Here is a 113,103-nt window from a genome sequence, read left to right as displayed (position 1 = left end):
TTACCTTGGTGTTAAACTAAATTTAGTTTCTATTTCTATTTGTTGGCATGTTTTAAAATTTAATAAATTTAAGATAATTTGCAAATTTTGGCTTTGTGATTTTACTCGCATCACCGCACGATATAAATTTGATAGTCTAAATTTACTTCTTTGCTATATTTCTAGCTAGTCGCAAGTCTGCAAAGCCTAGAAAAAATTGGCTGATAAATTTAAAATTCCAGCCAAATTTGCCTTTGTAATCTAAATTTTCTCAAGCTTTGCTATGAAATTTTTAGCATTTATAAAGCCGATCGTTCTAAGTGCTTTTTGCTCCTCGCCGTCTTTAAAAAGTAGAAGTGCAGGCGGATCGATGAGTCCAAAATTTCTTAACATCTCATCATTTTGCGCCCCGCCACTTGTCACGTCGATGCGAATAAGCGTAAATTTTGCTAAAGCATTTTTCACGCCAGCATCCTTAAAAGTGATGTGCTCTATCTCTTTGCAGCTCGCGCACCAGTCGGCATAAAAATCTACAAGTACAGGCTTGCTTGAACTTTTTATCATCTCATTTAACTCGTTTAAATTTCTAGCCTGTTTGAAATTTAGCTCGCTCTCGTTTTTGGCTAAATTTAGCCCAGAAAGTGGCGAAAAGGCATCTTTTGAGCCCAAAAATGCGCCAATTATTAGCATGAGTGAGTAGATAAAAACTAGCACGCAAAGCGCTTTTTTAAATTTAGTCCAGCCGCTATTTGCTGCCTCAAATGCCCCAAGATAAATGGCCGCAAAGACGCCTATGACGCCGTAACCTAGTAGCTCAAAAAACGCTCCAAGCACGCGTGCTAGGATCCAAACAGCCATGATGAGCATCAAAAAGCCAAAGAGTTTTTTAACTTCATCCATCCAGCCACCAGGTCTTGGCAGGAGTTTGCCAGAGCTTAGCCCTATCACAAGAAGCGGCACACCCATGCCTAGCCCCATGACAAAGAGCATGATGCCCCCATAAATGGCGTCTCCGCTTTGTGCGATGTATAGAAGTGCGCCTGCTAGCGGTGCTGCCACGCAAGGTGAGACAATGAGCGCTGAGGCAAAACCCATGATGAAAACGCCGATGAGGCCTGAGCTGTTTTGTGACTTTTTGCTGATTAAGTTTTCAAATTTAGAGGGCAGTTTGATGTCGTAAAAGCCAAACATACTAAAGCTTAAGATGACAAAAATGGTCGCAAATGCACCAAGCACGTAGATGTTTTGGAGTGCCCCTGCGATGCCAAAGCCAAGTAGGCTTGCTCCAACGCCAGCAAGCGCGTAGGCAAGGCTCATCGCAACGACATAGACTAGCGAGAGTAAGAAGCCTTTTTTGGCATTTAGGCTGCCACCCTTTGAGACGATGATGCTTGATAAGATCGGTATCATCGGAAAGACGCAAGGTGTGAGCGAGAGGAGGAGGCCGTAGCCAAAAAATGTCGCAAGCGAGATGAAAAAGTTTTTGCTGCTTAGCTCATTTGCAATGCTTTGATCTTCTGAAAGCTCGGTAAATTCAGGATTTGTTTCATCTTTTTGCTCTTTTTCAAATGCTATGATGCTAAATTTGCCAAATTTCTCAAATATGTCGTAAATTTTAGTTTGCGGGCGGTAACAGATGCCATTTTTAGCACAACCTTGATAACTTAAATTTAGCCTAGCACTACCGTTTTTAAGATGCTCTTTTACTAAATTTAATGGGATAAACAGCGAAAAATCTTTTGGGTAAATTTCATATTCGCCGGTGTTTTCGCTCTTTGGCATATTTAAGAGGCTGTTTATCTTCTCTTCGCCAAGTTTAACCTCAAAGCTATCTTTGTAAAGATAGATATTTTCGCCAAATTTAAACTTGATTTCCACGCCTTGTTCATCGATACTTGGGCTTAAAACAAACGCCTTACTAACGTCTAAAACCTCGGCAAAAAGCGAGCCTGCAAACAAAATGAGAGAAAAAATAAATTTAAAAAACATGCTAATCCTTGCTAAATCAAAAGAGATGATTTTAGTCTAAATTCTTAAATTTATTCTATTTTATAGTAAAATCGTGAAAAAGCGTGAAATTTTTAAAAGGAGTGATGATGTCAAAGGATAAAAAGCACCAAAAGAGCGATAAACTTGGCTATGAAGAAGAGCTAAGGCTGCTTCAGATAGAACTTTTAAAATTCCAAAATCATGTCAAAGACAAAGGGCTTAGGGTGCTCATGCTAATGGAGGGGCGAGACGCGGCTGGCAAAGGTGGCACGATAAAGCGCCTAACTGAGCATCTAAATCCGCGCGGTTGCCGTATCGTGGCGCTTACAAAGCCAAGTGACGTCGAGAAGACGCAGTGGTACTTTCAAAGATATGTGACACATCTGCCAAGCGCTGGCGAGATAGTGATCTTTGATAGGAGCTGGTACAACAGGGCTGGAGTTGAGCCAGTGATGGGCTTTTGCACGCAGGCTGAGCATAAAGAGTTCTTGCGTGAGGTGCCAAAATTTGAAGAGATGATCATAAACTCAGGCATCATTTTCTTTAAAATTTACCTCTCTATCACAAAAGAGGAGCAAAAAAAGCGCTTCAAAGAGCGTCTAAACGACCCACTAAAGCAGTTTAAAATCTCTCCAGTAGATCAAAAAGCGCAAGAGCTTTGGGATCAGTACTCCATCGCCAAATACTCGATGCTACTTGCCTCTCACAACAGCATCTCGCCGTGGGTGATCGTCTCAAGCGACAATAAAAAGGAGGCTAGGCTAAATGTCTTTAAATTTATCCTAACTCATGTCGAGTATCCAAAAAAGATAGATGAGTATCTAAAATACGACAAAAGCGTCGTAAGAGATGGAAGTGAAGAGATCAAGCGTATAGAAGAGGGGCTAAATAAAGATAAGCTAAAGAGCATTGACTAAATTTATTTGGGCTTGGCTGTAAATTTTGTGCTTTAAATTTATGGCCAAGTTTTGCTAAAGCCACCACATAAGTTTTGCCAGAATAACCATTGCCAGACAAAGCACAAGAGCTATGAGATGTGAAAATTTACCAAATGGATCTGGCTTTTTTAAGATAGTGACATTAAAAACAGAGACGAAAGTGATAAGACACATTAGAAGCAAAACTGCGATCTTTGTTAGCAAAAGCTTTTGAAAGTTGCTCTGCCACCAACCATGTTCGCCTCCAAGATAGTCCTTTGCCATATATGCCCCACTTATCAAAAGTAGTAAAAATGCCGTGCCAAAAACCTTTGCACTGCCTTTTGTGTAAGCCTTTTTGACAGCTTCAAGAGTTTGAGGATTTATCGTTTTTTTGGCAAATGGATATATGCAAACATCAAAAAATACATATCCTATAAAGATAATGGCACAAACTAAATGTGTAATGAGAGAGAAAAGATACATTTTTTGCCTTTTTTGTTTGGCATTATATAAATTTTATTAGTTGTATTTGCTGATTTTGATTAAGTATTGAGAAGTTGAGAAGATCCGAGCGAAAGCTCGCTCGGATAAATGTTTTTAGAAGCTATATTTTGCTTCAAATCTGATACGATCTTGTTTAAAGCTTTCGCCGTCTTTTTTGTCTTTAGCAGCTGCATACCAAGAAAGGAATGTAAGTTTTTTGCTGTATTTGTAGCTAGCATCAAGATACCACTCGTCTCTTTTTGCTCTATCTTTACCAAGAGCCCAGCTGTGACCTTTACCTTTAGTATATCCAGCGCCAAAGCCAAATTTATCTATGCTGTATCCACCATTAACAAACCAGTAGTCGTTGTTGCCTTTGATGTTGTTGTAAAATTGTTGGCTTCCAGCCATTCCACCATTTAGGATTTTTGCCGGATTGATTAGATCGCCATTTCCATCAAGTGTTACAAATGATGCCTTGCCTTTATTTTTTGCATCACTATCTTTGTTTTTAGCATCAAAGTCTAGGTAACCAGCGTTAAATTTAGCACCATATGCTTTTAGACCAGCTTGAACTGCCCAGAAATTTGCATCAGCCACATTTTTATTATCTGATTCATTATGAACATATTGAGCTTTACCATTGATGCTTACATCATCATTTACATTAAAGTCTAGGCCAGCATCTGCACCATAGAGCGCAGCAACTTCAGAAACATTTGCAATAGCTATTTTAAAAGAAAGTGGATCATAGTTTCCAAGAGCTGCTAAATAATAGATATTTGCAGATGAATCGCTAAATGTATTTTTATCTACTAAAGTGCTTACTAATGGACCACTTGTATCTGCACTCTCTGACTCTATAGCATCAAATGCAGCTGCTGCTAGAGTAAGGCCTGTAACATCAGTATTTACTACTTTAAGACCTGTGCCTACTAGGTCTTTTGCATCATAGAAAGTGCCTAGTAGTTGTTTACCAGCTGTAATAGTAGTGTTGCCTACTTTGTAGCCTAGATACATCTCATAAACGCCAAACGAACCAGTTGTATCTGTTTTGTCTGTGCCATTGCCACTAACATAATTGTATCTATCAGCAAATTTTCCTAGACCTTGATTATCACCTGAGCCATCTTTTGCTTCATATCTTAAATTTAAAACACCAAAGAAGTTATCGTCTATAGCAGCTTTAAATGCTGTTTGCATTCTGAAAACATGACCAGCTATGCTTGATTTTTTAGTATCAGAGGCAGCGCTATCTTTAAAGTGATCGTTTGTATAGCGATATCTTGCATATCCTGAAAGATCTACGTTTTTTATAGCTTCTTCAAGTGGAGTTGCACTTGCAACGCTTGAAAATGCACCTAAAGCAACCAAAGCAGCTAAGCTAACTTTTGTAAGTTTCATCTAAATCTCCTTTTGATAAAAATGTTTTGAAAGGATATTATCATAGAAAATTAATTTTATAGCTTAAATTTCGTTAAAAATTTCAAAAATTATTACCGATTGTTTACCAAAATAAGATAATGAGATAAGATTTGTCTTTAAAATTTTGAGTTTATTTGAAGTTAAAAGATGAGAATTTATATCTCATCAGTTAAATTTAGCCGTTGTTTTTGGCCTGCGCCTCTTCGCGCTCTTTCTTTTGTCTTATGGCGGCTTCTTTTTGGATATTTTTTTGCTGAGTGACAAAAATATGCTCTTCAAGTGTGACTAGCTGAAAGACGCCCTCAAAGATCTTGATCTCTTTTACATAACCTATCACTTTTACCTCTCTTTTTCTGCTCTCTTCAAACCTTGCTTGTGCATCAAATTCGACCACATCGCCAAGTTTAAGCGGTCCAAAGAAATTTATCCTAGCACCGATGCTAACGCAAAACTCTTCATTTATAGCTAAAAGTGCTGCGTAGTTTGCCCCCATGAAGACAAAACCGCTATGTATGAGCCCCTCAGCGTCACTTACCATGTCAGCCGTGGTAAAAAATCTAGTTTTTGCGTGATTTTTCTCAAGTAAAAATGCCGTTCCGCTAAAATTTAGCTTTGTTAAAGGAGCTGTTTTTATCTCGTTTCTTAGCGGGTTTTCGTCCTCTGGGAGGATTATTTGCGATTCGTCTTTTGCTTCAAAAATATTTTCATCTGCCATATTTATCCTTAAATTTTAACTCTCACGTAGGCTCTTTTTGGCGCTGGGTAGCCCTCGATGGTCTTTGTGCTGTCATCTGGGTTTAAGAAATTTACAAGACTCTCTCCGTCTATCCACTGTGTTTTTCGCTGCTCATTTAGATCAGTCGCCTTTGTATCAAGTAGGGTAAAATCTTTAAATTTAGCCCTCTCACACCAGTTACAAAGCGCGCTAAGCGTTGGCACAAAGTAGATATTTGGAATTTTTGAGTACCTATCTTTTGGACTTAGCGCAAAGTCGCCATCCATATCTATATACATCGTATCTAAAAATAGCTCACCACCTGGGTTTAGCGCGGTTTTTAGCTCTTTTAGCATTTTTATAGGATCGCTTCTGTGATAGATTACACCAAGGCAAAAAATGGTGTCAAATTTCGCTCCAAACTCTGGCAAGCTCTCTACTCCAAGAAGCTCGTAAGCGATATTTGAGCGGATAAATTTATTTAAAAAAGCAAACTGCAAATATGTATGCACGCTAGGATCAAATCCAGTTATGCTTTTTGGGTCGTACTCAAGCATCTTAAACATATAATATCCATTATTACACCCCACGTCAGCCACGCACTTGCCAGCTAAATTTAGATGCGGGACAAGGATATTAAATTTAATAAAACTTTGCCACTCGCTATCTATATATATATCATCAAGTAAAAATGGCCCTTTTCGCCAAGGCTTTAGGCTAAGGGCGAGATTGTAAATTTCATCTTTGCTCGCAGCGTTCAGCTCTTTAAATTTGACATTTACGCTCTCACTAAGGCTAAATTCGCAATCAAAATTTGCTAAATTTTCTATCCTATTATAAATTTGCTTTTGCTGCTCGTTAAATTTGCTAAGATCCACGCTATTTCCAGTCGACGATGTTGTGCGGACACTCTTTTTGGTAGGTGCCAGTCGCGTCATAATACTCTTTACAATCATTATAATATTGCGTCGAAACTCCACGCTCATTCATATAAAGACAACCATTGCAAAATAGCGCTATAAAGCCTAAAAATATAATCTTTTTCATGTGGTGGATTTTATCATAAATAAAAATTTTATGCTAGAATAGCAGGCAGTTTTAGAGCCAAGTTTGGCTAAGATTAAGCAAAAAGGCATTTTATGCAAAGAAGAGATTTTTTTAAATTCAGTAGTTTTTTAGGTGCAGCAAGTCTGCTTCCAAGTGTCACTCTAGCTAGCGACGAGCCAGCAAACTCAGTGGTTAGAAATTTCGACGTAAATTTCAAACACCAGCTTCTTGAAAAGGGCAAAAGCTCGAGAATTTGGTTGCCGCTCCCACTAAGCACCACTTATCAGCAACTAACCCAAGACTACGTCATAAACACAACAGCTAAAAACGTCTATATCTCAGACACGCTAATACCAACAATGTATGGCGAATTTGAAGAAAATGAGCAAAGACCTATTTTAAATATCCAGTTTAAAATTCAAACAACAGAGCGCAATACCGACTTTAGCAAGGTAAATTTCGATCCAAACGAGAAGGTCGATCCTGCGATTTTGGAGTTTTTAAAACCAACTTCACACATCCCAACTGACGGCGTTGTAAGAGCAAAAGCGCTAGATATAGTTGGAAATTTAAAGGGCGACTTGGAGCGCGCAAAAGCGATATATACGTGGGTTGCAAACACTATGCAGCGCGATAACAGCATCCTTGGATGTGGCACAGGCGACGTTAAAGCGATACTTGAAAGTGGCAAACTAGTTGGCAAATGCACTGACATAAACTCAGTTTTTGTGGGACTTTGCAGATCAGTTGGCATCCCAGCAAGAGAAATTTTTGGTATTAGGGTTGGCCAGTCTAGATTTTCAGATCAAATGGGTAGCGCAAAAGACGGCGTGGCTAAAATTTCAGGCGGACAACACTGCAGGGCTGAGTTTTACCTAAAAGGCTATGGTTGGATACCGGTTGATCCAGCTGACGTTACAAAGGTAAGATTGGGTGAAAAATTAACAAACGATGACGCTAAGATCAAAGCTGTTAGGGATTATTGCTTTGGCAACTGGGAGATGTGCTGGATAGGCTTTAACTACGGACGCGACTTTATCTTAAAGCCAACTCCAGAGCAAACTCCGCTAAACAACTTTGGCTATCCATACGCTGAAGTTGATGGCAACACACAAAACTACTATTCGCCAAAAGAATTTAGCTACGACTACGTCTCAACAGAGCTAAAATGAGAGCCTTTTGGCTGATACTAACATCCATAGGTAGTGCTATCGGCGCTACCTTGTGCTGCTTGCCGGCACTTCTTTTCTTGCTTTTTGGCACATCTTTTTCATTTCTATCTTGGACACAAAATTTATACGAGTACCGCGTCCCTTTAAGCGTCGTGGCAGTCATTTGCTTTGTGATCTCTGGTGTGGCTCTATTTTACAAGCCAAAAAGCTGCAACCTAAGCTATAAAAAGAAAAAATGGATACTTATATATATACTTTTTGGAGTGATTTTGCTTTTACTCCTTACATATCCGGAGCTTTTAGGAGAAATTTATGCGTAAAATTTTAGTTTTAGCCCTTTTAGTGGCTGCAAGCTACGCTGAGAAAACTATAGAAATTTCAGTGCCTAGCATGCACTGTCCGCTTTGCACAGCGATAGTTCGAAAGGCCGCACTTAGCGTTGAGGGAGTAAAAAAGGCAGATGTATCGCTAAAAGAGCGAAAAGCTGTCGTTATAGCAGATGACAAGGTCGATGAAAAAGAGCTTTTAAAGGCGGTAGATGCGACTGGCTATAAGGGCGAGATAAAATAAATTTAAAGGAGGCAAATATGTCAAAGAGCGAAGTTTTAACGAAATTTGAGACACTTGCGTCGATACCGCACTGCAGTTACGAGACTGATAAGATGCGTGATTTTCTGGCTAGCTATGCAAGAGATAAGGGCTGTGAAGTCGTGGTCGATAGCTTTGGCAACGTTCACGCATTTAAAGGTAAGCCAAAAATTTGCTTGCAAAGTCACTACGATATGGTCTGCATGGGTGACGCGCCAAAGATCGAGATAGTTTATGGCGATGATGGCTATATGAGGGCTAAAAACTCATCTTTGGGTGCCGATAACGGCATAGGCGTGGCTATCATGATGCAGATGATAAGCGAATTTGATGACATTGAGTGCCTTTTTACAAACAACGAAGAGGTCGGCATGGTCGGAGCTGCTGGCTTTAGTGGCGATCTAAAAGCCGATAAGCTTTTAAATTTAGACAGCGAAGAGGACGACCGTGTCACTATCGGCTGCGCTGGTGGTGTAAATTTATTTGCTACTATTGCGCTTAATAGCAAAAAGACAAAAGAGAGCACGCTTTATGAAGTAAAAGTGAGCGGCCTACCTGGCGGACACTCTGGCAACGAGATACATAAAAATATCCCAAATGCGATCAAGGTTTTGGCGGCATTTGTGACTAAAAATGGCTGCAAGCTTGTTAAATTTGAAGGTGGCGAGCGAAGCAACTCTATCCCAAGCGGCGCAACTGCACTGGTTTTAAGCGATAAAGAGCTAAAGAGCGAGTGTGAGAATTTAAGCGTGAAAAAGCTTGGCACGGGGGATGAAATTTTAGAAAACGGCGAGAAAATTTTAGCACTTATCAACTCATTTTCACAAGGTGTAAGAGCCTATAACTGCGAGCTAGGCATACCGCAAGATAGCGTCAATCTCTCACTTGCAAAGATCAAAGACGATGGCACGCTTGAAGTAGAGTTTTTCGCAAGATCAATGAGTAAAGACGGCCTAAATAGGATGGAATTTGAAATTTCAGAGCTTGCAAAAGCGGTCGGTTTTAGTGTCATTTCAAAAGATAGAAACCCAGCTTGGAAGCCAGTTAATGATAAATTTGCAAACGATATCTTGGATGAACTTAAAATTTATAAGCCAAATGCAAGGATAACAGCTGTGCATGCTGGACTTGAATGTGGAGTGCTTTTAGAGAAAAAAGCAGGTCTTAGTGCATGTTCTATTGGACCAAACATCTACTCACCTCACTCTACAAGAGAGCACTGCGAAGTGGCTTCTGCGCTTTTTATAGAAAAAGTAGTTCGCGGTATCGTTAAAAAATATAACTCATAAAAAAGTAAAATTTGCTAGAAATTTCTAGCAAATTTTATCTATATCACCTTGTCCTTGCTCTTGCAAAGATCACTTAAGATGCACTCAAAACAAAGCGGCTTTTTAGCCTTGCAGGTGTAGCGTCCAAAAAGAACCATCGCTTGATGAAGCTTGCCAAGATCAGTTTTAAAGGCAAGAGTTAGATCCTCTTCAGTCGCTTCTGGCGTCTTTGCACTGCTTAAGCCAAGTCTATGCGATACTCTAAAAACATGCGTATCAACTGCCATTACGTTTGCATTTGTCGCCTCTAAAAGCACGACGTGAGCGGTCTTTTGCCCAACTCCAGCAAGGGCTTTTAGCTTCTCTTCATCAAGCGGAATTTCTCCGTTATAAAGCTCAACCACGCTGTTTGCCATCTTGATCAAATTTACGGCCTTATTGTTAAAAAAGCTGCATGAGTTTATCATCAGTTTTAGACTGGCTAAATTTGCGCTAGCTAACTCAAAAACATCTTTATATGCCTCAAATAGGGCAGGTGTGATCAAATTTACCCTTTTGTCTGTGCACTGAGCTGAGAGCATGACGCAGACAAGAAGTTCATATAAATTTCTAAACTGAAGCTCGCTTTTGGCGTCTTTAAACTCTTCTAAAAGCCTTTTTTTTATCTCTAAAATATCTTTTTTTGTTCTCATTTGGCTATTTTACCTAAAATTGCAAGTTAAACGAAAAGTTACCGCATTATTTGATATAATTTTGCCCATAAAATCAATTTTTTAAAGGATTTATATGAAAAAATTTTTGTTTCCAGCAGTTTTAAGTTTAGCTGCAGCTGTCACTCTAAACGCAGCAGTAGTTGCAACAGTTGATGGCGATGCTATAAACGATAGCGATATCTCAGCACTTTTATCAGCGGCTATGCCAGGTTTTGACGCTAGCAAGCTTCAACCAAATGAGAAAAAACGTATAATCGACGATCTAATCAACAGAAAACTTCTTTTAAAAGATGCAAAAGCGACAGGTATTGAAAAAGATGTTGATTACATCAAGGCTGTAAAAGCTGCACAAGAAGGCATCGCAGTTGAGCTTTATATGAGAAAACTATTTGACGGTATAAAAGTAAGCGATAGCGATTTAAGAGATTTTTATAACAAAAACAAAGCTAGCATGAACCAACCAGCTCAAGCAAGAGCAAGACATATCTTAGTTGAAGATGAAAAAACAGCAAACGACATCATCGCTCAACTTAAAAATTTAAAAGGCGAGGCTCTAACTAAGAAATTTGCAGAGCTAGCAAGCCAAAAATCAATCGACAAAGGCTCAGCAGCACACGGTGGCGAGCTTGGCTGGTTTGGTCAAAGCCAAATGGTAAAACCTTTTGCAGACGCAGCATTTTCAATGGCTAATGGCACAGTTTCAACTAAGCCAGTTAAAACTCAGTTTGGCTACCATGTTATCTTAAAAGAAGATGGTAAAGCTGCTGGCACTGTAAGCTTTGAACAAGCAAAACCAGAGATCGAGCAAGCTGTAAAAATGGAGAAATTCCAAGCTGCTGTTAGACAAAAAAGTGAAGCTCTACGCCAAAAAGCAAAGATAGAATACAAATAAAATTTGGAGGATAAAATGGGCGTTTTAGATATCGTAAAACCTGGTGTTTTAAGCGGAGATGATGTAACAAAACTTTATGCTTATGCCAAAGAGCAAGGTTTTGCAATACCTGCTGTAAATGTCGTAGGCAGCGACTCGGTAAATGCTGTTTTAGAAGCGGCAAAGGTTGCTAACTCGCCTGTTATCGTTCAGTTTAGTAATGGCGGTGCAGGTTTTTACGCTGGTAAAGCCTGCGAAAACGCAGCCGTTCTTGGTGCGATCGCTGGAGCAAAACATGTTCATCTGCTTGCCAAGGCTTACGGCGTGCCAGTCATTTTACACACTGACCACGCTGCTAGAAAGCTTTTGCCTTGGATAGATGAGCTAGTAAAAGCAAGTCATGAGTATAAAAAAACTCACGGCGTGCCACTTTTTAGCTCTCACATGCTTGATCTTAGTGAAGAGAATATCAACGAAAATTTAAGCACGTGCGAGAAGTATCTAAAGGAGCTTAGCGAGCTTGGCATCAGCCTAGAAATAGAGCTAGGTGTCACTGGTGGCGAAGAAGATGGCGTAGATAACACAAGTGTTGATAATGCACTTCTTTATACTCAGCCAGAGGACGTCGCGCTTGCTTATGAAAGACTAAGCAAGATAAGCGATAAATTTAGCATCGCAGCTAGTTTTGGTAACGTTCATGGTGTCTATAAACCGGGCAATGTCGTGCTAAGACCAGAAATTCTTAAAAACTCACAAGCCTATGTCGCTAAGAAATTTAATACAAAAAGCGACAAGCCAGTAAATTTTGTATTTCACGGCGGTAGTGGCAGTGAGCTAAAAGATATCAAAAATGCTGTAAGCTACGGCGTTATCAAGATGAACATTGATACCGATACTCAGTGGGCATTTTGGGACGGTGTGCGCGAGTATGAGGCTAAAAATAGAGCGTACTTGCAAGGTCAGATCGGCAACCCAGAGGGCGATGACAAGCCAAATAAAAAATACTACGATCCAAGGAAATGGCTAAGAAGTGGCGAGGAGAGCATGGTTAAGCGACTTCAGACTGCTTTTAGCGACTTAAACTGCCTAAATAGGAACTGATCCTATGCAAAATCAAAATGATTTTAGTGAGCTAAGCGTGCCAAAAGAGCGCCAAGCTCACTCTTTCTTTGTCTTTTTTAAAGTTATCTTTATCCCTTTAGCCATCTACATCTTGGCGATATTAGCGTATCTTGGCATTATAAATTTTCAGATGAAGCTTCACACCATCGTAATGATGGGCGTTATACTCTTTGTCGCTTTTATATTTTCACGCCACAGCGCCTTGGTAGCCTACTCAAATTTCTTAGCAAATGCCAAAGACTACAAGATAAGGCTAAAAGAATTTATCATCGCTCATCTCTTTGAAATCTCAAGCGTCAAAAAGGCAAACGCTAAATTTGAAGACTTTTTCGAGAGCTATACAAGAAATTTTAGAAATGACAACCTAGCAAACATCGGCCAAGCAGTCTTTCCTATGCTTGGAATTTTGGGCACATTTATCAGTATCGCTATCTCTATGCCAAGCTTTAGCTCAAGCACGACAAATGGCCTTGAAAAAGAGATCGCTATACTGCTAAACGGCGTGGCTACGGCGTTTTATGTATCGATATATGGCATATTTTTAGCGCTTTGGTGGATGTTTTTTGAAAAGATCGGCATTAGTAAATTTGAGAGATTTTACAGTGAGCAAAAAGAGCTAAGCCGAGAGTTTTTCTGGCAGGAAAATGAGTTAAATGCAAATTTCATGAAAGCAAGTGTAGGCTACTTTAAAGATAGTCACGACGCCTTTAAAATGGTGCTTGATGGTAAATTTGTAAAAGAGCTAAGCGAGCAGACAAATGAGAAATTTAAGAACCTAAAAGAGCTTTGCGAGGTCGAGAAAAATATCATCAGTCAAAGCAAAGCCGAGCTTAGTGCAAATTTAAAAATGCTAAATGAAGCCAGCCTAAAACAAGATGAGTTTGCAAAGATCCACACCGACATACTAAAGGCAGTTGGCGCGTTTTCTAACGCCTTTAAAGATATGGAGGTTAAGCTTTTAACCGAGCATGCAAAGCTTGGCGAGATTTTTAGCAGAAATTTAAACGCCACAAAAGAGAGCCAGCTTAAATTTGAGCAGACTATCAAGAGCTTTGACACCATTTTAAAAGAATTTTCTCTCTCTTTGATGAAAGAGCAAAACGAGGTGTTAAAGGCATTTAGAGCCTCGCTCGTGGAGAGTGCGACGATATTTAAGGCAGCCTACGAGCAAGAGGGCAGGAGCTTGGAGCGTGAAAAAGAGCGTGAGAGCCTCATTGCTGAGCTTAAGAAAAACATAGACGAGATCGACAAAGAAGCAAATTCTGTAATAGAAAAAATCGAAAATCTAGTGCAATGAAAATAAACAAAAATAACGAGGATCAATCGAGCTTTTGGGTTTCGTACGCAGACTTGATGGCGGGTCTGCTCTTTGTTTTTATGCTGCTAATAGGTGCTGTCGTCGTAAAATACGTCCTAACTCAAAACACCCTTGAAAATAAAGAGCAAGCTATCATCACAGCTTTAGCAAATTTAAAAGACGCTCAGGGCAAGAATTTCACCCTCGAAGAGCTAAATGATGCCCTAAAAAGCGAGCTTTCAAAGATAAGCGACGAAAACATAAATTTGAAAAAATCAAATGAAATTTTTGTCATCCAAATAGACGCTCTAAAAGAAAAACTAGCCCAACTCATAAACGAAAACAAAGACGCAAATGCGAGCATAAAAGAGCTAAATGCCAGCATTTTTGATCTAAATCAAAAGATGATCGTGCTAAATGATGAAATTTCATCAAAAGATAGAGCACTTAGCGATGCAAATGCAAGCAGCGAGAAAAATTTAGCCAAGATCGCCTTTTTGCTCGAGCAAGTGAGCAAAAAAGAGGCTAGATATGACGAGCTTTTAAGGGATCTAAATGTCACTCGTGACAGGGTCAAAAACCTAACTGGCATAAGGGTAAAAGTGATCTCTGCTTTAAAAGATAGGCTAGGAAATAGCATCGAGATCGACCCAAACTCAGGCGCGCTAAAGCTTAGCTCCTCAGTGCTTTTTGATAAAGCAAGTGCAGTCTTAAAAGAAGAGGTCAAAGAGGAGTTAAAAGCCACGCTTAGTAAGTATTTTGACGTGCTTTTAAATGATAAAGAAATCGCCTCAAACATCGATCAGATCGTGATCGAGGGCTTTACGGATAGCGACGGAAGCTACATTTACAACCTAGAGCTTTCGCAAAAAAGAGCCTACGCGGTGATGGAGTTTATAAACTCATTTAGCGATGATGCGCGCCTTAGAAAGCTGCTTGTCGCAAGTGGCCGAAGCTACAATGAGCTAGTTTTTAAAGATGGAGCCGAGGACAAGGACGCTTCAAGGCGCATAGAGATCAAATTTTCACTCTCAAACAAAGAGGCTATCAACGAGATAGAGAAATTTTTGGAGTTTAAGGGTGATTGAGCGGGTAGTCCTTAGAGGGCGAGAATTTTGGCTTTTAAGAGATGATCTGTTAGGCGAGTTTAACGGCAACAAAGCAAGAAAGCTGGAGTATTTTCTAAAGGCTGATCTTGGCGGCATCAAAGCCATCGTATCTCACGGCTCAAGCCAGTCAAATGCTATGTATAGCCTAAGTCTTTTTGCCAAGCTAAAAGGGCTTAAATTTTACTACGTCGTCTCTCATCTAAGCTCAAATTTAGAGCAAGATCCGGTTGGAAATTTCAAATTTGCACTTGAAAATGGCATGGAAATTTTTGTGAAAGAGGAGCGTGAGAAATTTGCTAAAGAGCTAGCAAAGAGCCAAAATGCGCTCTTTATAAACGAGGGCGTGGCGCAAAGCGAGGCCGAGCTTGGCTTTATAACGCAGGCAAATGAGATCAATGAGTGGAGCAAAAAAAGTGGCATAAGGCCTGATATTTTTTTGCCATCAGGCACAGGCACAAGCGCATGCTACTTAGCAAAGCACACCGATCTTAGGGTTTTTACAGCCCCTTGCGTAGGGGATAGCGACTATCTAAAAAAGCAAATTTACGAGCTAGATAAAAACAGCAAAGTGCAAATTTTAAATCCCCCAAAGAAGTATCATTTTGGAAATTTATACCCTGAGCTTTATGAAATTTGGCTTGAAGTGTGCAAAAGTGGCGTGGAGTTTGAGCTGATTTACGACCCAGTGGGCTTTATGACACTTTTTGCAAATTTAGATAAGCTTGGGAGCGAAATTTTATATATCCACCAGGGTGGAATTTTGGGTAACATTACACAAAAGCAAAGATATGAGAGAAAACTAAAAATAAAGGATCATAAATGAAGTTTTTACACAGCAGTGATGCTGACTTTGAGAGTAAATTTTCGCAGTTTGTTAGGCGAAGCGACAATGACATGAGTGCCGTGATGCCAGTGGTTGCAGGCATCATAGACGAGATAAGAAAAGATGGCGATAGCGCGCTTTTTACTCAGATAGCTAAATTTGATAAATTTAGTGTCACAGGCAAAAACGACATAATAATCGACGTAAAAGAGATGGAAGCGGCCTATAATTCGCTAGATAACGCCCTAAGAGTAGCTCTAAATTTAGCCCACGACAGGATAAAAAGCTATCATGAGCGCACAAAACCAAGCGACTGGACCTATAAGGACGAACACGACATCTTACTTGGTGCAAAATACACCCCAGTTGATCGCGCTGGCCTTTATATCCCAGGCGGCAAGGCGGCATATCCTAGCTCGCTTCTCATGAACGCTATACCAGCAATCGTTGCTGGCGTAAAAGAGATCGTAGTTTGCACCCCAGCGCCAAATGGCAAGGTAAATCCTCTACTTCTTGCGGCGATGCATCTATGTGGCATCAAAACAGCCTTTAAAATAGGCGGTGCAAGCGCAATCGCAGCGATGGCTTACGGCACAGCGACCGTGCCAAAGGTCGATGTCATCACAGGACCTGGCAACATCTACGTAGCGACTGCTAAAAAGCTAGTTTATGGCGATGTAAATATCGATATGATCGCAGGTCCAAGCGAGATAGGCGTGATCGCTGATGATAGTGCAGACCCTCGCCACATAGCGATCGATCTACTCTCACAAGCCGAACACGACGAGATCGCAAGTGCCTTTTTGATAACGCCAGTGGAGGCCTTTGCAAGGGCGGTGCAAAGACACGTTGAAGACGAGCTAAAAACGCTGAAACGCGAACCAATCGCAAGTGCTAGCATAAGAAATAAAGCTGCTATCATTGTCGCAAAAGACTTACAAGAGTGCTTTAAACTGATGAATGAGCTTGCTGTGGAACACCTAGAGATCGCTACAAACGATGCCTTAAGCTATATGGACGAGGTAAAACACGCTGGAGCGATATTTTTTGGACACTTCACGCCTGAAGCGATGGGCGATTATTTAGCTGGACCAAACCACACCTTGCCAACTGGCGGAAGTGCGAGATTTTACTCGCCGCTTGGAGTTGAAAATTTCATGAAGCGAAGCTCTATCATCTCAGTTAGCAGAAAAGGTATCATGCACCTTGGCAAACCATGCATGCAGCTAGCCGAAGCCGAAGGACTAACAGCTCATAAAAGATCAATCGCCGTGAGGTTAGAGGATTAAAAAATGAAATTTCATTTTAGAAAATTTAAAATTTTCTAAAATCTTTTTAAAAATATTTTTTGCTTTAAGAAATATTTTTGCAACTTTTTATGAAATTTATAGTAAAATCCATCACGAAACTACTAAAAAAGGAGTTGATATGAAGTTAGGAACTTATACTGCAAACCAGGCTTCAGGAAACTATTATTTAGATCAAGCTAAAAATAGCGAGAAAAAGGCGCTAAACGCCATCTCTGCAAATAGCGAGATCAAAGCATCAGGTGCAAATTTGCAAATCGCAGAGAGCTTACTTTCGCAAACAAATGTCCTAAATGAGGGCATGGCAAATGCAAACGATATGATCGGTATGCTTCAGATCGCCGACTCAACGCTTTTAAATTTAAGCGAGAGTGCGGATAAGATCGGCGAGCTATCAAGCAAGCTTTCAAACCCAGCTCTTTCAGCTAACGAGCAAAAGGGCATAAAAGGTGAGATAAATGCGCTAAAAAATGCGATGAGTGACAGTGTAAAAGAGGCTAAATTTAACGGTAAAAACGTTTTTGACGCCGAGCTTGGCTTTTTCACAGGCGATGGCACAAAAAATATAAATTTAAGCACAAATGCTCTTTTAGATGTTAAAGATGATGGCTCAAATTCGGGCGATATTTTGAAAAATATAAATTCACTTCGCTCAGAGATCGGCTCGACACAAAACGCTGTATTTAGAGGTATGAACGCTCTAGCTGCTAGAAGCGTAGCAAACGCTAATAGCATAGAAAACCTTGATAGTAGCGACATCGCAAAGAGCTTGGAAGAAAATTTACAAGCAAATTTAAAGCTACATGCTGCCTCTTTGGCTAAAGCTCACGACACTACGAGCTTGGCTGCAAAACTAGATAAACTTCTAGGCGAATAAATTTTTACCGGTCTTGGGCCGGTAAAACTCTCTTTTTATGCTTTACTTTTTGTTTTTAGAATATATTTACAAATCAAAAATTTGATATTTCTCATTTGAAAATTTGTAGCAAGCGTACCTTTTTTATCTATTTCTATAGCTTATGTACCTTTTTTTATAGCAAGTGTGCCCTCAAAACGAAGGTTATATTAATTATGCTTTAAGATAAGAGCTATATGTAATGTTTAAAACAATTTTTGAGTATGGATGCTATAAATTTTTCAAAGAGAAAGTCCTTTAAAGGGTATAGACGCTAATAATTTACCAAAAGAAAAGCTGTCTAAACAAGAGTATATACACCAAAATAGGGCAAAACGCTATACAAAAACATTAAATTTTTACTTGTATCTTTTGGTGCTTCGGTTGCAAGAATAACTTAATTATAGACTAGGATATAAATTTAAAGAGTTTAGATGTAGATGCCCAAAAGGGCAGGGCTTGTTAGCCCTCGATGTAGTTTTTGAGTTTTCTACCAACTTTTGGGTGCTTTAGTTTCTTGATAGCTGAGCTTTCTATCTGACGGACGCGTTCACGAGTGACATTTAGCGCTTTGCCGATCTCTTCAAGTGTGCGGTCGCTCTCATCTTCAAGCAAGCCAAATCTCATGGAAATAACCGCCTTTTCACGCTCATTTAGCTGTGAAAGCACATCGTCGATCTGCTCTCTAAGGTCACTTTTTAAAATTTGATCTATCGGTGATAGTGAAGTTTTGTCTTCAACAAAATCTCCAAATTTACCGTCTTCTTCGTTTGCGATCGGAGCTTCAAGGCTGATAGGCTCTTTTGTGATCTTGATCACCTGTTTTACCTTATCAACGCTTAGTCCGACCTCTTTTGCGATGACGCTTACATCAGGCTCTTTTCCCTCTTCTTGGAGGTATTTGCGGTTGATTTTGTTGATGCGGTTTATCGTCTCTATCATGTGGATAGGTATCCTAATCGTCCTTGCCTGATCAGCGATCGCGCGCGAAATAGCCTGGCGGATCCACCATGTGGCGTAGGTTGAAAATTTATAGCCTTTTCTATATTCAAATTTATCAACCGCCTTCATAAGACCGATGTTGCCCTCTTGGATGAGATCTAAAAACGGCAAGCCCCTGTTTGTATAGCGTTTTGCGATACTTACGACTAGACGGAGGTTTGACTTAGCCATTCTAGCTTTTGCTTCGTCTGAAATTTTCTTTCCACGTTTGATCTGCTCTAAAATTTCTTTTAGCCTTGCTGGCTCAAGGTCAAAGCCCTGTTTGCTTGCCTCTTTTGTCGTAAAAAGCTTTTTGATCTCGACGTAGGTTGAGACCATCGTAGCCTCTGGCACGCGAGCAGCGATCTCTTCTTTGCTAAGCTTGATGATATCTTTTAAGATGCTTTTGTGATTTTTCTTTAGCTCGTCACTAAACATCGGTAAGCGGTACTCAAGGCGTTTTAGCTCTCTGTCAAATTCATCGTCGCTTTTCAGAGCTGTCTCCATTGATTTTACGATCTCGCTGATTAGCTTGCTTGTTGGGCCAAGGTCCATCAGCTTCTCTTTTAAAATTTTCTTTTTAAATGCAAGCGTCATCTTTGAAGCTGTGTCGTCACTTTCTACCTTATCTTGCTTATTTGCGGTCTTTAGCCACTCTTTTTTAGCCTTTTCAAGGGCTTTAAAGCTCTCTATAACTTTTTCTGCACGCTTGTCGTTTTTGGCTGATTTTTTAGGAGTTTCGTTCTCTTCATTCTCCTCATCCTCTTCGTCTATATCCTCTTCGCCATCTTCGTTTTCGTTTTCGCTCTCATCTTCAAAGCTTTTAAAAAGCTCTTTTACGCGGCGTTCTCTATTGATGAGCGGCTCTTTGTAATCAAGTATGAAATCGATCAAAAATGGCACCGAACAAAAAGCATCGATGATGATATCTTCGCCAAGCTCGATCCTCTTGCTGATCTCCACCTCTTCTTCTTTCGTAAGAAGAGCGATCTGGCCCATCTCTCTTAGATACATCCTTACTGGACTATCTGATCTTGACCACTCTAAAAGGTCGCTCTCGCTTGAAAGATCGAGATCCTCGTCGATATCTTGGTCACTTTTTTGAGCATTTTCTTGACGTTTTTTAGCGTCAGCTAAATTTCTAAGCTTTGCAGCTTCAGCAGATGTGATGAGCTGAACTTTGTTTGTTTTTGCTAGTTGTTCTATCTTCTTTACTATCGTAGCCGTCGGAGCTTTGTCTAATAATTTTACTAATTTTTCGTATGTCAAAAAGCCTTTTGCATTTTCAACAAAAAGCTCTTCTATCTGAGAAAAAGAGTCTTTTGCGGCGCTCATAAATTTCCTTTCAAATCGTATCATTGTGATTTAAGTATTGGTTAAAAGAAAGTGGATTATACCCAAAATTTTTTAAAAGTGTATAAAAAGAAAGTTGGAACGATGATTGCTTAGTAGCTATAAAAATCAAATTTTGATTAGGAAAATTTATGCAAAATGGTTATTATCAAGCCACTGCTGGCATGGTAACGCAGTTTAACAGACTAAATGTCATCTCAAACAACCTTGCAAATGTAAATACGATCGGCTACAAGCGAAATGACGTAGTCATCGGCGACTTTGCGAGAATTTTTAAAGAGACGCAAGATGAACTTCCGCTTAAAAATCACACAAAAGACGGAGCTAAATTTCTAAACAGAACACTTGATCGCGTGCCACAAGTGAGCGAAGAATACACCGACTTTAGCGCTGGTGGCTTTAAATACAGCTCAAACACGCTTGACTTTGCGATAAAAAGAGAGGACGCATTTTTCTTAGTAGATACTCCAAATGGCGTAAAACTAAGCAAAAATGGCTCTTTTAGCCTTGACGGCGACGGATATATCGTCACAAAAGAGGGTTATAGGGTATTGCCAAGTGGCTATGAGGCGCAAAATCCTGGTCAAAGAGGCATCCAAGTGCCACAAGGCGAGGTTTTGACGGGTGATAAAAATGGAAATTTATACTCAAATAACAATCAATTTTCTAAATTTTACATCGCTCAGCCAAGAGAGATAAGAGATCTAAAAAAGGTCGGCGACAATCTCTTTGAAACGAGAAATTTTGACGACATAACCGAGCTTGACGAGGCTGATAGCGTGATGCAAGGCTACGCTCAGATGTCAAATGTAAATCCAGTCTTAGAAATGGTGGGTCTAATAGAAACCCAACGCTTAGTTGATATGTATCAAAAGGTTATGACAAGCCACATGACTGACCTTAACCAAGATGCTGTTCAAAAACTAGCCCTAAAAGCTTAATAAAAGGATAAAACTATGATGAGATCACTTTACACTGCGGCCACTGGCATGATCGCCGAGCAGACGCAGATAGACGTAACCTCACACAACATTGCAAACGTAAATACCTATGGATATAAGAAAAATAGGGCTGAATTTGCTGATCTTATGTATCAAGTTATGGAGTACGCAGGCACAGCTACGAGCCAGACTACCACAAGCCCGACAGGCATCGAGGTTGGTCTTGGCGTGCGCCCAACGGCGATAAATAAAATTTTTTCTCAGGGCTATTTTAAAGAGACTAGCAACAACCTAGATATGGTCATAGCTGGCAACGGCTTTTTTCAAATTCAGCTCCCTGACGGCACGACGGCTTATACTAGAAACGGCGCATTTAAGCTTGACGCAAACGGCACGATCGTAAATAGCGACGGCTACCAGCTCATCCCGCAGATCACAGTCCCTGCAAATGCGACACAAATTTCAATAGGCACAGATGGCACCGTCTCAGTTTTGCAAGCTGGCGAAACAGACATGGCTCAGATAGGTCAGATTGAGCTAGCGAATTTCATAAACCCAGCCGGTCTTCACTCGATGGGCGATAATAATTACCTCCAAACAAGCGCTAGCGGCGATGTGGTGGTAGGTGTGGCTGGCCTTGACGGACTTGGCACCATTAGACAAGGCTTTGTCGAGATGAGTAACGTCCAACTTGTTGAAGAGATGACTGACCTTATCACCGGCCAGCGCGCATACGAGGCGAACTCAAAGGCGATAACCACGAGTGATTCGATGTTAGAGATAGTAAATGGACTTAAAAGGTAGGTGATATGGACGCGACTTTGGCTATTGTTGGACTTATACTCGTTGCTTTTACGCTTGATGTTTTTTACTTTTCGGACAGGACCCCAAAGGGCAAGGGTCCCAAAAGTCAGGTGCATTAAATTTATAGAGCATTGTAAATTTGGCAGTCTTCGTCGTTGCCTAGCTCGCAGGACTTGCCAAAGTACTTTTTAGCTAAATTTTTATCTCCTTCTGTTTCATAATAAATAACCCCAAGGTTGTGACAACCATCCCCAAAGTCCATTTCGCAAGCTTTTATGAAGAGTTTGCTAGCTCTTTTTTGATCTTTTTCTACATATTTTCCGCTATGAAGCATCATACCAAGGCTATTGCAGCCTGCTGGTGCGTCTAGTTCGCAGCTTTTTTCAAAGAGCTCTTTTGCCTTTTTGGCGTCTTGTTTTACGCCATTTCCGTCATAGTATAAAAGCGCAAGGCCGTAGTATCCGTCGCCATCTTTTAGCTCGCATGCCCTTAAAAACAGCTCTTTTGACTTTTGATAGTTTTTATCTAGGGTATAGACAAAGCCAAGCCTTGCGCAGCCAAAGCCGTCGTTTAGCTCGCAGCCCTTTTGGTAAAATTTGGCTGCATTTTTGTTATTTACATCTTTTATGTAGTCCATGTCGTAGAGTGCGCCCACGCTACTGCAAGCACTTGCGTGTTTTAGCTCGCAAGCTTTTTTGTAAAACTCGCCCGCTTTTTTGTAGTTTTTGCTCTCTTGAAATTTATTACCAAGCTCAAAGCAGCTTTTAGCCTCTTTGTTTTCGCACCTAGACTCAAGCGTTTTTGTCTCTAAATTTGCGCCCCACAAAAGCACCGCAGAGGTTAAAAATAAAACGACCTTTTTCATTGCCTGCCTTTTTAAAAATTTAAATAAGTTTAGATAAAAAGCTTTAAATTTATAGTAAATATCAAATTTAATACCCAAGCTTATCTAATAAATTTCTCATATCACAGCCCTTTTTAAAACCTAGCTCGCATGATCTTTGAAAGTAGCTTTTGGCAGTCGTTTTGTCCTCTTTTTTGCCGTTATCTAAAAGTGCGTAGTTTAAAAATCTTGCATATCTATTTAATATGATAGTTTGATTAAGCTCGCTACCCACGTCGTTGTAGCCATTTATATAGATGAGCGCAGCGCTGTAGCAACCCTCTTTTATATCATTTTCGCAAGCTAGTAAAAATATCTCTTTTAGCTTTTTAAAATCTTTATCATCGCTTGATGAGTTATAAATTTTTGTAGCAGCCTTGTAACAGCTCGTTAAATTTGCTCTTATATCGCCCTCGCTTTGGCATATCTCGTCTAAATTTTTTGCATTTAAAAGCATAATGAGGGATAAAAACAAAATCAAATTTTTCATAAATGCTCTTTAGTGAAAATCTCTAACTATCTCGCAAGCCTCTTTAAGACCTAGCTTGCAAGCTTTTTTAAGCTCTTTTTCTGCCAACTTTTTATCCTTTTTTGTCCCTATGCCATGATAGTAAAAATATGCAAGATGTTTGCACCCACTTGCGCTATCTAGTCTGCACGCTTTGTTGTAGTATCTAAACGCCACCTCGTCATCTTTTTCTACGCCAAGTGCGTCGTCGTAAAGGCTGGCTAGGTTATTGCAAGCATCGGCAAAGTCAAGCTTGCAAGCTTTAAAATAGAGCTTACTGGCCTTTTCATACTCTTTTTGCTCTTGATATAAGCTCGCTAGGTTGTAGCAAGAGATACTAAAGTCGCTATCACAAGCCTTTTTGTAAAGCTTTACCGCTTCTTTGTAGTCGCGCTTTACGCCAGGGGTGTTGTGGTATAAAACGGCTAGGTTGTAGCATCCTTCATAGAAATTTTGCTCGCAAACTTTTTTGTAAATTTTAGCAGCCTTTTTGTAGTCTCTTTTTACGCCGCCGCCGTTATTATATAAAACTGCGACGTTAAAACAGCTTTGTATAAAAGCTAGATCGCAACCCTTTTTAAAAGCTTCTAAAGCCATTTTGTGATCTTTCATCTCTTGATACTCAACACCAAGGTTGTGACAGGCAAATTTGTTATTTTCATCGCAAGCTTTGTTAAGAATTTCTAGTGATTTTGTCACGTCTTTTTTTACGCCAAGCCCATTTTTATAAAACTCAGCCAGATAGATGCATGCGTCTAAATTTTTAACCTCGCATTCACTTTTATAAACTCCAAATAGCCTTTTATACTCATCATCGCTATATTTACGGCTAAAATCAATGCAGTTATCCTCGATATTACAGCTATTTGCTTGAGGGATTTTGATCATTGGATTTGTTGTTAGAGCTATTAAATTTAGTGTTAAAAATATTAGTAAAACTATCTTTTTCATAGAAATTTTCTTTATAAATTTTGTTGTTATTTTATAAAATTTAGTTTTAAAATGTGAGTAAGCAGTTAAATTTGTAAAAGCAAAAACGCCTCTTTAAATTTAAATTTTTAAATTTTTGCTAATATTTTGGCTTTTTATGAAGGTAAAATTTGACATTTAGCTACGTTTTTAAACTATCCATTCCTATCTTTATGGGCTATTTTCCGCTTGGTGTCGCCTTTGGCGTGCTGGCAAAGAGCATGGGAGTGAGCGCATTTATCGCCATGGCGCTTAGCATGCTTGGATACGGCGGAGCAGCGCAGTTTATGATGCTCTCGCTCTTTAGTGTGGGCACGAGCTACGTTGAGGTCTTTATCGTGAGCTATCTTGTAAATTTGCGCCACACTTTTTATGGGATTTCACTTTTAAAAGAGTATAGCGGTATCAAATTTAAGCTCTTAAACATCGCTTTGCTAACAGATGAGACCTTTGCGATATTTAAAAATTTAGGGCTAAAAGATGCAATGGATCGCAGTTTTGTCTTTACCTGGCTAAATCTTTTATCTTGGTCATACTGGGCGGCCGGGACGCTTCTTGGAGCGATACTTGGTGACTTTATCAAGGCCGATACAAGGGGACTTGAGTTTAGCTTAACAGCGCTTTTTACAGTAGTCGTCATCGAGATGTTTAAAAATGATAAAAACTACCGCGCGCTCTTTGCGGCGGTCTTTTTTGGCGTGCTTGGAGTGAGCCTCTTTCCAGCTAAATTTGTGCTTGTTGGCTCGATGGCGCTTTGTTTTGTATTTTTGCTTTTGTTTAAGGATAAAATTTGATAAGTGTAAGCTCAAGTGAGATGGTGCTTTTTGTTGCGGTGCTTTTAAGCGCCTTGGCTACTTTTATAACGAGGGCGACGCCGTTTTATGCGTTAAGAAACTATAAGCCAAACCCTTATTTAGACGCTATTGAGAAGCACATGGGCATGATGATAATGGTCGTTTTGGTCTGCTACGGGCTAAAAGATACGAAATTTAGCGAGTTTCCATACGGCTTAAGCGAGATAGTGGCGGTTTTTGCGGCTATTTTGGTGCATTTGAAATTCAAAAATGCCCTTCTTAGCATAGTTGTTTCAACTGGAATTTATATGCTTTTGATAAGAATTTTTTAAATAAATATAAATTTTGAAAATTAATAAATTTTTTAAATATATGACGTTATAATACTCTAGCAAATTTTAATGCAAAGGAGCTAAAATGCGTTTAATCTTTAAGGCGGTGTTACTCATGATTTTAGGTGCTACTTTAGCGGTTGCTAAGCCAACCATCTACATCCTAGCTACTGGTGGAACGATAGCTGGAAGCGGCTCAGGCTCGCTTGATTCAAGCTATACTTCTGGAACTGTTACGGTTGATAAACTTATCGCAGCCGTGCCAGATATCAACAAGATCGCTACCATAAAAGGCGAGCAAATTTCAAATATCGGCTCACAAGATATGAACAACGAAGTTTGGCTTAAGCTTGCAAATAGAATAAACGAACTTCTAAACAGCGGCAAAGCTGATGGTATCGTCGTTACTCACGGCACAGACACTATGGAAGAGACAGCTTATTTCTTAAATTTAGTCGTTAAAAGCGACAAGCCAGTTGTGCTTGTAGGTGCGATGAGAAATAGCGGCTCACTAAGTGCTGATGGCCCACTAAATTTATTTAACGCTGTAAATGTAGCTATCAGCAAAGATAGCGTAGGTAAGGGCGTTGTAGTTACTATGAATGATGAAATTCACGCGGCTCGTGAGGTGACAAAAACTAACACAACAGGCGTTGATACATTTAAATCACCAAACAGCGGCAAGATCGGCACAGTTTTTTACGGCAACGTAAAATACTATATGAATCCGCTCAGAAAACACACAGCAAGCTCAGCTTTTGACCTAACTGGCGTAAAAGAGCTTCCAAGAGTTGATATCATCTACTCTCACGCAAATGACAACCCTGACTTTGTAAATGTGGCTGTTAAAAACGGCGCAAAAGGCATAATTAGCGCTGGTCTTGGCAACGGCAACCCTTACTTTAGCGTGCTAGAGGCTCTTGGTGAGGCTTCAAAAGCTGGCGTAGTGGTAGTTCGCGACTCACGTGTGGGAAGTGGCGAGACAACTATGAACGGCGAAGTCGATGACGCAAAATACGGCTTTTTAACAAGCGATAACCTAAACGCTCAAAAAGCTAGAGTGCTTTTAATGCTTGCACTTACAAAAACAAGCGACAAGGCTAAAATTCAAGAGTTTTTCTTAACTCACTAAGCTTAATTTTAGCGGAGATATCGCGAGTGCTTTTAAGTGAGCTTTGATTTTTCTCATTTGGTAGAAAAATTATGCGTAACATTTAAAATCATCTTACGATATCCGCTCGTGGCGGAGCTGTTAAATTTATAGCTCCGCCCTCTCTTTTTTTAAATTCACATTAAATTTAAGGCTCTAAAATGAGTATCAGCGCGCACTACTACGCCTACTTGCAAGATGATATAGAAAAGATCAAAAATGGCGACGTCGGCGAGCTTTTGGACGAATACGACATGGATAATTTGTGGGACGCGATGTGTAAGATGCTAACTGGCACAAATTTCAAGCAGAGGCTTAAGGCTGGCGATATTTTTAGCTCGAAGGAGCCTTTTAGCTGGGCTATTTTTGGACGTAGTGCCTTAAAAGAAGAGCTAAGCGAGATGATCTCTTTTTCTAGTGCAACAGATGTAAAAGAGGTGGCTATGGCGATGAAAAATGTTGAGATTAGCGCACTTTTAGCAAAGATAAATTTAAAAGAATTTGCTAGCTCAAACACGTATCCTGATATCTTTGGGCGGCAGAGCGAATTTGAATATATCAAGGCTAGTTTAAAAGAGCACTTTACTGGGCTTTTAAATTTTTATCAAAATGCCGCTAGCAAAGGGCTTGGCGTGCTAATAGTAATAGGCTAAATTTTTAAATTTATAAATGAAAGGTGATTTAAATTTAGCCAGCTTTAAAGGCAAATAAATTTATAGAGTGCCTTTATGGCAAAAGCTAAATTTATATGAAACATACTTGATAAATTTGCCGTCTAGGCTGCGAAACACATATAAAATCGCCTTTGTTTTTGCACTAAATTTATTAAATTTATATACCTAGCGCCAAAAGCCAAATTTTTCACGTCCAAAAGCAGGCTAAATTTGCTAATAAAGCGCTCTTTTATCATAAATTTATAGATTTTGATTTAGCATTTCATTAAAATTTCAAGGCCTCTTATGAATTTCTTGCTATTTTTTATCACCCTTGCGCCCATCTCGATGATGCCAGGCATCAACATGACCTACGCTATGAGCATTGGTATGAGCTTTGGCTACAAGCACTCGTTTTTCGTGATGGCTGGGCAGCTTTTAGCGATCGCTTTTGTATCGTTTAGCTGTATGCTTGGCGTGGGAGCGGTGCTACATCATTTTGAGTACGCATTTAAGGCGCTAAATATCATCGCAGGCCTTTATATGCTCTATCTTGGCGCGATGCTCTTTTTTGGCAAGGGCGAGCTTAGCATCACAAACGTCTCAAATTTGCCAAGCAAAAAGCAGATGTTTATAAATGGCCTCATCGTTAGCGTCTCAAACCCAAAGGCGTGGATATTTTTCTCAGCCTTGCTGCCTACATTTTTGGATAAAGACGACCCATTTAGTCTAGCTCGTATGTGTGTGATCACCATAACGCTCGTTTTGATCGAGTTTTGTGCGCTAAATATCTACGCACTTGGCGGAGCTATGCTGAAGAAATTTTTACAAACGCACCTAAGGCTACTTGAAATTTGCACTGCCATTATCGTCTGCACGATCGGCGTGCTCTTGCTTTTTAGATAAATTTATCCACTTTTTACCTAGCTTGGCTAAAATTTGTCCAGTTTGCGCTACATTTTTAGCAAAAGGATAAGAGATGAAAAAATTTCTATTTATACTTACAAATCAGCCATATAACGGCACGGACAACGCTTACAACGCGCTAAGGCTAGCTAGAGCGTTAAAAGAAAAGGGCGAAGAGGTTAGGATCTTTCTCATGAACGACGCAGTCGATCTTGCGCGAAATAGCACCAAAAAGCCAGAAAACTACGACGTCGATCTAGTAGCGATGCTAAAAGAGCTATACGCTGGTGGCGCGATGCTTAAGGTTTGTGGTAGCTGCCAAACAAGGTGCGGTTTGCATGTGGGAGAGCCTTATTTTGAGGCTGAGGTGAAAGGCAGCATGGATATCTTGTCCGAGTGGGTGAGAGAGTGCGATCAAGTGATGACATTTTAGAGCAAAAAAGGAGAATTTATGAGTTTGACATTTAGTGTAAAAAATAAAAAGAAGCTGCTTGGCGGATATGCAAAGGCGCTAAGCGAGCGTGAAATTTCAGCTCTTGTTGAGGGGCTTTTCTTTTTTAACAGCGAGCAAGAGGAGCCAAGCGCAAATGAGCTGGGCGCTGACGTAATGATAGCAGGCGTGTGGCAAAAGAGCGCTCGTGGCTTTGAGCTAAACTACGAAGATGGCGAGTATATCGTGCGCGTTTATACTCCAAGTGGCGTCGGCGACTGGCAGATCGCACTTGAGCTACTCTCAAAGCTCTCAGTCCAAACTGGCTCAAAAATAGAGTGCGATAACGAAAAAATTTATGATAGCGAGCAAATTTTAAAATTTGAATACGAGGCTGACATCGCAGCTGGACTTGAAGCGTTAAAAGATATAAAAGAGAAAAATCAAACGCTTTATATCTCTGGCGTGGGGCGTGATGTGGCGTTTGACGCGGTTATGGTAGATGAAATCTTTGCTAGTGCCAGCCCTGCGGCTAAATTTGATGAGATGATGAGGCAGGTGCAGTATCTTGACGCATACAGCGCAAAAGAGCACCTCTATCAAGACAAAGACGGCAACGAAATTTTTGGCGCATACACGCTTAGTGAAAATTTGCCGACCATCTTGCCTTATGCTCCATCTCCGTCGTGGCAGGCACAAGAGGCGCTTGGAGATCGCAAGGTATCGCGCTGGGTGCTTACGCTAGTTGTGGGCGTGGAGGATAGTAACGCTCAAGTGCTTGATGAGTGTGAATATGGAGCTTTCATGGCAAATTTACCAAAAGAAAAATACCACTTCATCGACGCTGCAAACGTGCTTGTTGAGCCACTTAGTGAAGATGAGATGAAAGAAATTTTGCAAAAGGCTAAGGCTTAAATTTAAAGCTTTAGAGGCTAGTATTAAAATTTGCTTTATAAATATTTTTAGTCAAATTTTCATAATTAAGTTTTATTTTATGCGTAATTGACGTATAATTTACGCCAAGAAATTTAAAAAAGGAGCAAACAATGAGAGAAATTTCTAGGCGAAATTTTATGAAAATGGGTGCTACTGGCGCATTGGCACTTGCTGCTAGCAGTGCAAATGCTGGAGTTTTAGAGGCAAAAGATATTAAATTTGACGAAGAGTATGACGTCATCGTCATAGGCACAGGCTTTGCAGGCTCGATGGCTACTTTGCAAGCGCTAAAACGCGGCAAAAAAGTGCTAATGATCGAGAAAATGGGACGAAGCGGCGGCAACTCAGTCATAAATGCTGGCAATATGGCTGTCCCAAATAATGAATTTCAAAAAGCAGCAGGCATAAAAGATAGCAAAGAGGCTTTTATCGCTGACTGCCTAAAAGATGGTCAAAATTTAAACCATGTCGATCTGCTTGAAGTCATCTATGACCGCGCAAATGACGCTTTTGAATACCTAAAAACGCTTGGCGTTGAATTTACAGGCAAGGTGATCTCAGCGAGCGGTCACTCTATAAAACGTGCCGTTCAGTCTAAAAACACAAGTGGTGCAGGATACGTTTTGCCTATGCACGATGCGATCGATAAAAATCCGAATGCCGTGACAAAAAGAAGGACTAAATTTGATGATTTTATCATCGATGAAAATGGCAGGGTTGTTGGCATAAAATGCAGGGAGGATTATAGATTTGATCATCAGCTTGCAAATGATGATAAAGAGAATAAAACTGGCACGCCAAAATGCTTTAAAGCAAAAGATGGCGTCATCCTTGCAGCAGGAGGTTTTAGCTCTGATAAGTGGTTTAGGATGCAGCAAGTACCGTATCTAAAAGACAATATCGAGACAGTTAGCCAGCCAGGTGCAACCTCTGGAGCGCTAGTAGCTGCGATAAAGCTTGGAGCAAACCCTATCCAACTTAGCTGGATCCAGCTAAATCCATACACAAACCCAACTGAAAGAGGCTTTGGCACATCTGCACTTTTTACAAATCACTGCGCAAATGACTACGGCCTAAGCGTCAATCCAAAAACTGGCAAACGCTTTATGAATGAGCATGCAGGCCGTAAGGTAAAGAGCGATGCGATCTTTGCTTGTATGGCGCAAAGTGATAAAAACGATAACTATCCAGTAAATATCTGCGATCAAGCAGCCGTTGATGCAAACAATATCGCTTATACAAAAAAGGGCGTTGAAGAGGGCTCTATAAAGAAATTTAACACACTTGAAGAGCTTGCAAAAGCTTATAATATCCCGCTTGAGCCATTTTTGGAGACTATTAAAAATTTCAACGAATATGTCAAAAATGAAAAAGACCCTGAGTTTGGAAAACCTTTGACAAAAGCTGATGTAAATGGCATTGGCATTACAAAAGCGCCATTTTACGCGAGTGAGACTACGCCAAAGATCCTTTACTGCATGGGCGGTGTCGAGATAAATACAAAAGCGCAAGTCATAAGCGCAACTACTCACGAGCCTATTGCAGGTCTTTATGCAGCTGGCGAGATCACTGGTGGCGTGCATGGAGCAAGCCGTCTTGGCACGATGAGCATGGCTGATTGTATGGTATTTGGCATGGTTGCTGGAGAGAATATCTAATTTATTTTTACTTAAATTTAGCGGTTTAAATGCCGCTAAATTTAGCTTGCAAGAGCGCTTTTGATTATTTATTTAGCTTCTTTTGGTTAAAATCAGCCCAAATTTACAAAACTAAAGGTTAAAAATGAAACAAGGCAAAGTTTGGAAATTTGGCGATAACATCGACACTGACATCATCATCGCCGCAAGATATTTAAACACTTCAGACGAAAAAGAACTAGCAAAACACATCATGGAAGACGCTGATCCTAAATTTAGCTCAAAAATAGCAAAAGGCGACATCATCGTAGCTGGCGAAAATTTTGGTTGCGGTAGCTCAAGAGAGCACGCCCCGCTAGCGCTAAAAGAGGCTGGCATAGCAGCTGTTGTGGCTAAGAGCTTTGCGAGGATTTTTTACAGAAATAGCTTTAACACAGGGCTTTTGATACTTGAGATCAAAGAGACTGATGAGATAAACGAGGGCGACACGCTAAAGATCGACGTAGATAACGGCGTCATCATAAATGAAAGCACAAAAAAAGAGTATAAATTTAACGCTATTCCGCCATTTATGCAAGAGCTTTTAAACGCTGGCGGCCTTATCGAATACGCAAAAGCGAAGATGAACTAAGGAGCGGCGATGAAAAACTATAAAATTTGCGTTATAAAAGGCGATGGCATCGGCCCTGAGATCATCGACGAGGCGATAAAGGTTTTAGACGTAGTGAGCGCTGAGTTTGGTATCAAATTTAAGTATGACTACAAGCTTATGGGCGGCGCAGCCTACGACGTTTTTGGCGAGCCACTGCCAGATGAGACGCTAAGCTCAGCGCTTAGTAGCGACGCTGTGCTTTTTGGAGCGATCGGCGGCGAGAAATGGGACAGCCTGCCAAGACACCTAAGGCCAGAGAGCGGACTTTTAAAGATCAGAAAAGAGCTTGAAGCTTATGCAAATTTACGCCCAGCCATCATCTTTGACGAGTTAGTGGATGCTAGCACGCTAAAGCCAGAGGTGCTAAAGGGCGTTGATTTTGTCGTGGTTCGCGAGCTAACTGGCGGGCTTTATTTTGGGCAGCCACGTGAAAAAGGCGAAGATAGAGCGTTTAACACGATGGTTTATACTAAATTTGAGATCGAACGCATCGCAAAGATCGCCTTTGAGACGGCTATGCTTCGCAAGAAAAAGGTCTGCATGGTCGATAAGGCAAATGTGCTTGAGACAAGCCAGCTTTGGCGCGAGGTGACAAGCGAAGTGGCAAAGGACTATCCTGAAGTAGAGCTTAGCTTTATGTACGTAGATAACGCAGCGATGCAGCTAGTAAGAGCTCCTGCAAATTTTGACGTCATACTGACTGAAAATTTATTTGGCGACATTTTAAGTGACGAAGCGAGCATGGTTTGTGGCTCGATAGGACTTTTACCAAGTGCCAGCATGGGCGGTAAAGTGGGAATTTATGAGCCTATCCACGGTTCAGCACCAGACATCGCAGGGCAGGGCATAGCAAATCCGATCGCGACCATTTTAAGTGCAGCGATGATGCTAAGATATGCATTTGGTGAGAGTGAGGCGGCAAATGCGATAGAAAATGCTGTAAAAACAGCGCTTGCAAATGGATATAGAACAAAAGATATCGCCGCTTTTAACGCAGTTGAAATTTGCTCAACAAGCGAGATAGGCGACGTGATAGCAGGATTTATCAAAAAATGAAAAACACGATCACTGAAGCACTGATCTACGAGGCGCAAGGACTAAAAGACGATGCGCTTGAAATTTACAAGAATATCTTAAAACAAGACCCATCAAACAAGGACGCCCTTAGCGCGATAAACCGCCTGAGCGGACTTCGCAAGGAGCGCGTGATAAAAAATGAGCAGATGAAAGAGTTTTTCATCAGGATGAAAAGTGACGAAGAGATAAACGAATTTAAAAGGTGGTTGATAAGATTATGAAGCTTGATGATATCGCTAGGATGGCCATTAGTGAGGTTAGCGCCGAGCTTGAGAAGATAGAGGCACTGCAAAGCAAAAAGCAAGAAGAGCTTGAAAGGGAGAATTTAAAAAAAGAGCTTTTGGCAATAGAAACTGCTGACGAGCAAGTGCTTGAAGAGCCAAAAGTAGAGGCAAGCGTGCTAAGCGTGTCAAGTGCGCAAAGTGAGCCGGAGCCAAAGGTAGCGCAAATTTTGCCAAAGAGCAGGGAGATAAGCGAGGAGGAAATTTTCTTAGCAAACCTTGCTGAGCGCATCGAGGTGCTTTTTGAAGGGCTTAAGCAAACTAGCGAGCAAGACCTTAGCCAAAGGCTCGAGCTAACTACTAAATTTTTAGAATTTACCCTTGCAAATATCGAAAATAGACTTCAAAATCTCTCAAAATAATAAATTTGAGGCAAAAACTGGTACAAGCATTTACAAAAATAGCGAGCTAGACTTTTTTAGGTCGCTATTTGCTCCATTTAGCAAGCGCGTCTATCTAGTCGGTGGCTGCGTGAGAGATGCGCTTTTGGGGCGAGAAATTTATGATTATGACATCGAAGTTTATGATATAAAGCCAGCTAAATTTGACGAGCTGATGACTAGCATAAAAGCTAGTGGTGTTGGCAAAAGCTACTTCATCTACAAATATAAAAACTATGATCTTGGGCTGCCACGAAGCGAGAGCAAGACTGGAAATTCGCACAAAGACTTTGCCGTAAGCTACATAAATGATCCAGCTCTTGCTAGCCTAAGGCGTGATTTTACGGTAAATGCCATGATGATGAACATCTTTAACGGCGAAATTTTAGACTTTCATAGCGGCAAAAAGGACCTTGAAAGCAAGACGCTAAGACACATCGATAGTGAGAAATTTAAAGAAGATCCGCTAAGGGTGCTACGTGGCGTGCAGTTTAGCGCTAGGCTTGGCTTTAGCATAGCTGACGAGACGCTAGAGCTTATGAAAACGCTTGATCTAGCGCATCTAAGCAAGGATAGGATAAATACCGAGCTCATTAAATTTTTTAGAGCAAAAGAGCTTGAAAAAGGGGCGTTTTATCTTTTTGCACTTTCTCTTTTTGAGCAAATTTTTGACGTGCAAATTTGTGAAAATGATGAGTTTTTGAGCGAACTTAAAAGTGCTAGAAATTTCGTGGATGATGAGAGGCTATTTTTGTATATGCTTTTTGGTAAATTTGAGCTTGACGCAAAGGAAATTTTAGAAAAAATGCGCCTGTCAAAGAGCTACTTTTCTATCCTAAAAGAGCCATTTTTTAAAGCTATGCCAAGTGACAATGAGCTACTAGAAATTGCTCTAAATATGCCTATAAAATCGTGGCTTGGAGCTTACAATAAAGAGCGCATAGAGCGTGCAAAAGAGCTTGGGGTCTATGAGAGTAAATTTGACGCAAAGGTCGATGTGAGAGAGATCTTGGCGGCTGGCTTTAAGAACGAGATGATCGCAGCTGAGATAAAACGCAGACAGGAGCTTGAAATTTTAAGCTATCTTAGCGAGCGCAAATTTAGAAAATCTTAATCTTTAAAACTCTTAAAAGCCCATTTTGGCTAAAATGAGCCAGTTTATAACACTTTTTAAGGCAAGAAAAACTTATGTTTAACATAGTCCTAGTCCATCCTCAGATACCGCAAAACACTGGAGCTATCGGCAGAATGTGCGTAAATGCAAATTTAAAGCTGCACATCGTTAAGCCAACTGTCTTTGATCTGAGCGAAAAGGCTGTTAGACGTGCTGGGCTTGATTATTGGAAAATCTTAAAGCCACAAATTTGGGAGAGTTTGGATGAGTTTTTGGAGGCAAATTTGAGCCACAAAGAGCGATTTTTCTTTGCTACGACTAAGACAAACAGGCTTTACTACGACGCTAAATTTGAGCCAGGAGATTTTATATTTTTTGGCGGAGAGAGCACGGGGCTGCCAAGAGAGTTTATGGATATAAATTTCAAAAACGCCATAACGATCCCGATGGGAAAAGAGGGCAGGAGCTTAAATTTAGCCATGAGTGCTGGCATCATCGCGTATGAGGCGATCAGGCAAAACATCTCTAAATTTGACTTTAGGAGCGAGGTTTGAGAGCGCTCTTTGCATTAGTTTTTGCCGTTTTTATGGCATTTGCTAGCGAGATAAGCATCGCAACTTATAATGTGCAAAATTTATTTGACTGCAAGGACGATGGCAGCGAATATCCTGACTTTAAATCTAGCACTTCAAAGTGGGACTGCGAGGCGGCTAGCTCAAAACTAAAAAGAACAAAACAGGTCATAGACGCTATAAATACCGACATCATCGCACTTCAAGAGGTAGAAAACGAGCAGGTTTTAAAAAGCCTTGTTGAAGGCAGCGACTATAAATTTATAGCTTTTAGCAAGGCAAAAAACTCTCCAGTTGGGCTAGCTCTCATATCAAAGATAAAGCCAAGTGGCAGTGAAATTTTTGAAGTGCCAAATGTAAAAACTAGAAACATTTTAAAGGTTATTTTTGAGGTGGAGGGTAAGAAATTTGGCGTTTTTGTTAATCACTTCCCAGCTTATAAAAACGGCATAAATATGCAAAAAAAGGCTGAAAGAACGCTAAGAGCTGCTCTTGGTAACGAGCAAAATGCCATAGTTTTGGGTGATTTTAACTCACCTTATGGGCAAAAATCCATCTTAAACGATATCATCGCAACTCGTGGATTTTATGATCTTTATAGCTTTTTAGCCCCAAAAGATAGATACTCTCATGCAGTCCATGGCAAAAAGCGAGCTATTGACCACGTTTTGCTCTCGCCTAGCTTTATGGCAAATGGCGATCTAAGCTACGTTGATGGCAGTTTTGAGGTCTTTAAGCCAAGCTTTGTGGTCGATGAACATGGCTTTGCAAAGAGTGATCTTTACTCAGACCACTTTGCGCTTAAATTTAAAATCTCAACCAAACCAAGTCTTGCTAAATCAAATGAAAATTTAAAAAAAGAAGCTAAAAAAGCAGATGATCAAAACTATAAAAAAGCTTACATAGAGACGCTTTTTGAGCATCCTGAGGCCTTGCCAGCACTTGTGGAGCGAGCTGTTGTCATCTTAAAAGATAAGCATGGCTTTATCATCTCAAAAAATCGCCGTGGAATTTACGTATATGATCCTAAAAATAGCGTCGGCGTGGGCGATGAGCTTGACATTTTGGTCAGGCGAGTGAAATTTTACAAAGAGGTGCTTGAAGTAAGCTCTTATGAGATCATAAATGAGCATGGCGCAAAAGAAGTGAGTGAAAATTTACTTGATAGCTCAAAGCTAAGCATTGCAAGAAGCGGCGATGTGATCGCTAAAATTTCAGGTAGGCTAGAGGGCGGCTACTTGCATACACCGCATGGCAAGATCAGAGTTTATAGCAAAAAAAGGCTAAAAGATGGTGAGTATAGCTTTGAGCAGGCGAGGGTGAAAATTTATAAAAACGAAAAAGAGATCGTTGTGGAGTAGATGGTGCAAATTTTAGATATTTTTATGATCGCAGCGTTTGTTTTGTTTGTGATATTTATGATAAGAGGCGTCATTTTGCAGGCGCAAGAGAAGGAGAGAGCAAGAGAGATGATAAGAGAAAAAAGAGAAAATTTTAATAAAAAGAGTGAGATATGAAAGAGTTGTTACTAGAGATCGGAGTCGAGGAGCTCCCAGCGATACCATTTTTAAGGGAGCTGCCAAACATCAACGCTAAATGGCAGGCTGTGCTTGAAAAATATAACATCAAAAGCGAGTTTAAATTTTACTACACTCCGCGCCGTTTGGTCTTTTTCCATGAGAAATTCCCATTAGCTCAGCCAGATAGCGTGGCTAGTTTTGTTGGCGCACCAAAGCAAGTAGCGCTAAAGGACGGAGCTTTTACAAAGGCTGCGCTTAGCTTTGCAAATAAATGTGGCATAAGCGAGAGCGAGCTTAAATTTAAAGAGATAGACGGCAAAGAGGTGCTTTACTACGAAAAAGAGGTAAAGGGCGAGCCAGTTGCTAAGATAATGGGCGACATGGTCGAGGAGTTTTTAAAGAGTCTTAGCTTTGGCAAGTCTATGCGCTGGGGCAATGGCGAATTTGAGTTTATCCGCCCGATAAGATCGTTTTTGTGCTTGCTGGGCGATGAGGTCATTAAATTTAACAAATTTGGCGTAGAGAGTAGCAACTCTACCTATCCTCACAGAAGCATCAGCTACGACAAGATAAAAATTTCAAATATAAAAGAGTATTTTGAAGGCTCAAAGAGCCGTGGGGTCGTGCTAGAGGCAGACGAAAGAGAGAAAATAATCCTTGATGAATTTGAAAAGATCAGCCAAAAAAGTGGGCTAAAGATCGAGATAGATAAAGACTTGCTAGCTGAAGTAGTGGCGATCACAGAGTATCCAACAGCGCTTCTTGGCTCGTTTGAAGAGGAGTTTTTAGAGGTTCCAAGCGAGGTCATCATCACATCGATGAAAGAAAATCAGCGCTACTTCCCAGTCTTTAAAGATGGCAAGCTAGCAAATGGCTTTGTGGTCGTTAGTAACGCCATCACAAAGGACTACTCACTCATTATTAAGGGCAACGAAAAGGTGCTAAGAGCAAGACTAAGCGACGCGATGTTCTTTTGGCAAAGCGACCTTAAGGCCGAATTTAGCCCAGAAAAACTAAAAAATATAACCTACCTAAAAGAGCTTGGAAGTATCTACGAAAAAGAGCTTAGAGAGCTAAAGGTGGCTAAAAAACTTGCTAGCAACTATGGTGAGCTACTTAAAAAAGAAGCTGGCGAGTACGCGGCCAAGCTGGAGCGAGCTGTGATGCTAAGTAAGGCTGATCTTACAACGCAGATGGTTTATGAATTTACCGAGCTTCAAGGCATCATGGGTGCTTACTACGCAAAGGCCAAAAATGAGGATGAAAACGTCGTTTTAGCCATAAAAGAGCAGTATCTGCCAGACGGCGAGGAGGCGCAGTGCCCAAGCAAGGTCTTTAGCTCGGTTGTGGCGCTTTCAAATAAGCTTGATACGCTAATGGGGCTCTTTAGCATCGGCAAAATCCCAAGCGGCACGAAAGACCCATACGCTCTAAGGCGCGCGGCAAATGGCGTGATAAAGATCGTTTTGGCGCATAATCTGAAATTTAACGTAAAAGAAATTTTAGAAGATATCGCAAAGGATTATAAGAAATTTGACGTTGAAGTGCTTATAAATTTCATCCTTGATAGGCTCTACACCTTCTTTGACGCAAACGCCTCTATCGTAAAAGCGTGCATAAAAAGCGGCGAAAAGGACATCTTGGAGCTAACTAAGATGATAGAGGCACTTGCTAAAATTTCAAGTGAGCCAAATTTTAGAGAGAATTTCTCGACATTTAAGCGCCTTGCAAACATCATAAAAGATGATAAATTTAGCAAGGTCGATGAGGGCCTCTTTGAGATAGATGCTGAAAAGGCCTTAAATGACGCGTTTAAAGCAGTTAATAAGAGCCTAGCATACGAGCCAAGGCTAAAAGCGCTATTTGCTCTAAAACCGCAGATAGATGAGTTTTTTGACAAAGTTATGATAAACGTTGAAAACGAGAAAGTGCGAAATAACCGCGTCGCAATAATCGGTCAAATTTATAGCGAGATACTAAAAGTAGCCGATATAAAAGAGATCAGCTTTTAAATTTACGCCAGCTTCGGGCTTTGCCTAGGCTGGCTTTTAAATTTACTCCCTAAAAATATCAAATTCTGGCTCGTAAGCCTTAGTTTTTACCCCAAAATATCCAAGAACTGAGCTAAAGATAAAATCATGCGTTTTCTAGCTTTTAGCCTTTTTAAAAGCTCACTATCGCTTGAAAAGATGATGGCTGGGATATGTTTTTGCTCGTCTGGAGCGATGGAGTAAGGCAGGCCGTGTAAATATATGCCATTTTCGCCTAGGCTCTCTCCGTGATCTGAGAAAAAGAACATGGCAACCTCAAATTTATCTTTTCTTGCTTCAAGGGCGTTTATTAGCTCGCTTTGTAGATAGTCCTCATATAAAATGGTGTTGTCATAGGTGTTTGCTATCTCATCTGGCGTGCATTTGTTTAGCTCGGCAGTGTCGCATGTTGGGGTGAATTCTTTAAATTTACTTGGGTAGCCTTTGTAATAGATAGGGCCATGTGAGCCTTGCAAATGTAGCACGATAAATGTAGTGGAATTTGCATCTTTTATGACCTTTTTTGCCTCATCAAATATCACTTCATCAAAGCCAGCTGCTCTGTGCTCTGAAGTGTGGTTTTGATCAAGATTGTCGCAAACGCCCTTGCAACCGCCACTATTGTTGCCAAAAAAGTATGTTTTTATGCCAAGTTTATTGATGATATCAACTAAATTTTCACGAGCTTTAGCTTCGCGGTTGCTAAAATTTTCTCGCTTTAAGTCTGAAAATAGGCAAGGCACACTTGTCTCTGTCGCAGTCCCGCATGAGTAGAAATTTGTAAAACTTACCACATCTTTTTGCTTTGTAAATTTGTTTGTATCGTTTTTAGCGTAGCCATTTAGCGAGTAGTTTTTGCTCCTTTGCGTCTCGCCAACTATCAAAACTAAAATTTTCTTTTTATCATTAGTGAGTGTTGCGTCATCTGCCACGTAGGTAAAAGGGAGCGGTTTTTGTGCCAAAGATTTTGCTAATCTTATGCCAGAGTAGATAGGATAGTATGGGAGTAAGACGCCTATGGTTGAGGCGTTGTGGCTCTTTAAAAAATGGTATAAAAATTTTAGACATGAGTGCAAAGATTACAGCTGCACTTGCCAAAGTGCTAAGGGCTATTTTTGCCCTTGATCTAAGCGCACTTTTAAAACCGCCATAGCTAATCTTTACAAGCGCTACATATGCGCAAGGCAGGATGGTTGCAAAAATAAGCCAAATGGCTAACTGGCATTAAAATAGCTAAATGCCTCTCTTGTGTCAGTGTGCAAGACGTTTAATAGCATGCCTTTATCTATAATGACGCCGTAAGTTTGCATAAAGTAAGCAGAGATGCTGCTAATCATGATGAGAAAGATAGCAAGAGGTTTTAGTAAAAATGGCACAAGCAAAATGCAAAAAACTCCAGCAAAGAGCATATGTAGTTTATGAAAAACATATAAGCTACAAATAAAATTAAAAATTTTACAAAGCTTACATGTCTTATTTTGTTGATGTTTAGCATTTCTAGCCACCTTCTTTCAGGGGCGTAATGATAGAGCCAAAAAGTAAATGGCTAGAAATTTAGAAGAGAAAAACTATTTTTTCTTTTTCTTGCTTTTTAGTTTTTTGCTTTTTGACTTCTTTTCAGGCTCAGCCTTTTTTGCCTTTTGGCCATCTTTTACGCTAAGCTTTTCTTTGACCTTTTGCATGTCGTTAAAGCCGATGCCTTGAACCTTCTCGAGCTCCTCGACACTTGTAAATTTATGAGCTTTTCTATACTTTATGACATTTAGCGCCTGGCTCTTGTTTAGCCCAAGGCTCATTAGCTCGCTCTTGCTAGCTGTGTTTAGATCAGCGCCGTATGCAAGGCTTGCAAGCGCTAGACAAAGTAAAATTTTTAATTTTTTCATCTTATCTCCTAAAATAATAATCCATCGTTTTCTTGATCTTGAATAATGTCGTTTGTTGGCGTATTTTGCGGCAACGGCGAGTCGTTTGTGTAGTACTCATCAGCGCCGTTAAAATATCCTTTATAGACGCCATCAGGCTGTTCAAACGCACGCCTTAGAGTAGGGTAGAGCTTGATATAGCCCTCCATAAATTTCTTAAAGACAGGCGCCGCTGTCCTGCCGCCGCCCTCGACTTTTTTCATAGGGCTGTTATCGTCGTTTCCGTACCAGATGATGGCCTCGATATCAGGCGAGTAGCCGCAAAACCAAGCATCGATGCTGTTGTTTGATGTGCCAGTTTTGCCAGCGATCTGGATGCCATTTACCTTTGCGTTGCGTCCGGTGCCGTTATTTACGACATTTTGAAGCAAGGTTGTCATCAAAAATGCCTGCTCAGGTTTTAGCACCTGCTTCTTTTGTGGCTCATAGTCCATAGACGCGCCAAAGCTATTTTCTATGTGCTTAATGAGTGTAGGCTCGACCACTTCGCCATCGTTTGGAAACATCGAGTAAAATTTTGCAAAGTCAAGTGGTGAAATTCCAAAGCTTCCAAGTGCGATTGATAAATTTTCAGGGATATCGTTAAAGCCCATATCCGTAAGCTGTTTGCGAACTGAGCTAAGACCAAGATCGTTTAGTAAATTTATGGTTGCGAGGTTGCGAGACTGGGTTAAGGCTGATTTTATCGTGATGTAGCCCTGAAAGCCGCCGCTATAGTTCTTTGGCGTCCATTCTTTGCCATTACCCATGTCAAATGTCCTAGCGATGTCAGCTACTTGAGAGACGACTGAGTAGCCACTATCAAGGGCTATTTGATAGATAAATGGCTTAATGCTTGATCCTGGCTGACGCTTGCTCTGGGTGGCGCGGTTGTAGCTACTTTTTGCGTAGTCGATGCCGCCGATTAGAGCTAAAATTTGTCCGCTTTGTGGATGAGTGACGACGATAGCGCCATTTAGCATCTCTGGATTTGCTTTTTTATCTCTTTTTAAAATTTCATTGTAGCCATAGACTAAAGCGTCCTGAGCGATCTTTTGCACGTTTAGATCGACTGTGCTTTGTATCTTGTAGCCGCCAGTTTTTATATCGTCAAATTTCTTTGAAGCCTCTTTTATGATCTCATCGACCACGTAAGGGGCTTTATTACGTGTGAGCGTATCGTCAAAGACTGCTGGCTCTTCAAGCACGCCCTTTCGGTACTCATCCTCGTTTATCCAGCCGATGCTATACATCCTCTCAAGAACCCTGTTCGCGCGGCTAAGAGAGAGATCAAGGTGCTTTGTAGGATCATAGGTGCTTGGTGCTTTTGGCATGCCAACTAGCATCGCTATCTCTTTTATACTTAGCTCATTTAGCTCTTTTCTAAAGTAGCCCTCTGCCGCTGTTTTGATGCCGTAGTAGCCGTGCCCGAAATATACGTGATTTAGGTATCTTTCGATGATGTCCTCTTTGCTAAGCTCGCTTTCAAGCTTCATAGCGAGCACAACCTCTTTTATCTTTCTTGTAAATTTCTTCTCGCGGCTTAGGGCTAGGTTTTTTATGAGCTGCTGAGTTAGCGTAGATGCGCCTTCTACCAGCTTTCTAGCTTTGATGTCCTTTATCGCCGCTCTTGCCATGGCTTCGACGTTGATACCGCCATGCTCAAAGTAGCTCGTATCCTCGATAGCCACGAGCGCTTCGATGACACGTGGCGGGATGTCGTTATACTTTACGTAAATTCTATTTTCTTCAAAGATATTTGCGATAAGCTCGTTGTTTCTATCAAAAATTTGTGTCGCAAGCTTTGGCTTGTAATCGATGATGGTATAAGCGTCAAATCTCACTTGCGAATAAAAGTATAAAAACGCTCCACCAAGTGCGATGGCAACTACAAAGATAAATGCCAAGATATATTTCATAAAAATGCCTTTAATATTTTTAAATTTAGCCCCATTGCCGTGCTTGTTTCGCCGTGCTGGGAGGTGATGTATTTTTTATTAAAATTTTCTATCGTCATGGCTCCAGCTTTACCTCGCCACTCGCCACTTTCTAGGTAGCTTTTTAGCTCTTGCTCGCTAAATTTATCAAATTTATATGTGGTCTTGCTCACATTTATAAGCTCAAATTCGCCTAAAAATATCATCGCCGTATAGACGCTACACTCATTGCCACTTTGTAAATTTAGCATAGCAAGTGCCTCGTTTGCATCCTTTGCCTTGCCTAAAATTTTATCCCCACAAGCCACGCAGCTATCCGCAAAGAGTAAATTTAAAAGCTTGCCATTTGTCTTTAAAAACTGCTCTTTTTTAGCTTTTACGACGTTTTGGACGTAAATTTCAGGTTTTAGGCTCTTTGTTATCATACTCTCATCAAAGCTGCAAGAAATTTGCTGAAAATTTATCCCAGCATTTTTTAGTAAATTTGCCCTTGTTGGCGAGCTAGAAGCAAGAGTGATCATTAAAAACCCCTATAACTCACGCCAAGATAGACAGCCGCAAGCGAGGCTAGTAAATTTAGAGGCGTAAAGTAGTAGATGATGACGATTAGGCTTTCGTTTAGCTCGATCATCTCGTGTGATCTTAGAGTTTTTAAAGCCTTTTTGTATCTATAAAAGATATAGCTTAAATTTAAGAGTAAAAATATCTCTATCGCCCATTTGGTCGCTACTATCGCACTTGCCATCGGGTTTTGCATTTTGCCATCATCAAAGAAAAAGATTATTATCAGGCTAGTTAGTGCGATGCCAAGAACTAGCGCAAAGATGGCTAGTCCAAAGCGTCTTATGATGTGAAGCAAGATGTGATAGCGCTCTTTATCTTCAAATTTATTTTTTATAAAATAACTTCCAGCAAGCACTAAACCAGCTTGTAGCCCTATAAAAAGAGCTACGAAGCTAATGTGCAAGAAGATGATTAGTTGATCAAATTTAAAAAAAGCGATCTCTTGATGAATCATTTTTCTAAAGCTTGCCTTGCATACTCAAGTGAGCTTTTTATGGCGTCTTCGATGGCTAGAGCGTTTTTGCCACCAGCTGTTGCAAAGTCGTCTTTTCCGCCGCCATTGCCGCCTAGAATTTGCGCTGCAAATTTAACCCAAGCGCCAGCTTTTAGTGGAGCATTTTTTACGCCAGCTGCAAGAGAAATTTTACCCTCTTCATCTGTTTGGATCAGCAAAATAGCAGCCTTTTCGTGCTCGTTTTTAAACTCATCTATCAAAGTTTTTATGTCGCCACCATCGATGTGTGCCACACAAAGCTTGGTATCATTTACATTTATAAAGGCTAGCTCCCCAGAGCTTTTAGCGTTTTTTAACTTATCTTTTAGTGCTTTTATCTCGCCTTTTAGCTTTTTAACGGCATTTAGTGGTTCTGTGCTTTTTAGCTCATCTTTTAGCTCTTCAAGCTCAGCCCTAAATGACCTTGCTAAATTTAGTGCAGCTCTTGAGCAAACAGCCTCTATACGCCTAACGCCAGCGCTTACGCCACTCTCTTTTGTGATGAAAAACGATCCGATCTCATCTATATTTTTTACGTGTGTGCCGCCGCAAAGCTCTTTGCTGACATCGCCAAAGCTCACAACTCTTACTTTGTCGGCATATTTTTCGTTAAATAGTGCGATCGCTCCGCTTTTTTTAGCCTCTTCAAGCTCCATAACCTGCGTTTTTGCATTTGCACCGTCTAAGATCCACTCATTTACAAGGTTTTCGACCTTTGAAATTTCTTCACTAGTGAGCGCCTTTGGATGAGAGAAGTCAAACCTTAGCCTATCTGCCTCGACGTTTGAGCCAGCTTGAGCGATGTGTGTGCCAAGCACGCTTCTAAGGGCTGCGTGAAGCAAGTGTGTAGCACTGTGATGTCGCGCGATCTCTGCCCTGTCGCTGCCCACTTCAAGCTCTACTTCGTCGCCAACTTTTAGTGCCGCGCTAGTTTTTACTAAAGATAAATTTAGCCCATGAAATTTCTCAGTATCAAGCACATTTGCTTTGCCTACTATCTTACCACTATCGCCGCACTGACCGCCACTTTGAGCGTAAAATGGAGTGACGTCAAACATCACCCAGCCCTCTTTGCCAGCGTCTAAGCTATCAACGTTTTTAAATTCTTCATCAAGCAAGGCTAAAATTTTACTTTTACTCTTAAGCTCTTCGTAGCCTATAAATTTATTCTCGCCAAATTTCTCAAGTAGCTCTTTAAAATCGCCCTTCGCGCTCTTGTCGCCACTGCCTTTCCAAGCAGCTTTTGCACGTGCTTTTTGCTCGCTCATAAGCTCATCAAACCTTGCCTCATCGACTTTTAAGCCCTTTTCTCTAAGCATATCAGCTGTTAGATCAAGTGGGAAGCCAAATGTGTCATAGAGCTTAAACGCAGCCTCTCCGCTAAAAATTTCTTTTGTATTTTTAAGCTCACTCTCAAATAGTTCCAAACCACTAGCGATAGTTGCTAAAAATCTCTCTTCTTCAAGCTTGATCTGCTCTTTTACAGCCGCTTTTTTATCGTTTAGATAGGTGTAGTGTCCGCCCATAAGCTCGCAAACTTTATCGACAAGTTTATACATAAATGGCTCTTTTATGCCTAGTAAATATCCATGGCGGATCGCACGGCGTAAGATGCGGCGAAGCACGTAGCCACGGCCTTCTTTATCAAATGTCGTGCCCTGAGCTAGCAAAAATGTGACTGAGCGGATGTGGTCGCTTATGACGCGGTAGCTAGCGCCACTTTCATAGACGTATGGCTTGCCGCAAAGCTTTGCTACTTCGTTTATGAGCGGCATAAAAAGTGTGCTGTCGTAGTTGCTAAATTTGCCTTGCAAGATAGCAGTAACGCGCTCAAGTCCCATACCTGTATCGATGCTTGGCTTTGGTAGTGGGCTTAGCTTGCCGTCCGCACTTCTTTCATACTGCATGAAAACAAGGTTCCAGATCTCTAAAAATCTATCTCCATCGCCACCCATGTAATCTTCAGGCGTGTTAAAGTGCTCAGCGCCTTGATCGTAAAAAATTTCACTGCAAGGGCCGCATGGTCCAGTATCGCCCATCTGCCAGAAGTTATCGTGGTCGCCAAAGCGATAAATCCTATCTTTTGCGATGTGAGTACTCCAAATTTCAAACGCCTCATCGTCGCTTTCATGAACGGTTACATAAAGCTTATCTTTTGGTAGTTTTAGCACCTCTGTGACAAATTCCCAAGCGTAAGAGATCGCCTCTTTTTTGAAATATTCTCCAAAGCTAAAGTTGCCAAGCATCTCAAAAAATGTGTGGTGGCGCGCTGTGTAGCCGACGTTATCAAGGTCGTTGTGCTTGCCTCCAGCTCTTATGCAGGTCTGACAGCTAGTGCGGATAGGTGGTGTTGGGCGTGGCACTTCGCCTGTGAAAATGCTCTTAAATGGCACCATGCCAGCATTTGTAAAAAGTAGTGTTGCATCGTTTGGCACGAGTGGTGCAGAAGCTACTACTTCGTGACCTTTTGATTTAAAAAAATCAAGATATGCCTTTCTTATATCTAAATTTTGCATTTTTATCCTCGTTAATTTTAAAATTTTGCTTGATTTTAGCCAAAATTCGTTTGCGAAATTCTAAAAAGAGAAAAAATAGTGATATTTTGAAAACTATCTCTTGTTTTATCTATTTAAAAGCGATTTGTAAATAAAATAATTAAAAATTTCTAAAGTTTTAAAGGGTGAATGTGAAGCTAAAAATCGGCATTATCGGCTATTGCAGCACAGGTAAAAAACATTATTTAGAGCTTAGACGCTCAAACGAGTTTGAAATTTGTGGCATTTTTGACAAAGACAATGTTGATGAGTTTTGCAGAGCTGATTTTTATACTGATTTTAAAGAATTTATAGAGGTTGCCCAGCCTCAAGCAGTCGTGCTTTGCTCGCCAAGAGAGGAGATGGTGGAGGCATTTTGCCAGTGTGCAAAATATTGTCAAAATATCCTCATTTCACGTCCAGTTTTTAAAAGTATCGCAGATCTTAAAGAGATAAAATATGCCGCTAAAACAAACAAAACTAGGGTTTGCACAGGAATTTCAGAGCGTTTTAATCCAACTATCTTGTCACTTAAAAAAGCACTTTTAAAAGAAGAGGAAATTTATAGCATCTCTATCGCTCATTTTAAGCCACTTTGCGATGGAAATATCATAAATGAGCTCTCAGTTTCTGACATCGACCTAGCAAAAAATATCATAAATTCTGAAGTCAGCGACTTTTACTACACTCAAACAAACAAGACAAATGCCAAAAGTGCCGATAACGCGGCGATAAGCTTTAAGAGTAAAAATCAAATTCTAGTGCATATCACTGACTCATTTTGTGGCTCACTAGAGCGCTTTAAGATAGAGGTAAATGCGAAAAATGGCGTCTATTTTGGCGATCTTATCGATCACAAACTTCATCAAGTGAGCGAAAATGGACAGATGAATTTGAAGATAGATACAAATAATAGCGAACTAAAAGCGCAATACGAGGCCTTTTACGATCTTTGCCAAAGTGGCGAGAGCAGCGAACTTTCAAACATCGATGATGCCATAAAAATAAGAGAACTATTTTGATGAAAAAAGCTCTTTTGCTTTTAAATATGGGCGGCGCAAACAGCCTAGATGATGTCGAAATTTTCTTAACAAATATGTTTAATGACCCGTACATTTTGGGTATAAAAAATAAATTTTTAAGAAAATTTGTAGCTTTCATGATCACAAAAGGCAGGCTAAAAACTGCGAAGCACAACTATGAGCAAATAGGTGGAAAGTCGCCACTTTGCGAGCTTACAGCTAAGCTTTGTGAGAAAATTTCAAGCTTGCAAAGCGAATTTGACGCGGTTGATTTTGCGATGAACTACACTTCGCCGTTTGTAAAAGATGTGCTTAAAAAGTATGAAAAATTTGATGAGATAGTGCTTTTGCCACTCTATCCTCACCACTCACAAACTACGATAACTTCGAGCTTAGCTGATTTTAAAAAGACAAAAGAGGAGCTTAATCTAAAAGCTAAAATTTCACTTTGTGAGCCATTTTATGATGATGACGCTTACAATAAGATCATTATCTCTCATATCCAGGGAGCGGTAAAAGATACCGATATAAGCGATGTTAGCCTCATCTTTTCAGCTCACTCTTTGCCTCGCAAGATCATAGAAAAGGGCGATATCTACGAAAAACACATAAACGAACATGTGCAAATTTTAGGCAAAATGCTAAAAGAGCAGGGGCTAAATTTTAAAGATGTGAGCCTTGCTTATCAGTCACGTCTTGGTCCAGTTAAATGGCTAGAGCCATCACTAAACGAGGCTTTGGCAAAGTGCGAAAATAAAAAAGCGCTTATCTATCCGCTTTCTTTTTGTATAGACAACTCTGAGACCATTTTTGAGCTAGTTATCGAGTATGCTAAGCTCGCAAAAGAGCTAAATTTTAGCTTTTACAAAGTGGTAGAGTGTCCAAATTTTAGTGATGAATTTGCTAGTTTTATCCTAGAAAAGTCAAAAAACGCTAGAGAATTTAGCCTTTAGGAATAAATCTTGCTTATAAAAAGCATCTCAAATTTAAAAGGAGATGTATGAAGGTTCAAAATAACGATATTATCGATTATTTGTTGCAGTCAGGCTCAAGTAAAGCTAAAGATAAAAAAAATAGTTTTGATGAAATTTTAAGTCTAACGCTTGATAAGATCACAAGCGAGGCAAAGGTTTCAGACAAACTTGAGCAGTTTAAGAAAAGGCTTACAGAAATTGGCGCTGCTGGCTTTATAAATGAGCTAAATTCAAACAAGATAGAAGAGAAAATAGCTCAGAAAAAAGAGGAGCTAACCGAGCTTTTAAGCATAAATGATCCGACCAAAACGCAGGATCAAAAAAATGAGTTGCTTAAAATAATGGATAAAATTTTAAGTGACTACCGCAAAGAGCTAAACATGGCACTTACTAGCCAAACACTGCTTGAGAAGCAAAATAGCCTTGGCAAAAATACAAATAATTCTGTAAATTTAAGCTCTGTCTTAAATGAACTTGGACTTGCATAAATTCTGGATTTAGGCCGTTTGCCTAGATCCAATTTTCTACTTTAAACTCTAAATTTGAAATTTAATATTTATATCTTAGAAGTTAAATTTAATCTAATGCTGGTTTTTGCTTTGCTTTGTCGTTTTTGAGCTTATCTTTTTTAGCTTCAAACTCAGCTATGACATTAGGATCTGGGAATAAATAGCCATCTTCAACCATTAGATCAACGGCCTTTTTAAATGTCGGCAACGCACTTTGCGCACCAAAGTAGTAGTAAGGTTTTTTAGGGTCTCTTGCTAAAACGCCTATGGTGTAGCTGTTGCCTCTTGTGTCGTTTACGAAGCCAAAAAACGAGCCGTTATAGGTGTTGCTATATCCGCCTTTGCCAGAAGCGATGTGTGCGGTGCCAGTTTTACCGCCTATCTCAAGACCTGGTGTAAATGCCTTTAAGCCAGTACCTTTTTCAACTGTTTTTATCAAAATTCTCTTCATTATCTTTGCGGTCTCTTGCGAGATGACCTGTGCTGGCTCTGCTTTTGGCAGATCGTAGCGCTTGCCGTTTCGCTCCAAATATGCCACCATGTGCGGCGTCACCTCGATGCCTTTGTTGTTAAAGGTGTTATAAGCTTTTAAAAGCTGCATAAATGTCGCTTGAAGGCCGTATCCGTAGCTAACTGTCGCTTTATAGGTTGATGAGTTTAGTTTAGTAACCGTTGGCATCATACCTACTTGCTCGTATGGCAGATCGATGCCGGTCTTTCTTGAAAAGCCAAAATTTAAAAGCCCTTGATAAATTTGAGGACCATTTAGGCGTTCTACTAGCTGGATCATGCCGATGTTTGAGCTGTGCACGATGATGTCTTCAGCGCTCATAAAAGGCTCTGGGTGGGTATCTTTGATGATCCTTTTGCCTAGCTGATAGCGACCGTTGTATGTATTTACTAGCTCAAAAGGATTTACCTTTTTTTCTTGAAGCAGTATGGAGAAGATAAATGGCTTAAAAACCGATCCAACCTCGTATGCATACTCGCTTGCGCTCGAATTTAGCGCGCTGTAATCTTGCTTTCTTATATTTGAGGGATCGTATCTTGAACTAGAAGCTAGGGCTAAAATTTCACCATTTTTGCTATTCATTATGCAGATGATTAGCTCTTTTGCGTCTAGAAATTCACGCTTCTCATCTAAAATTTGCTCTAACTTGGTTTGAAATTTAAGCGGTACAGAAAGCACTGCGTTGTAGCCATCAACCCTTGTTGCTAAATTTGAATCGCTGGTTAAGATTATATTGTTGCCGATATCGCGTGGGCCAAGGATTTTGGCGTTTTGTATCGGGGCTAGGTAGTCCTCGTAGTATCTCTCAAGTCCTTTTACACCTTTACTTTTGGTAAGTGCGTCGCTCTCTGTTTTGCTCACGTAGCCTATAGCTGGTGTTAGGGCGTCTTTTGACATAAATTTACGGTTTTGACCGCTCTCCATCACGCGCATGCCTTGAAATGAGGCAAGCCCAGTCTTTGGATCAAGGTACGAGATCAAAATGCCCTTACGGTTTAGCTTTCTAGAGAGCTCTTGAAGGTAGGTAGCGCCCTTTGCGTCGATGCTGTAAGAGAGCGTGACAAGGCCTTTTGTGCCGTTTATGATCTTTCTTACTTTGTTTGGATCATCGCCGCTGTAAAGCGAGTAGAGCTTGATAAACATCTCTTTTTTGTTTGGGTCGATATTTCTGGTGTCAAGCATTACTTTGTAGAGTTTTTGGCTTGATGAGATGCTAAAGCCGTCTTTTGTGACGATATTGCCGCGGATTGCGGTATTTACGTCGCTTGTTTGAAGCTTAGGAAGCTTTCGCTCGATGCTTGCTCTATAAAATATAACGAGCACAAAGATTGAAATTCCAAAAGTAATTAATAAAAAAAGTATGGTTATTTTTGATTTTCTGGAATTCATTCAATGGCTTAAATTTGCGTTCTTGAAATTTCTTTGTATGCGCTTAGCGCTTTGTTGCGAATCTCTAGCATAAGCTTCATGCTAGTCTCCGCCTTGCCTATGGCGATAGCTGCTTGGTGCAAGTCTTTTACCTCGCCAGTTGCAAGGTCTGCTATGGCTTTATCAGCGTTTATTTGAACCTTGTTTAGCTCTTTTAAAGAGTCGTTTAGCGCGTTTTCAAAGCCGCCTTCTTCGCCTGCTTTTGCTATTTTGTTTGAATTTTCGTTTTTGTTTAACTTATCTAAATTTATGCTATTGATCATTATGCTTGTCCTGAAATAAGTGATATCGCACTTTGTGCTATTGTTTTTGCGTTTTGAAATGACGCTACATTTGCCTGATAGGCCCTTGTCGCCTCAAGCAAGTCAGCCATCTCGATGACTGGATTTATATTTGGAAATGCGACGTAGCCATTTGCATTTGCGTCTGGGTGGCTTGGGTCGTATTTTAGCTGAAAGTCCTTGTCATCACGCACCACTTTATCTACGATCACGCTAGTTAGTGCAGGGTGAGCGTTTTTGGGTGAGCTTGGATCGTCTAGTGGATTTTCATAATCAAGCAGACTTTGTGAGTTTTTAAGTTGATCGTTTAAAATTTTATCAAAGTTCATCTCTTTAAAGATGACCTCTTGTCTTCTGTAAGGACCGCCCTCAGCCGTTCTTGTGGTTTGAGCGTTTGCAATGTTTGAGCTGATGACGTTCATTCTGAAGCGTTGCGCGCTTAGTCCGTATCCACTAATATCAAAATCATTTAAGTATGACATCATCTCTCCTAGTTCTTAGCACTTGCGTCTATTACGCTTTTAAAGATATTGCCCTGAGCCTTGTAGGCGCTATCAAGGGCGTTTATCATAACTGTGTTTTTGCCCATTTCTGTTGTCTCAACATCAAGATCGACTGTGTTTGCGTCGTTTCTAGCCATGTGGCCATCGCGCAAGAAAATTTGAGCTGTGTCGCTTTTTGGGAAATCAACCGCAGCCATGTGCGCTTCGTTTGTTTTAGCTAAATTTAGTTTTTTGCTCTCTGAAACGTTATAAATTTCATTTGCTTTTTCTCTTAAAACATCTTCAAATCTTACATCTCTAGCCTTGTAAAATGGTGTATCAACATTTGCAAGGTTGCCAGAAATGAGCTTTTGGCGTAGTTCTCTGCCTGCAAGGGCTGATTCGACAAGGGGGCTAGATTTTGATCTATCTAAAACAAACATTTAAAATCCTTATAAATTTTCACATTTTTATAAGCAAATGATGTTCCAAATATAAGGTAAATTTATTTTGTTTCATAAATTTTTGCCAAATCTTCTTTCATTTTTGTGACTTTTATGCCGCCAAGATAGTATTTTACTCCGTATTGTCCGCTATCTACGTCTGTTAAAATTTGATATTCGCCATTTTTTATCACCACCTTAAAAGGTAGTGCGATCTCATGTTTGTATTCAATATCTCTTACGATCTGCTCGGCAAGTCTGTCATTTATCTTTTGGTCGTTTGTTATGAAGTAGTAGGCATTAAATTTTTGCATAAATTCATGCAAAACATACTCATTTGTGACATTTTCAAAGTGAGTTAGTCCGATTAGTGTAAATTTATCTTTGTTTTCAAGCTGATATTTTGTAAGCTCAGCTGCCTCTTTTTGGCAAGGCGGGCAAAATGTGCCAAAAATGTCGATCATTAAAACCTTATTTTCATCATTTTTGATATCAAAACCGCCATTTTTACGCACCAAAGTAAGCTCCTTGCCGCTTACATCTACGAGCTTAACCTCTTCATTTGGGCTAAATTCTTTAAAATTTACGCTGCTGCTCTCATCATCGCCGCAACCAAAAAAAGCAAATAAAGCGATTATTAAAACAAGTAAATTCTTCATCTTATCCCTTAAACATATCTTTTTATGGCAGCTCTTGCCTCTTTGTCTGCCTCGCGTCTTTTTAAAGTCTCGCGCTTGTCGTGTAAATTTTTACCTTTTGCAAGGGCTAGCCTTGCTTTTACGATGTTTTTATCGCTTAGATAAAGTGCCAAAACAACCAAAGTAAGACTATCTTGTGATACTTGACCGAAAATTTTATCGATCTGCTTTCTATGCATCAAAAGTTTTCTGGCTGCTCGTTCATTTGGACGAAATGCGCTGTGTGTAGTCTCAAGATAGCTGATATGGGCATTTAGTAAGAAAAGCTCACCCTTTATGACGCGCACAAAGCTATCTTTTAAATTTGCTCTGCCAGCCCTTAGAGCCTTGACCTCGCTGCCTTTTAGCACGATGCCGGCTTCAAAGGTCTCAAGTATGCTAAAGTCGTGCAAAGCTTTCTTGTTTTTTGCTAGATCTTTTATCAAAATTTTACCTTTTATTTTACGCTAAATACGCTACTGCCGCTGCCGCTTAGAAATTTATCCCTAAACTCATTCATCTGTGGATAGAGCTTAAAGCATGGGGCAAAAAGATCGTTTAGCTCCTCGTTTTTATAAATTTCAAGTAGCTCTGCGCTTTTTAAATTTTGCATCTTTTTTGCAGCATTAACGTCTATGTATTGTAAGAAATTGCTTCTAAATTCTTGATAAACCATCGGTGTAGAGCAAAAAACATTTGGCGTGAAGATATTTAAATTTGGCACTTCATCGTCAAATTCTTCTATGATCTCGCCTATGCCGCTTACATTTGCTGCCCTATATCCGCTTACAAAAAAGGCCACGTCAGCGCCGATTTTAGAGGCTATTTGCATCAAATTTTCGCGTTTTATATTTAAATTTAGCTCGTCATTTACCATAAGTAAAAAAGTGGCAGCGTTTGAACTGCCTCCTCCTAGACCAGCACCTATTGGGATTTGTTTGTTGATGATGATTTTGTGAGAGCTAAAAAACTCATCTAGCTCATTTGAAAAGCCAGCTTTTTTTAGCTCGTCTATCGCTTTTTGAATGATGTTATCTTTTATATCTTTGTTGTCGCATTCGATAGCAAAAGAATTTGACTTTTTAAAATAAATTTCATCAAAAAGCTGCTCGCAAAGAACAAAACGTGACAAAATTTCGTGGTAGTTGCCTCTGGTGCCAACTACCTTCAAAAATACGTTGATCTTTGCAAAGCTTTTCATTTCTCGATTTTTTTCGCAAGCTCGTGGATATCGGCTTCGCTTGCTTTTTTAGTGGCGTGGATATTTTCGTTTTTAATATCGTTTGCCAGCTCGCTTCTTAGTATCATTGTGTTGCGCGGGGCCTCGATACCAAGTTTAACGGTGCTTTTTGAGATACTTACTACGACGACTTTTATGTCGTTACCTAGTAAAATTTCTTCGTTTTCTTTTCTTGCTAAGATTAACATTTTTCTACCTTGTTTAAAGTGTAATTTATAGTATCATCCATGATTTGGATTACGCTCATAAATTTATCATAATTTAGCAAATAAATTCCTTGTATTTGTGTTTCAAAATCGTTAATTTTTAATTTCTTGCCGTCAAGTATGTTGTTAATATCCCCAAAATACGTATTTTGCTTAATATTTAAAAAATTGCAAATATTTAAAAATTTTTCATTTTCATAGCGAAATTTACCCTCGCTTACCCTCTTTAATGAGCTTAAAGTTACATTATAACCAACTTTTTGCCCAAAAATTTCTGCATAAGAGCGGATGTAACTCCCCTCACTTACGCTTAAACGAAGTGTCAAAAAAGGGTGTGAGTAGTTTAAAATTTGGCTTTCATAAATTTCCATAGTTTCTGGCTTTAGCTCAAATTCTTCGCCGCTTCTTGCTAGCTTGTAAGCTCTTGTGCCATTTACATGTTTGGCGCTAAATTTTGGCGGGATATAGCTTATCTTGCCTATTAGCTCGCCTCTAATGGCTTCAAGTTTTTCTAAACTTAGCTCTTTTACATTTAAAATTTCAGTGATATTTTCATTATCCATGCTTGGACTGCTCGCCCCAAGCCAGATCGTCGCCTCATAGACCTTTGGGCTTTTGTCTAAAAATCTAAAAAATTTCGTATACGAGCCAAAAGCGACTATCAAACAGCCACTCGCAAATGGATCAAGCGTGCCAGAAAATCCAGCCTTTTTAACGCCGTATTTTCTCTTTAGTCGTCCTAAAAAGTGGTTTGAGCTCATGCCAGCAGGCTTGTTTGCCACGAAAATGGCGTTCATACGGCCTTTTCCACGAAGCTTGACATTATCTCTCTTACATTGCCACCAAAATTTATAGTCAGTTTAAACTCTTTTTTGATCTTGCTAACCGCGCTTACCCTGCCGATACCAAAAATTTTATGTTTAACAAGGTCGCCTTTTTTAAATTCATTGCTCTGTTCGATAACTAGCGAGCCATGCGTTATACCACTCTCGCTTAAAAATCTACTCTTATTTAGCCTTGTGCGCTGACCTTTGTAAAAGCGTGAATTTGCAAAGCTTAGACTAAGTGTCCTTTTGGCTCTTGTTATCGCCACGTAAGCGAGCCTGCGCTCCTCTTCGATGTCGCTACCGTCGCCAATGAGCGGGAAAAATCCCTCTTCAAGACCGATCACAAAAAGGTGCTCAAACTCAAGTCCCTTGCTCGCATGCACGCTCATGATACTAATAGCCTCGTCGCTAATGCCGTCTTGCTCGCTTGTTAGTGTGATCTCGTTTAAAAACTCCTCCAGATCAAAGCTTGGATTTTGCTTGATCTGATCTTTTAAAACAGCGTAAAACTCGTCGATGTTCGCCGCTCTTTCAGTGCCATCTGGCAAGCTCTCGTAGTATTTTTTGACGCCAAATTTTGCTTCAAATTTATCTATGAGGTCAAAAACCGAGCCGCTTTCTTGAAGCTCTTTAAGGTTGTTTGCAAACTCAAGAAGGGCTGATTTTACCTTTTTACTAAAGGCTTCATCGTTATCAGAGATGTTTGAGATCGCCTCAAAAATAGAAATTTTTCCCTCAAAGGCCATTTTCTCAAGTTTATCAAGGCTCACCTTGCCTAGTCCTCGCTTTGGGCGATTTATTATGCGTCTTATTGAAAAGTCATCGTTTGGATTGTTTATCAGTCTTAGGTAGCTTATGATATCTTTGATCTCGGCTCTTTCGTAAAATTTAACTCCACCAACCATTTTATAGGCGATCTGTTCTTTGTTTAGCCCATCTTCAAGCGAGCGAGAGAGTGCGTTTATGCGGTATAAGATCGCGATATCTTTGGCCTGCACGCCTTTGCTTAAAAGCTCTTTTATATTTTTTGCGATCTTGCCAGCCTCTAAATTTTCATCAAAGCTCTCTATCAAATTTACAGCTTCGCCTTCGCCTTTTGTGCCCACAAGCTTCTTGCCAAGGCGGTTGCGGTTGTGATCTATTAGCTCGTTTGCAGCCTTTAGTATCGCCTCGCTAGAGCGGTAGTTATGTTCAAGTCTGATAATCTTTACGTTGCTAAACTGGTCTTTGAAATTTAAGATATTATCGATCTTCGCACCGCGCCAGCCATAAATACTCTGGTCATCATCGCCCACCACGCAGATGTTTTCGTGGCATAGACAGAGTTTTTTTAGCAGTTTATACTGAAGATCGTTCGTGTCTTGATACTCATCGACCATTATGTATTTGTAGCGGTTTGAGATATCTTTGGCTAGCTCTTCGTTTTCGTCTAAAATTTTATATGTAAGACCTAGCAAGTCATCAAAATCAACGAGGTTGTTTGCCTTTAAATAGTCCTCGTATTTTTCATAAATTTGCGCTGCTTGCTTGTAAAAGTTGTCTTTGCTCTTGTCAAAAGAGGAGAAATTTGCGTTTTTATAGACCTCTTCTACGCTTAAAAGCGAGTTTTTATAGTTTGAAATTTCACTTGAGAGTATCGCCGTGGCGACCGGACTTTCAAAGCTTTTGATGATGCGCTTTTTATCGTCTGTGTCGATGATGACGAAGTTGTTTTTTCTGCCAAGTTTTTCTATGTAGAGCTTTAAAAATAAAAGTCCAAATTTGTGAAATGTGCAAAGTAGCGGCGAGTAGTTTTTGCCGCTTTGACTCAGCATCGCCATGGCTCTGCTGCGCATCTCGTTGGCGGCTTTGTTTGTAAAAGTAAGAGTTAGCGTGTTTGCCGCGTCTATGCCGACCTCGCCGATGAGATAGGCAAGTCTAGTCGTGATCGTCTTTGTCTTACCACTGCCAGCACCTGCTAGTATGAGCATCGCACCGTCTATGTGGGTGGCTGCTTCGCGCTGGGCTTCGTTTAAATTTGATAGTAAATTTTCCATTTTTCGCTTTTTAAATTTTCTTTTGATTTTAGCCAAAAATGCTTAAAATTACTATTTTTTCTTAAATATATCTTTATTTTTTGGGTTTTGCAAAAAGACTGAGGCTGATTTTTTAGCGTGATCGACTTGCTTCTCTTTTGGCTTGTAGATAGAGAAATTTACAAGGATCGGGCTATTTTCAACCAAAATTTGAACCACCGCTCCAAGTGGAAATGATACCACTGAGGCGAAATTTTCACTACCAAAGCCAGCCTCAAAGCTAAGCTCATCTTGCGTTAGCATGGTACTCTCAAGCGTGTAGCCACCAAGTGAGAACATAATGACTGGCATGCTAAAGCTGCCACTTATCTCATCTGGTAAGCTAGGCTCAAAGCTAACTAGCGGTAAATTTGCCATAACTGAGAAATTTAGCCCCTTTTCAAGCAAAAAATCAATGCACTCGTAGACGTGCATTTTCATCAAAAGTGCAAATTTCTCATCGTCTAAAATTTCGTCTAACATTTTATTCCTTTTGAAATTTCTAAAAACTCATCTACTAGCTTTTTAACCTCGTTTATGCCGATCTGCCAGAAATTTTTATCATCTATGTCAAAGCCAAATTTACCAACAAGCTCCCTTGGGCTAAGGCTCCCACCAAGGCTCAAAAACTCGGTGTAAATTTCGACAAAATTTTTGCATTTACCGCTTTTGTAAAGCCCAAAAAGTGCAAGCACAAGAAGCTGCGCGTAAGAGTAAGCGTAGCAGTAAAATGGCGTGTGGATGAAGTGCGGGATGTAGCTCCACCAAATTTTATAATAGTCATTTAGCGTGACGCTTTTGCCAAACATCTTTTTGCTCTCTTTTAGCCAAATTTTATTTAGCTCATCTAGGCTGATCTCGCCATCGTGTGCGTGCACGGCGCGCTCGAAGGTGGTGAAATTTATCTGGCGGTAAAGCGTGGCAAATATATCCTCGATCTTGCCAGCGAGCAGTGAAATTTTCTCTTTTTTGCTAAGGCCGTCTTTTATGTGGTCAAAAACTAGCATCTCGCAAAAGACTGAAGCCGTCTCAGCCGTGGTTAGCGGAGTGTCTGAGTTTAGGTAGCTTACACTATAAGAGAGCTTTTGATGCACGGCGTGGCCAAGCTCGTGGGCAAGCGTAAAAAGGTCTCTTCGCTGGTTTGTGTGATTTAGCAAAACATAAGGGTGCGTGTCGCTTGATCCAGAGTGAGAAAACGCACCACCTCGCTTGTTTGGCTCTGGATAAACGTCGATCCAGCCGTCACTAAAGGCACTTTTGGCGATCTTGCCAAATTCGCTTGAGAAATTTGAAAACGCCTTTAAAACTATCTTTTTGCACTCATCAAATTTATACTCGCCTTCGCTGCTAAGAGGCGCGTATCTATCGTAGTCATAAAGCTTTTTAAGGCCTAAAATTTCTCTTTTGCGCTCGTAAAATTTAGCAACTAGGTCAAAATTTTTCTCAGTCACAGCGATTAGCGAATCAACGCTTTTTTTACTGATTTGATTTTCAAGGTGTCTTGGCTCTTCAGGAAGCTTGAAATTTCGCAGCTCGCAGCTCGTTTTTAGATCAGTTTTTATCATATTATATATGTAACCAAGGAGGTGCTGGTGCTTGCTAAGCTCGTTTGAAAGGCTTTTAGCGGCTAGTTTTCGCACACTTTGGTCGTTCTCATGAAGCTTAGCTAAAATCTCTTCTTCATTTAAAAGCTCGCCTTTAAATTTAAACCTCATCTTGCTCATGCTCTCATCAAAAAGCCTTGAAAAGCCCTCAGCCCCGGTGCTTGCCGTGCGAAGTAGCACTCTTTCTTCTGCAACGCTTAGTTGGTGCGGTTTTGCTTTGGCGAGGTTACTTAGATAGTAGCCATATTTTTTAGAGCTTTTTATGATCTCTTCTTGCTTTTTAGGGCTAAACTCATTAAATTTGATCTCAAAAAATATCAAATTTTCATTTGCTTTTGTCGCTATCTCATCGATCTTTGCGTAAAATGCGCCCTTGCTTGTATCTTTGGCAAAATTTAAAAAAGCGTAAGTCATTACCTTTGAAATTTTAGCTATCAAGTTTTCATATTCGCAAAATGCTTTTAAAAACTCGTCTGTTTTTAAATTTTCGTAAATTTCAAGGTATTTATCTTTAAATTTCTCGCACTCTTTTTGTAAATTTAGTGCGTTTTGCTCGCACTCTTTTTCGTTTGCAAAAAGTGCTTTTAGATCCCAAATTTGCATATTTATCCTTTAAATTTTTGGGATATTTTACAAAAAAATGGATAAAAGTAAAATTTCAGCCAAAATTTAGCTGAAATTTTACTGAGGATTATTCTGAAGTCTTTGAGGCTACGGCTGTAAAAAGCACGTCTGATGAGCTATTTAGCGCAGTTTCAACTGAGTCTTGGATGACGCCTATCGTAAAGCCAACTGTGACAAATTGCATAGCGATGTCATTGCCGATGCCAAAAAGTCCGCACGCTAATGGCACTAGAAGAAGCGATCCTCCAGCCACGCCAGATGCGCCGCACGCACCAAGAGCTGAGATAAAGCAAAGAAGAAGCGCATCGCCAAATGTAACTGTGATAGATGGGATAGAATTTACCGCAGTAAGCGCTAGGATGCTAATAGTAACTGCCGCGCCGCCCATGTTTATGGTGGCTCCTAGTGGGATAGAGATCGAGTAGAGCTCCTCTTTTAGTCCAAGCTTTTTGCAAAGCGCCATATTTACTGGGATGTTTGCAGCTGAACTTCTTGTAAAAAACGCTGAGATCGCGCTCTCTTTTAAGCAGATCATCACAAGTGGATAAGGATTTTTCCTAGTTAGTGCAAAAACCATCGCTGGATAGACGATAAATGCCACTACAAGCATCGCTCCAACAAGAACTAAGATCAGTTTTAGATATCCTGCAAGCGCCTCAAATCCAGTGTCATGAATACTGATAGCAACCATACCAAATATGCCAAATGGAGCAAGCCTAATGATAAATTTAACGATATGAGTTACGCCGTCGCTTATATCTTTAAATACTTTTTTGGTCTCAGGTGTGGCATATCTCATAGCGATACCACCACCTATCGCCCATGTGATGATGCCTATATAGTTGCCATTTGCTAGGGCGGTTATAGGATTTTCGACCATTTTATAGATAAGGTCTTTTAGCACGTTTGTGATGCCTTGAGGTGCTGACATATCAGCGCTTTGCAGACCTTTTAGCGGTATCTCGATAGGAAATAAAAAGCTTGCAATTACTGCCACAACAGCTGCTAAAAAGGTGCCAACAAGGTAGAGTGTGATGATCTTTTGCATGCCTTTTGTATGACCAAAATCTTTTAAAATGATAGAGGTTGCAACTAAAACAAATACAAGAATAGGTGCGATCGCTTTTAGAGCGCCTTTAAATAAATCTCCTAAAACTGAGGCTGAAGCAGCTATAGAATCAGCCGAACTAGCCTTTTCTTTGGCCTCATCAAGCTGTTTTGCTTCATCTTGGCTAAGACGAGTTTTTATGACCTCATCTGCGCTTAAGCCACTCTCTTTTTGGATGGTTTGAATTTTAGCTGAGATTTGGTTGTAAGGGGCTGCCTGATAGTGTGTGTAAAAGCCAACTAGGGCACCTAGGACGATACCAACTAAAATTTGAACGATCAAATTTCCGTCGGCGTATCTTCTTGCAATGTTTTTAAACATATTCATTTGACACCTTAATAAATTAGTTTTTTGTTGATTCTAGCTAAATGATTTTTAAATATAAAGAAATTTAAAAAGATTAATTGGCTTTTTATATAGATTTGTTACAATTGCACGAAAATTTAACCAAGGAAAAGGACTAAAATGTATCTATTTACTTCTGAAGTTGTAAGTCCAGGTCATCCAGACAAATGCGCTGATATCATCGCTGATAGCATTGTTGATACTATTTTAACGCAAGATCCAAATGGACGCGTCGCAAGCGAAGTTTTTGTAGCTGGAAAAAACATAGTAATAGGTGGAGAGATAAACTCAAAGGTAAAACTCTCTTATAAAGACTACGAAAAGATCGTAAAAGATGCTCTTGCGCATATTGGATATGACGGAAAGAGCAACTTTACAAAAGAGCAGTGCTTGCACCCAGATGATATCGAGGTCAAAGTTTGCTTAAATCAACAAAGCCCAGATATAAATCAAGGCGTTGATCAAAGTGATGGTGAGATCGGAGCAGGCGATCAAGGCATTATGTTTGGCTTTGCAAGCTGCGAAGCAAAAGAATTTATGCCAGCAGCTATAACTTATGCAAGAATGCTTTGTGAAAAAGTCTATAAATTTGCCAAAGCAAACCCTGATAAGCTTGGTGTTGATATAAAAACACAAGTTACGATTGATTACGGTAGCAAAGATAACTTTGAAAACTGCAAACCTCAAAGTATCCACACTATCGTCGTCTCTGCACCTTGCGTAGAGAGCATGAAGATAGAAGAGCTTCGCGCTTTAATTCAAAATTTAATAGACGAAACTGGCCTTCCAAAAGAGCTATATAATAAAGAAAAAACTATCATCTATATAAACCCAACAGGCAGATATGTAAATCACAGCTCGCTTCACGATAGCGGCCTAACAGGCAGAAAACTAATTGTTGATAGCTTTGGTGGATATAGCCCAATAGGTGGCGGCGCTCAGTCAAGCAAGGACTACACAAAGGTTGATCGCAGTGGTCTTTACGCAGCGCGCTGGATAGCTAAAAACATAGTCGCTGCTGGCCTTGCTAAAAAATGTATCGTTCAGATAAGCTATGCAATAGGCGTTGCAAAGCCAACTTCAGTTAGTGTTGATACTATGGGAACTCACGCAAACGGCGTAAATGACGATATGCTTTCAAATTTTGTAAGCGAGCATTTTTCTCTAACGCCTCGCTGGATAACAAATAAATTTGGTCTTGATAAACCAAGCAAAGAGACATTTTTATATGCAAAAGTAGCTGCAAAAGGTCAAGTGGGAAATGCAAAATACCCTTGGGAAAAGCTTGATGCGGTTGATACTTTCAAGGCTTTACTAAAAAAATAATCAAAAAAGTGGCTTTATCTAAAAGCCACTTTAAATTTCTTTTAAAACTCATCCCAAAACGCTTTTTTTGGCAAAATGATCTCGCTTTTTGAGCCATTTACACTGTGATAGACCGCTTTATTATACTTTGTAGCAAGGTGTTTTATAAGCACTCTTTGAAGCACAGGTTCGCTACTTGGCACAAACCAGCCGTTGTTTGTGATAGCCACGACCACGTCAAATTCGCCCTTATAAAGCTCCTCTCTTGTTGCCTCGTAGCAGATAGCATTTCTGATTTTAACCCCGTCTATCTCATAGTCGCTAAAATTTTCAGCCTTTTTAAAGTCACTAGCTCCGCCAAAAAATAGCTTATTTACTGCATCTTGCATAAATTTTGGCAGAGGGATTTCTTCTCCAAATGGCACTAAAAATTTCTTATCCATTCGCCTTAGAGTGCCATTTTGAAACAAAAATGCAGAGTTATAAATTTGCTTATTTTCATAAGCAAGTGCGCCAGCTACGATAGTTATCTTCTTTGAAAGCTCTTTTAGCTCATCAACAAGCAGTGGCTCATTTGTCATAAATAATGGAAACGCACTCTCAGGCAGCACGATAAGACGTTTTTGCTCGGCGATAGCGCTATTTATCATGTCTAAATTTTCATTTGTAAATTCCATGCGCAAGCTTTTATCCCAGCGCACCCTTTGAGCGACATTAGTATTTGTTAGCTCCACCTCAAATGGTAGAGTCTTTGCCTCGTTACTTTTAAACTGCAAAGCAGCGATCAGACAGATAAAAGCTAGGATAAATTTTAAAATTTTACCTTTTAAACTCAAAGAAATGGCTGCTAAAAATATAAATATAAGCCCTCTAGTATTTGGCTCAAAAGCGCCTAAAACAAGCGTTGCTTCAAGGTTAAACCAGTTAAAGCCAAATGGGTGCACGTAGCTTATTAAAAATAACAAAACGGCTCTTAATGCCACAAAGCTTGGAAAAGAGGCTATCCAAAACATAAGTCCATAAACAAGGGCTACAAAGAGGATGACAAATGGGATAAGCCAGACTAATTCGTAGTAAATGAAGCTAAAGCCGATCCAGTAAAACCACAAAATCCCAGTGAAAAATCCAGCCGCGAAAAATCCAGCTCTGCTTAAATTTATGATGATGTAAATTCCAGCTAGCGTGAGAAAAGGTGAGATGAAATTTAAAATTTGATTTTCAGCCATAGCTAAAAAAATGAAATTAGAAAGCAAAAAAGCACCGACAAAGGCTTTTATTATAATTTTAGTGCTAAAATGTCCATTTAAAAATCTTACAAATAAGGAAATCCATGCAAAACGCTGATTTTTTAACATCATTACTACCTCTTGTTGTGCTTTTCGCCATATTTTACTTTTTGGTTATCAGACCTCAACAAAAACAACAAAAAGCCCACGCAGCAATGCTTGCAGCTCTTGACAAAGGCGATAAGATAGTAACTAATGGCGGACTTATATGCGAAGTGATTAAAGCCGAAAATGATTTTATCAAAGTTAAACTTAACGATGATGTAATCGTTCGTATAGCACGTGAGTTTGTAGCTAAAAAGATCGAAGATAAATAATGCGTAACGCAAGAGTTACATATAGGCTGATTATATTAATATTAGCCTTGGTTTTTGGTTTTGGCTTTTCGGTGCCATCTTTTTTTCAGACTCAAAGCGGAGCTAAAATTTCGCTAGGACTTGACCTTCAAGGCGGTCTTCATATGCTTCTTGGTGTTGAAACTAACGAAGCCATCCACTCTAAGATCAAGTCAATCGCTGGAAGCATAAATTATTATGCCAAAAAAGAAGATGTGCTCATTGATAAATTTAAGATAAAAGAAGATAGTGTTGATTTTGCACTACTTGATAGTGACGAGGCTCCAAAGGTTGATAAGGCGCTTGCTGAGATAAAAGGGCTTAATATCAAAAAAGATGGTCTAAACTATCATATCACTCTTACAGAGCAAGAGAGGCTTGATACGATCGAGTATGCGATCTCACAAGCTGTTGAGACTATTAGAAACAGGCTTGATCAGTTTGGTCTAGCTGAGCCAACAGTCGCTAGACAAGGCAAAGATAATATCCTAGTCGAGCTTCCTGGCATAAAGACTGAAGAAGACGAGCAAAGAGCGAGAGATCTTATCGCAAAGGCTGCTCACTTGCAGCTTATGGCAGTTGATGACAAAAGACAAGATCAGGCTAATACCATGAGCGAGGCCGAGGCTGAAAGCTATGGCGACGTGATCTTTAAAGATGCTAAAAATGACCGTGTAAAATACGTCGTTAAAAATATCCCTGTACTTGATGGCTCGATGCTAACTGACGCAAAGGTTGCATTTTCTCAGCAAAATAATCTACCGATCATAAATTTCACACTAAATTCAGAAGGTGCTAGAATTTTTGGTGATTTTACTGGTGCAAATGTCGGTAAAAGACTTGCTATCGTGCTTGATGGTAAGGTCTATTCAGCTCCAGTTATAAATGAAAGAATAGGTGGCGGCAGCGGCCAGATCAGCGGTGGCTTTACACTTGATGAGGCTCACGATGTGGCGATCGCACTTAGAAGCGGCGCACTTTTGGCACCTGTTAAGATGCTAGAAAAAAGAAGTGTCGGCCCATCTTTAGGTCAAGAGAGCATCAATCAAAGCATGGTAGCACTTGCTGCTGGATCTATTTTAGTCGTGCTATTTATGCTAGTTTATTATGGAATTTCTGGAGTTTTTGCAAATATCGCGCTAGTTGCGGACGTTGTTATATTAGTTGCTGTCATGGCGCTTTTTGGAGCGACGCTTACTCTGCCAGGCATGGCTGGTATCGTGCTAACTATCGGTATGGCAGTTGATGCAAACGTCATCATAAACGAGCGTATACGTGAGCTCTTGCGTGAAGGCGTGGCGATAAGAACGGCCGTGCAAAAGGGCTATGAGCACGCTATGAGTGCGATCATCGACTCAAACTTAACTACTATTATCACAGTTGCAGTGCTTTATGCTTATGGTACTGGTCCAGTTAAAGGCTTTGCTGTGACAATGGCCATAGGTATCATGGCTTCGATGCTAACGGCCATTTTAGGCACACATGGCATGTTTGATGCAGTCATGGACAAGATAGAAAAAAGCGGAAATACCAGACTTTGGTTTGGTTATAAAAGGAGCTAGGGATGCAAATTTTTACTAAGGCAAAAGTTTATGATTTTATGCGGTTTAGATTTGCTTCATTGGCACTTTCTATATTTTTATTTGTTGGCTCGATCTTTTTGCTTGCAACAAAGGGTTTAAACTACGGCATCGATTTTTCTGGTGGTACGCTTATCCAGCTAAAATACGACACCAAAGCGCCACTTGATAAAATTCGCGACGCTTTTGGCACAAATGAAGTGCTTAAAAACGCTTCTGTTACTGAGTTTGGAAGTGAAGATGAAGCTGTTATTAGATTTTCAGGATCAAGTTCAAATTTAACTGGTGACATCGGCACTGAGATAAAGCAAATTTTAAAAGATACTGGAAATTTTGAAGTAAGACGTGTTGATATTGTTGGTCCAAAGGTTGGTGACGAGCTTAGGCAAAAGGGTCTGATGGCTCTTGGAATTTCACTAATTGGCGTGCTTCTTTATATCACATTTAGATTTGAGTGGAGATTTGCGCTTGCTGCGATCGCAACTGAAATTCACGATATCGTTATAACTGTTGGTGCTATTTCGCTATTTGATATCGATGTAAATTTGGACACACTAGCGGCTGTATTAACGGTGCTTGGCTACTCGCTAAACGATACGATCATCATTTTTGACAGGATAAGAGAAGGCATAAAAGAGAGCAAGAGAACTGATATCGAGGGCGTTATCAATGAGTCAGTCTCAGCCACACTTTCAAGAACTATCCTAACTTCAGCCACTACGATGATGACTGTTGTTGTGTTATTTTTATTTGGTGGAGATATGATACATGGATTTTCATTTATCCTTATCGTTGGTATCGTTATAGGAACGATCAGCTCGATCTACATCTCATCACCATTTCTTATCTGGTTTAAATTTAGCATCGAGCATTTTAGAGCTAGAGAGGCTGAGAAGCAAAGGATCAAAAAAGAGCGTGATAAAGAGCGTGCTATGTTTGAAAAAGGCGTTGTGTAAGGAGGGATAATGAACTGGGGAAAAGTTATCTACATATTTTTTGCGCTGATGAGTCTTACGACTACGGCGGAGTTTTTATATGATAAAAATGAGATCGCCCTTTTTGTGGCAGCTAGTATAAATTTAGTTTCTACGCTACTTAAGATTGGCGTTAAAAATTTACTATCAGCTGAGCTTTTTGCTAGCTCGCTGGTTGCTGATTTGCACCTTATACCAGCTTTTGTTATTTTGCAAGTATCTGAAAATGCGACACTTAGTTACTCATTAGCTATTGGCGCAGTCATTGCAAATATATTTTCACTAGCCTTGGTATTAATAGAATCAAGCAAATCACAAGAAGAATTTTAGGAGAAAAAATGGCTGAGAAGAGAAAATATGAGCCTTTAAAGATAGAAAAAAAATGGCAAGAAATTTGGGATAAAAATGAGGAATTTGAGCCAAAAGACGACTTAAGCTTGCCAAAAAAATACATCTTAAGCATGTTTCCATATCCAAGCGGTCGCATACACATGGGGCATGTGAGAAACTACTCTATCGGCGATGCGCTGGCTAGGTCATATAGAAAAAGCGGCTACAACGTGCTTCATCCTATCGGCTTTGATAGCTTTGGTATGCCAGCTGAAAACGCAGCCATAAAACATAAAATTCACCCTAAAATTTGGACTTATGAAAACATCGACTATATGAAAAAAGAGCTTGCAAGCCTTGGCTTTTCGTTTTCTAAAAAGAGAATTTTGGCTACATCTGACCCGCTTTACACAAAGTGGGAGCAAAGCTTTTTTATAAAGATGTTTGAAAAAGGGCTTGTTTATAGGAAAAATGCCATCGTAAACTGGTGCGAGTATGATCAAACCGTGCTTGCAAACGAGCAAGTAGAGGACGGCAAGTGCTGGAGATGCGGCAATGATGTGGTGCAAAAAGAGCTTCCAGGATATTACTTTAACATCACAAAATACGCTAGCGAGCTACTTGATGACCTAAAGCTTCTTGAGGGCAAATGGCCAAATCAAGTCATCACAATGCAAGAAAACTGGATCGGTAGAAGCTATGGCTTGGAGTTTAAATTTAGCCTTGATGAGGCATCAAAAGAGACTTTGGGTGCTAAATTTGATGGCTTTGAGGTATTTACAACAAGACCTGATACGATTTATGGCGTTAGCTATACAGCCCTTTCACCAGAGCATCCTATCGTAAAAGCACTACTTGAAAATGCTAAATTTGATGAAAGCAAAAAAGCAAAGATAAAAACAATACTTAATCAAAGCCCAAGAGAGCGCCAAGCAAGCGATAAAGATGGAGAATTTTTAGGAATTTACGTCATTCATCCGCTCACAAATGAAAAGATCCCAGTTTGGGTTGCAAATTTCATCCTAGCTGACTACGGCAGTGGCGCTATCATGGCTGTGCCTGCGCACGATCAAAGAGACTTTGAGTTTGCAAGCAAATTTAATCTACCTATAAAACCTGTCGTAAAGCCACTTGAGGGCGAGAGTGAGAGCTCAAAAGCATACTCGGAATACGGAGTTGCTATAAATTCCGAGCTTATAAACGGACTTAGCTCAGAGGATGCCAAAAGCTTTATAATAGAGAAATTTGAAAAAGATGGTCTTGGCAAAAGGATCACAAACTATAAGCTAAGAGATTGGGGAATTTCTCGCCAAAGATACTGGGGTGCGCCGATACCTATTGTGCACTGCAAATGCTGCGGCGTAGTGCCTGAAAAAGAGGAAAATTTACCTATCGCGCTACCTGAAGATGTCAAGATCACAGGCGAGGGTAATCCACTTGATAAACATCCAACTTGGAAATTTACAAAGTGTCCAAAATGCGGTAAAGACGCGATCAGAGAGACTGATACGATGGATACATTCGTAGAGAGTAGCTGGTATTTTGCTAGATTTGCAAGCGATGAGAAGACTTGGGAGCAAAAAGCGCTTGATGAAAAGAGCGTGAATTATTGGATGAATGTAGATCAGTATATCGGCGGTATCGAGCATGCGATCTTGCACCTTTTATATGCTAGATTTTTTCAAAAGGTCTTAAGAGACCTTGGCTATCTAAGAGACGATGAGCCATTTGAAAATTTACTTACTCAAGGCATGGTCTTAAAAGATGGCAAAAAGATGAGTAAAAGCAAGGGCAACGTCGTAGATCCTGATGATATCATAAATAGATATGGCGCTGATACGGCAAGGCTTTTTATCCTATTTGCTGCTCCTCCTCAAAAAGAGCTTGAGTGGAACGATAGCGCAGTTGAGGGCGCATTTAGGTTTTTAAATAGGCTTTGGGAGAAGGCACAAACTATCAAAAAGATAGATAAATTGCCTGAGATAGATCACGAAAGCTTAAATAAAGATGAGAAATTTGCAAGGCTAAAAATTTACGAAGCGCTCAAAAAATCAACCGAGGTTTTTGGCGATACATTTGCTTTTAATACTTTAATCGCTGCTTGCATGGAGGCACTAAACGCTATAAATGCGCAGGATAATGAGAACGTAAATGCTGAGGGCTTTTTCATTATCTTAAATTTACTAGAGCCTATCGTGCCGCATATCGCAAATGAGCTTAGCGAAGAGCTTTTTGGCAGAAAAAATTTCACAAAGATAGCTGTAAAAGAAGAGGTCTTTGTAAAAGATAGCATCGCTCTTGCAGTTACAGTCAATGGCAAAAAAAGGGCTGAGTTTGAAGTGGCAGCAAGCGAAAGTGAGAGTGAAATTTTAAAACAAGCTAAGCAAAACGTGGCTAAATGGCTTGAAGGAAAAGAAATTTTAAAAGAGATTTATATAAAAGGCAAATTAGTAAATTTTGTCATTAAAGGATAAATTTTGAGATATTTTTTAGCGTTTTTTATTGCGATATTTATCTGCGGATGTGGCTATAAACCAGTTTCAAAGATCTCGCAGGATTTGGTTGGAGATAGAGTTTATGTTGATGTTATCATCAGCAAAGAAGAGCCGAAAAATAGCGTTTGGATAAAAGACGCCGTAAAAGAGGGCATGGTCGCAAGGCTGCATAAATCACTATCAAGCAAAGATAGCGCTGATACTTCGATAATAGTTTCGGTAAAAAGTTTAAATTATGAGGCAATCATCTATGATGAATATGGCTATATCACATCTTATAAAGCTCTTTTAACTCTAAACTATAAAACCAAATTTAAAGATGGTCGTGTCATAGATATACCTGCTACTGGCGAGTATGATTTTAGTGTGGCAAGACGTCAAAAGAGCGTAAGATACGCAGATAGTGTCATTAGCGATACTCAAAAGTATGAAGCTATAAAAGAGGCTTCAAAAGAGGCGTTTGATGAGTACATCGCAAATTTAGCTGTAAAAGGATATAAAAATGGCAGCAGTAACCGTTAGTCAAATAGTCAAGGAAGCCTTGAGCGAGATAAAAGATCGCCATTTGATGCTAACGCCAGAAAATTACACCGAAGTTTATAATGAAATTTCTAAAAAATATGGCTTTACTACCGAAGAGAGCAAAAAGATAGAAAAATATATCTCAAGGCTTGGCGATGACTATAAGGCGCAAGCTATAAGCCTTCATATAAAAACGGTTGATGAGTTTGTAGCTTTTATGACCGCTAGGCTCTCTCACGGTGCTAAAAATGGCACAGCCCAAGTGGTCGATGATAAAAAGTTAAAGTCACTAAATGCCTTTGCAAGAAGAATCCTCCAAGCTATCTCTATGCTTCACAACAAAGATGCAAAAGCTCTAGCAGAGCAGGGCATGCAGCTACTTGCTAGAAGATATGATGAGAAAAATCTTGAAGAGATGTGCCTTAAATGGTTTGACTTTGTAAGCTCTTACGATACTGAATTTTTAGACTTTTTGAAATATTACGGCGTGAGAGACTTTGACGATCTAAAGACTATGAGCGCTGAGCTTGAGAAATTTCTCTCTCAAAAAAATGAGGGCGGCGAAGAAAACGCTTTAGTTGAGCTTTTAAATTTTGCGCTTGAGCCTTCTATCACAAAGGAGCTTGGCGAAGAGCTTAGCACCATTAGAAACGTTTTAAAACAAAATCCAAAAAGTCTAAATAGTAAAGAATTTCAAGAGAAGATAAAAACCTTTGTCGATCGCAGGATCGAAGAAGATAGAACCGAGATCATCGAAAAAGTTGGCTCATTAAACAACATCTTGCAAAGCATAGGCGAGAGGATTTCAGATATCGCAGCTAGCTCTCAAAGTAGTTCAGCCAAGGTGCAAAGCATCAAAAATGATCTTAAAAATGTAAATTTAAATGCAAATAGCATCGATCATGTAAAGAGCATGCTTATCGAGATCGCGGGTGCCTTGGAGATCGAGAGTAAGGAGCTTGGCCTTGAGATGAACAGCAAGCAAGCGACCATTTCTGAGCTTCAAAACAGGGTTATTAGCCTAGAAAAAGAGCTTGAAGCTGCTAAGCTTGAGAGCAAAGAGGACTTTTTGACAAAAGTTGCTACAAAAAGAGCTTTGATGAGTGAAATTCAGCGTATCGAAGAGGCCTATAAACGTTACGGCACGGACTATTCGATCTGCTTTGTTGATATTGACTTCTTTAAAAAGATAAATGACACCTACGGACACGAAGCTGGTGACGTGATCCTTTCAGCCGTAGCTCAAGTGCTTAAGAAAAATGCTAGAAAGGTTGATTTTGTCGGTAGATATGGCGGCGAGGAATTTGTCATTTTGCTACCAAGTACGAGCCTAAAAGATGGTGTTAGATTTGGCGAGAAGCTAAGAAGCATGATCGAAAATTTCAAATTTATCTATAAAAACGAGCGCATCAAAGTTACCATTAGCTCTGGTGTGGCGACAAGAAGTGCAAATTTAAGCGATACGATGACGCTTGAGGGCGCTGATAAGATGCTCTATCTTTCAAAAGAGGGCGGCAGAAACCAAGTCATGCCAAAGATAATCGAGGAAAAATGAGCCTAGCGAAATTTCTTGATGGCAAGCCACTTTACTACAAAGAGATCGACTATGGCAGGATCATAAGGGCTTATGATACGATCAAAGGCCATCTAAAGCCTTTTAAGATAATCCACATCATCGGCACAAATGGCAAAGGCAGCACGGGCCGCTTTTTAGCGCAAATTTTAAGCCAAAATGGTGCAAAAGTAGGCCACTACACGAGCCCACATATATTTAAATTTAACGAGCGATTTTGGCTAAATGGCGAGGTTGCTAGCGATGAAATTTTAGAGAGAGCTCATGAGCGTTTGCAAGCTCTTTTGAGTGATGAATACAAGGTAAAAACGAGCTATTTTGAGTATATGACGTTGCTTTCTGCGGTGCTTTTTGAGGGTTGTGACTACTTTGTCTGCGAGGCTGGCATGGGCGGCGTGCTGGATGCGACAAATGTCTTTGAAAAAGAGCTAAGCATCTTTACTCCGATCGGCTTTGACCACACGGCGATATTAGGCAATAGCTTAGAAGAAATTTCACGCACGAAATTTGAAGCTATGGGCAAAAGAGCTATTTTAAATGATGAGATGAACGAGATAAGTGTGGCTATCGCAAGAGAGATCGCAAGCGAAAAAGGCGCAACTCTGAGCTTTCCAAGAGAAATTTTGACCAAAGAGAATTTAAACGAGATCGCAAACTACGCAGATAAATTTAATCTTCCAGAGTTTTTGCGCTCAAATTTAACTCTAGCCTACGCAGCAGCTAAAATTTTAGATAGCAGCATAGATATCAAAAAGCTTGGCGCTTTATCGCTTCGTGGCAGATGTGAAAAGATCGCCTCAAATTTATATGTTGATGTCGGTCACAACGAGCTTGGCGCAAAGGCTGTGGCTAAGAAATTTAGCCAAGAAGAGTTTAGCGGCAAGAAGCTAACGCTAGTTTATAACTCATTTTTGGATAAAGATTTTAAGGCAGTTTTAGCAGCTCTAAAGCCAGCCATTGAGGACGTGCTACTTTATCACTACCACTGCGAGGGCAGGGAGCTTGGCGGAGAGCTTATAAATAAAGCGCTAAACGAGCTTGAAATTTCGCATAGAGAGTTTGAGCCAAGCGATATGAACGATATAAAAGAGGCAAAAAACGGCAAAATTTACCTAGCATTTGGCTCATTTCATCTAGCCGAAGCCTTTTTAAAAGAGTACTATGCAAGCAAAGGTCTATGAGTATCTTTTAACACACGCCCCACAAATTCTCATCTGCGAAGATGACAAAGAGGCGGCACTCTGCGCTGATGCGGCCAGTTTTGCTGGCTTTAGCACATTTAAACTACCTGATTTTAGAGCTAAAAAGGGCGATGATCTAAGAAGCTTTAACGAAGAGCTCTTTGAAATTTCATCCGTTCTTAGCAAATACTATAAATTTGATGGCAAAAAGATCATCATAAGCCCATTTAGCACGCTTTTAAACCCACTTCCAACGCAAAAAAACTTAGAGAGCTCAACGATCAGGCTAAAAGATAATCTAAATTTAAACGAATTTGCCGACTTGCTCATACGCTTTGGCTACGAGTGCGTCGATATCGTTGAGAGCGTTGGCGAGTTTAGCATACGCGGCGAAGTGATCGACATTTATGGCGTAAATATGGACGATCCTGTTAGAATTTTACTCTTTGGCGATGAGGTGGAGAGTATCAGAAACTACAATACCGCCACGCAAATTAGCAATAAAGCCGAGCTAAGCGAAGCCGAGATCGTGCCATTTATAGCAAATTTGAGCAAAGATGAGTTTGAAAAAGTTAGCCAAAAGATCGAGGATATGCAAAGCGATGCTTTGGTGAATGATCTAAATTCTCTTGGATTTTGGGCGATAGATAGCTTTAGTGACTACTTGAAAGAATTTGACTCAAAGCTTGTTAAAAAGATCGATTTTGAAATTTATGATGCGCCTGAGGAGAAATTTAAGGGCATTGAAATTTTGCCTGAGCCAAAGGTCTATAAAGACCTAGAAGTCACTTTAAATTTTGACTTTTTTGAGCTAAATAAGAGCAAAAGCATAACCGTTCTTTCAAGAAATGAGGGGCTTTTTAAGGGCTATGAGCTTGATGGCTTTGCCAACGTAAAGCTTGAAATTTCGCCCCTTGTAGTAAATTTAACCTCAAGCGACAAGATCGTAGTATCACTAAATAAATTTGAGAAAAAAAGGCGAGTTAAACGCTCAAGCCTCGTGGTGGATGAGCTAAAAGTAAATGACTACGTCGTGCATGAAGATTATGGTATAGGCAGATTTTTGGGGCTTGAAAAGATCAAGGTTTTGGGCGCGACGAAGGAATTTGTAGTAATTGCCTACCAAAATGATGACAAGCTTCTTTTGCCGGTTGAGCATCTAAATTTGATAGACCGCTACATCGCGCAAAATGGCTCTATGGCGGTGCTTGATCGCTTAGGCAAGGCAAATTTTGCCAAGATAAAAGAGAAGGTTAGAGAAAAACTCTTCGCGATCGCCTCAAAGATCGTGGCGATGGCGGCAAAAAGGGAGCTAATCGCAGGCAAAATTTTACAAAAAGAGGATATCTCTTATCTAAATTTCGTCCAAGACGCTGGCTTTTCATACACGAGCGACCAGCAAAAAGCGGTAAATGATATAAAAGATGAGCTAAAAAGCGGCAAGGTGATGGATAGGCTGCTTAGTGGCGACGTGGGCTTTGGCAAGACTGAAGTTGCGATGAATGCCATATTTACTTGCATAAAATCAGGCTTTAGCGCATTTTTCTTTGTGCCAACGACGCTTCTTAGCTCGCAGCACTATAAGACGTTAAGCCAGAGATTTAGCAAATTTGGCATAAAGGTCTTTAGGCTGGATCGCTTCTCAAGCGCCAAAGAAAAATCAAGTCTGCAAAAAGCGCTAAAAGAAAACGAGCCCATAGTTTGCGTGGGTACGCATGCGCTTCTTGGCGTAAAGGCTGAAAATTTAGGGCTTATAGTGGTTGATGAGGAGCATAAATTTGGCGTTAAGCAAAAAGAGCAGCTAAAAGAAATTTCTCAGCACTCACACATCTTAAGTATGAGCGCTACGCCGATACCAAGAAGCCTAAATATGGCGCTTAGCAAGATAAAAACATATAGCATTTTAGCCACTCCGCCAAGCTCGAGGCTAGATGTGAGGACAAGCGTGAGAGAGTGGGACGAAAAGGTCGTCAAAGAGGCGATCATGCGTGAGCTAAGACGCGGCGGGCAGACCTTTTACATCCACAACCACATCGCAGACATCGAGCAGACGGCAAATGAGCTAAGAAAAATTTTGCCAAAGCTTAGGATCTTGATACTTCACTCAAAGATAAATGCAAAAGTCGCTGAAGATGAGATGATGAAATTTGAGCGGGGCGAGTATGACTTGCTGCTTTGCACCAGCATCGTTGAAAGCGGCATCCACCTGCCAAATGCAAACACCATAATCGTAGAAAATGCTAATAAATTTGGCATGGCTGACCTACATCAGCTGCGCGGACGTGTAGGCAGAAGCGACAAGCAGGCTTATTGCTACTTTTTGGTGGAGGATAAAGATGCCATTAGCAAAGACGCGCTAAAACGACTTGTGGCACTTGAGGGCAACTCATTTTTGGGTGCTGGCTCAGTGCTAGCTTATCATGACCTTGAGATAAGAGGTGGTGGTAACATCATCGGCGAGGCGCAAAGCGGTCACATCGAGGCTATCGGCTACTCGCTATATCTAAAGATGCTAGAAGATGAGATAAACAAGCTTCTTAATCAAGACTCCGCAAAGCTTGACAAGATCGATCTAAAACTTAGTGTGAGCGCCTTTTTAAATCAAGAATTTATAAGAGAAGATAGGCTAAGGCTTGAAATTTACAGGCGCCTTAGCAAGTGTAAAGAGGTAGCCGAGGTCTATGAGATACAAAGCGAACTTGAGGATAGATTTGGCAAGATAGATACATATACAAAGCAGTTTTTAGACCTTATCATCATCAAAATTTTAGCTCTAAAAGCTGGCATAAAGACGATCTCAAATAGCGAACAAAATATACTAATAACAAAAAATGATGACGAGAAGATCAGGCTAAAGTCACGTAGCAAGGACGATGACGATGTTTTGGCTGAAATCTTGGTCTATCTAAGAAAGGATAAGAAATGATAGATTGGGGTGTGAAGTACGCAGCGATTTATAAGAGCACAAAAGGGATGTTAAAGCCAGTTGAGGATATCGATTTTGTCGATATCGACTCACTTTATGGACTAGAGAAACAAAAAGAAATTTTGCTAAAAAATACTAGAAATTTTATAGCTGGCGACGAGGCAAATCACGTGCTTCTTTGGGGCGAGAGAGGATGTGGCAAGTCAAGCCTTGTAAGGGCTGTTTTTACTAAATTTTATAAAGAGGGACTTCGCATCATCGAGATTGGCTGCGAAGATCTAAAATACCTTGGCGACATCATCGATGAGATCAGAAAGAGCGAGTTTAAATTTATCATTTTTTGTGACGATCTAAGCTTTGAAAATGGCAGTAATGAGTATAAATTTCTAAAACCTATTATGGACGGCTCTATCCAAAAGCCGCCAAAAAACGTCCTTTTATACGCCACTTCAAACCGCCGCCACCTAATAAGCGAGTTTAAAAGCGAAAATGAAAACTCAGAGCTAATAGACGGAGAAATCCACTACAGCGACGCAGCTCAGGAGAAAATTTCGCTCTCAGACCGCTTTGGCCTTTGGATCAGCTTTTATCAAGGTAACTACGACGAGTACTTAAAAATGGTTGATTTTTACTTCAAAGACTACACTGGCGACAAAGATGAGCTTCACACGCTTGCTAAAAATTTCGCCACGCTAAGAGCTAGCAGGAGTGGCAGGACGGCAAAGCAGTTTTATCTAACTTTTAAAGAAAATTTAAAATGAGATCAACTGATCTGTTTTTAGCTCTGCTAAATCACAAAAAGAGAAATTTAGACGAGCTAAAATGGCCAGGCGAGGGCACTTTTGATGTCATTTTGGGCGCTATTTTGGTGCAAAATACCAACTGGAAAAACGTTGAAAAAGCTCTAGCTAATCTAAAAAAAGCGAGCAAAGATAGCCTGCAAGGCATTTGCACGCTTGAAAACAGCGAGCTTGCCACACTCATAAAGCCAAGCGGCTTTTACAATACAAAGGCAAAACGGCTAAAGACGCTTTGCCTAGCTATAAAAAATGAATTTGAGAGCTTTGATAATTTTAAAGAAAACGTTAGCCGTGAGTGGCTCATAAGCGTAAAAGGCGTTGGCACTGAGACTTGTGATGCGATACTTACTTATGCTTGCGGCAAGCCTTATATGGTCGTTGATGCTTATGCGCTTAGGATAATGGCATATTTTGACTACATTTTTGAGAGCTACGACGAGGCGGCTGAGTGGTTTAGCTCGCTTGATTATGATGAAATTTACAAATTTCTTGATAGCGAGAAATTTGACGAAACTGAGGTTTTAAAGCTCTATCATGCACTCATTTTGGAGTTTTGCAAAGAGAATTTCAAAGGTAAAATTTTAAGCCAAAGCGGACAAGAGGTGCTTGATAACATTAAAAATTAAAAATTTTATTTTAAATTTAGCGCAAATTAGGACTTTTTATGTTTTATTTTAAATTCTATGCTAAATTTACGAGAAATTTATTTTAGGAGAAGTGATGATCTACGATAACATCGTAAAAACGATCGGTAATACACCTATCGTAAAGGTTAAAACAGGTGCTGACGAGGCTGAAATTTACGTAAAATTAGAGTTTTTTAATCCAGGCGGCTCTGTAAAAGATAGGATCGCATTTAATATGATCACAAAAATGCTAGCTGATGGTACGCTAAAACATGGCGACACTATCGTTGAGCCAACAAGCGGCAATACAGGTATCGGCGTAGCTATGTGCGGTGCTGCACTTGGCTTTAAAGTGATCCTTTGCATGCCTGAGAGCATGAGTATCGAAAGACGCAAGATCGTTGCAGCTTATGGCGCTCATCTTGAGCTAACTCCTGCAGCTGGTGGCATGAAAGCAGCGATCGCAAGAGCTACTGAGCTAGCTTCTCAGCCAAATCACGTAATGCTAAGCCAGTTTGAAAACAAGTATAACCCACAAGCTCACGAGCTAACAACAGCTGCTGAGATCGTGGCTGATTTTAGCAAGCTTGATGCCTTTGTAGCAGGCGTTGGCACAGGTGGCACGATAAGCGGCGTGGCAAAGGTTCTAAAAGAAAAAGGCTATGAGACCAAGATCATCGCAGTAGAGCCTGAGGCATCACCAGTTTTAAGTGGCGGCAACCCAGGACCACATAAAATTCAAGGCATCGGAGCTGGATTTTTACCAAATACAATGGATATGAGCCTAGTTAGCGAAGTAGAAAAAGTAAGCAACGATGACGCACTAAACGCAGCTAGAGCGATCGCAAAGAGCGATGGCTTGATGATAGGCATAAGTGGTGGCGCTTCTTACGTGGCTGCAAAAAGAGTGGCTAAAAGACTTGGCGCTGGCAAAAAAGTGCTTTTCATAGCTCCAGATAACGGCGAGAGATACCTAAGTACAGAGCTTTACGGAGCGTAAAATTATGTGGGAGAGTCTAAAAGAACTAGTTCAAACCGTCCGTGAAAAAGACCCATCGGTGCATAGTTGTTGCTTTTTGGCGATACTTATAAACACTCCTGGCATCCATGCGGTTTTATTTCACAAAATTTCTCATTTTTTATATGAGAAAAAGTGGTTTTTTCTAGCTAGACTCATCTCGCAAATAGCAAGATTTCTAACAGGCATCGAGATCCACCCGGGTGCTAAGATCGGTAGGAGATTTTTTATAGATCATGGCATGGGCGTGGTTATCGGCGAGACGGCCGAGGTTGGTGATGATGTGATGATGTATCATCAAGTCACACTTGGCGGCACTGGCAAAGAGTGTGGCAAACGCCATCCAACCGTTAAAAATGGCGTCACTATCGCTGCTGGCTCAAAGATACTTGGTGCCATAACTATCGGTGAAAATGCTAAGATCGGCGCAAACTCAGTCGTGCTAAAAAATGTCCCAGCAAACGCAACAGTAGTAGGCATACCAGCAAGAGTTGTCAGAGTAAATGGGACAAAATTTGAGCCAGAATTTATCATTTAAAATTTAAATTCACTCTTACTGCACCATAAAAATGCAAATTTTTGATACGGCAAATTTACTATCCACTATGTTGCCAGCGTTTTTTAGCTTTGCGCTGCCTATTATAATATTTGTCATTTTAATAAATTTGATAACAAAATTTATCAGGTGAAAGCTGCGCCAAAAATCTTACGTAAAATTTAACCAAAGAAATATAGCTGATACGTTTAGTGAAAACTTTTGCTGAGGGCATAGCCTACGCTTATGAAAAAAGAGTGCCGATAAAAGAAGATGTCTATTGTGACTTTTATATACCAAAAGGCAAGGTTTATATAGAATTTTGGGGATATGAAGATGATGAGGCGTATCTAGAAAGAGAAAAAGATAGAGATTTATAAAAAATATAATCTAAATTTAATAGAGATAGATAACGACAAGATCGGTAATTTAGACGATTACCTGCCAAAAGAGCTTTTGAAATTTGGTGTGAGTTTAAATTTGTAGAAAAAGGGGCGAGCGCCCCTGTGATTATTTTAAAGTTTGGATGTATTCAGCTACTGCTTTTGCATCTTCATCGCTCATTGGAGTAGCGATAGGTTTCATCATAGCACCAAGACCAAATTTATTTGCTCCTGTTTTGTAGCCTTTTAGAGCTGCTTCGATAGCTGCTGCGTCAAGTGATGTTAAAGCTGGAACTTTGTTATTAAAAACTTTTTCAGCTTTAGCGCCATGACAGGCAACACATTTTTTATAGATAGTAGCGCCATCTGCAGCGAAAGCAGCAGTTGAAAGTAGTGCTGCAACACTTGAAACGATTAGTAGTTTTTTCATTTGTCATCCTTTTTAAAAAACGTGCCGGCATTATAATACAAAAATGTAAATTTGCAAGGGGCGGGTTAAAATATTTTGGCTATAATCACCAAATGATAAAAGAAACAGCCAACAAAGCACTTTTTTTAGACCGAGACGGCGTCATAAACGAAGACGCTGGATACGTTTGCGAGATCAAAGATTTCAAATTTATTGATGGCATTTTTGATGCGTTAAGAGAATTTGCTAAGGCTGGCTACAAGCTCTTTGTCGTGACAAATCAATCAGGTATCGGCAGGGGCTACTACACGCAGGAGCAGTTTGACGCTCTAAACAAATTTATGCTTGAAAGCTTTAAAAAAGAGCAAATTTTTATCACCAAGGTCTATTTTTGCCCGCACGCTCCAGAGCAAAAATGCACCTGCAGAAAACCAAATCCAAAAATGATACTTGATGCTTGCAAAGAGTTTGACATAGACCTTGAAAACTCGCTCATGATAGGCGATAAACCAAGCGACGTCGAGGCTGGCAAAAGGGCTGGTGTGGGCAAAAATTTCTTGCTTGATGGTATAAATTTTAAAGATGTAAGAGATGTTTTAAATAAGCTAAAAAAGGAAAAATCACTATGAATTTAAACGGAAAAAAGATAGTTATAACGGGCGGTGCTGGCTTTATCGGCTCAGCTTTGGCGCACTATTTTGATGAAAATTATAAAGACGCTCACGTGCTTGTCGTGGATAAATTTAGAAACGACGAGACATTTAGCAACGGCAACCTAAAAAGCTTTGGCCATTTTAAAAATTTACTTGGCTTTAAAGGTGAAATTTACGCTGGCGACATTAATGATCCTAGCACGCTTGAAAAGATAAAAAGCTTTCGCCCAGACGTCATCTACCACGAAGCAGCGATCTCAGACACGACCGTAAAAGAGCAAGATGAGCTAATAAAAACAAATGTAAATGCCTTTGTAAATTTGCTTGATATCTGCGAGAGTTTGGGCGCAAAGATGATCTACGCTAGCTCGGGGGCGACTTATGGCAACGCAAAGAGCCCACAAACAGTTGGCGAGTGCGAAGCGCCAAATAATGTCTATGGCTTTAGCAAACTAAGTATGGATAATATCAATAAAATTTACGCAAAACGCGGCGTGAGCGTGGTTGGACTAAGATACTTTAACGTCTTTGGCAAGGGCGAGTTTTTTAAAAACAAAACCGCCTCGATGGTGCTTCAGTTTGGCCTGCAAATTTTAGCTGGCAAGACCCCAAGGCTCTTTGAGGGCAGCGACCAGATCAAACGCGACTTTGTCTATATAAAAGATATCATTGACGCAAATATAAAAGCACTTGACGCGCCAAGTGGCGTCTATAACGCAGCTACTGGCAAGGCTAGAAGCTTTCAAGATATCGCTGACATCTTGCAACGCGAGATCGGCGTAAATTTAGGCAACGAATATATCAAAAACCCATTTTTAGGCTCTTATCAGTTTCACACAGAGGCCGACGTGGCTCCAGCTCGCGAGGCATTTGGCTTTAGCGCGACTTGGAGCTTGGAAGAGGCGATAAAAGACTACTTGCCAGAGATAAAGAGAATTTATAAGGAAGAGATAAATGGCTAAGAGAGTTAAAATTTTAGTTGTCGGTGACCTCATGCTGGACCACTATATCTGGGGCAGTTGTGATCGCATCTCGCCTGAAGCGCCGGTGCAGGTGGTGAAGATAAATAACGAAACCTACACGCTTGGTGGCGCTGGTAATGTGGTGAGAAATTTACTCTCTCTTGGTGCAAATGTGAGCGTGGCTAGCGTCTTAGGAGATGACGAGGCTGGCAAAAAGATAAAAGAGAGACTTGCTGAGCTAAATGTAAAAGATGAGCTCATCCTCACCGAAAAAGGGCGCGAAAGCTCGATAAAAAGCCGCATAATGGCATCTCATCAGCAAGTTGTCAGGATCGATAAAGAGAGCGTTGTAAAGATAAATTTAGAAGATGAGCTCGTCTTAAAGGTCAAAGAAAACCTTGCAAATTTCAAGGCTGTCTTGCTAAGTGACTACGGCAAAGGTGTGCTTAGCGAAAAGGTCTGCCAAGAGATCATAAGCGAGTGCGCGAGGCTAAAAATACCAGTTCTCATTGACCCAAAAGGTAGTGACTATTCAAAGTATAAAAACGCAACCCTTCTAACGCCAAATAAAAAAGAGGCGAGCGAAGCTACAAATTTAAAGATAAAAGACAAGGCCGAGCTTGAAAAGGCGATAAAACAGCTAAAAGACGAGTTAAATTTGACCTATTCGATCATTACGATCTCAGAAGAGGGCATCGCGCTATATGACGACAGGCTGCACATCTTTGCGGCAAAAGCAAAAGAGGTCTTTGACGTCACTGGCGCTGGAGATACGGTGCTGGCCACACTTGGCTACATGCTAGCAAACGGAGCTGATATAAAAGAGGCGATAAAGATAGCAAACCTCGCAGCAGCCGTCGTCGTGGCAAAGATAGGCAGCGCAACGGCTAGTTTTAGTGAGATCGAGCAGCTACTAAATAGCTCATTTGGGGCAAATTTCGAGCACAAGCTTAAAAGCGTTGAGGAGTTAGAAGAAATTTTGAGCCAAAAGGACAAGAAAAAGGTCGTTTTCACAAATGGCTGCTTTGATATCTTGCACGCTGGACACGTAAAATACCTAGCCCGTGCAAGGGAGCTTGGCGATCTTTTGGTCGTTGGGCTAAATTCAGACGCTTCAGTTAAGAGGCTAAAAGGTGAGGCTAGGCCTATAAACTCGCAAGATGACAGAGCCTGCGTGCTAAGTGGGCTTGGATTTGTCGATTATGTCGTGATATTTGATGAGGATACGCCTTTAAATTTAATAACAAAGATAAAGCCTGACGTGCTTGTAAAAGGGGCTGACTACAAGGGCAAAGAGGTCGTTGGCAGCGAGATCGTAAAAGAGGTCAGGCTAATTGACTTTGTCGAGGGCAAAAGCACAACAGGGATAATAAAAAGGATAAAAGATGCTAAAAACGATGATAAAAAATGAGCTCGAGGCTCATCAAAAGACCTTTAGCGAGCATGTAAATTTGCTAGGTAGCTTGGAGCGTGCTTGCCAGATGGTGGCTGATACGCTAAAAAATGGCAAAAAGGTACTGATATGCGGTAACGGCGGCTCTGCGGCGGACGCTCAACACTTTGCAGCCGAGCTAACTGGCAGATATAAAAGCGAGCGCCAGCCACTACCAGGCATCGCGCTAACCACCGATACTTCGGCACTTACAGCCATTGGCAACGACTACGGCTTTGACTACGTTTTCTCACGCCAGTTTGAGGCCTTAGCTCAGTCAGGCGACTTGCTCGTGGCGATCTCAACGAGTGGCAATAGCAAAAATGTCCTTGAAGCTATAAAAAGTGCCAAGAAAATGGGCGCATCAGTGCTTGGACTTAGCGGCAAAGGAGGTGGTGCGATGAATGAAGGATGTGATCTAAATTTAGTCGTTAGCTCAAGCGATACGGCAAGAATTCAAGAGTCACATATCTTTTTTATCCACACGATTTGCCAAGCTGTAGATGAGGCTTTTAGGGGCTAAAATGCAAGAAGCGATGGATAAATTTTTAAGTGATCCTAGCCAGCAAAATGAGATAAATTTGATATCGGCTTTAAAAAAGGCTACTTTTTTTGCTCCGGTGCTTTTAAACCAAGCGCTCGCAAAGCCTGATGGTGGCGTGGTCTATGAGGAGGAGGGCTCAAATATCAAATTTATCCTGCTTGAAGATGAGGGCGAGAAGTTTAGCTATTTTCCGGCATTTACAAGCAAAGAGGCGATGAAGCTTTGGCGAAACGACAGCGAACAAGAGAGCATAGAGATAGGACTAAAAGAGTATCTTGCGATGCTAAAAGAGAGTAGCTATGCTGGCGTCGTGGTCGATGCTTTTAGCTATGACTTTGTGCTAAAAAGAGAGCTTATAGAGAAGATCCTCGCCTAGTGCGTAATAAAATTCATAAAATTTTACGCAAATGGCTTTGATGAGGTAGATTTAATTGCTGGTCTGTTTAAATTTTTAGGCTGGCTTTTGTTGCGATCGGCGGTGATTTTATAAATTTAACTTTGTTGAGCACTTTTATTAAATTTGATATTAGAGACGAGTTGAGACTAAATTTTGCATGAGAGTTTAAATTTAATGAACCACAAAATTTATTAATTTTTAAATGCTTATTGGCTGAAAATTTCAAATTTATATTTTAACACTCTAGTGATGCGCAAATTTAGTTTTTGCTAGAGAGATTGATGAATCACATAAGCTAAGACTAAAATTTGCAACTGAGCTTAAATTTAATGAGCTGCAAAATTCATTATCTCGTTTATAAAGCTTAGTTTCATATATCAAATTTTTGTTTTATCATCTTGTTTGATGGCTTGCAAGCAATATGAATATTGTTAAGCCGAATTTCTATGCGCGATTTCAAAGCCGCAAGACCGCTGCGAATTTTAAATTTAAGGCTGAAAATTGATAGTTGGCTGGCAACAAGGATTTGATATATAAAATTTAGAGTTTTTTGGTTCATTGCTTGAAAAATTTATATCACAAATGGTGTGATTGTATTTAATAAATTTACTCGATCCGACTATAAATTTGACTTTTAGCATAGAAAATTTTCAGGTTTAGTGCCACATTTGACAAGGTTGAAGCGGATATTTACCTGAAAATCTGAGTAAATTTGCTACTTAAGGCTTTAAAATTGATTTTTTAGATCAAATTTGTAGCTAAATTTAAGCCCAAAAATAGTTGCGATAAACTAGAAATAAATAAATTTACCAATAGAAATTTTAAATTTTGCAGACTTAACGCTTTAGTGTTAGGATCGTAAGGGTAAAATTTGGTGCTAGAAATTTTAAATTTGCTCTTTTGTGGGTCAAATTTGTAGCTTTTATGCTCTAAATTTAAATGCAAAAGCAGTTTATGTTAGAGAAAAATAGCCAAAATCAAATTCGCAGTTTTTCTCTAAATACCAATGTTAGCTGGTGCTCTAGTTTAAGGGTTGAAGCAAAGTTTAGTTTTAAATTTGACCTTTGTAGATTAAATTTGCAGATAGAAATTTAAATTTTTGCAGACTTGTTAAGATCGTTGTAGAAAATTTGGTGATAAAAAGTTTAAATTAACCTTTAGTAGATCAAATTTATAGCCTAAAACGCTCTATCTACTAAAAAATTTAGAAAGATTTTCTATTTGAGCGCCGTTTGCAAATAAATAGCCTCTATTTATCGCTGGGAGCTTTAAAATTCTAGCTTTTTCTTTAAATATTTTTGGCATTACGGCTTTACAAAATGGCGTTACCAAAACAAATTCATCAGCGTAGCCAACGGCGATCTTGCCACTTAGCACCACGCTTGTTTGCTTTGCTAAATTTGCGCTTAGCTCATCTTTTTGAGCCTTGCTTAAAAGCACATTTAGCTCTTTTGCCGCCATATCGACGCCTCTAACGACGTTGCTATCATTTTTTATAATGAAAATTTCATCATCTATCTTTGTGATATTTGGCAGCAAAATTTGCCTATCAGCCTCCAAAAACTCAAAGCTTTTTTTCACGCCGCCAAAATACTCGTCCAAAAACGGCTCGCTAAAATTTAGTCTCACAAAGCTTCTTTTAAGCTTGCCATCTAAATTTGTCTCATCGACAAAGTAGCGCAAACCCCGCTCATCAAGATAGTTTTGAAGCTCTTTTTTGCGTAAATTTAAAAGCGGTCTAACCAGCCAAAAGTGCTCTCTCTTCTCAAGCTCGCTCATGCCAAAGAGCTCTTTTAGCCCAGCGCCCTTGCCAAGCTGCATCAAAAACCACTCAAATTTATCGTCAAACTGATGCGCTAAGATCAAATTTTCATAACCAAATTTTTGGCAAATTTCACCAAAAAACTCATACCTCGCCTCACGCGCGTTTTTTTCAAAATTTGACTTACCTAAATTTACGCTTTTTATGTAGATTTTTTTGTCAAATTTACTGGCAAGCTCTTTGGCGCTTTCAACTTCAAATTTACTCTGCCCTCTAACGTTGTGATCGACTATGGCTAGATCAAATTTGACCCCAACTTCTTCTAAAATGTAAAAAAGTGCGGTGCTATCGATGCCGTGCGAGAAGGCAAGCAGGTTTGCGCCCAAGTTTAGCCTATCAAGCACATTTTGGCTTATCATTTTGCTTTTTTGATGATGGTGGCGACTAGTTTTTGATCAACCACGTCGCTGACCTCGCAAAGGTAGAGTGAGCCGATCTCAAGCTCTTTTACGTCGCTTTCGTTTATTAAAATTTCGCCGTCTATATCTTTATCCCAGATATCTTTTTTAGCAGCGTAAAACATCTCGCCTTCGCTGCTAATGCCCTCAAGCGTGGCGTAAATTTGCTTGTCAAGCTCTTTTTGCAAGCTCTCATTTATCGCTTTTTTGGTGATCTTTTCTATCTTGCTTAGCCTTTTTGAGATGATTTTAGCTGGGATTTGCTCCATTTCAAAAGAGGCTGTGTCTTCTTCTTTTGAGTAGGCAAAGGCTGAAATTCTATCAAATTTAAACTCTTCTAAAAACTCGCAAAGCTCGTCAAAATCCTCCTCGCTCTCGCCTGGGTGTCCCACGATGACGCCAGTTCGCAAGAATGAATTTTCGGCATTTCTCATCAAATTTAAAAGCTCTTTTATCTTTTTAGCACCACTTCCACGCTTCATTATCTTTAGCATATTTTCGCTGATGTGCTGGATAGGCATGTCAAAGTAGTTGTGAAAGATAGGCGAAGCGATGATGCGCGAAATGAGTTCCTTGCTGGTCGTGCTTGGGTAGAGGTAAAGTATCCTAGCGCTTCTTACGCCCTCTATCTTTTCTATCTCGTCTATTAAATTTATTAGCCCGTCGCTAACGCCATGATCGCGCATATATGAGCTTGAGTCTTGGGATAAAAAGCTAAAGTCATAGTAGCCTTTTTTGACTAGATTTTTGACCTCATTTACGATGTTTTCAAGCGAGCGTGATTTTAGCTTGCCCTTAAATGTCGGTATCGCGCAAAAGCTGCATTTTTGGTTACAGCCCTCTGAAATTTTGATGTAGGCGTGGTAGTTTGAGCCAGTTATCACGCGCTCTTCGTTTGCCTGCAAGTAGGTTTCTGGACTAAATAAATTTTGCTTTTTCAAGATGATCTCGTCGATCTTGTCATAATCCGCCACGCCGGTAAAGAGATCGACTTCAGGTAGCTCTTTTATAAGCTCATCTTTGTAGCGCTGCATAAGACAGCCAGTAACTACCAGCAAAGAGCCATTTTTACGAGCTTCGTGCATCTCAAGTATGGTTTGGATGCTCTCTTCTTTGGCGGATTTGATAAAGCCGCAGGTATTTACGATGATGACGTCGGCGTCGCTGATATCGTCCGTGATATCGTAGTTTTGCAAGCGTCCTAGCATGATCTCAGAATCAACTAAATTTTTATTACAACCAAGCGAGATAAGATGAAGTTTTGGCATTTTTAGATCCAGATGTTGTCTATTAGCCTAGTTTTGCCAACATAGGCGGCTACTAAGATGATGGTGTTGCCTTTTTCTACCTTTGAAATTTCATTTAAATTTCTATCCGTAACCGCGACGTAATCAACTTTTAGTGGCTCAAGCACCTCAAGCATCTTTGCCTTGACCTCGCTCGCGTCCTCTTCGCCGTTTTGGATCAAATTTTGTGCTTTATTTAGTGATCTTGAAAGTCTTAGCGCGTTGCATTTATCTTCGTCGCAGATATAGACGTTTCTGCTTGAAAGTGCTAGGCCGTCTGGCTCTCTAACGATATCGCAGGCAACTAGCTCGATGTTTAGGAAAAATGTCTTTATCATGTTTTGCACGATGATGAGCTGCTGGGTGTCTTTTTTGCCCATATAGACGCTATTTGCACGAGTTAGGCGAAATAGCTTATTTAGCACTCTTAAGACGCCGTCAAAGTGTCCTGGCCTAGTTTTGCCCTCTAAAATGGTCGAAAGCTTCTTTGGAGCGACGATGAGAGGCTCATCTTCAAAGTAAAGCTCTTTTTCGTTTGGGATGAAGATAGCGCTAACGCCGTTTTGCTCGCAAATTTGGATGTCGCTTTGCTCTTTTCTTGGGTATTTTTCTAGGTCTTCGCCTGGTAGAAATTGAGTTGGATTTACAAAAGTTGAGACGATGCTTATCTCATTTTCGCTCACACATTTTTTTATAAGGCTAACGTGTCCGTCATGAAGTGCGCCCATTGTTGGGACAAAACCGATCTTACCGCTTGCGTTTGAGACAAATTCCTCAAGTTCTTTTATAGTTCTTATGATCTGCATTTTTAACTCTTTTTATCTAAATTTTAACTTGGCATTGTAACAAAAAAGGATTAAAAGGGCGTAAATTTAAAAATGTAAGCAACTTTTGGCTAAAATCGGCAAAAATTTATGGAGAAAAACTTGGATAGTTACGAATACAACGAGCTTTTAAAGAAGCTACAAACAAAAGTTGAAAACATAGGCTCTATCGTAAAGCCTGACGAGATAAAGGCTAGGCTAAAAGAGATCGAGGCCATAGAGCAAGACCCTAGCTTTTGGCAAGATATCGCAAGAGCTGGGGCATTAAATAAAGAAAAGACAAAAATTTCAAATATGCTTGCTAAATTTAGCGACGCTCACCAAGCAGTTAGCGACGCAAAGGAGCTCTTTGAGCTAGCAAATTCTGAAAATGATGAGGAGACTATAAATTCTTTATTTGAAGATGCTAAAAATTTAGATGAAAAGATAGTAAATTTAGAAATTTCTATGCTTTTAAGTGGCGAGGATGACGGCAAAAACGCGATCGTATCGATCCACCCAGGAGCTGGCGGCACTGAGAGCAACGACTGGGCGAGCATGCTTTATAGGATGTATCTTAGATTTTGCGAGCGTGAGGGCTTTAAGGTTGAGACTTTGGACTTTCAAGAGGGCGAAGAGGCAGGGCTAAAGGATGTGAGTTTTATCGTAAAGGGTGAAAACGCTTATGGATATTTCAAAGCAGAAAATGGCATCCACAGGCTCGTTCGCACAAGCCCATTTGATAGCGCAGGACGCCGCCACACAAGCTTTTCTAGCGTTATGGTAAGCCCTGAGATAGATGATGATATCGAGATCGAGATCGAAGAAAAAGATCTAAAGATAGACACTTATAGAGCCAGTGGCGCTGGCGGCCAGCACGTAAATAAGACTGAATCAGCCATCCGTATCACGCACATACCAACTGGCATCGTCGTGCAGTGTCAAAATGACCGCAGTCAGCACAAAAACAGAGCCACAGCGATGAAGATGCTAAAGTCACGCCTTTACGAACTTGAGCTGATGAAGCAACAAGAGGCGAGCAACAGCGTAGAAAAGAGCGAGATCGGCTGGGGACACCAGATAAGATCATACGTGCTTTTTCCATATCAGCAGGTAAAAGACAACCGTAGCGGCGAGGCATACTCACAAACTGACGCGATACTTGATGGGGATATCAAAAAGATGATAGAGGGCGTCTTGATCGCTCAAAAGGCTGAGGCGTAGTAAAAGCCTAAGTTTTAAGATTTGATTGTTTTATATGTAGTTTTTAAAACTTTTTTCAATTTTTATTAAGTGATTTTTTAAAAAAAACTACAATTAAATTTATTTTATATTTTATTTTAATTTAATATTTTAAATACTACTATTTTATTTGAATATTACAAGGAGTGTAATAATGGTTAAATCTAGTAATGATATTAAAACTACTAAAAATCACATGAGAAGGGATAACTTATGCGACTAAATTCCTATCAATCAAGAGATATTATAGATATAGTAAATGCTTTGCTTGAGGATGAAAATGCTTGCAAGACACTTCTTTCAATATATCTCGACACAAAAAGTGAAAATACTATAAATCGCTATTATGAAGCATATGAAAATTTAAGGGAAAAAGGGCATTTTGATCCAGATGAAAAAGCTTTTGGAATATCGTGGCACTGGGGCTCTTTTTTAAGTGGATTTTTATTTTTTTGGTATAGAAAGCAATATGAAATGATGGTTTATTCTATGCTTGCTATGTTTTTTTATTTTTTTCCTAGTTTTATTTTTTCTGGAGCCTTTGGGTATTTTGCGGTATTAAATGGTTTTTGCTTAACGATTGCAAAAGGTATTTCAAAAGGCATGAAGCAAACATCTTTTGAAGAAGTTAAAGAAAGACTTAAGGATAAAAGTTTAAGTGACGAACAAATATTATTAGCATTTGCCTATAACTGTGGAAAACGAGCTTGTGAAAAATATGGCGGTACAGATAATAAACCACTTTATTTGGCTATAGCAATAATTATTGGAATTATCTATTTTTTGAATCATTAAAAAAGGAATATAAAATATGAGTATCTTAAAATTTCTAAAAAAATTGGTTAAAAAAGATGACTTGATGAACGATACAGAAGTTTTGGCTGGATGGTATTGTGACAAAGGAATTAATATAGATTTTTTAGAAGACAAAATTTATATAAAATACTGTGAAGATGAAGGTCGTAGTTTTATAAAATATGAATCTTTTAAGGATAGTAAATATTTTAAAAAAGTAGACAATAAAATTTTTCATAATTTTTGTAGTAAAAGTCCAAAACAAGAATGTGATGAAATTTTGAATATATTGGAAGTAAAAACTTCTTTTACTATAGAAATATGTAAGAGTTTGATTTGGCTAATAGATGACATTGATGAAGTATTGCGCTCTTCTTTAAAAGCTTCAAAATTTATTCTTAAAAAACAATTGCCAATAATATTTAATAGAATTGATTTTAGTTTTTCTAAAGACATAGCTGAACTAGAGTGTTTATTGTCCTTTTGTAAGGCATTTTTAAAAATAGATCCAAAAGAAGATGAGAGTGTGTGTAATGAGTGGTGTAGCGCTTCTTTAAAAATACTTGGAGAATTTGAATCAGATGATGAAGAGTTGTATCCTGTTTTCGCATATTATGATAGAGATAATATGAAAGAAGGATGTATATTTACTGTAAATAGCAATGATGAATTAGAGAAAATTGACTTTAATGAAATAACTTTTTTAAAAACAAATATTGATAACAGCTGCTATATAGTTGCAACCAATGAATTAATAGTATGTATTTCTAATTATTTTAATGATATTGAGAAATTTGAAGAAGATGTAAGACAAAGCGGTATGCTTGGCAAAAATAATAAGGTGTTTGGATTTATATTTAAAAATATTAATGATTTTTTGCTTAATCCAGAATTGTTTTTGCTTTGCAGAGATAAAAAATTGATTAGCGAAGAGAATATTTATAGTGTTGTGGTCTCAGATGCTGATGCGATTGAAAATATAGGAAATAATTTTGGTGAATTTGCTTCAAAGACTGCGTCAAATTTATTGGGAAATTTCTTTGGAACTATAAAAGATGCTGTTAGCTCTGTTGTCAAAAATACTGTTTGTGATAAAAAAGCATTGGTGCTTGTAGAAAATAAAGTATTGTACGTAAATTTAGATAAAGAAGATAGCTCTGAGTTTAAATTAAAAGATGTTGCAGAATTTCAATATAAAAAGGACAAATATGTACCTAATACCATTGATATTTACGAAAATGGATTGGATGATGAGCCATTTATGAATAATATATCCATGGATAGCTATAAAAGATTTATAACCGAACTTCAAAATTTATTGCATACTAATAATATTGAAAACCATATTGTTGAAAATAATTCTAAAAAAATAGATAAAAAATCAAGACTTCTTGAACTAAAAGAGCTTTTCAATGATGGTTTGATTGATGAAGATGAATATAAAGCTCAAAAACAAATTATTTTAAACGAATAATATAAATAACAATAGTTTTTAAAATAGAAGTTTAAGAGCTAAAATTTCATCTCTTTTAGCTTCGTGCAAGCCTCTTCTTTGCCGTGATAGCAAGCCTCATCAAGATAAATTTTCGCTTTTTTATAGTCGTTTTTGCCAAGATATATAAGCCCTAGATCGTAACTGGCCTCGCTTGAGCCAAGGCTTGTGGCTTTTTCGTAAAAATATATCGCTTTTTCTAAATTTTGATTGACACCAAGGCCGTACTCGTAGATGTATCCAGCACTTCTTAGCCCGTCTATATTGCCGTATCTGCCAGCTGTCTCAAACCAAAAAAGTGCCCTTAAGATATCTTTGCTAAAGCCTTTGCCATCACGAAAACAAACGCCAGTTTGCTGCATGGCTAGGACATTGCCATCTTTTGCGTAGTCGTAAAATCTCTTGCAAGCCTTTGAGTAGTTGCCTTCATTGTATAGATAGATGGCGTCTGCTATCTGCTCTACTTCAGGATCAAGTGGTGGCTCGCTAAGACCTAAATTTTGCGAAATTTGCTCTACCGAACAGCCCCAAAATAGTAAAATGCTAAATAGAAAAATGATAAATTTTTTCATATTTGTCCTTGAAAATTTAGGCGATTTTATCGAATTTTATCTTATAATGATCGCAAATTTTAAGCAAAAAGGAACGATATGGATCATAACGCACTTTTGACACAGCTTGGCTACAACATAGATGAAACGACCACTGAGCATATGCGTAGAATTTTAAATAACACTGACGGCCTTTTGCCAAAGAGTGTGATCGAGCTAAACGATCATTTAAAGCCACACCTTTGCTTTGTAGCGATGAGCGGGAGCGAGGATAGGTTAAAGATAAAAAACGTTGCGACCGTCAAAGAGATAAAAGAGCGGGTTGATGAGATCATCAAAAGCTGGGCAAATAAATACAAAATGGATATCAAAAAGATAAACGAAACTACATACTACATAATAGGAAAAATTAAATGAAATATGACATTGTTATTATTGGATTTGGTAAGGCTGGCAAAACGCTAGCTGTAAAGGCTGCTGCACTTGGCAAAAAGGTCGCGCTAATCGAGAGATCGCCAAAGATGTATGGAGGCACTTGCATAAACGTGGGCTGCATACCGACAAAGCGTCTAATCACAGCTTCAAAAGAGGCGATATATGCAGACAATAGCGTTGAAAACGAGTATTACACGCTTAGCATCGAAAACAAAAATAAGCTAATCTCAGCTTTAAATTCTAAAAACTACGCGATGCTAAATGATAAAGAAAACATCGATGTGATCGATGGTGTTGGCTCGTTTAAAGATAAAAATAGCGTCCTAGTTACAACATCAAGTGGCGAGAAAAAGCTGCTAGAGGGCGAGTTTATCATTATAAACACTGGCTCAAAAGAGGCAAAAGCTCCGTTTGAAATAGCAAATTCAAACGTTTTTTCAAGCACAACATTGCTTGATCTAAAAAATTTACCAAAGCATATAGTCATCGTTGGTAGCGGATTTATCGGCATAGAGTTTGCCTCGATGTTTGCTAACTTTGGCTCAAAAGTAAGCATAGTAGGCCGCTCAGCGCTTCTTAAAAACGAGGACGATGATATAGCTAGCAGCGTAAAAGAGGCTCTAAAAGTGCAAGGCATAGAAATTTTAGAGGGCTGCGAGATAGAGAGCTTAAAAGACAATGCGCTAAATTTCAAACAAGACGGTGAAGACAGGATCATCAAGGCAGATGCGTTCTTGGTGGCGCTTGGCAGGGTGGCAAATTTAGATGATCTAAATTTAAAAGAAGCTGGTGTTGAGCTAAACGAAAAAGGCTTCATAAAGACAAATGAGCGCCTTCAAACAAATGTATCAAACATCTACGCAGTGGGCGACGTGCGTGGCGGAGAGCTTTTTACTTACACTAGTTTGGATGATTTTAGGATAGTTTTTTCACAAATTTTTGGCGATAAAAAACGCACCACACAAAACAGAAGCATCCACGCAAATGTGCTATTTACCGACACTCCGTTAGCAAGAGTTGGCGTAAATGCAAAAGAAGCTAGTAAGCTTGGGCTAAATTTCAAGGAGCTAAAGCTTAGCATGGCGGCAGTGCCAGGAGCAAAGGTGCTAAATCACGATGTGGGCATGCTAAAAGCGATCGTTGAAGCAAGTAGCGGCGAGATTTTGGGGGCGAGCTTTCACTGTATCTACGCAAATGAGATCATAAATGAGATCGCGATCGCTATGAATTTAAAAGCAAATGCAAATTTCTTTAAAAACCAAATTTTCACTCACCCAAGCATCAGCGAAGCCCTAAATGACTTGTTTGGACAATACTAAAAGGACAAAAATGAAAAAATATCTACTACTTTTAACTGCTCTATTTTTCACAGGCTGCTTAAATGTCATCGGCATCGGGGATACGCCAAAACAAGATGACTCATGGCAGCAGCCAAAGGACGAAAAGGTGGTGCAAAACAAAGAGCAAATTTCAAAAAATGCTATCGATCTTTTAACACCAAAGTGCGAGAGCGGCGATGCTGAAGCGTGCAACGACTTGGGCGTAAATTTTGAGCTTATGAAAGAGTATGACAACGCTTATGCAAACTACAAAAAGGCTTGCGATGCGAAGGTGCAGCTTGCTTGCTCAAACCTTGGTACGCTCTATGAAAACGGTCTTGGCGTAAAAAAAGATCCAAAAAAAGCGGTCGAAATTTACAAAGATAGCTGCAACAGTGGCGGTGTGCAAGCTTGCTATCATCTAGGCAATGCCTACCGCAAGGGCGAGATCGTCAAACAAGACTACTACCTAGCGATGGAGGCCTACACAAACGCTTGCAACGCCGGAGATCTGCCAAGCTGCGCAAATATCGGTGCGATGTATGAGCTAGGGCTTGGCATGAACAAGGATGAAAAGAGAGCTTATGGAATTTACAAAGTCGCTTGCTTTCGCGGTCTAAACAAGGCGTGCCCACAGATGAAAAGACTAGGCGCAAAGCTTGGCATGTAAGTAGGAAAATAAGTGAAAAAATTTTTAAATTTTTGGATTATCGTAGCTGCTAGCTTTATGCTAAGTGGCTGCTGGTCGTGGCAAAAGATGGTGAGCTTTGGCTTTTGGCAAAGTGATGAGGAGGCTAGGGCGGAGCGTCTTGAGCTTGAAAAAGAGAAGATGGTGCAAAACTGCGAGAGCGGAAATAGCATCGACTGCAACAACCTAGCTGTAAATTTTAGCAACGAAAAGGACTTCGTAAAGGCAAAGGGCTACTATGAAAAGGCGTGCAACGCTGGGCTTGCGACTGCTTGCTCAAATTTAGGTCAAATTTACGAGCAAGGGCTAGTTGATGAGCAAAAAGATATCGAAAAGGCTCTAAAGCTTTATAAACTAGCTTGCGATAGTGGCGACGGCGTTGGCTGCTACAACGAGGCAATGGGACTAAAATCCTACATCGAAAGCGAAAATTTAAAAACTCATAAGATAGATAGAACCAAGGCTGAGGCTAGAGTTTTAAAGCTTTTGGCAAAGAGCTGCGAGCTTGAGTATGCGCAGTCTTGCTTCTTGCTTGCAAAGCTAAGTGGCGATGAAACAAAGGCAGACGCACTTTACAAAAGAGCCTGCCAACTTGGCAAATGTGTGGATAAAAAGTAAGGGGTAAGTTTGCTTTTTAACTCATATGTTTTTATATTTGCATTTTTACCGCTTGTATTTTTTGTATATTTTTTTCTAAATAAAAAGAGGCTAAGCACTCTTGCAAAAGCTTTTTTGGTGAGTGCTAGTTTATTTTTTTATGCTTATTGGAGTGTTTATTATCTGCCGATTTTGTTAGGAAGTATTGTTTTTAACTTCCTTGTTTCAAAATTTCTTGCAAAACATCAAAGTAAAACTATTTTGATTTTTGGTATAGTTTGCAACCTCACTTTACTTGGATATTTTAAATATGCTGATTTTTTAATTTCAAATTTAAACGCTATAGCAAATACAAATTTGGGTCTACTTCATATCGCTTTGCCGCTTGCGCTTAGTTTTGTCACATTTCAGCAAATAGCATATCTAGTCGATAGCTACAATAAGCAAACAAAAGAGAATAGCTTTTTAAACTACTGCCTTTTTATAACATTTTTTCCACAGCTTATTGCTGGTCCGATAGTGCATCACAAAGAGATGATGCCACAGTTTGCAAATAAATTTAATCTTATAAAAAACTATAAATTTATAGCTCTTGGACTTTTTGTTTTTAGTATGGGGCTATTTAAGAAGAGTGTGGTTGCCGATACTTTTTCGATTTTTGCAAATGCTGGATTTGATGTGGAGAGAAATTTGACTTTTCTGCAAGCATGGGCGACGTCGCTTTCGTATACCTTTCAGCTTTATTTTGATTTTAGTGGTTATTGTGATATGGCGATAGGTCTTGCGCTACTTTTTAACATCAAACTTCCTATAAATTTTAACTCCCCGTATAAGGCTTTAAATATTCAGGATTTTTGGCACAGATGGCATATTACGCTATCGCGTTTTTTAAGAGACTATATCTATATCCCGCTCGGAGGAAATAGAAAAGGTCAATGTCATACCTATATAAATTTGTTTTTAGTATTTTTAATAGGCGGTCTTTGGCATGGGGCTGCTTGGACATTTGTTGTTTGGGGTGCTTTACATGGTGTTGCTATTGTCACTCACAGATGTTGGCAAAAGTTAAATTTTAAACTAAATAAAATCATTGCTTGGATCATTACCTTTAACTTTGTAAATTTTACATGGATATTTTTTAGGGCAAAAAGCTTTGAAGATGCTATGAAAGTGATCCGAGGGATGTTTTTTGGTGAGTTTAAAATAGACGTTAATTATCTTGAGATGTTTTTTATCGTTTTGGCTTTTTTGGTTGTTTTGCTTTTTAAAAACTCTATGCAAATGGCATTTGATAAGAAATTTAAATTTACTATCTGGCAAATTTTTGCAACATCTTTCTTTTTGTTTATATCAATCTTAGCAATTAGGCTTAATAATGCGAGCGAATTTTTATACTTTAGATTTTAAGAAAAAAATATTTCTATGCCTGTTTTTAGTGGTTTTTGCTATGGTTGGGCTTGATGTTGTGCTTTATATTTTTTCAGATATTAGCACAAGTAAAACTAATTTCGTAAATTCTTCAAAAATTTCAAAGGCTAAGCATTTTGAATTAAATGACATCGATAAAAAAGATCTTATTTTTGTTGGGAGTAGTAGAACTCTTCATCATATATCAACAAATTTTTTTGCTAAAAATAATAATATCAGTATTTATAACTTTGGCGTATCTGGCAATTTTATAGGCGATTATCCTTTTATTACAAAAGTTATTAAAAAAGTTAATGTAAAAAAAGTTATTTTTAGTATAAAAATTAGTGATCTTTTTGAGGACTATGCAGAAAGAGGTATTAAAATTTATACTAATGATGAACTTATAGCAAATTTTGGCACAAGTAAATTAATGTTTTTTAGAACATTGCCAAAGTATTTTACAAGCTTTCATTTATTTTTAAGATACTCTGAAGCTATCTATAATAGATTAAATGTTTTTTATAATATCTTTGAGCCTAAAAATAAAATAATTGATTTGGTTGCAAATGATGAAAGGCATCCATTATTTAATGTTGAAAGAGATAGCGATTGTAATTTAAATAATATTCTTGAAATAGACTCAAAATTTACCATAAATAGAAAGCTTATTGTTGCAAAGTGTACAAATGGCGATAGTATACTTTTTGCAAATGCATTGCCGAGAGAGAACTATGGCAAGGTACTTGACCTAAAAGAGCTAAATTTAAACACATTAAAATACATGCAAAAATATATAATAGATCCATTGGCTAAAAGCGGTGTGAAAGTAGTTATTGTATTTGAGCCAATATTTGATGGAACAAGACTTCAATATAATATAAATGAAATAACATCAGCTATCAAAAATGCCAAAATTATTGATCTTACAAATTTAAAATTTAGTGATGAAGAATTATCTGACTGGGAGCATTTAAACTATCTTGGTAGAAAAAGATATAGCGAGTTTTTGGTTAAACTCTATCTTGATGGTAAACTTTGAGTTCTTACTTCAACCCAAAAACTTTTATGTTAAAGGTTGTGTGAATCTTATCGTTTTCGCCCTTCATGACGATAGGAAATTCGGCTTTTATGATGCTGTCGTAGCTACTAAGCGCGTCTAAAAAGTCATAAAATTTTTGCGGGGTTTTAAGTGAGCTAGTGACATTTAGGCGGTATCTAAAAAACTTCTCAGTTGCGTTATTCTCGCCTTCTTCTATCTTGCTAAGGCTCACTTCGCTAAAAAATTGCGATGCGAAATTTATAAATTTATCCTTATCAAAAGCTGTATCATAGGCCAAGATGATAGCGCCATCTTTTTGTCTTGTCGCCTCAAGTGCTTTAAATTTAGCTTCAAATTCGTTTTTTACCTTGGTGTATGATGAGGTTTGCGAGTAGTTTTGTCTTGAGAGGCTTTTAAATTCTTTTATGTTTGGCACGATAAAGCCAAATATCATAATGAAGCAAACTATGATAAAAGCAAATATAAAAAGTAAAAGCTTTACTGGGTCGATTTTTTCTAAGCTCGTATCTTTTTTACTCATTATATCCCTCAGAATTATCAATCTTATTTGTGCTTATAAAGCCATACCAGCCGTTTTTGCTCTGATAAAAGCTAGTGTTTGACGTGGTGAAAATCGACCTTAGCGGCGAGGCTAAGAGCTGGTTAAAGACATCCTTTGTTGGCGTTATGCCGCGGATGATGAGTGAGTTTTTGTCCATAAAGACCTCTTCAAGCGTGATGCTATCAGGCACAAGGTCAAAAAGGTTGTGCAAGCTTTGCTTTAGGATAGAATTTGACGTAAAGATGTCGTTTGCAGAGTCTATCTGCACGGCAAGTTTGGCTGAAATTTCATCCGTGGTGACTATCTTTTGGCTAAGCTCTTTTTGCTCATTTGCTAGAAATTCTATATTTTTCTTGGTTGAGTAGTTTTTATAAACGATAAAGAAATTTGCCACCAAAAGCACCACAAAGACAAAGCCGATGAGGCTTAGCCAGAGCTTACTAAAGATAGATAGAAGCGGTCTTGGTTCTGGAGTGATGAAGCTAAATTTCATAGTATTATCTCTTCTTGCATGATCTCATTCATGATGTGATTTGTGTTGATCGGATAGCTTGATGTCTCCACAAATAGCTCAGATTGTAGGTATTGTAAAAAGGTTGCGCTTGTTTTTGTGTTTTCAAAAACGATGATCTGCTCGATAAAATCGCCGCCGTAGATCGGATTTTCATAAAATTCTTTCATGGCCTTTGCGATGTAGTCAAACATCTTCATATCGCGCCCAAAGATCGCTACTGACTTCTCGACATTGGTCGAAGTTGGCATGTTTAGCTCATAGTTTAGATCTTCAAATTCTTTTGGTTTATCATCGCTTAAAAAATCATCCAAACTCTTAAAATCATCAAGCGCCGTTGCACCATCTTCTTCTTTGACAATGAGGTTGTCGATGTCTGTTATATCCTCTTCTTTTAGGCTTTCGATCTCTTCGTTGCCCTCTTCAGCATCGCTCATATTTAAAAACGTCGAGAGCTTCATCTGCTTGTCTTTAAATATCGCAAGTGCAAAAGAGTGCGAGTGGATGTAGAGATATAGTGTGGTTTTTGGCGAAATTCCACGCTTTAAAAGCTCGTGAAAGAGCAGGGCGATAGGCGAGTAGATAAGATCGACACTACCTTGCCCAAAGAGGTTTTTATATCTTCTTATAGCATTTAAATTTGCATATATGCTCCAGCTATCTTGCATCACAAGGCTGGTTAAATTTTGCGTGTTGATGTTAAATTTTTTATACTCGTCAAAGTTAGCAGTAGGCAGCGCACCTTGTGAGTCGTCGTTAAAAAAGAGCGAAATATAGACGCCAAAATAGGCCTTCTCTTGCTCTTCTATGTATTTTATGACCTTTTCATCGACATTTTCGATGCTTATGTCTGTAAATTTAGCATTTATGGTTTTTATAAGCTTGCCATTTCTAAAGACCTGACCGTAAAAAACGCACTCATTGCCCTCGATCACGGCGCTTAAGAAAAGGTTTGAAAAAAGCTTTTTGATGCTAAAAGACATAACTCTCCTAAATTTAGTGCATTATTTTTGGTATGTTAGCTAAAAAGGGATTAAATAAGTTTAAAACAGCTCGTTTTTTAGTTTTGCAAACGCCTCTTTCATCTTCAGAGCTTCTCTTTTTAGCTCATCATCAAGCAGTGCAGAATTTCTTAAGCTCTCAAAATCCTCTATCATCACATCGCACATCATTTTGATGCGCTCTTTATCGGCCTTGCTGACGCCATTTTGGCTCATTTTTTTGATGCGCTCAAGATACTCTTTGCCATTTTTTATGTATGAGTTAAATTTCATAGCTGCCTTGCTTTGATTAAGCGTGGTGGCGGCCATCTTGTTGTATGTGTCAAGATCAAGGGCTTTTTGGCTTAAATTTATAGCCTTTTCATACTCTTTACTCTCGTAGTAAAATTTCGCTTCAAGAGCGAGTTTATAGGAGTTGTCGCTGTAAAAAAATAGCCCAAAGAAAGCTATTATAAAAATGGCTATAAAGATAGAAATTTTATTTTTCATAAATTTCGTCCAAAATTTCTCTTATCTCATCGCTTATTTGCGGATTTTTATGCGCATATTTTTTCCACCAAATTTTTAAATTTGACCTAAAGTCCTCTTCGTTTTGTAGCACGCTCTTGCCGCCGTCATTTTGCGAGGCTTGCCAAAGCTCGTTTTGTATCTTCTCTTTTGCCTCTTTTTGTTCTAAATTTGCCACGCTAAAAGGGGCTGAGAGGCTAAAATTTATAGTTGAAAATGGCTTTGGAAGTATCATCTTATCCCAGCTTTTAAACTCCCAAAACGAGTTTGCTTCGAAATTTAGAGCATAAATTTCACAAGATGACTTTTGTGCGATCACCGCAGCGCCGTCTGCTACGCTATGTCTTGGACCGCGTGGGCCATCTGGCGTGATGATGACGTCGTGACCTTGCTTTATCTCTCTTAGGGCTTCTATTAGTGCCCTTGCACCGCCTTTTGAGCTACTACCTCTAATGGTGCCAATGCCAAAAAATTTGATTATTCTGGTGATGAGCTCGCCATCTTTGTGGTCGCTTATTATCACCTTGCCTTGTTTTCTGTTTTGACTGCTCCACCAGCGCCTGTAAGCAAAGCTCATAAAGCTAAGCCTGCCGTGCCAAAAGACGACGACGCAGCCATTTTGTGGCAAGAAATTTGGAGTGTAGCTCTTTTTGCAGGTTAGAAAAATAAGCCACATCAAAATGTAGATGAAAAAGACGCCAACATTTAGGGCGACCTTTTCAAGGGTGTTTTTAAATTTGCAGCTCGCCATACAAAACCATTCGTTTTGGGTTTGTGATCTTTACTTTTTGCGTAGTGCCAAGAAGCTCCTCGCTGCCATCAACTTGAACTAAAAAGTTGTTAAAACTTCGTCCAGCAACTCCGCCATTTGCCCTTAGCTCTTCAAAATAGACATCAAAAATTTTATCTTTTTGCTCCGCCACGATCTCGTCTAAAATTTCGCTGTGGCGATTTTGCAGGCGCATTAGCCTTTCTGAAGCGGTTTTATCATCTATTTGATTTGTAAAAGTAGCTGCTTTTGTAAGCGGACGAGGCGAATATTTAAAGCTAAAAATTTGCTCAAATCTAACTTGCTCAAGCACATCCATCGTATCTTCAAATTCGCTCTCGCTCTCGCCCGGAAATGCGACGATGATGTCAGTTGAGATGCTCACATCTGGGCACATCTTTCTAAGTCTTAGCGCGCGGTCTAAAAACCACTCTTTTGTGTATCCGCGCTTCATCTCGCGCAAAACTTTGGTGTTTCCGCTTTGAAGTGGCATGTGCATAGACTTGCAAATTTTTGGGTTATTTGTGAAAATTTCAAGAAATTTATCATCCATGTGAAGTGGGTGCGGGCTTGTAAATCTTATCCTCTCAACGCCCTCTATCTCGCTTATCTTCACTAAAAGATCGCTAAAATCGATATTTTCTTGCACGCCTGAAAATCTTTTGCCGTAGTTATTGACATTTTGCCCTAGTAAAAATATCTCTTTTGCACCGCTTTTTGCGGCCTTTTCTACCTCTTTTAAGATGAGGCTTGAGGGGATGGAAATTTCATCGCCTCTGGTATGTGGGACGATGCAGTAGGTGCATTTTTTATCGCAGCCGATCGAGATATTGATATGGCTTTTGTATGGCGAGCCTCTAAATTCGCCAAATGCGTATTCGCTCTCGTCGTGGTTGATGTCGGTTGAGATAAATTTAGGCGTATTTACCGCCTTTGTGATCTTGCTAACATTTCTTGCGCCAAGAACAAAATCAACATAAGGCGCGCGCTTGAAAATTTCACTACCTAAATGGCTTGCAGTGCAGCCGCAAACGCCTATCTTTGCACCTCTTTTTTTGGCTTTTTCAAAGGCTCCAACCTCGCTAAAGAGCTTATGAACTGGCTTTTCACGAACTGAACAGGTATTTATAAGGATTAAATCAGCTTCTTCGATGTTTTGTGTTAAGGAGTAGTCTTCTTTTTGTGAGAGCTCGGCTATGATATGCTCGCTGTCACGAACATTCATAGCACAACCTAGAGTTTGGATAAAGAGCTTTTTACTCATTAAAGTATATGCACTTCATACATATAATCGCTATCATCAAGTCCGTATTTTACGGTTCTGTGATAAACGCTTAGCCCTTTTTCTTCAAAGTGCTCGACTAAGGCGATTAGTTGTTTATGTGTGTTTTCTTTATCAAAATAGAAAATTTTCTGACCCTCTTTTTCGACAGCTGCCTCTATCTTTTCTAGTGAAATCGTTTTTGGTTTTGCGTCTAATTCGGCTCTTGCAAGTTTTAGCTCCATTTTTAATCCTTTCAAAATCTTAAATTTTAATCGGTCAATATACCCAAATCATCATAAAAAAAGGATTAAATAAAAGTTAATAACAAGCTTAAAGTTATTAAAAGTATGGCTTATGTATAATTTCAAAACTTCACGAAAAATCCCCGAAATTTATCGTCACAATGGAGAAAAAATGGAAAGAATATCAGACATTATAGAGTCAATTGCAAATGAGAAAAATTTAGAGATAGAAGATGTAAAAGAGCGTGTCATAAGGGCTTTGATAAACACTGCAAAAAGGGTTTATGGTGAAAATTATGAATATGATGTAAGCATCGATGCGAATAAAAACTTAAAGCTTTATCAAAAAATTTCAATCGTAGCAAACGACGATGAGAGGCTTGCTGAAGACAATGAGCACTTTTTAAGCTTAAAAGATGCTAAAAAGATAGATAGTGGCGTAGAGATCGGCGATGAGCTCACTTACGAGCTAAGCCTTGATAACCTTGGCAGAACCGCAGCTCAAACGCTTCACAAGGAGCTTGAGTATCACATCCAGCGCCTAGTAGAAGAGAAAATTTTACAAAAATATAATGAGATGAGTGGTCACATGGTCTTTGGACCAGTTGTTAGGGTAGATAACGATGAAAACACATTTATCGAGATAGACGAGCTTCGTGCCATCTTACCACGTAAAAACCGCATAAAAGGCGAGAAATTTAAAGTAGGCGACGTGGTAAAAGCGGTCATTAGAAAAGTTTTTACAGATAAAAATTTAGGCATAAAGGTCGAGCTTTCAAGGACTTCGCCTAAATTTCTTGAAGCGCTGCTAACTTCAGAGGTGCCTGAGATAAAAGATGGCGGCATCATCATCCAAGGAAGTGCGAGGATCCCTGGAGAAAGGGCAAAAGTAGCACTCATCTCAACCACTCCAAACATCGATCCAGTCGGCGCAACTGTCGGCACAAAAGGCGTTAGGATAAATGCCGTAAGCAAAGAGCTTCACGGTGAGAGCATCGATGCGATCGAATACACCACCGAACCAGCGATCTTGGTAGCTCGCGCTATGGCACCTGCGATCATCACATCTGTAAAGATCGAAGAAAACAAGGCGATCGTGACACTTGCGAGCGAGCAAAAGAGCAAGGCTATCGGCAAAAACGGCATAAATATCCGCCTTGCAAGCATGCTAACTGGCTATGAGATCGAGCTAAACGAGCTTGGCTCAAAAACTGGTAGCGGCGACAATGACGGCGGAATGGTCAAGGATCTAAAAGCACTCTTTGGTGACAACTAATGAAATTTCAAATAAGAAAAGCGACTAGAAGCGATATAGACGTGATCTGTGAGCTCGTAAGAGAGCTTGCGGCTTACGAAAAAATGAGCGATCAAGTCACTTTTACAAATGAAATTTTCGCAGACTCTATCTTTAACAAAAACCATGCAAAAGCCCTTATCTGCGAGAGTGAGGGCAGGGTGATAGGATATGCTATCTATTTTTACACATTTTCTACATTTTTAGGGCTTGGTGGGATCTATCTTGAGGATATTTATGTCAAAAAAGAATTTAGAAATCAAGGCATCGGCAAAGCATTTTTTAAATTTCTAGCTCAAATTTGCAAGGATGAAAATTTAAAAAGGCTTGAGTGGTGCTGTCTAAACTGGAATGAACCAAGCATCAAATTTTATGAAAGCATGGGCGCTAAAAATCAATCTCTTGAGTGGAGAACCTACCGCTTAGACGGCGAAAATTTAGGAAAACTGATAAATTTATAGTTTCTAATAAAAGCTCAAATTTGCTTTGAAATTTGAGCTTGCTGGTGATTAAAATTTATATGTATATCCCATATAAAGACCCACATTTGTCTCTTTTATTTTTGCATTGTTATATTTTGTTATAGAGCTATATTTTGTTCTATCAGCTTTTAAACCAAACTCAACCGCATTGTTTTCGTTGATAGAGTACTCAGCACCAATTCTTGCACCTAGCATCCAGCCATTTATACTAGCTTTTTCAGAGCCATCATAAATATCAAATACATCCATTTTGAGCTTTGAGTAGCCAGTGTAGCCACCAAGAACTAGTTTAAGATCTTTTGCTACGCTCGGAGTATAGTCAGCTCCAACTATAAATTTATGAGTTTTCCATTTTATTATTGTGCCATCTTCGTTGCCAAGTGACTTTTTAGCTTGAAAGTCATATATGTAAGCTCCATAAACTCTAGCTACGTCAAAGTCATAACCAGCTTTTATGCCAAGACCGGGTTGTGCTTTTTTAGCTTTTGATTTGCCATTGTCGCTTTTTGCTGTTAAATTTGAATTAAAAGAATAATCTCCTTCAACCCCAACAAACGCTCCTTGCGCTAAAGCAGCGGCACTAGCTAGGCTTAAACCTAAAGCAACTTTTAAAACTACATTTTTCATTTTTACTCCTTATTTAAAAAATGTTACGCAGCTATTTTAAATTTTCTTATATTAAATAAAGTTTAAATATTCAATGAAATTAATAAAAAACATAAAATAATTCAATTGTTTTCTTATCAGAATAAAATTTATAAAATCACTCGAAAAAAAGGAGTGTAAAGTGGCTAAGATGACAAAACGTGATATGGCTTATCATTTAGACGTTGATGTCGCAACGCTTTACAACTGGCGAAAACACAAGCCAAACCTTTATCGTATCGTGATGCTTGGATTTAAATTTGATGAGCTTATCGAACAGAGTAAAAAGACTTGCAACGAGCTTTGCGAATATGAAAATTTAATCAATCAAGATATAGAAAAATTTAGCAAATAATCGTTTAAAAATCGTAATCTCTTTTATAATTGCAAGAGCTAGAAAATTCAAAATTTCTAAGATATTTTTGGCTAGATATTTTAAGTGAAAAAATTTGAGCTCAAAGCAAGTGCTTCAAGCTCAGTTAAATTTACTCGTTTAGGATAGAGAGAAGCTCTTTGTTGTCTTTTGTTTTTAGCATTTTTGCGTATAAGAATTTAAGTGCTTCGACGTCGTCCATTGTCGCGATCGCAGAGCGGATAGCCCAAATTTTTTGAAGCTCATCAGGTTTTTGAAGTAGTTCTTCTTTTCTGGTGCCTGATTTTAGTACGTTGATAGCTGGGTAAATTCTGCGGTCTGAGATGTTACGGTCAAGCACGATTTCGCTGTTTCCAGTGCCTTTAAACTCTTCAAATATCACTTCGTCCATGCGTGAGCCAGTGTCGATAAGTGCTGTTGCGATGATGGTTAGAGAGCCGCCGTGCTCGATGTTTCTAGCTGCGCCAAAGAAGCGTTTTGGCTTGTGAAGTGCGTTTGCGTCCACACCGCCTGTTAGCACCTTACCGCTTGGTGGGGTCACTGTGTTATAGGCACGTGCCAGACGGGTTATGCTGTCAAGCAAGATGATGACATCTTTGCCCATCTCAACTAGACGTTTTGCCTTTTCGATGACTAGCTCTGCTACGCGGACGTGGTTAAGCGCTGGCAGGTCAAATGTCGAGCTAAATACCTCACCTTTTACGCAGCGCTGCATATCGGTAACTTCTTCTGGTCTCTCATCTACTAGAAGCACCATGAGCTGCGCTTCTGGATGGTTTTTGGCGATGCCGTGAGCTAGCTCTTTCATAAGCTCAGTTTTACCACTTCTTGGAGGTGCGACGATGAGGCCACGCTGACCCTTGCCAATAGGCGTGAAAAGATCAAGCACACGGCCCGTTAGCTTCATCGGATCATACTCTAAATTTAGCTTTTCGGTTGGGAAAAGTGGGGTTAGGTTGTCAAAGAGTGGCCTCTCTTTTGCATCTGCTAGAGGCATGTAGTTTACCGCTTCGATCTTTAAAAGGGCGTAGTATTTTTCTTGATCTTTTGGCTCTCTTACTTGACCAGTAATGATGTCGCCCACACGAAGTGCAAATTTGCGTATCTGTGAGTTTGAAACATAAGCGTCGTTTGAGCTGTCGCTTAAATTCGCATCAACAGCCCTTAAAAAGCCGTAGCCCTCGTTTGTGATCTCTAAAATTCCAGTAAATAGTATAAAGCCACCTTGTTTTGTCTGGGTTTTTAGTATCTCAAATATCAAATCCTGCCTGCGAAATTCGCGTGGATTTTCGACGCCAACGCCATTTGCGATCTGCACTAGCTCGTCTAAACTAAGCGTTCTTAGCTCTTCGATCTTGTGTCCGTCGACTGGTACGTGGGTTCTTGATGCTTGATGTTTTTTTGTAGTTTTTGTGCTTTGAGCAGCACTTTGCTCGGTTTGGTTATTGTTTTCCATTTTTCCTCTTTAAATGCGGGGATAAGATTGTAGAATTCTGGGCTTCAAAAGTTTTTTGAAAGTTTTGGCATTTTATAAAAATAAAACTTTGTTGTCAAGAAATGCCACAACCAAAGTCGCTAAAGTAGGCAAATTTGCAGGCATAGTGACCTGCAAATTTAAATTTAATGCTCGCTTTTTAGCCCAGCGCCACACATCGAGATGATGCTTTTGCCCTCAAGCTCGTGTGATTTTACGTAGCTTGCGTAGGCGGCGTAGATGGCTGCTGTGGTGTGCTCGACGTAAAAGCCACGGCTTGCTAGGAAATTTCTAGCTGGCTCAATATCATCTTCTTTTATCGTGATCACTTCGCGCTCGCCTGCGTAGTCGCTAGATAAAATTTCAGCGCCACGAGCAGGTTTTGCGATCGCTATGCCCTCAGCTAGTGTAGGCTGCGCCTTTATCGCAACTGGCTCGCTTGTCGCCCCAAGAAACGGCGCGCAATTTTCACTTTGAACGATGAAAATTTTAGGTAGTTTTTTGATCACTCCTGCCTCATATAGCTCGTTTAGTGCGATCTCACAGCCTATTAGCAAGGTGCCGTTGCCAACTGGCAGGAATAAATTTTCAGGGACAAAGCCAAGCTGCTCGTAAATTTCATATATATATGTTTTAGTGCCTTGGTAAAAAAGCGGGTTAAAGACGTGGTTTGCGTAAAATATGCCCTCATCTTTTGCCCTTTTTCTGCAAGCATCTGCCGTTTCGTCGCGTGTGCCGTCAAAGACGACCGCCTTTGCGCCGTAGTACTCAAGCATCTTTATCTTTTTCTCGCTAGTGCCTTTTGGGACGTAAATTTCACACTCTATGCCAGCTCTAGCAGCGTATGCGGCGACTGAGTTTCCAGCGTTTCCGCTGCTATCTTGTAAGATTTTTTTGATGCCATTGGTTTTACAAAACCAAATAAGCATCACAGCACCCCTATCTTTAAAGGAAAGCGTTGGCATCGCATAGTCCATTTTAAGGTAGCGTGAGTCATCAAATTTCACGCTCTTTGTTAGCCCTTCGCCAAGGCTGATATCGTGCCAAAGATCGTTTTTGATAGGGAAAAATTCGCGGTATCTAAAGAGGCTAAACTCGCGCTGATCGATCAAATTTAGATCAAATTTGACTGGTTTAAACTCCAGATCATAAAGCCCGCCACACTCGCACGCAAATATAGGTGTCTCAAAATCTGCACTCTTGCCGCACTTTGAGCAGATAAATTTAGGCATTGTTGCTCCTTTTAAAATTTTCTATCAAGTATCGCTGTGGCTTCGATCTCTAGCAGGCAGCCAAAGTGAAGTTTATTTGTCGGCACTACGACGCGAGCTGGCTTGTGCTCGCCAAAAAATAGCGCATACTCGTCATCTATCTCGTCCCAAAAGTCGATATCTGGCGTATAAATGCGGCACATCAAGATGTCATTTCTTGTTGCATTTGCTAGTTTTAGCACATTATCAAGGTTTTTTAAAGCTTGCCTTGTTTGCGCCTTTAGCCCCTCTGGGATCTGCCTAGTCTCTGGGTCCATGCTAAGCTGACCTGAGATGTAGAGGATGCCGTTATGCTCGGTCGCCAAAGAGTAGTGAGCCTTTTTCTTTTTTGAAATTTCGGTCTCATAAATTTTCATATTTTCTCCTTAAAAATTTAAAGAATTATAGATAAAAAATTATTATTACCACTTAAATTTCACAAATTTTCATAAAAAATTATATTTTTTCTTATCGAAATTTTAAAAATATTTTGGCTAAACTTAAACAAAAACAAAAGGCGCCTTATGCACCATATATTAAAGGCATTTATCCCAACGGCAAATTTGATCCAAAAAAGCTCGCCATTTGCCTGCGAAGTCGTGCTACACGACCTTTCACACCCGCAGCGCTCGGTCGTCTATGTAGCTGGCGACGTCACTGGCAGAAAGGTCGGACAAAGCTTTGACCACCTTGTAAGCGAGGTCTTAAATAGTAAAAATTTCAAAGACGACTACGTGGCAAACTACTTTTTTACCAAGGATGAAAAGCTTGTGAAGTCCTCAACCGCTTTTATCAGAGATGAAGCAGGCGAGATCATAGGGGTGATATGCGTAAATGTCGATGCAAGCGTGGCAAAGAGCCTTTTTGAAATGGCTGGGAATTTCTTAAAGACGAGTGAAAATGAGCCTCATGACGAGCAAAACGACGATGTGATGCAGATAGTTTTAAATTTGATCGACAAGATCATCGCCAAAAACGAGGGCAAAAAGCTCAAAAAAGAGCAGAAGCTAGAACTCGTGGGCTTTATGAACGAAAAGGGCATTTTTAACATCAAGGGCGCTATCGAGGTCGTGGCAGCCAAGCTAAACGTCTCAAAGATCACGATATATGGCTATTTAGACCAGCTTAAAAAGAAGCGTCCGTGAAGTGTAGGTGCTCTCACTGCAAGCAAAGCTTTGATGAAAGCGCGATGATAGAGGCTAAGGGCGGGCTTAAATTTTGTTGTGTCGGCTGCAAAGGCGTCTATGAAATTTTAAATGAAAGCGGCCTTGGCGAGTTTTACGAGAGGCTTGGCAAAAACACGCTAAATCCTGCAAGTAGCGGTGCAAATGTCAAAAATTTAGCGGCAAATTTTAGCGAGCTGGTGACAAAAGAGGGCGAGTTTTCTAAAATTTCGCTTCTCATTGACGGCATCACCTGCTCGGCGTGCATCTGGCTGCTTGAAAAGGCGCTTTTTAGCCTACCTGGAATTTTGGAGGTAAATATCAACTCGCTTAGCCAAAAGGCGGTCATCGTTTTTGACGAGCAAGAGCTCTTGGTGGAGCAGATAGTTGAGAAAATTTACGCCGTTGGCTACACTCCAAAGGCCTATGCGGCGAGCCAAAAAGAGGACGAGCTAGTCAAAAAAAGGCGAAATTTCTACGCAAAAGCGCTTGTTGGTGTCTTTGCCACGATGAATATCATGTGGCTGGCGATCGCGCAGTATGGCGGCTACTTTAGCGGTATCAGAAGCGACGTGAAGGACCTGCTAAGCTTCGCGCAGTTCGTGCTGGCAACGCCTGTGCTTTTTTATACTGGTAGCGAGTTTTTTAAAGGGGCAAAAATCGCCATTAAAAACGCCTCGCCAAATATGGACCTGCTCGTCATCACGGGAGCTAGCATAACCTATATCTACTCGATATTTGCGATGTTTACGAGAAGCGGTGAGAGCTATTTTGACTCGGTTGCGATGATCATAACCTTTGTTTTTATCGGCAAATTTTTAGAAATTTTAGGCAAGAAAAAGGCGCTTGAGACTTCAAATTTCTTAAGCGACATGCTTCTTGCAAAGGTCTGTGTTTTAGAGGATGGCAAGGACATTTTAAAAGAGCCAAAGGATGTAAATTTAGGCGAAAAGATCGTGCTAAGAGCTGGCGAGAGGGCGCTGCTTGATGGAGCGGTGCTTAGCGGTGAGGCGAGCGTGGATAGCTCAAGCTTAACAGGCGAAAGTTTGCCACTTTTGCTAAGCTCTGGCGGCGAGGTAAAAAGCGGCGTTGTCTGTCTAAATGGACAGATCGTCTATGAGGCAAGGCAAATTTTTAAAAACTCATATCTTAATAAGCTTATAAATTTACTCCAAAACGCAGAGCTAAAAAAGCCAAATATCGAGCTAGCAGTCAATAAAATCGCCTCGAAATTCTCTCTTAGCGTGCTTACTCTGGCATTTTTTACATTTTGGTTTTGGTACTTTAAATTTAGCTTTTCAGAAGCGGTAGTGACAGCTGTGAGCGTCATCGTCATCGCTTGCCCTTGCGCGCTTGCCCTTGCCACACCAGTTAGCAGCGTTTGCGCCCTTGGGGTTGCCTTTAAAAACAAGGTGCTTTTTAAGGAGGCTAAATTTTTTGAAAGCCTTGCAAAGTGCGACGTGGCGGTCTTTGACAAGACTGGGACGCTAACAAAAGCTAAATTTGAAGTTGGCGAGTTTTTTGTAAAAGATGGCGTTAGTATCGATAAAATTTACTCGCTTTGCCTCATCTCAAACCACCAAATAAGCGTTGCGGTGGCTGAGTTTTTAAAGCAAAAAGGTGCAAAAAAAGTTGAGCTTGAAAATGCAAATTTAAGCGTGGCAAAAGGGGTTAGCGCTGATATTGCGGGTGAGCGTTTTGTAGCTGGAAGTAGGCGCTTTTTGGCTGAAAATGGGGTGAAATTTGATGAGAGCGAAGAAAATGTGAGCTTTTTTGTGGGCAAGCAGGGCGAGCTGGTGGCTAAATTTTACCTAAAAGATAGTGTAAAGCCCGAAGCAAAGGCATTGATAGATGAGCTAAAAACAGCTGGATTAGAGACCTTTATCCTAAGTGGCGACGTGCAAAATGAGGTAAAAAACGTGGCAGATGAGCTTAGTGTGAGCGAATTTGGAGCAGGGATGCTGCCTGATGAGAAGGCTAAATTTATAAGTGAGCTTAAGCAGCAGGGCAAAAATGTGCTGATGGTAGGAGACGGCATAAACGACGCAGCTGCGCTAAGCCTTGCCCACGTGGCCATTTGCATGGGAAGTGGCGCGGCGGTGAGCTTAGAAAAAAGCGACGTGGTGCTACTTGATGACAGCCTTCAAAGCCTTGCAAAAGCGGTGAAAATTTCAAAATTTACCTATAAAACGATAAAGCAAAATTTACTCTTTTGCCTGCTTTATAACGCCCTTAGCCTGCCATTTGCCGTGTGTGGCTACGTCATGCCGCTATTTGCCGCGCTTTTCATGTCGGCAAGCTCGCTAAGTGTGATACTAAACTCGCTTTTTATAGTTAGAAAATTTAAGGACAAATAGTGGATACAACGACTCTTGCGATGCTTGTTTTTATCTCTGTTTTGATGGGGGCGGCCCTGCTTTTTGGCGTGCTTTGGGGGATAAAAAATAGGCAGTTTGAAGACTACCGCAAATTTTTAGACGGAGCGAATTTAGACGACGAAGATGCGCTAAATGAAGCCTACCAGCTCGAACTTCGCAAAAAAGAGGCGCTAAAAAATAGGCTAGAAGCTAGCAAAAAGGAGCATGAAGGCAAGGGCGAGCATGACGAGGCCGACAAAAAACTCTAAAATTTTCCAAGAGATGGGCCTTGCAAAGATGGGCGCTAAAAACCTAGCCAGATAGCCAAGTGCAAAGAAAAAGCAAAATGAGGCAAGGCTAGCTCCCACGCCAAATATCAAATTTTCATCTTTAAATTTAGTCGAAACCGAGCCTATTAGTATCATCGTGTCAAGATAGACGTGAGGATTTAGCCAAGTAAATGCTAGCGTTAAAAGGATGTTTTTCTTTAAATTTGATCTAGCATTTTCGCTGCTCGTATCCATGCTAAGATCCTTGAAAAAGCACGAGTGAAAGCTCTTTAGCGCGTAAAAAAGTAAAAATAAAAAGCCGCCATATAGGGCGATTTGCTTGATGATGGGGAAGTTTTGCACGAGGCTACCAAGCCCAAAAACTCCTGCAAAGATCAAGACAGCGTCGCTAATAGCGCAAATAAGACAGATGATAAAGATATTTTCTCTTTTGATGCCCTGTTTTAGCACAAATGCGTTTTGTGCGCCGATAGCTAAAATGAGCGATAAAGAGGTGAAAAATCCAGATATAAATGCTTGCAAATTTGTCCTTCTCGCTAAAGTTTGGCTTAAATTTAGCAAAATTTAACTTTATCATAACCATAAATTTATGCCTTTTTTTATAAAATCAGCAAATTAAAATTGCAAAAAGGAAAGCAGTTGCAAGCACTAGCCCTAAAATATCGACCAAAAAATTTTGACGAGCTCATCGGACAAGAAGCCGTAAGCAAGAGCCTAACCCACGCACTTGATGAGAACAGAGTGAGCCATGCCTATTTGTTTTCAGGCCTTAGGGGAAGCGGCAAGACATCGAGCGCTAGGATATTTGCAAAGGCTTTGGTCTGCGAGAAAGGACCAACTTCTAGGCCTTGCGAGGTCTGCGCGCAGTGCGTGATGGCAAACGAGTCGCGCCATATGGACATCATCGAGATGGACGCAGCCAGCCACAGAAAGATCGACGACATAAGGGAGCTTATCGAGCAGACAAAATACGCTCCGACGGCTGCTAGATATAAAATTTTTATCATCGACGAAGTGCATATGCTAACAAAAGAGGCATTTAATGCCCTTCTTAAAACGCTTGAAGAGCCGCCAAGTTATGTTAAATTTATCTTAGCAACCACCGACCCTTTGAAGCTGCCAACAACGGTGCTTTCAAGGACGCAGCATTTTAGATTTAAGCAAATAAGCAGATATGAGATCGTAAAACACCTTGAATTTATCCTTAGTAAAGAGGGCGTGAGCTACGAGAGGGAGGCGCTTGAGATACTTGCAAGAAGTGGCGGTGGCTCGCTAAGAGATACGCTAACGCTGCTTGATCAAGCTATCATTTATAGCGCTGGCAATATCACAAAATCAAGCGTGGCAGCGATGCTCGGACTTCTTGATCCAAGTAGGATCGAGCAGATCATCGAGCACGTCGCAAATGCCGATAAAAACGCAATAAGAGTGCTTGTAACCGAGCTTGAGACCTATGAGCCAGAGATGATCATAGATGAAATTTTGGCAAATTTAAAGCAGAGATTTTTAGACAATGACCCGAAATTTTCACTTCTTATATATGAGAGATTTTTTAGGATTTTGGCGCAGGCAAAGTCGATGCTAAGCGTATCAAGCGACAATGGCTTTGTGCTGATGCTTATGCTTTTTATGATGATAGAGGCGCTAAATTTACAAGATATCGATGAAGCCATAAAGCTTGCTAAGAATGAGCCTAGCGTGGTTATAGAGCCAAAAACTGGCGTGAGTGAGCAAATTTTAGCCCTAAAAGAAGCGCCAAAGTCACCATACGAGCAGTTTGTGGCAAAAATTTATGATAGAAGCTTTGAGCTAGGAGAAATTTTTAAAAATCACATAAGTTTTAGCTTTTTAAATGAAAATGAGCTTGGCTTAGTCGTCAATGCAACTGGCGACGAGCTGGCATTTTTTAAAAAAAGCTGGGGCGTAATGCATGAAATTTTACATACAATTTTTGGTAAAAAGATCAAGATCGTAAATGCCAAAACTCAAATTCCTGCCGCAAAGCCTGAGCCTCAAACTAAGCCACAAGAGCCACAGGATAAATATAGCTACCTTGACGAGGAGATCGCTAAGATAAAGGCTAGACAGCAAGACGAGCAAAAAGATGAGCCAGTAAAAGAGCCTGTTACGGCACGACAGATCGAGGCAAATGCGCTATCTCAGCCACAAAATGACTTTGTAAAAGAGCTGATGTCGCTAAGTCAGAGTAAGAGCCCAGAGGAGCTTAAAAAGCAAAGAGAAGAGGGCGTGATAAAAGAGGCAAATAGGCTCTTTGGACAGCCTGAAGTGCAAAATAGCTAGGGATTTGTCTCTTTTGTAAATTTGACTTTTTGGTCTAAATTTCTAAACAAAAGTGGTCAAATTTAGTTTTTTTAATAAATTTATC

Annotated in this window: 118 protein-coding genes and 1 pseudogene; 70 read left to right on the top strand and 49 right to left on the bottom strand. The window is 39.8% G+C overall.

The features are described from left to right. Positions 1-240 precede the first annotated feature (240 nt). Entirely contained in the window at positions 241-1,968 is a 1,728-nt protein-coding gene (gene dsbD / locus CYP84_RS06300; protein ID WP_103637009.1) for a protein-disulfide reductase DsbD, read from the bottom strand. Between the two features lie 107 nt (positions 1,969-2,075). Here dsbD and ppk2 point away from each other — a divergent pair, with 107 nt between their 5' ends. Next, complete coding sequence (gene ppk2, locus CYP84_RS06295; RefSeq protein ID WP_002942696.1) at positions 2,076-2,885, top strand: polyphosphate kinase 2; 810 nt, start codon at positions 2,076-2,078, stop codon at positions 2,883-2,885. A 54-nt stretch (positions 2,886-2,939) separates the two neighbouring features. Here the strand turns inward: ppk2 and CYP84_RS06290 are convergent, their stop codons facing one another. The 5 genes from CYP84_RS06290 to CYP84_RS10765 all read right to left on the bottom strand — a co-directional run bounded on the left by CYP84_RS06290 (position 2,940) and on the right by CYP84_RS10765 (position 6,558). Beyond that, positions 2,940-3,371, bottom strand: a complete 432-nt coding sequence (locus CYP84_RS06290) for a trehalose-6-phosphate synthase (RefSeq protein WP_103637008.1) — start codon at positions 3,369-3,371, stop codon at positions 2,940-2,942. A 114-nt stretch (positions 3,372-3,485) separates the two neighbouring features. Further along, the gene (locus CYP84_RS06285; protein WP_103637007.1) at positions 3,486-4,775 is read right to left on the bottom strand and encodes a major outer membrane protein; all 1,290 of its coding nucleotides are present in this window, start codon (positions 4,773-4,775) and stop codon (positions 3,486-3,488) included. 196 nt (positions 4,776-4,971) lie between these two features. Then, positions 4,972-5,511 carry a thioesterase gene (locus CYP84_RS06280; RefSeq protein WP_087580924.1) on the bottom strand — a complete coding sequence of 180 codons (540 nt, stop codon included), beginning with the start codon at positions 5,509-5,511 and terminating at the stop codon, positions 4,972-4,974. A gap of 8 nt (positions 5,512-5,519) precedes the next feature. Further along, on the bottom strand, positions 5,520-6,389 hold the full coding sequence (cmoB, locus tag CYP84_RS06275) for a tRNA 5-methoxyuridine(34)/uridine 5-oxyacetic acid(34) synthase CmoB (RefSeq protein WP_258033907.1): 870 nt from the start codon (positions 6,387-6,389) through the stop codon (positions 5,520-5,522). Between the two features lies 1 nt (position 6,390). Next, positions 6,391-6,558 carry a hypothetical protein gene (locus CYP84_RS10765; RefSeq protein ID WP_002942642.1) on the bottom strand — a complete coding sequence of 56 codons (168 nt, stop codon included), beginning with the start codon at positions 6,556-6,558 and terminating at the stop codon, positions 6,391-6,393. Positions 6,559-6,650: 92 nt separating this feature from the next. Here CYP84_RS10765 and CYP84_RS06270 point away from each other — a divergent pair, with 92 nt between their 5' ends. Genes CYP84_RS06270 through CYP84_RS06255 form a run of 4 tightly spaced genes read left to right on the top strand, consistent with a single transcriptional unit; the run spans position 6,651 to position 9,607 of the window. Continuing rightward, entirely contained in the window at positions 6,651-7,730 is a 1,080-nt protein-coding gene (locus CYP84_RS06270) for a transglutaminase-like domain-containing protein (RefSeq protein WP_103637005.1), read from the top strand. Beyond that, a complete protein-coding gene (locus tag CYP84_RS06265; RefSeq protein WP_009294140.1) occupies positions 7,727-8,050 on the top strand; it encodes a hypothetical protein in 324 nt (107 codons plus the stop codon). Before CYP84_RS06270 ends, CYP84_RS06265 begins: the two co-directional genes overlap by 4 nt. Further along, positions 8,043-8,300, top strand: coding sequence for a heavy-metal-associated domain-containing protein (locus CYP84_RS06260; protein WP_021085953.1), 258 nt, complete (start codon positions 8,043-8,045; stop codon positions 8,298-8,300). Before CYP84_RS06265 ends, CYP84_RS06260 begins: the two co-directional genes overlap by 8 nt. Positions 8,301-8,317: 17 nt before the next feature. Next, positions 8,318-9,607, top strand: a complete 1,290-nt coding sequence (locus CYP84_RS06255; RefSeq protein WP_103637004.1) for a M28 family peptidase — start codon at positions 8,318-8,320, stop codon at positions 9,605-9,607. A 38-nt stretch (positions 9,608-9,645) separates the two neighbouring features. Here the strand turns inward: CYP84_RS06255 and nth are convergent, their stop codons facing one another. Then, positions 9,646-10,278: an endonuclease III gene (gene nth / locus CYP84_RS06250; RefSeq protein WP_103637003.1), complete on the bottom strand. Its 633-nt coding sequence runs from the start codon at positions 10,276-10,278 to the stop codon at positions 9,646-9,648. Between the two features lie 94 nt (positions 10,279-10,372). Between nth and CYP84_RS06245 the strand changes: the two genes are divergently transcribed. The 7 genes from CYP84_RS06245 to CYP84_RS06215 all read left to right on the top strand — a co-directional run bounded on the left by CYP84_RS06245 (position 10,373) and on the right by CYP84_RS06215 (position 17,705). Next, positions 10,373-11,191 (top strand): peptidylprolyl isomerase, encoded by an 819-nt coding sequence (locus CYP84_RS06245; protein WP_009294116.1) that lies wholly within the window; start codon positions 10,373-10,375, stop codon positions 11,189-11,191. Between the two features lie 15 nt (positions 11,192-11,206). Continuing rightward, a complete protein-coding gene (gene fbaA, locus CYP84_RS06240; RefSeq protein ID WP_009294115.1) occupies positions 11,207-12,271 on the top strand; it encodes a class II fructose-bisphosphate aldolase in 1,065 nt (354 codons plus the stop codon). A 4-nt stretch (positions 12,272-12,275) separates the two neighbouring features. After that, entirely contained in the window at positions 12,276-13,589 is a 1,314-nt protein-coding gene (locus CYP84_RS06235) for a MotA/TolQ/ExbB proton channel family protein (RefSeq protein WP_103637002.1), read from the top strand. Continuing rightward, the gene (locus CYP84_RS06230; RefSeq protein WP_103637001.1) at positions 13,586-14,677 is read left to right on the top strand and encodes an OmpA family protein; all 1,092 of its coding nucleotides are present in this window, start codon (positions 13,586-13,588) and stop codon (positions 14,675-14,677) included. The genes CYP84_RS06235 and CYP84_RS06230 overlap by 4 nt, the downstream gene beginning before the upstream one ends. Next, positions 14,670-15,521: a pyridoxal-phosphate dependent enzyme gene (locus tag CYP84_RS06225; protein ID WP_103637000.1), complete on the top strand. Its 852-nt coding sequence runs from the start codon at positions 14,670-14,672 to the stop codon at positions 15,519-15,521. Before CYP84_RS06230 ends, CYP84_RS06225 begins: the two co-directional genes overlap by 8 nt. Further along, on the top strand, positions 15,518-16,810 hold the full coding sequence (gene hisD / locus CYP84_RS06220; RefSeq protein WP_103636999.1) for a histidinol dehydrogenase: 1,293 nt from the start codon (positions 15,518-15,520) through the stop codon (positions 16,808-16,810). The genes CYP84_RS06225 and hisD overlap by 4 nt, the downstream gene beginning before the upstream one ends. A 139-nt stretch (positions 16,811-16,949) precedes the next feature. Then, entirely contained in the window at positions 16,950-17,705 is a 756-nt protein-coding gene (locus tag CYP84_RS06215; protein WP_180996393.1) for a flagellin, read from the top strand. 480 nt (positions 17,706-18,185) lie between these two features. Here the strand turns inward: CYP84_RS06215 and rpoD are convergent, their stop codons facing one another. Beyond that, on the bottom strand, positions 18,186-20,039 hold the full coding sequence (gene rpoD / locus CYP84_RS06210; protein WP_103636997.1) for an RNA polymerase sigma factor RpoD: 1,854 nt from the start codon (positions 20,037-20,039) through the stop codon (positions 18,186-18,188). Between the two features lie 149 nt (positions 20,040-20,188). On the opposite strand from rpoD, the gene CYP84_RS06205 reads away from it, so the two are divergent. Both CYP84_RS06205 and flgG read left to right on the top strand, forming a co-directional pair. Then, complete coding sequence (locus tag CYP84_RS06205) at positions 20,189-20,998, top strand: flagellar hook-basal body protein (protein ID WP_012140011.1); 810 nt, start codon at positions 20,189-20,191, stop codon at positions 20,996-20,998. Between the two features lie 15 nt (positions 20,999-21,013). Beyond that, positions 21,014-21,802 (top strand): flagellar basal-body rod protein FlgG, encoded by a 789-nt coding sequence (gene flgG, locus CYP84_RS06200; protein ID WP_002942100.1) that lies wholly within the window; start codon positions 21,014-21,016, stop codon positions 21,800-21,802. Between the two features lie 121 nt (positions 21,803-21,923). On the opposite strand, the gene CYP84_RS06190 is transcribed toward flgG, so the two are convergent. The 3 genes from CYP84_RS06190 to CYP84_RS06180 all read right to left on the bottom strand — a co-directional run bounded on the left by CYP84_RS06190 (position 21,924) and on the right by CYP84_RS06180 (position 24,144). Further along, complete coding sequence (locus CYP84_RS06190) at positions 21,924-22,667, bottom strand: tetratricopeptide repeat protein (RefSeq protein WP_141089199.1); 744 nt, start codon at positions 22,665-22,667, stop codon at positions 21,924-21,926. A 67-nt stretch (positions 22,668-22,734) separates the two neighbouring features. Beyond that, the gene (locus CYP84_RS06185) at positions 22,735-23,175 is read right to left on the bottom strand and encodes a sel1 repeat family protein (protein ID WP_103636995.1); all 441 of its coding nucleotides are present in this window, start codon (positions 23,173-23,175) and stop codon (positions 22,735-22,737) included. Positions 23,176-23,184: 9 nt separating this feature from the next. Then, a complete protein-coding gene (locus tag CYP84_RS06180) occupies positions 23,185-24,144 on the bottom strand; it encodes a tetratricopeptide repeat protein (protein ID WP_103636994.1) in 960 nt (319 codons plus the stop codon). Positions 24,145-24,293: 149 nt separating this feature from the next. Between CYP84_RS06180 and CYP84_RS06175 the strand changes: the two genes are divergently transcribed. From CYP84_RS06175 to glyS, 17 genes are all read left to right on the top strand, one after another. Beyond that, the gene (locus tag CYP84_RS06175; RefSeq protein WP_103636993.1) at positions 24,294-24,956 is read left to right on the top strand and encodes an AzlC family ABC transporter permease; all 663 of its coding nucleotides are present in this window, start codon (positions 24,294-24,296) and stop codon (positions 24,954-24,956) included. Next, positions 24,953-25,288 (top strand): branched-chain amino acid transporter permease, encoded by a 336-nt coding sequence (locus CYP84_RS06170; RefSeq protein WP_103636992.1) that lies wholly within the window; start codon positions 24,953-24,955, stop codon positions 25,286-25,288. Before CYP84_RS06175 ends, CYP84_RS06170 begins: the two co-directional genes overlap by 4 nt. A gap of 85 nt (positions 25,289-25,373) precedes the next feature. Then, entirely contained in the window at positions 25,374-26,420 is a 1,047-nt protein-coding gene (locus tag CYP84_RS06165; protein WP_048809836.1) for a type II asparaginase, read from the top strand. A 179-nt stretch (positions 26,421-26,599) separates the two neighbouring features. Beyond that, complete coding sequence (locus CYP84_RS06160; protein WP_103636991.1) at positions 26,600-27,091, top strand: DUF1877 family protein; 492 nt, start codon at positions 26,600-26,602, stop codon at positions 27,089-27,091. A 306-nt stretch (positions 27,092-27,397) separates the two neighbouring features. Next, positions 27,398-27,997 carry a LysE family translocator gene (locus tag CYP84_RS06155; protein WP_103636990.1) on the top strand — a complete coding sequence of 200 codons (600 nt, stop codon included), beginning with the start codon at positions 27,398-27,400 and terminating at the stop codon, positions 27,995-27,997. A 73-nt stretch (positions 27,998-28,070) separates the two neighbouring features. Then, positions 28,071-28,430, top strand: a complete 360-nt coding sequence (locus tag CYP84_RS06150; RefSeq protein ID WP_103594325.1) for a DsrE/DsrF/TusD sulfur relay family protein — start codon at positions 28,071-28,073, stop codon at positions 28,428-28,430. 18 nt (positions 28,431-28,448) lie between these two features. Further along, on the top strand, positions 28,449-29,342 hold the full coding sequence (locus CYP84_RS06145; protein WP_103636989.1) for a DUF4299 family protein: 894 nt from the start codon (positions 28,449-28,451) through the stop codon (positions 29,340-29,342). Between the two features lie 131 nt (positions 29,343-29,473). After that, positions 29,474-31,021 carry a flavocytochrome c gene (locus CYP84_RS06140; protein ID WP_103612286.1) on the top strand — a complete coding sequence of 516 codons (1,548 nt, stop codon included), beginning with the start codon at positions 29,474-29,476 and terminating at the stop codon, positions 31,019-31,021. A 124-nt stretch (positions 31,022-31,145) separates the two neighbouring features. Beyond that, positions 31,146-31,631: a 3-isopropylmalate dehydratase small subunit gene (locus CYP84_RS06135; RefSeq protein ID WP_012140000.1), complete on the top strand. Its 486-nt coding sequence runs from the start codon at positions 31,146-31,148 to the stop codon at positions 31,629-31,631. A 9-nt stretch (positions 31,632-31,640) separates the two neighbouring features. Then, positions 31,641-32,708 carry a 3-isopropylmalate dehydrogenase gene (gene leuB, locus CYP84_RS06130; RefSeq protein ID WP_103636988.1) on the top strand — a complete coding sequence of 356 codons (1,068 nt, stop codon included), beginning with the start codon at positions 31,641-31,643 and terminating at the stop codon, positions 32,706-32,708. After that, positions 32,705-32,950 carry a hypothetical protein gene (locus CYP84_RS06125; protein WP_002941772.1) on the top strand — a complete coding sequence of 82 codons (246 nt, stop codon included), beginning with the start codon at positions 32,705-32,707 and terminating at the stop codon, positions 32,948-32,950. Before leuB ends, CYP84_RS06125 begins: the two co-directional genes overlap by 4 nt. Then, a complete protein-coding gene (locus CYP84_RS06120) occupies positions 32,932-33,372 on the top strand; it encodes a CiaD-like domain-containing protein (RefSeq protein ID WP_258033905.1) in 441 nt (146 codons plus the stop codon). The genes CYP84_RS06125 and CYP84_RS06120 overlap by 19 nt, the downstream gene beginning before the upstream one ends. Further along, complete coding sequence (locus CYP84_RS06115; RefSeq protein ID WP_103636986.1) at positions 33,332-34,504, top strand: CCA tRNA nucleotidyltransferase; 1,173 nt, start codon at positions 33,332-33,334, stop codon at positions 34,502-34,504. Before CYP84_RS06120 ends, CYP84_RS06115 begins: the two co-directional genes overlap by 41 nt. Positions 34,505-34,578: 74 nt before the next feature. After that, entirely contained in the window at positions 34,579-35,058 is a 480-nt protein-coding gene (locus CYP84_RS06110; protein WP_103566972.1) for a tRNA (cytidine(34)-2'-O)-methyltransferase, read from the top strand. Next, positions 35,055-36,437 (top strand): endonuclease/exonuclease/phosphatase family protein, encoded by a 1,383-nt coding sequence (locus CYP84_RS06105; protein ID WP_103581767.1) that lies wholly within the window; start codon positions 35,055-35,057, stop codon positions 36,435-36,437. Before CYP84_RS06110 ends, CYP84_RS06105 begins: the two co-directional genes overlap by 4 nt. A gap of 3 nt (positions 36,438-36,440) precedes the next feature. Beyond that, complete coding sequence (locus CYP84_RS10760; RefSeq protein WP_162141601.1) at positions 36,441-36,593, top strand: hypothetical protein; 153 nt, start codon at positions 36,441-36,443, stop codon at positions 36,591-36,593. Next, positions 36,590-38,608, top strand: coding sequence for a glycine--tRNA ligase subunit beta (gene glyS / locus CYP84_RS06100; protein ID WP_103636985.1), 2,019 nt, complete (start codon positions 36,590-36,592; stop codon positions 38,606-38,608). The genes CYP84_RS10760 and glyS overlap by 4 nt, the downstream gene beginning before the upstream one ends. 86 nt (positions 38,609-38,694) lie before the next feature. Here the strand turns inward: glyS and CYP84_RS11050 are convergent, their stop codons facing one another. The 7 genes and pseudogenes from CYP84_RS11050 to alaS form a co-directional block, all read right to left on the bottom strand. Then, positions 38,695-39,558 carry a phosphoethanolamine transferase gene (locus CYP84_RS11050; protein WP_258033906.1) on the bottom strand — a complete coding sequence of 288 codons (864 nt, stop codon included), beginning with the start codon at positions 39,556-39,558 and terminating at the stop codon, positions 38,695-38,697. Then, a pseudogene (locus CYP84_RS11045) lies at positions 39,548-40,035 on the bottom strand (phosphoethanolamine transferase domain-containing protein). Before CYP84_RS11045 ends, CYP84_RS11050 begins: the two are co-directional and overlap by 11 nt. Positions 40,036-40,194: 159 nt before the next feature. Then, complete coding sequence (locus CYP84_RS06090) at positions 40,195-40,509, bottom strand: helix-hairpin-helix domain-containing protein (RefSeq protein WP_103636984.1); 315 nt, start codon at positions 40,507-40,509, stop codon at positions 40,195-40,197. Positions 40,510-40,517: 8 nt separating this feature from the next. After that, the gene (locus tag CYP84_RS06085; protein ID WP_103609076.1) at positions 40,518-42,446 is read right to left on the bottom strand and encodes a transglycosylase domain-containing protein; all 1,929 of its coding nucleotides are present in this window, start codon (positions 42,444-42,446) and stop codon (positions 40,518-40,520) included. Next, positions 42,443-42,985 (bottom strand): septum formation inhibitor Maf, encoded by a 543-nt coding sequence (gene maf, locus CYP84_RS06080; RefSeq protein WP_103636983.1) that lies wholly within the window; start codon positions 42,983-42,985, stop codon positions 42,443-42,445. Before maf ends, CYP84_RS06085 begins: the two co-directional genes overlap by 4 nt. Further along, on the bottom strand, positions 42,985-43,482 hold the full coding sequence (locus tag CYP84_RS06075) for a 3-isopropylmalate dehydratase (protein ID WP_103636982.1): 498 nt from the start codon (positions 43,480-43,482) through the stop codon (positions 42,985-42,987). Before CYP84_RS06075 ends, maf begins: the two co-directional genes overlap by 1 nt. Then, positions 43,479-46,037 carry an alanine--tRNA ligase gene (gene alaS / locus CYP84_RS06070; RefSeq protein WP_103636981.1) on the bottom strand — a complete coding sequence of 853 codons (2,559 nt, stop codon included), beginning with the start codon at positions 46,035-46,037 and terminating at the stop codon, positions 43,479-43,481. Before alaS ends, CYP84_RS06075 begins: the two co-directional genes overlap by 4 nt. Before the next feature lie 170 nt (positions 46,038-46,207). Here alaS and CYP84_RS06065 point away from each other — a divergent pair, with 170 nt between their 5' ends. The 3 genes from CYP84_RS06065 to CYP84_RS06055 are packed head-to-tail and all read left to right on the top strand — an operon-like array spanning position 46,208 to position 48,539. Continuing rightward, entirely contained in the window at positions 46,208-47,077 is an 870-nt protein-coding gene (locus CYP84_RS06065; protein WP_012139985.1) for a Gfo/Idh/MocA family protein, read from the top strand. Then, positions 47,077-48,030 (top strand): ferrochelatase, encoded by a 954-nt coding sequence (gene hemH, locus CYP84_RS06060; RefSeq protein ID WP_103636980.1) that lies wholly within the window; start codon positions 47,077-47,079, stop codon positions 48,028-48,030. The genes CYP84_RS06065 and hemH overlap by 1 nt, the downstream gene beginning before the upstream one ends. Before the next feature lie 47 nt (positions 48,031-48,077). Continuing rightward, positions 48,078-48,539 carry a hypothetical protein gene (locus tag CYP84_RS06055; RefSeq protein ID WP_021084467.1) on the top strand — a complete coding sequence of 154 codons (462 nt, stop codon included), beginning with the start codon at positions 48,078-48,080 and terminating at the stop codon, positions 48,537-48,539. An 88-nt stretch (positions 48,540-48,627) separates the two neighbouring features. On the opposite strand, the gene CYP84_RS06050 is transcribed toward CYP84_RS06055, so the two are convergent. The 13 genes from CYP84_RS06050 to sstT form a co-directional block, all read right to left on the bottom strand. Then, positions 48,628-50,460 carry a peptidoglycan D,D-transpeptidase FtsI family protein gene (locus CYP84_RS06050; RefSeq protein WP_021085499.1) on the bottom strand — a complete coding sequence of 611 codons (1,833 nt, stop codon included), beginning with the start codon at positions 50,458-50,460 and terminating at the stop codon, positions 48,628-48,630. A gap of 8 nt (positions 50,461-50,468) precedes the next feature. Beyond that, positions 50,469-50,762 carry a flagellar hook-basal body complex protein FliE gene (fliE, locus tag CYP84_RS06045; protein WP_002941937.1) on the bottom strand — a complete coding sequence of 98 codons (294 nt, stop codon included), beginning with the start codon at positions 50,760-50,762 and terminating at the stop codon, positions 50,469-50,471. Next, a complete protein-coding gene (gene flgC, locus CYP84_RS06040; RefSeq protein ID WP_012139981.1) occupies positions 50,762-51,262 on the bottom strand; it encodes a flagellar basal body rod protein FlgC in 501 nt (166 codons plus the stop codon). Before flgC ends, fliE begins: the two co-directional genes overlap by 1 nt. Before the next feature lie 8 nt (positions 51,263-51,270). Next, positions 51,271-51,705 (bottom strand): flagellar basal body rod protein FlgB, encoded by a 435-nt coding sequence (gene flgB / locus CYP84_RS06035; protein WP_009294075.1) that lies wholly within the window; start codon positions 51,703-51,705, stop codon positions 51,271-51,273. 62 nt (positions 51,706-51,767) lie between these two features. After that, positions 51,768-52,364 (bottom strand): thioredoxin, encoded by a 597-nt coding sequence (locus tag CYP84_RS06030; RefSeq protein WP_103636979.1) that lies wholly within the window; start codon positions 52,362-52,364, stop codon positions 51,768-51,770. An 8-nt stretch (positions 52,365-52,372) separates the two neighbouring features. Further along, positions 52,373-52,825, bottom strand: a complete 453-nt coding sequence (gene smpB, locus CYP84_RS06025) for an SsrA-binding protein SmpB (protein ID WP_103637011.1) — start codon at positions 52,823-52,825, stop codon at positions 52,373-52,375. A gap of 14 nt (positions 52,826-52,839) precedes the next feature. Continuing rightward, positions 52,840-53,583: a 4-(cytidine 5'-diphospho)-2-C-methyl-D-erythritol kinase gene (locus CYP84_RS06020; RefSeq protein ID WP_103636978.1), complete on the bottom strand. Its 744-nt coding sequence runs from the start codon at positions 53,581-53,583 to the stop codon at positions 52,840-52,842. Continuing rightward, positions 53,580-53,810, bottom strand: a complete 231-nt coding sequence (csrA, locus tag CYP84_RS06015; RefSeq protein WP_002941828.1) for a carbon storage regulator CsrA — start codon at positions 53,808-53,810, stop codon at positions 53,580-53,582. Before csrA ends, CYP84_RS06020 begins: the two co-directional genes overlap by 4 nt. Then, positions 53,804-54,625, bottom strand: a complete 822-nt coding sequence (gene truB / locus CYP84_RS06010) for a tRNA pseudouridine(55) synthase TruB (protein ID WP_103636977.1) — start codon at positions 54,623-54,625, stop codon at positions 53,804-53,806. Before truB ends, csrA begins: the two co-directional genes overlap by 7 nt. Continuing rightward, positions 54,622-56,691 (bottom strand): ATP-dependent helicase, encoded by a 2,070-nt coding sequence (locus tag CYP84_RS06005; protein WP_103636976.1) that lies wholly within the window; start codon positions 56,689-56,691, stop codon positions 54,622-54,624. The genes truB and CYP84_RS06005 overlap by 4 nt, the downstream gene beginning before the upstream one ends. Before the next feature lie 51 nt (positions 56,692-56,742). Continuing rightward, complete coding sequence (locus CYP84_RS06000; RefSeq protein ID WP_103636975.1) at positions 56,743-57,192, bottom strand: hypothetical protein; 450 nt, start codon at positions 57,190-57,192, stop codon at positions 56,743-56,745. Further along, the gene (locus CYP84_RS05995) at positions 57,186-58,916 is read right to left on the bottom strand and encodes a M3 family oligoendopeptidase (RefSeq protein ID WP_103636974.1); all 1,731 of its coding nucleotides are present in this window, start codon (positions 58,914-58,916) and stop codon (positions 57,186-57,188) included. Before CYP84_RS05995 ends, CYP84_RS06000 begins: the two co-directional genes overlap by 7 nt. An 88-nt stretch (positions 58,917-59,004) precedes the next feature. Beyond that, positions 59,005-60,372, bottom strand: coding sequence for a serine/threonine transporter SstT (gene sstT / locus CYP84_RS05990; RefSeq protein WP_430393511.1), 1,368 nt, complete (start codon positions 60,370-60,372; stop codon positions 59,005-59,007). Between the two features lie 138 nt (positions 60,373-60,510). Between sstT and metK the strand changes: the two genes are divergently transcribed. After that, positions 60,511-61,716 (top strand): methionine adenosyltransferase, encoded by a 1,206-nt coding sequence (gene metK, locus CYP84_RS05985; RefSeq protein ID WP_021084435.1) that lies wholly within the window; start codon positions 60,511-60,513, stop codon positions 61,714-61,716. A gap of 41 nt (positions 61,717-61,757) precedes the next feature. On the opposite strand, the gene CYP84_RS05980 is transcribed toward metK, so the two are convergent. Then, a complete protein-coding gene (locus CYP84_RS05980; RefSeq protein ID WP_180996392.1) occupies positions 61,758-63,050 on the bottom strand; it encodes an apolipoprotein N-acyltransferase in 1,293 nt (430 codons plus the stop codon). Here CYP84_RS05980 and yajC point away from each other — a divergent pair. The 14 genes from yajC (at position 63,026) to CYP84_RS11040 (ending at position 78,256) form a co-directional block, all read left to right on the top strand. Beyond that, a complete protein-coding gene (gene yajC, locus CYP84_RS05975) occupies positions 63,026-63,298 on the top strand; it encodes a preprotein translocase subunit YajC (RefSeq protein ID WP_002941849.1) in 273 nt (90 codons plus the stop codon). The two genes, CYP84_RS05980 and yajC, sit on opposite strands and share 25 nt — an antisense overlap. Then, entirely contained in the window at positions 63,298-64,878 is a 1,581-nt protein-coding gene (gene secD / locus CYP84_RS05970; RefSeq protein ID WP_103636972.1) for a protein translocase subunit SecD, read from the top strand. Before yajC ends, secD begins: the two co-directional genes overlap by 1 nt. A 2-nt stretch (positions 64,879-64,880) precedes the next feature. After that, positions 64,881-65,852 (top strand): protein translocase subunit SecF, encoded by a 972-nt coding sequence (secF, locus tag CYP84_RS05965; protein ID WP_021092267.1) that lies wholly within the window; start codon positions 64,881-64,883, stop codon positions 65,850-65,852. 9 nt (positions 65,853-65,861) lie between these two features. Further along, positions 65,862-66,200: a DUF6394 family protein gene (locus CYP84_RS05960; protein ID WP_002942000.1), complete on the top strand. Its 339-nt coding sequence runs from the start codon at positions 65,862-65,864 to the stop codon at positions 66,198-66,200. A gap of 8 nt (positions 66,201-66,208) precedes the next feature. Continuing rightward, positions 66,209-68,674 carry a leucine--tRNA ligase gene (gene leuS, locus CYP84_RS05955; protein ID WP_103636971.1) on the top strand — a complete coding sequence of 822 codons (2,466 nt, stop codon included), beginning with the start codon at positions 66,209-66,211 and terminating at the stop codon, positions 68,672-68,674. A 3-nt stretch (positions 68,675-68,677) separates the two neighbouring features. After that, the gene (gene lptE / locus CYP84_RS05950) at positions 68,678-69,217 is read left to right on the top strand and encodes an LPS assembly lipoprotein LptE (RefSeq protein WP_087580875.1); all 540 of its coding nucleotides are present in this window, start codon (positions 68,678-68,680) and stop codon (positions 69,215-69,217) included. Next, entirely contained in the window at positions 69,198-70,772 is a 1,575-nt protein-coding gene (locus CYP84_RS05945) for a GGDEF domain-containing protein (RefSeq protein WP_103636970.1), read from the top strand. Before lptE ends, CYP84_RS05945 begins: the two co-directional genes overlap by 20 nt. Further along, positions 70,769-71,971, top strand: coding sequence for a Mur ligase family protein (locus tag CYP84_RS05940; protein WP_103636969.1), 1,203 nt, complete (start codon positions 70,769-70,771; stop codon positions 71,969-71,971). Before CYP84_RS05945 ends, CYP84_RS05940 begins: the two co-directional genes overlap by 4 nt. Next, the gene (mfd, locus tag CYP84_RS05935) at positions 71,952-74,897 is read left to right on the top strand and encodes a transcription-repair coupling factor (protein WP_103636968.1); all 2,946 of its coding nucleotides are present in this window, start codon (positions 71,952-71,954) and stop codon (positions 74,895-74,897) included. The genes CYP84_RS05940 and mfd overlap by 20 nt, the downstream gene beginning before the upstream one ends. Then, on the top strand, positions 74,894-75,658 hold the full coding sequence (locus CYP84_RS05930) for an ATP-binding protein (RefSeq protein ID WP_002942073.1): 765 nt from the start codon (positions 74,894-74,896) through the stop codon (positions 75,656-75,658). The genes mfd and CYP84_RS05930 overlap by 4 nt, the downstream gene beginning before the upstream one ends. Next, a complete protein-coding gene (locus CYP84_RS05925; RefSeq protein ID WP_087580870.1) occupies positions 75,655-76,323 on the top strand; it encodes an endonuclease III domain-containing protein in 669 nt (222 codons plus the stop codon). The genes CYP84_RS05930 and CYP84_RS05925 overlap by 4 nt, the downstream gene beginning before the upstream one ends. A gap of 94 nt (positions 76,324-76,417) precedes the next feature. Further along, positions 76,418-77,323: a cysteine synthase A gene (cysK, locus tag CYP84_RS05920; protein WP_103558525.1), complete on the top strand. Its 906-nt coding sequence runs from the start codon at positions 76,418-76,420 to the stop codon at positions 77,321-77,323. 4 nt (positions 77,324-77,327) lie between these two features. Beyond that, complete coding sequence (epsC, locus tag CYP84_RS05915) at positions 77,328-77,879, top strand: serine O-acetyltransferase EpsC (RefSeq protein ID WP_002941946.1); 552 nt, start codon at positions 77,328-77,330, stop codon at positions 77,877-77,879. A 209-nt stretch (positions 77,880-78,088) separates the two neighbouring features. Beyond that, positions 78,089-78,256 (top strand): hypothetical protein, encoded by a 168-nt coding sequence (locus tag CYP84_RS11040; protein WP_258033904.1) that lies wholly within the window; start codon positions 78,089-78,091, stop codon positions 78,254-78,256. A gap of 130 nt (positions 78,257-78,386) precedes the next feature. Here CYP84_RS11040 and CYP84_RS05905 read toward each other — a convergent pair whose 3' ends face one another. Then, positions 78,387-78,689, bottom strand: coding sequence for a c-type cytochrome (locus CYP84_RS05905; protein WP_009294052.1), 303 nt, complete (start codon positions 78,687-78,689; stop codon positions 78,387-78,389). Between the two features lie 92 nt (positions 78,690-78,781). Between CYP84_RS05905 and gmhB the strand changes: the two genes are divergently transcribed. Genes gmhB through CYP84_RS05880 form a run of 5 tightly spaced genes read left to right on the top strand, consistent with a single transcriptional unit; the run spans position 78,782 to position 82,635 of the window. Then, positions 78,782-79,297 (top strand): D-glycero-beta-D-manno-heptose 1,7-bisphosphate 7-phosphatase, encoded by a 516-nt coding sequence (gmhB, locus tag CYP84_RS05900; RefSeq protein WP_103606965.1) that lies wholly within the window; start codon positions 78,782-78,784, stop codon positions 79,295-79,297. Further along, the gene (gene rfaD / locus CYP84_RS05895) at positions 79,294-80,283 is read left to right on the top strand and encodes an ADP-glyceromanno-heptose 6-epimerase (protein WP_103636967.1); all 990 of its coding nucleotides are present in this window, start codon (positions 79,294-79,296) and stop codon (positions 80,281-80,283) included. The genes gmhB and rfaD overlap by 4 nt, the downstream gene beginning before the upstream one ends. Continuing rightward, a complete protein-coding gene (gene rfaE1, locus CYP84_RS05890; protein ID WP_103636966.1) occupies positions 80,276-81,694 on the top strand; it encodes a D-glycero-beta-D-manno-heptose-7-phosphate kinase in 1,419 nt (472 codons plus the stop codon). The genes rfaD and rfaE1 overlap by 8 nt, the downstream gene beginning before the upstream one ends. Continuing rightward, positions 81,669-82,238: a D-sedoheptulose 7-phosphate isomerase gene (gmhA, locus tag CYP84_RS05885; RefSeq protein ID WP_103596131.1), complete on the top strand. Its 570-nt coding sequence runs from the start codon at positions 81,669-81,671 to the stop codon at positions 82,236-82,238. Before rfaE1 ends, gmhA begins: the two co-directional genes overlap by 26 nt. A 1-nt stretch (position 82,239) precedes the next feature. Continuing rightward, positions 82,240-82,635: an SseB family protein gene (locus CYP84_RS05880; RefSeq protein ID WP_103636965.1), complete on the top strand. Its 396-nt coding sequence runs from the start codon at positions 82,240-82,242 to the stop codon at positions 82,633-82,635. Between the two features lie 1,209 nt (positions 82,636-83,844). Here CYP84_RS05880 and tilS read toward each other — a convergent pair. From tilS to panC, 3 genes are read right to left on the bottom strand one after another with little or no spacing between them, the layout of a single operon-like run. Then, complete coding sequence (gene tilS, locus CYP84_RS05875) at positions 83,845-84,837, bottom strand: tRNA lysidine(34) synthetase TilS (RefSeq protein WP_103636964.1); 993 nt, start codon at positions 84,835-84,837, stop codon at positions 83,845-83,847. After that, positions 84,834-86,144 (bottom strand): 30S ribosomal protein S12 methylthiotransferase RimO, encoded by a 1,311-nt coding sequence (rimO, locus tag CYP84_RS05870; RefSeq protein WP_103636963.1) that lies wholly within the window; start codon positions 86,142-86,144, stop codon positions 84,834-84,836. Before rimO ends, tilS begins: the two co-directional genes overlap by 4 nt. A gap of 2 nt (positions 86,145-86,146) precedes the next feature. After that, positions 86,147-86,968: a pantoate--beta-alanine ligase gene (gene panC / locus CYP84_RS05865; protein ID WP_103636962.1), complete on the bottom strand. Its 822-nt coding sequence runs from the start codon at positions 86,966-86,968 to the stop codon at positions 86,147-86,149. Positions 86,969-87,088: 120 nt separating this feature from the next. Here panC and prfB point away from each other — a divergent pair, with 120 nt between their 5' ends. From prfB to CYP84_RS05850, 3 genes are all read left to right on the top strand, one after another. Beyond that, the gene (prfB, locus tag CYP84_RS05860) at positions 87,089-88,189 is read left to right on the top strand and encodes a peptide chain release factor 2 (protein WP_103630274.1); all 1,101 of its coding nucleotides are present in this window, start codon (positions 87,089-87,091) and stop codon (positions 88,187-88,189) included. A gap of 231 nt (positions 88,190-88,420) precedes the next feature. After that, on the top strand, positions 88,421-89,002 hold the full coding sequence (locus CYP84_RS05855; protein ID WP_103636961.1) for a hypothetical protein: 582 nt from the start codon (positions 88,421-88,423) through the stop codon (positions 89,000-89,002). A gap of 16 nt (positions 89,003-89,018) precedes the next feature. Continuing rightward, complete coding sequence (locus CYP84_RS05850; RefSeq protein ID WP_103636960.1) at positions 89,019-90,476, top strand: SHOCT domain-containing protein; 1,458 nt, start codon at positions 89,019-89,021, stop codon at positions 90,474-90,476. A gap of 38 nt (positions 90,477-90,514) precedes the next feature. Here the strand turns inward: CYP84_RS05850 and CYP84_RS05845 are convergent, their stop codons facing one another. Next, entirely contained in the window at positions 90,515-91,066 is a 552-nt protein-coding gene (locus CYP84_RS05845; protein ID WP_103636959.1) for a tetratricopeptide repeat protein, read from the bottom strand. 78 nt (positions 91,067-91,144) lie between these two features. Here CYP84_RS05845 and CYP84_RS05835 point away from each other — a divergent pair, with 78 nt between their 5' ends. From CYP84_RS05835 to CYP84_RS05810, 6 genes are read left to right on the top strand one after another with little or no spacing between them, the layout of a single operon-like run. Beyond that, positions 91,145-91,462, top strand: a complete 318-nt coding sequence (locus CYP84_RS05835) for a hypothetical protein (protein WP_012139947.1) — start codon at positions 91,145-91,147, stop codon at positions 91,460-91,462. Then, complete coding sequence (locus CYP84_RS05830) at positions 91,459-92,799, top strand: dihydrolipoyl dehydrogenase family protein (RefSeq protein WP_103636958.1); 1,341 nt, start codon at positions 91,459-91,461, stop codon at positions 92,797-92,799. Before CYP84_RS05835 ends, CYP84_RS05830 begins: the two co-directional genes overlap by 4 nt. A 10-nt stretch (positions 92,800-92,809) precedes the next feature. Then, entirely contained in the window at positions 92,810-93,469 is a 660-nt protein-coding gene (locus CYP84_RS05825) for a tetratricopeptide repeat protein (protein WP_087582363.1), read from the top strand. 12 nt (positions 93,470-93,481) lie between these two features. Beyond that, complete coding sequence (locus tag CYP84_RS05820; RefSeq protein ID WP_103636957.1) at positions 93,482-94,105, top strand: tetratricopeptide repeat protein; 624 nt, start codon at positions 93,482-93,484, stop codon at positions 94,103-94,105. A 9-nt stretch (positions 94,106-94,114) separates the two neighbouring features. Continuing rightward, on the top strand, positions 94,115-95,491 hold the full coding sequence (locus tag CYP84_RS05815; protein ID WP_103611442.1) for an MBOAT family O-acyltransferase: 1,377 nt from the start codon (positions 94,115-94,117) through the stop codon (positions 95,489-95,491). Next, positions 95,460-96,533 (top strand): hypothetical protein, encoded by a 1,074-nt coding sequence (locus CYP84_RS05810; protein WP_103636956.1) that lies wholly within the window; start codon positions 95,460-95,462, stop codon positions 96,531-96,533. Before CYP84_RS05815 ends, CYP84_RS05810 begins: the two co-directional genes overlap by 32 nt. Positions 96,534-96,537: 4 nt before the next feature. On the opposite strand, the gene CYP84_RS05805 is transcribed toward CYP84_RS05810, so the two are convergent. Genes CYP84_RS05805 through CYP84_RS05775 form a run of 7 tightly spaced genes read right to left on the bottom strand, consistent with a single transcriptional unit; the run spans position 96,538 to position 101,389 of the window. Further along, positions 96,538-97,074, bottom strand: coding sequence for a hypothetical protein (locus CYP84_RS05805; protein ID WP_002942078.1), 537 nt, complete (start codon positions 97,072-97,074; stop codon positions 96,538-96,540). After that, positions 97,067-97,588, bottom strand: coding sequence for a membrane protein (locus CYP84_RS05800; protein ID WP_002941847.1), 522 nt, complete (start codon positions 97,586-97,588; stop codon positions 97,067-97,069). The genes CYP84_RS05805 and CYP84_RS05800 overlap by 8 nt, the downstream gene beginning before the upstream one ends. Continuing rightward, complete coding sequence (locus CYP84_RS05795; protein ID WP_103611718.1) at positions 97,585-98,589, bottom strand: hypothetical protein; 1,005 nt, start codon at positions 98,587-98,589, stop codon at positions 97,585-97,587. Before CYP84_RS05795 ends, CYP84_RS05800 begins: the two co-directional genes overlap by 4 nt. 60 nt (positions 98,590-98,649) lie before the next feature. Beyond that, positions 98,650-99,096, bottom strand: coding sequence for a hypothetical protein (locus CYP84_RS05790; RefSeq protein WP_103611717.1), 447 nt, complete (start codon positions 99,094-99,096; stop codon positions 98,650-98,652). Continuing rightward, on the bottom strand, positions 99,086-99,865 hold the full coding sequence (locus CYP84_RS05785; RefSeq protein WP_103636955.1) for a lysophospholipid acyltransferase family protein: 780 nt from the start codon (positions 99,863-99,865) through the stop codon (positions 99,086-99,088). Before CYP84_RS05785 ends, CYP84_RS05790 begins: the two co-directional genes overlap by 11 nt. Beyond that, positions 99,846-101,147, bottom strand: a complete 1,302-nt coding sequence (miaB, locus tag CYP84_RS05780; RefSeq protein ID WP_103636954.1) for a tRNA (N6-isopentenyl adenosine(37)-C2)-methylthiotransferase MiaB — start codon at positions 101,145-101,147, stop codon at positions 99,846-99,848. Before miaB ends, CYP84_RS05785 begins: the two co-directional genes overlap by 20 nt. Then, entirely contained in the window at positions 101,147-101,389 is a 243-nt protein-coding gene (locus CYP84_RS05775; RefSeq protein ID WP_002941786.1) for an HP0268 family nuclease, read from the bottom strand. Before CYP84_RS05775 ends, miaB begins: the two co-directional genes overlap by 1 nt. A 172-nt stretch (positions 101,390-101,561) precedes the next feature. Here CYP84_RS05775 and nusA point away from each other — a divergent pair, with 172 nt between their 5' ends. Further along, complete coding sequence (gene nusA / locus CYP84_RS05770) at positions 101,562-102,665, top strand: transcription termination factor NusA (RefSeq protein WP_103636953.1); 1,104 nt, start codon at positions 101,562-101,564, stop codon at positions 102,663-102,665. Further along, positions 102,665-103,144 (top strand): GNAT family N-acetyltransferase, encoded by a 480-nt coding sequence (locus CYP84_RS05765; RefSeq protein ID WP_103636952.1) that lies wholly within the window; start codon positions 102,665-102,667, stop codon positions 103,142-103,144. Before nusA ends, CYP84_RS05765 begins: the two co-directional genes overlap by 1 nt. Before the next feature lie 48 nt (positions 103,145-103,192). Here the strand turns inward: CYP84_RS05765 and CYP84_RS05760 are convergent, their stop codons facing one another. Next, entirely contained in the window at positions 103,193-103,792 is a 600-nt protein-coding gene (locus tag CYP84_RS05760; protein ID WP_103636951.1) for an outer membrane beta-barrel protein, read from the bottom strand. 160 nt (positions 103,793-103,952) lie between these two features. Between CYP84_RS05760 and CYP84_RS05755 the strand changes: the two genes are divergently transcribed. Next, positions 103,953-104,165, top strand: a complete 213-nt coding sequence (locus CYP84_RS05755; RefSeq protein WP_002941953.1) for a transcriptional regulator — start codon at positions 103,953-103,955, stop codon at positions 104,163-104,165. A 130-nt stretch (positions 104,166-104,295) separates the two neighbouring features. On the opposite strand, the gene rho is transcribed toward CYP84_RS05755, so the two are convergent. The 3 genes from rho to CYP84_RS05740 form a co-directional block, all read right to left on the bottom strand. Further along, on the bottom strand, positions 104,296-105,639 hold the full coding sequence (gene rho, locus CYP84_RS05750; protein ID WP_021092197.1) for a transcription termination factor Rho: 1,344 nt from the start codon (positions 105,637-105,639) through the stop codon (positions 104,296-104,298). Between the two features lie 164 nt (positions 105,640-105,803). Next, positions 105,804-106,889 (bottom strand): pyridoxal-phosphate dependent enzyme, encoded by a 1,086-nt coding sequence (locus CYP84_RS05745; RefSeq protein ID WP_103636950.1) that lies wholly within the window; start codon positions 106,887-106,889, stop codon positions 105,804-105,806. A gap of 11 nt (positions 106,890-106,900) precedes the next feature. Further along, on the bottom strand, positions 106,901-107,284 hold the full coding sequence (locus CYP84_RS05740; RefSeq protein ID WP_103567345.1) for a RidA family protein: 384 nt from the start codon (positions 107,282-107,284) through the stop codon (positions 106,901-106,903). Positions 107,285-107,431: 147 nt separating this feature from the next. Between CYP84_RS05740 and CYP84_RS05735 the strand changes: the two genes are divergently transcribed. The 3 genes from CYP84_RS05735 to ccoS are packed head-to-tail and all read left to right on the top strand — an operon-like array spanning position 107,432 to position 110,696. After that, positions 107,432-108,052 carry a helix-turn-helix transcriptional regulator gene (locus CYP84_RS05735; RefSeq protein WP_103636949.1) on the top strand — a complete coding sequence of 207 codons (621 nt, stop codon included), beginning with the start codon at positions 107,432-107,434 and terminating at the stop codon, positions 108,050-108,052. Next, positions 108,049-110,427: a heavy metal translocating P-type ATPase gene (locus CYP84_RS05730; protein ID WP_103636948.1), complete on the top strand. Its 2,379-nt coding sequence runs from the start codon at positions 108,049-108,051 to the stop codon at positions 110,425-110,427. Before CYP84_RS05735 ends, CYP84_RS05730 begins: the two co-directional genes overlap by 4 nt. Further along, complete coding sequence (gene ccoS, locus CYP84_RS05725; protein ID WP_103636947.1) at positions 110,427-110,696, top strand: cbb3-type cytochrome oxidase assembly protein CcoS; 270 nt, start codon at positions 110,427-110,429, stop codon at positions 110,694-110,696. Before CYP84_RS05730 ends, ccoS begins: the two co-directional genes overlap by 1 nt. Here the strand turns inward: ccoS and CYP84_RS05720 are convergent. Then, entirely contained in the window at positions 110,631-111,239 is a 609-nt protein-coding gene (locus CYP84_RS05720; RefSeq protein ID WP_258033903.1) for a LysE/ArgO family amino acid transporter, read from the bottom strand. The genes ccoS and CYP84_RS05720 overlap by 66 nt on opposite strands. A 117-nt stretch (positions 111,240-111,356) precedes the next feature. Between CYP84_RS05720 and CYP84_RS05715 the strand changes: the two genes are divergently transcribed. Further along, positions 111,357-113,018 carry a DNA polymerase III subunit gamma/tau gene (locus CYP84_RS05715; protein WP_103636945.1) on the top strand — a complete coding sequence of 554 codons (1,662 nt, stop codon included), beginning with the start codon at positions 111,357-111,359 and terminating at the stop codon, positions 113,016-113,018. Positions 113,019-113,103: the final 85 nt, after the last annotated feature.

This window comes from Campylobacter concisus (assembly GCF_002912425.1).
Lineage (GTDB): Bacteria > Campylobacterota > Campylobacteria > Campylobacterales > Campylobacteraceae > Campylobacter_A > Campylobacter_A concisus_AH.
The sequence above is the reverse complement of the archived record's forward strand: the minus strand, read 5'-3'. Positions and strand labels throughout refer to the sequence as shown.

Coding starts and splice junctions, on each gene's coding strand:
- dsbD (WP_103637009.1), bottom strand. CDS start 1,968: ATGTTTTTTAAATTTATTTTTTCTCTCATTTTGTTTGCAGGCTCGCTT.
- ppk2 (WP_002942696.1), top strand. CDS start 2,076: ATGTCAAAGGATAAAAAGCACCAAAAGAGCGATAAACTTGGCTATGAA.
- CYP84_RS06290 (WP_103637008.1), bottom strand. CDS start 3,371: ATGTATCTTTTCTCTCTCATTACACATTTAGTTTGTGCCATTATCTTT.
- CYP84_RS06285 (WP_103637007.1), bottom strand. CDS start 4,775: ATGAAACTTACAAAAGTTAGCTTAGCTGCTTTGGTTGCTTTAGGTGCA.
- CYP84_RS06280 (WP_087580924.1), bottom strand. CDS start 5,511: ATGGCAGATGAAAATATTTTTGAAGCAAAAGACGAATCGCAAATAATC.
- CYP84_RS10765 (WP_002942642.1), bottom strand. CDS start 6,558: ATGAAAAAGATTATATTTTTAGGCTTTATAGCGCTATTTTGCAATGGT.
- CYP84_RS06270 (WP_103637005.1), top strand. CDS start 6,651: ATGCAAAGAAGAGATTTTTTTAAATTCAGTAGTTTTTTAGGTGCAGCA.
- CYP84_RS06265 (WP_009294140.1), top strand. CDS start 7,727: ATGAGAGCCTTTTGGCTGATACTAACATCCATAGGTAGTGCTATCGGC.
- CYP84_RS06260 (WP_021085953.1), top strand. CDS start 8,043: ATGCGTAAAATTTTAGTTTTAGCCCTTTTAGTGGCTGCAAGCTACGCT.
- CYP84_RS06255 (WP_103637004.1), top strand. CDS start 8,318: ATGTCAAAGAGCGAAGTTTTAACGAAATTTGAGACACTTGCGTCGATA.
- nth (WP_103637003.1), bottom strand. CDS start 10,278: ATGAGAACAAAAAAAGATATTTTAGAGATAAAAAAAAGGCTTTTAGAA.
- CYP84_RS06245 (WP_009294116.1), top strand. CDS start 10,373: ATGAAAAAATTTTTGTTTCCAGCAGTTTTAAGTTTAGCTGCAGCTGTC.
- fbaA (WP_009294115.1), top strand. CDS start 11,207: ATGGGCGTTTTAGATATCGTAAAACCTGGTGTTTTAAGCGGAGATGAT.
- CYP84_RS06235 (WP_103637002.1), top strand. CDS start 12,276: ATGCAAAATCAAAATGATTTTAGTGAGCTAAGCGTGCCAAAAGAGCGC.
- CYP84_RS06230 (WP_103637001.1), top strand. CDS start 13,586: ATGAAAATAAACAAAAATAACGAGGATCAATCGAGCTTTTGGGTTTCG.
- hisD (WP_103636999.1), top strand. CDS start 15,518: ATGAAGTTTTTACACAGCAGTGATGCTGACTTTGAGAGTAAATTTTCG.
- CYP84_RS06215 (WP_180996393.1), top strand. CDS start 16,950: ATGAAGTTAGGAACTTATACTGCAAACCAGGCTTCAGGAAACTATTAT.
- rpoD (WP_103636997.1), bottom strand. CDS start 20,039: ATGAGCGCCGCAAAAGACTCTTTTTCTCAGATAGAAGAGCTTTTTGTT.
- CYP84_RS06205 (WP_012140011.1), top strand. CDS start 20,189: ATGCAAAATGGTTATTATCAAGCCACTGCTGGCATGGTAACGCAGTTT.
- flgG (WP_002942100.1), top strand. CDS start 21,014: ATGATGAGATCACTTTACACTGCGGCCACTGGCATGATCGCCGAGCAG.
- CYP84_RS06190 (WP_141089199.1), bottom strand. CDS start 22,667: ATGAAAAAGGTCGTTTTATTTTTAACCTCTGCGGTGCTTTTGTGGGGC.
- CYP84_RS06185 (WP_103636995.1), bottom strand. CDS start 23,175: ATGAAAAATTTGATTTTGTTTTTATCCCTCATTATGCTTTTAAATGCA.
- CYP84_RS06180 (WP_103636994.1), bottom strand. CDS start 24,144: ATGAAAAAGATAGTTTTACTAATATTTTTAACACTAAATTTAATAGCT.
- CYP84_RS06165 (WP_048809836.1), top strand. CDS start 25,374: ATGCGTTTAATCTTTAAGGCGGTGTTACTCATGATTTTAGGTGCTACT.
- CYP84_RS06160 (WP_103636991.1), top strand. CDS start 26,600: ATGAGTATCAGCGCGCACTACTACGCCTACTTGCAAGATGATATAGAA.
- CYP84_RS06155 (WP_103636990.1), top strand. CDS start 27,398: ATGAATTTCTTGCTATTTTTTATCACCCTTGCGCCCATCTCGATGATG.
- CYP84_RS06150 (WP_103594325.1), top strand. CDS start 28,071: ATGAAAAAATTTCTATTTATACTTACAAATCAGCCATATAACGGCACG.
- CYP84_RS06145 (WP_103636989.1), top strand. CDS start 28,449: ATGAGTTTGACATTTAGTGTAAAAAATAAAAAGAAGCTGCTTGGCGGA.
- CYP84_RS06140 (WP_103612286.1), top strand. CDS start 29,474: ATGAGAGAAATTTCTAGGCGAAATTTTATGAAAATGGGTGCTACTGGC.
- CYP84_RS06135 (WP_012140000.1), top strand. CDS start 31,146: ATGAAACAAGGCAAAGTTTGGAAATTTGGCGATAACATCGACACTGAC.
- leuB (WP_103636988.1), top strand. CDS start 31,641: ATGAAAAACTATAAAATTTGCGTTATAAAAGGCGATGGCATCGGCCCT.
- CYP84_RS06125 (WP_002941772.1), top strand. CDS start 32,705: ATGAAAAACACGATCACTGAAGCACTGATCTACGAGGCGCAAGGACTA.
- CYP84_RS06110 (WP_103566972.1), top strand. CDS start 34,579: ATGTTTAACATAGTCCTAGTCCATCCTCAGATACCGCAAAACACTGGA.
- glyS (WP_103636985.1), top strand. CDS start 36,590: ATGAAAGAGTTGTTACTAGAGATCGGAGTCGAGGAGCTCCCAGCGATA.
- CYP84_RS06090 (WP_103636984.1), bottom strand. CDS start 40,509: ATGAAAAAATTAAAAATTTTACTTTGTCTAGCGCTTGCAAGCCTTGCA.
- CYP84_RS06085 (WP_103609076.1), bottom strand. CDS start 42,446: ATGAAATATATCTTGGCATTTATCTTTGTAGTTGCCATCGCACTTGGT.
- maf (WP_103636983.1), bottom strand. CDS start 42,985: ATGATCACTCTTGCTTCTAGCTCGCCAACAAGGGCAAATTTACTAAAA.
- CYP84_RS06075 (WP_103636982.1), bottom strand. CDS start 43,482: ATGATTCATCAAGAGATCGCTTTTTTTAAATTTGATCAACTAATCATC.
- alaS (WP_103636981.1), bottom strand. CDS start 46,037: ATGCAAAATTTAGATATAAGAAAGGCATATCTTGATTTTTTTAAATCA.
- hemH (WP_103636980.1), top strand. CDS start 47,077: ATGAAAAAAGCTCTTTTGCTTTTAAATATGGGCGGCGCAAACAGCCTA.
- CYP84_RS06055 (WP_021084467.1), top strand. CDS start 48,078: ATGAAGGTTCAAAATAACGATATTATCGATTATTTGTTGCAGTCAGGC.
- CYP84_RS06050 (WP_021085499.1), bottom strand. CDS start 50,460: ATGAATTCCAGAAAATCAAAAATAACCATACTTTTTTTATTAATTACT.
- fliE (WP_002941937.1), bottom strand. CDS start 50,762: ATGATCAATAGCATAAATTTAGATAAGTTAAACAAAAACGAAAATTCA.
- flgC (WP_012139981.1), bottom strand. CDS start 51,262: ATGTCATACTTAAATGATTTTGATATTAGTGGATACGGACTAAGCGCG.
- flgB (WP_009294075.1), bottom strand. CDS start 51,705: ATGTTTGTTTTAGATAGATCAAAATCTAGCCCCCTTGTCGAATCAGCC.
- CYP84_RS06030 (WP_103636979.1), bottom strand. CDS start 52,364: ATGAAGAATTTACTTGTTTTAATAATCGCTTTATTTGCTTTTTTTGGT.
- CYP84_RS06020 (WP_103636978.1), bottom strand. CDS start 53,583: ATGAAAAGCTTTGCAAAGATCAACGTATTTTTGAAGGTAGTTGGCACC.
- csrA (WP_002941828.1), bottom strand. CDS start 53,810: ATGTTAATCTTAGCAAGAAAAGAAAACGAAGAAATTTTACTAGGTAAC.
- truB (WP_103636977.1), bottom strand. CDS start 54,625: ATGAACGCCATTTTCGTGGCAAACAAGCCTGCTGGCATGAGCTCAAAC.
- CYP84_RS06005 (WP_103636976.1), bottom strand. CDS start 56,691: ATGGAAAATTTACTATCAAATTTAAACGAAGCCCAGCGCGAAGCAGCC.
- CYP84_RS06000 (WP_103636975.1), bottom strand. CDS start 57,192: ATGTTAGACGAAATTTTAGACGATGAGAAATTTGCACTTTTGATGAAA.
- CYP84_RS05995 (WP_103636974.1), bottom strand. CDS start 58,916: ATGCAAATTTGGGATCTAAAAGCACTTTTTGCAAACGAAAAAGAGTGC.
- sstT (WP_430393511.1), bottom strand. CDS start 60,372: ATGAATATGTTTAAAAACATTGCAAGAAGATACGCCGACGGAAATTTG.
- metK (WP_021084435.1), top strand. CDS start 60,511: ATGTATCTATTTACTTCTGAAGTTGTAAGTCCAGGTCATCCAGACAAA.
- yajC (WP_002941849.1), top strand. CDS start 63,026: ATGCAAAACGCTGATTTTTTAACATCATTACTACCTCTTGTTGTGCTT.
- CYP84_RS05980 (WP_180996392.1), bottom strand. CDS start 63,050: ATGTTAAAAAATCAGCGTTTTGCATGGATTTCCTTATTTGTAAGATTT.
- secD (WP_103636972.1), top strand. CDS start 63,298: ATGCGTAACGCAAGAGTTACATATAGGCTGATTATATTAATATTAGCC.
- secF (WP_021092267.1), top strand. CDS start 64,881: ATGCAAATTTTTACTAAGGCAAAAGTTTATGATTTTATGCGGTTTAGA.
- CYP84_RS05960 (WP_002942000.1), top strand. CDS start 65,862: ATGAACTGGGGAAAAGTTATCTACATATTTTTTGCGCTGATGAGTCTT.
- leuS (WP_103636971.1), top strand. CDS start 66,209: ATGGCTGAGAAGAGAAAATATGAGCCTTTAAAGATAGAAAAAAAATGG.
- CYP84_RS05945 (WP_103636970.1), top strand. CDS start 69,198: ATGGCAGCAGTAACCGTTAGTCAAATAGTCAAGGAAGCCTTGAGCGAG.
- CYP84_RS05940 (WP_103636969.1), top strand. CDS start 70,769: ATGAGCCTAGCGAAATTTCTTGATGGCAAGCCACTTTACTACAAAGAG.
- mfd (WP_103636968.1), top strand. CDS start 71,952: ATGCAAGCAAAGGTCTATGAGTATCTTTTAACACACGCCCCACAAATT.
- CYP84_RS05930 (WP_002942073.1), top strand. CDS start 74,894: ATGATAGATTGGGGTGTGAAGTACGCAGCGATTTATAAGAGCACAAAA.
- CYP84_RS05925 (WP_087580870.1), top strand. CDS start 75,655: ATGAGATCAACTGATCTGTTTTTAGCTCTGCTAAATCACAAAAAGAGA.
- cysK (WP_103558525.1), top strand. CDS start 76,418: ATGATCTACGATAACATCGTAAAAACGATCGGTAATACACCTATCGTA.
- epsC (WP_002941946.1), top strand. CDS start 77,328: ATGTGGGAGAGTCTAAAAGAACTAGTTCAAACCGTCCGTGAAAAAGAC.
- CYP84_RS05905 (WP_009294052.1), bottom strand. CDS start 78,689: ATGAAAAAACTACTAATCGTTTCAAGTGTTGCAGCACTACTTTCAACT.
- gmhB (WP_103606965.1), top strand. CDS start 78,782: ATGATAAAAGAAACAGCCAACAAAGCACTTTTTTTAGACCGAGACGGC.
- rfaD (WP_103636967.1), top strand. CDS start 79,294: ATGAATTTAAACGGAAAAAAGATAGTTATAACGGGCGGTGCTGGCTTT.
- rfaE1 (WP_103636966.1), top strand. CDS start 80,276: ATGGCTAAGAGAGTTAAAATTTTAGTTGTCGGTGACCTCATGCTGGAC.
- gmhA (WP_103596131.1), top strand. CDS start 81,669: ATGCTAAAAACGATGATAAAAAATGAGCTCGAGGCTCATCAAAAGACC.
- CYP84_RS05880 (WP_103636965.1), top strand. CDS start 82,240: ATGCAAGAAGCGATGGATAAATTTTTAAGTGATCCTAGCCAGCAAAAT.
- tilS (WP_103636964.1), bottom strand. CDS start 84,837: ATGATAAGCCAAAATGTGCTTGATAGGCTAAACTTGGGCGCAAACCTG.
- rimO (WP_103636963.1), bottom strand. CDS start 86,144: ATGCCAAAACTTCATCTTATCTCGCTTGGTTGTAATAAAAATTTAGTT.
- panC (WP_103636962.1), bottom strand. CDS start 86,968: ATGCAGATCATAAGAACTATAAAAGAACTTGAGGAATTTGTCTCAAAC.
- CYP84_RS05855 (WP_103636961.1), top strand. CDS start 88,421: ATGCGACTAAATTCCTATCAATCAAGAGATATTATAGATATAGTAAAT.
- CYP84_RS05850 (WP_103636960.1), top strand. CDS start 89,019: ATGAGTATCTTAAAATTTCTAAAAAAATTGGTTAAAAAAGATGACTTG.
- CYP84_RS05845 (WP_103636959.1), bottom strand. CDS start 91,066: ATGAAAAAATTTATCATTTTTCTATTTAGCATTTTACTATTTTGGGGC.
- CYP84_RS05835 (WP_012139947.1), top strand. CDS start 91,145: ATGGATCATAACGCACTTTTGACACAGCTTGGCTACAACATAGATGAA.
- CYP84_RS05830 (WP_103636958.1), top strand. CDS start 91,459: ATGAAATATGACATTGTTATTATTGGATTTGGTAAGGCTGGCAAAACG.
- CYP84_RS05825 (WP_087582363.1), top strand. CDS start 92,810: ATGAAAAAATATCTACTACTTTTAACTGCTCTATTTTTCACAGGCTGC.
- CYP84_RS05810 (WP_103636956.1), top strand. CDS start 95,460: ATGCGAGCGAATTTTTATACTTTAGATTTTAAGAAAAAAATATTTCTA.
- CYP84_RS05805 (WP_002942078.1), bottom strand. CDS start 97,074: ATGAGTAAAAAAGATACGAGCTTAGAAAAAATCGACCCAGTAAAGCTT.
- CYP84_RS05800 (WP_002941847.1), bottom strand. CDS start 97,588: ATGAAATTTAGCTTCATCACTCCAGAACCAAGACCGCTTCTATCTATC.
- CYP84_RS05795 (WP_103611718.1), bottom strand. CDS start 98,589: ATGTCTTTTAGCATCAAAAAGCTTTTTTCAAACCTTTTCTTAAGCGCC.
- CYP84_RS05790 (WP_103611717.1), bottom strand. CDS start 99,096: ATGAAAAATAAAATTTCTATCTTTATAGCCATTTTTATAATAGCTTTC.
- CYP84_RS05785 (WP_103636955.1), bottom strand. CDS start 99,865: ATGGCGAGCTGCAAATTTAAAAACACCCTTGAAAAGGTCGCCCTAAAT.
- miaB (WP_103636954.1), bottom strand. CDS start 101,147: ATGAGTAAAAAGCTCTTTATCCAAACTCTAGGTTGTGCTATGAATGTT.
- CYP84_RS05775 (WP_002941786.1), bottom strand. CDS start 101,389: ATGGAGCTAAAACTTGCAAGAGCCGAATTAGACGCAAAACCAAAAACG.
- nusA (WP_103636953.1), top strand. CDS start 101,562: ATGGAAAGAATATCAGACATTATAGAGTCAATTGCAAATGAGAAAAAT.
- CYP84_RS05765 (WP_103636952.1), top strand. CDS start 102,665: ATGAAATTTCAAATAAGAAAAGCGACTAGAAGCGATATAGACGTGATC.
- CYP84_RS05760 (WP_103636951.1), bottom strand. CDS start 103,792: ATGAAAAATGTAGTTTTAAAAGTTGCTTTAGGTTTAAGCCTAGCTAGT.
- rho (WP_021092197.1), bottom strand. CDS start 105,639: ATGGAAAACAATAACCAAACCGAGCAAAGTGCTGCTCAAAGCACAAAA.
- CYP84_RS05745 (WP_103636950.1), bottom strand. CDS start 106,889: ATGCCTAAATTTATCTGCTCAAAGTGCGGCAAGAGTGCAGATTTTGAG.
- CYP84_RS05740 (WP_103567345.1), bottom strand. CDS start 107,284: ATGAAAATTTATGAGACCGAAATTTCAAAAAAGAAAAAGGCTCACTAC.
- CYP84_RS05735 (WP_103636949.1), top strand. CDS start 107,432: ATGCACCATATATTAAAGGCATTTATCCCAACGGCAAATTTGATCCAA.